Consider the following 115,343-nt stretch of genomic DNA (forward strand, 5'->3'; position numbering starts at 1 on the left):
GTGGCCACCGAACTGCTCGGTGAGCAGTATCCACCGGGTCAAGTACCGTTGCCGTTCGCCTGGAACGGAGTAAGGCTGCCCGGGCGCGGAGCCTCGGTGCTCCGAGTAGCCCTACACCCCACCCATACGGGGCTGCGACTGCACGCGGTCGACCAATCCGGGACGCCGATGCTCGGAGTTGACGCACTTGCGGTGCGTCCCATCGACGCCACCCAACTGGCGCGCAGCGCGACCCGGCGGGAACCCTTGCACGTCGTGGGTTGGACACCCATCCACACCGACGAGGCACTACCCCGACAGCTGGCATTGCTCGAGGGCAACACGGCGTTCGACCTCGGCGGGATCATCGCAGGCGAGGTAGGGCGTTACCCGTCCATAGCCGCGTTGGTCGACGAGATCCGTGCCGGTGGTGCTGCACCTGAGATCGTGCTCACCGCCGCAGCGGTAACCACCGACGATCAATCAGGTGCCCTAGGTAAGGCGGCACGGACGGGCTTGTATCACACCCTGCGTTTGGTGCAGGCCTGGCTGAGTCAGCCGGAACTGCTCGACACCCGACTGGTGTTTGTCACTCAGGCCGCGCTAACGGTTTCCGGCGACGAAACGCCCGAGTTGGCCGCCGCGCCCATCGATGGCTTGCTGCGCAGTGCGGCCTGCGAGCATCCCGGCCGGTTTGCCCACATTGATGTTGATGACAGCCCGGCTTCCCGCCAGGCTTTGGCGGCGGCATTGTCGTTGCGTCAAGAACCGCGGCTGGCCATTCGCAGCGGGGCGGTGTTGGCCCCGCGGCTGGCACAAGTACCGGCACACTCGACCAAACCGGGTGCGGCGCCGGTGTTTGATCCACAAGCCACGGTGTTGATCACCGGGGGCACCGGTGTGTTAGGCATGGCGCTGGCGCGTCATCTCGCGACCCACCACCACTGCGAGCATCTGCTGCTGGTCAGCCGCCGCGGTGCGGCCGCTGATGGGGCCCGGGAGCTGCGCGCTGAACTGGCTGGGCATGGTTGCCAGGTCGAGTTCGCCGCCTGTGACACCGCCGACCCTGACCAGTTGTCCGCGCTGCTGCAATCGATCCCGGTCGAGCACCCGCTGGGTGCGGTGATCCATGCCGCCGGGGTGCTATCCGACGGGGTGATCGAGGCTTTGGGTCGTGAACAGGTCGAACAGGTGCTGCGGCCCAAGATTGACGCCGCGGTGCTGCTGCATGAACTCACCCAAGACCTGGACTTGTCCGCGTTTGTGCTGTTCTCCTCGGCCGCCGGGGTGCTCGGTAGTCCCGGACAAGCCAACTACGCCGCCGCAAACGCATTCCTGGACGCCTTGGCCCAACACCGACGCCGCCACGGGCTCGCAGCCGTCTCACTGGCCTGGGGGCTATGGCGTCAAGCTAGCGGCCTGACTGGCCAACTCGACCAGGTCGATCACGCCCGCATGCAACGTATGGGCCTGGCAGCGATGGCTACCGACGAAGGCCTGCAACTCTTCGACCTGGCCTGCGGTCGCCCCGAACCTGTGCTGGTACCTGCCCTTCTGGACACCAACGCGCTGCGTGCCCAAGCCCACGCCGGAATACTCCCCCCATTATTTCGTGGGCTGATCCGCATGCCCGCGAAACGCGCCCAAGCCGCCGCCACACTGGCCCAACGTCTCACCGAAATACCCCAAAGCGAATGGGACGCCCTGCTGCTCAGCGAAGTCCGCTCTCACGTCGCCACCGCCCTTAACTATTCCGGTCCCGAGGCCATCGACCCCATCCAGGCTTTCAACGAAATTGGACTGGACTCCCTGGGCGCGATCGAACTACGTAATCGACTCACACAAACCACCGGCCTCAAACTACCCACGACGCTCATTTTCGACCACCCCAACCCCACCGCTCTCGCCCAATTCCTGCGCACGCAGTTAACCGAAACAACTACTTGCGAATCAGTTCATAGCCTCAACGAGGAAATCGCGAAAGTCGAGTCACTACTTGCCGCCGTCGCAATGGATAGGAAAATGGCAAGTCGGGTAGAAGATCGCCTGCGCTTATTGAGCGCAACCCTGCACGATTTTCTCGCAGGTATTCCTGCGGACATTTCCGATATCGATAACGACCTGCAATTCGAGTCCGATGCCGAATTATTCGACATCTTGGACGACGAATTCGGCGCAAACAACTGACAATTTTCCGAATAACACGGAGAGTGGGATATTCCCAATGGAAAATGAAGAACGCCTCCGCAAATACTTGCAGAAGGCCGCCAACGACCTCCGCAAGTCAAATAAGCGTGTGCGCGAGCTCGAGCGCAGGACGGTTGAGCCGGTGGCGGTGGTGGGGATGGCGTGCCGGTTCCCGGGTGGGGCGGATTCGCCGGATGGCTTGTGGCAGATGGTGTCTGAGGGCCGAGACGTGGTGTCCGAGTTTCCGTCGGATCGTGGTTGGGATCTTGGCGGGCTTTATGATCCTGATCCGGATCGGGTGGGGTATGTGCATGCCCGCGCGGGTGGGTTTCTGTACGGGGTAGCGGAGTTCGATGCCGGGTTTTTCGGGATCTCGCCGCGTGAAGCGTTGGGAATGGATCCTCAGCAGCGGCTGATACTCGAGATTGCCTGGGAGACGTTCGAATCAGCCAGCATTGATCCACAATCGTTGCGGGGCAGCCAGACCGGCGTCTTCGCCGGCACGATGACATCGTGCTACGGGGTGGGCATCGACAATGTGACCAGTGCGGTCTCGGGGCGGGTCGCCTATGCGTTCGGTTTTGAAGGCCCGGCGGTGACGGTGGATACGGCGTGTTCATCGTCGTTGGTGGCTATCCATCAGGCGTGCCAGTCGTTGCGTGGTGGTGAGTGCTCAATGGCTTTGGCCGGTGGGGTCACGGTCATGGCCACACCGGATGTTTTTGCCGAGTTCGCCCGACAGCGAGGGCTATCGGCGGATGGGCGGTGCAAAGCGTTTGCCGCTAGCGCCGATGGGACCGGTTTCGGCGAGGGCGCTGGTCTGGTGTTGCTGGAGCGTCTGAGTGATGCCCGCCGCAATCGCCATCCTGTGTTGGCAGTGATTCGTGGTAGCGCCGTCAATCAGGATGGTGCGTCTAATGGTTTGACCGCGCCTAATGGGCCGGCCCAGGAACGTGTTATCCGTTCGGCGGTGGCCGCCGCGGGGTTGAGAGTGGCCGATGTGGATGTGGTGGAGGCCCACGGTACCGGCACGACTTTGGGCGATCCGATTGAGGCGCACGCTCTTCTGGCCACCTACGGCGCCGATCGCGATGCTGAGCAGCCGTTGTGGTTGGGTTCGGTGAAATCCAATATGGGGCATACCCAGGCCGCGGCCGGAGTGGCCGGGCTGATCAAAATGATCCAAGCCATTAACCACGCTGTGTTGCCTCCCACGCTGCATGTTGATGCCCCCAGCCCGCATATTGACTGGTCAGCGGGGGCGGTGCGGTTGCTCACCGAAGCGATACCGTGGCCGGATACTGGCCGTGCCCGTACGGCAGGGATTTCGTCGTTCGGGATCAGTGGCACTAACGCGCATCTGATCGTGCAAGAAGCCCCTCAAGACAACACTGCCGATCCTTCACCTTCGGATGTTTGCGAGCCCTTGTTTCGGGTTTGGCCGGTGTCGGGACGTACTGCCGAGGCATTGAGCGCTCAAGCCGAACGCTTGGGCCAGTATTTGGTTGATCACCCTGATCTGGATTTGACCGATCTGGCTTATAGTTTGGCCACCACTCGTGCTCATCATGCTTACCGCGCGGCTGTGACCGTACCCGGTGACACCGACAACACCCGCGACGACCTTCTGGCAGGTCTACACTCCCTAGCCGCCAACCAATCCCACCCAGGGGTGACCTACCACCACTACCGGCTAGGCCAGGCCGGTAAAACAGTGTTCGTTTTCCCCGGCCAGGGCAGCCAATACGCCGGCATGGGCGCACAGCTTTATCGTCAACACCCCGTTTTCACTACCGCTATCGATGCGTGCGACGCCGAGTTACGCCCCTATACGGGATGGTCTGTGCGCGATGTGATCTGCCTGGACCCCGACGCGCCCTCGCTTGAACTGGTAGAAGTGATCCAGCCAGTCTTGTTCGCGGTGATGATCGCGCTAGCCGAAACATTACGCGGCTACGGGATTGTGCCTGATGCAGTGATCGGGCATTCCCAAGGGGAAATCGCCGCCGCGTACATCGCTGGGGCGTTGTCCCTCGCCGAGGCCGCCAAAGTGGTGGCCCTACGCAGTGCGGCACTTGCGCAGCTGGCCGGCACCGGAACGATGGCTTCGGTCCTGCTCAGCCCCGAAGACCTACGCCCACTGCTGCAGCCATGGAACACCCAGATCAGCATCGCGGCGATCAACGGCCCGGCGCACACCATCATCAGCGGCGATACCGCCGCGGTCGACCAATTTATCGGTACCTGCGAGGACGGCGGCGTCCAGATACGACCCATAGCGGTGGACTACGCCTCGCACTCCGCTCACGTAGAGCGCCTGCGTGAACACCTGCTCCACGAATTAGCTGACCTCAACCCCCAACCAGCACGCATCCCGCTGTACTCCACCGTCGCCAGCGAGCTATCCGAACACCCGCTAGACACCACCGCCATGGACGCCGACTACTGGTATCGCAACCTACGCGAACCAGTCGAGTTCTATAGCTGTGTAGCGCAACTGCTGGCCCACAGCGAGCGCGTGTTTGTGGAACTGTCCCCGCACCCGGTACTGGCATCAGCACTCACCGACGCATTAGCCGACACTGGCCAGCTCACTCAATCAGCGGTAGTGACAACGTTGCGTCGGGACCGTCCCGACATGGATATGGTGGCCAACGCAATCGCGAACTTGCACGTCCACGGCCACAGCCCGTCATGGCAAAAGATCTACCCCGGCGCTACCACGGTGGAATTACCCACCTACCCATTCCAGCGCCGCCGCTACTGGTTGGCGGCGCCCACTCCCACCCCTGCCACTGTCAGTGATCCTGCTGAAGTTGCGCTGTGGGACGCCGTCAATGACGACGCGGTCGACACGGTCGCTCAGGTATTGAGGATCGACAATGCCCAAAGCATCGTGTCGCTGGGACCTGTGGTACGAGCCCTGCGTGAATGGCGTAAAGAACTAAGGGACCGGTCGGCAGTTGACCAACTGCGTTATCAGGTCGGCTGGCGAAACGTTACTCCCAATACGTTCCCGCAGACTCGCCGGCGGTGGCTGGTTTTAACCCTTCCCGAGCAATCTGACGATGTGTGGGTCGCCGGCTTTTCAGCGCGATCCGCGGACTCTGTCGCAATGCTAACCATTGACCCGCACATGCTCGATAGGCATTCTCTAGCTGCCCTACTGGCCGACGAAGCCACCCGAAATAAATGCGATGGCATTGTTTCTTTCATGGCCCTACACGAGCGGACAGATCAAGACTTTCCTGGAATATCAACGGCCCTATTGTCGACGCTTCATATTGTGCAATCCTATGGCGACTCCAGACTTGATCTACCATTATGGGTAATCACCCAAGGCGGGGCACAAGTCAACCCAGACGACGTTTTAACGCCCAGCCAGTCAGCGGTTTGGGGGCTAGGGCAGTCGGCTTGCCTCGAACATCCCACCTGGTGGGGCGGGCTTGTCGATCTGCCGGTGAGTCCAACACCACAAGATTTCAACCGCCTGCAAGCCATCTTGACCTGCCAGCAATCGGAAGACCAACTCGCAATACGCGCGGCCGGTGTGAGCGCCCGACGACTCCACAAAGCCTCGCTACCGCAAGCTCGCATGCGTACTTGGAAAGTATCGGGAACTGCTCTTGTCACCGGCGTCACAGGCCATCTAGGTCAGCACATTGCCCGCTGGCTAGCGCAGGCCGGAACCAGCCATCTTGTCCTGCTCAGCCGTACCGCTGCAGAACACCCGCAGGTAGCCGAGTTGGAAAAAGAGCTCAACTCCGCGGGAATAACCACGACGTCGATATCGGTCGATGTGACCGATCGAGACGCTTTAGCCGCCGTTGTCGCCCAAACACGCACTGAACATGGACCAATCCACACGGTCGTGCACGCCGCAGCTCATATCGGGCTGGTCACCACTACCGAAACAACGATTGACGAATTCACCAAATCTTTCGCCGCCAAAGCACTGGGCGCGGAAAATTTGATAGCCGTTCTGGAAGATCAGCCACCACAAACGTTCATCATGTTCTCTTCAGCGGCGGCAACGTGGGGCGGTACCCGCCAAGGTGCATACGCGGCCGCTAACGCTTATATCGAAGCACTCGTAACGCGGTTACGCGGTCGCGGTTGCCACGCTATAGCCCCAGCGTGGGGGGCCTGGACAGACGACAGAACAACATCGCAAGAAGTTGTGGGATATTTCAGCCGCATCGGGCTTCATCAAATATCCCCCGATATCGCCTTCGCCGCACTTCAACAATCCCTCGACGTAGACGACACCCTGATTACGATCGCCGATGTCGACTGGAGTCAATTCCGAGACGTATTCACCACTACTGGCCGCGCCCACACCCTACTGGCCGAGCTGGGCACCACCCAACCCCAGACAGCCGAAATTCCCGCCATCACCGAAAACTCCCACTACGCCGCACAGCTAGCCAAGCAAACCCCGCAGCAGCAATTGACGACGCTGATCGAGTTGGTGACCACTGTGACTGCCGCGGTATTAGCGCACCCCGACCCGGCAATGTTGGATCCCGACCTGTCCTTCAAGGACCTCGGCATCGACTCGCTGAGCGCGCTCGAGCTACGTAACACCTTGACTCGGGACACCGGCTTGACGTTGCCCGCGACGCTGGTCTTCGACCATCCCACCCCTACCACAGTCGCTGAACATCTGTTGGACCTGCTCAGCGGTGCGACCAGCCCGACCCTGGCCGTCGCCCCGACGCAAGTCGATCTGGATGCCCCGGTCGCAGTGGTGGGCATGGCGTGTCGTTTGCCTGGTGGCATCGAGTCGGCCGCGGGTTTGTGGGACGTGGTCAGCAATGGCATCGATGTGATGAGTGGCTTTCCCACCGATCGGGGCTGGGATGTGGCGGGACTGTTCGACCCCGATCCCGACGCAGTGGGCAAGACCTACACCCGCTACGGAGGATTTGTGGCGGACGTGGCCGGCTTTGATGCCGAATTTTTCGGGATCTCCGCGCGAGAAGCAATCACGATGGATCCTCAACAGCGGGTGCTGCTGGAAGTGTGTTGGCAAGCGCTGGAACACGCGGGCATCGACCCGACCACCCTGGAAGGCTCGAACACCGGAGTGTTCATCGGGATCGGGGCGCAGAGCTACGTGAGTGCCCATTCCGGCGTTGAGGGTTACGCCCTAACAGGCGCCTCCACCAGTGTGGCCTCGGGCCGGGTGGCTTATGTGTTGGGGTTGCAAGGCCCAGCAATCACGGTAGACACCGCATGTTCGTCGTCGCTGGTAGCAACCCATCTAGCATGTCAATCCCTGCGTAACGGCGAATCCAGCCTGGCTCTTGCCGGTGGAGCCACGATCATGGCCACACCCACGCCGTTTATCGAGTTCGCTCGGCAACGCGGACTGGCCGCCGATGGACGGTGCAAAGCGTTCGCAGCCGCCGCCGATGGGACCGGCTGGGGCGAAGGTGCTGCAGTCCTGGTGTTGGAACGTCTAAGCGACGCACGCCGAAATCGCCATCCAGTACTTGCCGTCATCGCGGGATCAGCAGTCAACCAAGACGGCGCATCAAACGGACTGAGCGCCCCCAACGGGCCAGCCCAACAACGTGTTATCGCTCAGGCGGCCGCCAACGCGGGAATTGCCCTGGACCAGGTCGATGTGGTCGAAGCCCACGGCACCGGCACAACCTTGGGTGATCCGATCGAGGCCGGCGCGCTAATCGCCACCTACGGCACCCACCGCGATCCCGAGCATCCCCTGTGGCTGGGATCGGTGAAATCCAACATCGGACACACCCAACACGCGGCCGGCGCCGCCGGACTGATCAAAATGATCCAAGCCCTCAACCACGCCGTCTTACCCGCCACCCTGCACATCGATCAACCCAGTCCGCACATCGACTGGTCAACCGGCACCGTGCAATTACTGACCGAGGCAACGCCCTGGCCCAAGACTGAGCATCTTCGCACCGCAGCGGTTTCGGCCTTCGGGGTCAGCGGCACCAACGCACACCTGATCGTGCAGCAACCCCCACCAGAAGCGCCGGAAACCATTGCCGACCCCGAAACCACACAGCTTCCTCAACAGCCTCTATTACACATTTGGCCGGTATCAGCACATACTCCCGCAGCGTTGACAGCTCAAGCACAGCAACTTAGCGAATACCTCACCCACCACGAAGACCTAAGCCTTACCGATCTGGCCCACAGCCTGGCCACCACCCGTACCCATCACCCCTACCGCGCGGCTGTGACCGTACCCGGTGACACCGACAACACCCGCGACGACCTTCTGGCAGGTCTACACTCCCTAGCCGCCAACCAATCCCACCCAGGAGTGACCTACCACCACTACCGGCTAGGCCAGGCCGGTAAAACAGTGTTCGTTTTCCCCGGCCAGGGCAGCCAATACGCCGGCATGGGCGCACAGCTTTATCGTCAACACCCCGTTTTCACTACCGCTATCGATGAGGTGTGCGCGGCGGTGGACAAGCATTTAGATGTTCCGTTGCGCGAGGTGATGTTCACCGAGCCAGAGTTGCTGCAGCAGACTATTTATGCACAACCCGCATTGTTCGCGTTCGGCGTGGCCATGCACGCCGTATTGACCCAGGCAGGAGTTAATCCTGACTATTTGCTCGGTCATTCAGTGGGAGAACTGACCGCAGCGCATGTGGCTGGGGTGCTTTCTCTGGAAGAAGCCGCGGTGTTGGTGTGCGCACGGGGCCGGTTGATGCAAAGCTGCACCCCCGGAGCAATGATGGCCATATCGGCCAGCGAGCCTGCCGTAGCCGCCATGCTCGAAAACCATCCCGAAGTGGTCATTGCCGCGGTTAACGGCCCCACTTCAGTCGCGGTTGCCGGGCCCGCTGAACAACTCAACGCCCTACACGAGCACTGCAATAACAACAACCATAAAGTCACGTTATTGCGGGTTAGCCATGCGTTCCACTCACCGGCCATGGATCCGATATTGACCGAGTTCGAGACCATCGCTAACCGGTTGAGCTACCGCCCGCACAGCGTGCCCATCATCTCCAACCTGACCGGCTCACTTGCCACAGTCGAGCAACTCACATCGCCCCGCTATTGGGCACAGCATGTACGGGAGCCAGTGCGGTTTCATGACGGCGTTACCGGCTTGTTGGCAGGCGGAGAACAAGTGTTTGTGGAACTGTCCCCGCACCCGGTACTGGCATCAGCACTCACCGACGCATTAGCCGACACTGGCCAGCTCACTCAATCAGCGGTAGTGACAACGTTGCGTCGGGACCGTCCCGACATGGATATGGTGGCCAACGCAATCGCGAACTTGCACGTCCACGGCCACAGCCCGTCATGGCAAAAGATCTACCCCGGCGCTACCACGGTGGAATTACCCACCTACCCATTCCAGCGCCGCCGCTACTGGTTGGCGGCGCCCACTCCCACCCCTGCCACTGTCAGTGATCCTGCTGAAGTTGCGCTGTGGGACGCCGTCAATGACGACGCGGTCGACACGGTCGCTCAGGTATTGAGGATCGACAATGCCCAAAGCATCGTGTCGCTGGGACCTGTGGTACGAGCCCTGCGTGAATGGCGTAAAGAACTAAGGGACCGGTCGGCAGTTGACCAACTGCGTTATCAGGTCGGCTGGCGAAACGTTACTCCCAATACGTTCCCGCAGACTCGCCGGCGGTGGCTGGTTTTAACCCTTCCCGAGCAATCTGACGATGTGTGGGTCGCCGGCTTTTCAGCGCGATCCGCGGACTCTGTCGCAATGCTAACCATTGACCCGCACATGTTCGATAGGCATTCTCTAGCTGCCCTACTGGCCGACGAAGCCACCCGAAATAAATGCGATGGCATTGTTTCTTTCATGGCCCTACACGAGCGGACAGATCAAGACTTTCCTGGAATATCAACGGCCCTATTGTCGACGCTTCATATTGTGCAATCCTATGGCGACTCCAGACTTGATCTACCATTATGGGTAATCACCCAAGGCGGGGCACAAGTCAACCCAGACGACGTTTTAACGCCCAGCCAGTCAGCGGTTTGGGGGCTAGGGCAGTCGGCTTGCCTCGAACATCCCACCTGGTGGGGCGGGCTTGTCGATCTGCCGGTGAGTCCAACACCACAAGATTTCAACCGCCTGCAAGCCATCTTGACCTGCCAGCAATCGGAAGACCAACTCGCAATACGCGCGGCCGGTGTGAGCGCCCGACGACTCCACAAAGCCTCGCTACCGCAAGCTCGCATGCGTACTTGGAAAGTATCGGGAACTGCTCTTGTCACCGGCGTCACAGGCCATCTAGGTCAGCACATTGCCCGCTGGCTAGCGCAGGCCGGAACCAGCCATCTTGTCCTGCTCAGCCGTACCGCTGCAGAACACCCGCAGGTAGCCGAGTTGGAAAAAGAGCTCAACTCCGCGGGAATAACCACGACGTCGATATCGGTCGATGTGACCGATCGAGACGCTTTAGCCGCCGTTGTCGCCCAAACACGCACTGAACATGGACCAATCCACACGGTCGTGCACGCCGCAGCTCATATCGGGCTGGTCACCACTACCGAAACAACGATTGACGAATTCACCAAATCTTTCGCCGCCAAAGCACTGGGCGCGGAAAATTTGATAGCCGTTCTGGAAGATCAGCCACCACAAACGTTCATCATGTTCTCTTCAGCGGCGGCAACGTGGGGCGGTACCCGCCAAGGTGCATACGCGGCCGCTAACGCTTATATCGAAGCACTCGTAACGCGGTTACGCGGTCGCGGTTGCCACGCTATAGCCCCAGCGTGGGGGGCCTGGACAGACGACAGAACAACATCGCAAGAAGTTGTGGGATATTTCAGCCGCATCGGGCTTCATCAAATATCCCCCGATATCGCCTTCGCCGCACTTCAACAATCCCTCGACGTAGACGACACCCTGATTACGATCGCCGATGTCGACTGGAGTCAATTCCGAGACGTATTCACCACTACTGGCCGCGCCCACACCCTACTGGCCGAGCTGGGCACCACCCAACCCCAGACAGCCGAAATTCCCGCCATCACCGAAAACTCCCACTACGCCGCACAGCTAGCCAAGCAAACCCCGCAGCAGCAATTGACGACGCTGATCGAGTTGGTGACCACTGTGACTGCCGCGGTATTAGCGCACCCCGACCCGGCAATGTTGGATCCCGACCTGTCCTTCAAGGACCTCGGCATCGACTCGCTGAGCGCGCTCGAGCTACGTAACACCTTGACTCGGGACACCGGCTTGACGTTGCCCGCGACGCTGGTCTTCGACCATCCCACCCCTACCACAGTCGCTGAACATCTGTTGGACCTGCTCAGCGGTGCGACCAGCCCGACCCTGGCCGTCGCCCCGACGCAAGTCGATCTGGATGCCCCGGTCGCAGTGGTGGGCATGGCGTGTCGTTTGCCTGGTGGCATCGAGTCGGCCGCGGGTTTGTGGGACGTGGTCAGCAATGGCATCGATGTGATGAGTGGCTTTCCCACCGATCGGGGCTGGGATGTGGCGGGACTGTTCGACCCCGATCCCGACGCAGTGGGCAAGACCTACACCCGCTACGGAGGATTTGTGGCGGACGTGGCCGGCTTTGATGCCGAATTTTTCGGGATCTCCGCGCGAGAAGCAATCACGATGGATCCTCAACAGCGGGTGCTGCTGGAAGTGTGTTGGCAAGCGCTGGAACACGCGGGCATCGACCCGACCACCCTGGAAGGCTCGAACACCGGAGTGTTCATCGGGATCGGGGCGCAGAGCTACGTGAGTGCCCATTCCGGCGTTGAGGGTTACGCCCTAACAGGCGCCTCCACCAGTGTGGCCTCGGGCCGGGTGGCTTATGTGTTGGGGTTGCAAGGCCCAGCAATCACGGTAGACACCGCATGTTCGTCGTCGCTGGTAGCAACCCATCTAGCATGTCAATCCCTGCGTAACGGCGAATCCAGCCTGGCTCTTGCCGGTGGAGCCACGATCATGGCCACACCCACGCCGTTTATCGAGTTCGCTCGGCAACGCGGACTGGCCGCCGATGGACGGTGCAAAGCGTTCGCAGCCGCCGCCGATGGGACCGGCTGGGGCGAAGGTGCTGCAGTCCTGGTGTTGGAACGTCTAAGCGACGCACGCCGAAATCGCCATCCAGTACTTGCCGTCATCGCGGGATCAGCAGTCAACCAAGACGGCGCATCAAACGGACTGAGCGCCCCCAACGGGCCAGCCCAACAACGTGTTATCGCTCAGGCGGCCGCCAACGCGGGAATTGCCCTGGACCAGGTCGATGTGGTCGAAGCCCACGGCACCGGCACAACCTTGGGTGATCCGATCGAGGCCGGCGCGCTAATCGCCACCTACGGCACCCACCGCGATCCCGAGCATCCCCTGTGGCTGGGATCGGTGAAATCCAACATCGGACACACCCAACACGCGGCCGGCGCCGCCGGACTGATCAAAATGATCCAAGCCCTCAACCACGCCGTCTTACCCGCCACCCTGCACATCGATCAACCCAGTCCGCACATCGACTGGTCAACCGGCACCGTGCAATTACTGACCGAGGCAACGCCCTGGCCCAAGACTGAGCATCTTCGCACCGCAGCGGTTTCGGCCTTCGGGGTCAGCGGCACCAACGCACACCTGATCGTGCAGCAACCCCCACCAGAAGCGCCGGAAACCATTGCCGACCCCGAAACCACACAGCTTCCTCAACAGCCTCTATTACACATTTGGCCGGTATCAGCACATACTCCCGCAGCGTTGACAGCTCAAGCACAGCAACTTAGCGAATACCTCACCCACCACGAAGACCTAAGCCTTACCGATCTGGCCCACAGCCTGGCCACCACCCGTACCCATCACCCCTACCGCGCGGCTGTGACCGTACCCGGTGACACCGACAACACCCGCGACGACCTTCTGGCAGGTCTACACTCCCTAGCCGCCAACCAATCCCACCCAGGAGTGACCTACCACCACTACCGGCTAGGCCAGGCCGGTAAAACAGTGTTCGTTTTCCCCGGCCAGGGCAGCCAATACGCCGGCATGGGCGCACAGCTTTATCGTCAACACCCCGTTTTCACTACCGCTATCGATGAGGTGTGCGCGGCGGTGGACAAGCATTTAGATGTTCCGTTGCGCGAGGTGATGTTCACCGAGCCAGAGTTGCTGCAGCAGACTATTTATGCACAACCCGCATTGTTCGCGTTCGGCGTGGCCATGCACGCCGTATTGACCCAGGCAGGAGTTAATCCTGACTATTTGCTCGGTCATTCAGTGGGAGAACTGACCGCAGCGCATGTGGCTGGGGTGCTTTCTCTGGAAGAAGCCGCGGTGTTGGTGTGCGCACGGGGCCGGTTGATGCAAAGCTGCACCCCCGGAGCAATGATGGCCATATCGGCCAGCGAGCCTGCCGTAGCCGCCATGCTCGAAAACCATCCCGAAGTGGTCATTGCCGCGGTTAACGGCCCCACTTCAGTCGCGGTTGCCGGGCCCGCTGAACAACTCAACGCCCTACACGAGCACTGCAATAACAACAACCATAAAGTCACGTTATTGCGGGTTAGCCATGCGTTCCACTCACCGGCCATGGATCCGATATTGACCGAGTTCGAGACCATCGCTAACCGGTTGAGCTACCGCCCGCACAGCGTGCCCATCATCTCCAACCTGACCGGCTCACTTGCCACAGTCGAGCAACTCACATCGCCCCGCTATTGGGCACAGCATGTACGGGAGCCAGTGCGGTTTCATGACGGCGTTACCGGCTTGTTGGCAGGCGGAGAACAAGTGTTTGTGGAACTGTCCCCGCACCCGGTACTGGCATCAGCACTCACCGACGCATTAGCCGACACTGGCCAGCTCACTCAATCAGCGGTAGTGACAACGTTGCGTCGGGACCGTCCCGACATGGATATGGTGGCCAACGCAATCGCGAACTTGCACGTCCACGGCCACAGCCCGTCATGGCAAAAGATCTACCCCGGCGCTACCACGGTGGAATTACCCACCTACCCATTCCAGCGCCGCCGCTACTGGCTAGACCCCGCCCCCCGAGCAGATGTCGGCGCCGCCGGACTCGATCAACCTGAGCATCCCCTGCTGGGAGCGGTCACCGAACTAGCAGATCAAGACCAAATTGTGCTCAGCGGACGACTGTCCACCAGCGTGCACCGCTGGCTAGCGGGCCACCAACTCGGCGACACGGCGGTACTGCCCGTGACCGCACTCATTGACATGGCCCTCTACGCCGGCGAACACACCGGCTGCCCCACCATCGACGAACTCGTCCTACAAACCCCACTCACCCTCACCCCCGACGCCGCCACCGATCTACAGATCAGCGTGACCGCCCCCGACGAACAAAACCGGCGAACATTTAGCGTCCACGCCCGCACCAGTGAACACCCACACCAGCACAGCACCTGGGTCTTGCACGCCAGCGGAACACTGAGCAACCACCGGTCCCGCATGCTTTCCCCGACAACACCCTTCACCGCGAGGCCAACCCTCAATGCTGTTGATCAAGAAGGCTTCTACGAGGAGCTCGCTCAACACGGCGTGTGCTACAACGGCGCGTTTCGCGCACTGCACAGTCTCGAAAACGACCCCACCGATACCAACACCACTTGCGCGGAAGTCGCCCTACCCGCCGACACCGATGTCGACGGCTACGGCATCCACCCCGCCCTACTCGATGCCGCCTTGCAGCCTCTCGCTGCCGCCTTGACCGACACCGATGCCTCTCCCGCGCCAACCCCACGGATGCCCTTCGCGATTACCGGAGTGAACCTCCATGCGACCGGGGCTCGCCGGTTACTCGTCCAACTCACCGCGACTGGCGCCGACACCTTCAGCCTGCATGCCACTGACCCGGCCGGAGCGACGGTGATCACCATCAACGCGCTCACCCTACGTGCGCTACCCGATACTGGCAGCCTGCAACCCACCGGGATCTCACGCCGAGGGTTGCTCCAGCTGACCTGGCCTGTACTACCCCCCGACACACTCTCGACCGCGCCAGTATTGCCACCGTTAGCGCTCGTCAGCTCTTACCCCGACGACCTTGCCTCCACGTTGGGCCAATCGACTCAATGCGCCGTCTACACCGATCTAGCAGCAGTACAGCCCTGCCCACCAGTGGTGCTCTGGGACCTCACCACCTCCCAACCAACCCAGGGCGACCTCCTGCACCGGGTGCATACCCTGACCCAACACACCCTGGCCGGGCTACAAAACTGGCTGAACCGCCCCGACACCACCGACACCCATCTCGTCGTCCTGACCCGCCACGCCATCACCACCAGCCCCGATGACCTGGCCCCCGACCCCGCCCAAGCCGCAACCGCCGCCCTAATCCACACCACCCAAAACGAACACCCCAACCGCATCACCCTCATCGACATCGACAACACCCCCACCACCGCCCAGACGCTAACCAACGTCTTGGCCACCCTGACCAACCCCACCTCAGCCCCCACCGAACCCCAACTCGCCCTACGCCACGGCACCCCCCACACCCCCCGACTCACCCCCACCACAGCCGAGACCACCACCACCTCACCCCCCGTGGAATTCGACCCCGCGGGCACGGTGCTCATTACCGGCGGCACCGGCATGTTGGGCGCCGTATTTGCCGAACACATGATTGCCCAATACGGGGCACGGCATCTGCTGCTGGTCTCTCGCAGCGGCCCAGACGCACCAGGAGCCGACAACCTTTACCAACGACTCACCCAACTCGGCGCCCAAATCACCATCACCGCGTGTGACACCAGCGACCCCACCCAACTCGCCACACTGTTGGCCAATATCCCCAGCGAACAACCGCTACGGGCGGTCATCCACACCGCCGCCGTCCTGCATGACGCTGTACTCACCGAACTAAGCCCCGACCAACTCGACACGGTATTAACCGCCAAAGCCGACACCGCCTGGCATCTCCATCAGCTCACCGCCCACATCGATCTCGACGCATTCGTCATGTTCTCCTCAGCGGCAGGAGTATTGGGGGCCCAAGGGCAAGCCAACTATGCAGCAGCGAACGCCTTCCTCGACGCACTAGCCCACCACCGTCACCACCATGGCTTGCCCGCCACCAGCCTGGCCTGGGGCTACTGGCAAACACCCGGGATAGCAGCACACCTCGACACGGTGAATCAGGCCCGCTTCACCCGCAACCTGATCCCCATCACCACCGAACACGGCCTCGCCCTATTCGACGCTGCTCTCGTCTCCCGACAACCTCACTTGGTCCCAGCCCCCCTCAACACCCGAACCCTGGCCCGCCACGCCCGCCAAGGTGTCCTACCCGCAATTCTGTCCGCACTTACCAACATGCGCCGACACGCCACAATCGGCAGCGCCGAGACGTTGACCGCGCAACTCGCCACTCAAACCCCGGAACAACAGTTGGCCACACTGACCAGGTTGGTCACTACCGCAACCGCCGCGGTGTTGGCTCACCCCGACCCGGCCACACTCGAGCCCGACCTCCCCTTCAAAGATCTCGGAATTGACTCACTAACTGCCCTAGAACTACGCAACACCTTGACCCGAGACACCGGCGCATCCCTACCCGCCACCTTGGTTTTCGATCACCCCACCCCTAGCGCTATCGCCCAATACCTGAACATTCAACTATCGGGAAACAGCACCATTAGCCGGGCCCAGGATCCAGAAGAGATCGAAATGCAGAACCTCATCGCAAAAATCCCAACACAACAACTCATAAGATCCGGGATTCTCAACACTCTCCGTGAAATTGCCGATAGTGAGCATTCCTCACACACCAACGAAAGACACGACAACGTGGCGACGATGAACCTTGATCAGCTCCTCACCGCTCTAGGCGACCAAAAGGGAATACAAATATGACCACTGAACTTAACAGGGCAACCGAAGGCCTTCGAACGGCCATCGCTCAAATTGAGCGATTAAAACTACAGAACCATGCCCTACGTGCCCAAGCGAATGAGCCGATTGCGGTGGTGGGAATGGCATGTCGACTCCCCGGCGGTATCGACTCGCCCGAAACGCTCTGGGATGTGGTGACCAGCGGGGCGGATACGACTAGCGAGTTCCCTACTGATCGGGGCTGGAACCTAGCGGAATTGTTCGATCCCGATCCTGATACCCCGGGCAAGACCTACTCCCGCATCGGCGGCTTCTTAGCGAACATAGCCGAATTTGACGCCGAATTTTTCGGCATTTCTGCGCGTGAAGCCGCAGCGATGGATCCTCAGCAGCGCGTGTTGTTGGAGGTGTGTTGGGAAGCACTAGAAAATGCATCCATCGACCCCACCAGCTTGGAAGACTCCAACACTGGCGTGTTTGTCGGAGCCTATGCCCAATACTACGGCGACACCGATTCAGACAGTAGCGCTGGCTTGGCGATGACGGGTGCGGCCACCAGTGTGGTGTCGGGTCGGGTCGCTTATGCGTTCGGGCTGCAGGGCCCGGCGGTGACGGTGGATACGGCGTGTTCGTCGTCGTTGGTGGCTATCCATCAGGCGTGTCAGTCGTTGCGTAGCGGTGAGTGCTCAATGGCTTTGGCCGGTGGGGTCACGATTATGGCCACCCCGAAGACCTTCACCGAGTTTTCCCGGCAACGCGGCCTCGCACCCGATGGGCGATGCAAGTCGTTCGCTGCCGCTGCTGACGGCACCGTCTTGGCGGATGGCGTTGGGGTGGTGTTGCTGGAGCGCCTGAGCGATGCCCGCCGCAATCGCCATCCTGTGTTGGCAGTGATTCGTGGTAGCGCCGTCAATCAGGATGGTGCGTCTAATGGTTTGACCGCGCCTAATGGGCCGGCCCAGGAACGTGTTATCCGTTCGGCGGTGGCCGCCGCGGGGTTGAGAGTGGCCGATGTGGATGTGGTGGAGGCCCACGGTACCGGCACGACTTTGGGCGATCCGATTGAGGCGCACGCTCTTCTGGCCACCTACGGCGCCGATCGCGATGCTGAGCAGCCGTTGTGGTTGGGTTCGGTGAAATCCAATATGGGGCATACCCAGGCCGCGGCCGGAGTGGCCGGGCTGATCAAAATGATCCAAGCCATTAACCACGCTGTGTTGCCTCCCACGCTGCATGTTGATGCCCCCAGCCCGCATATTGACTGGTCAGCGGGGGCGGTGCGGTTGCTCACCGAAGCGATACCGTGGCCGGATACTGGCCGTGCCCGTACGGCAGGGATTTCGTCGTTCGGGATCAGTGGCACTAACGCGCATCTGATCGTGCAAGAAGCCCCTCAAGACAACACTGCCGATCCTTCACCTTCGGATGTTTGCGAGCCCTTGTTTCGGGTTTGGCCGGTGTCGGGACGTACTGCCGAGGCATTGAGCGCTCAAGCCGAACGCTTGGGCCAGTATTTGGTTGATCACCCTGATCTGGATTTGACCGATCTGGCTTATAGTTTGGCCACCACTCGTGCTCATCATGCTTACCGCGCGGCTGTGACCGTACCCGGTGACACCGACAACACCCGCGACGACCTTCTGGCAGGTCTACACTCCCTAGCCGCCAACCAATCCCACCCAGGAGTGACCTACCACCACTACCGGCTAGGCCAGGCCGGTAAAACAGTGTTCGTTTTCCCCGGCCAGGGCAGCCAATACGCCGGCATGGGCGCACAGCTTTATCGTCAACACCCCGTTTTCACTACCGCTATCGATGAGGTGTGCGCGGCGGTGGACAAGCATTTAGATGTTCCGTTGCGCGAGGTGATGTTCACCGAGCCAGAGTTGCTGCAGCAGACTATTTATGCACAACCCGCATTGTTCGCGTTCGGCGTGGCCATGCACGCCGTATTGACCCAGGCAGGAGTTAATCCTGACTATTTGCTCGGTCATTCAGTGGGAGAACTGACCGCAGCGCATGTGGCTGGGGTGCTTTCTCTGGAAGAAGCCGCGGTGTTGGTGTGCGCACGGGGCCGGTTGATGCAAAGCTGCACCCCCGGAGCAATGATGGCCATATCGGCCAGCGAGCCTGCCGTAGCCGCCATGCTCGAAAACCATCCCGAAGTGGTCATTGCCGCGGTTAACGGCCCCACTTCAGTGGCAGTTGCCGGGCCCGCTGAACAACTCAACGCCCTACACGAGCACTGCAATAACAACAACCATAAAGTCACGTTATTGCGGGTTAGCCATGCGTTCCACTCACCGGCCATGGATCCGATATTGACCGAGTTCGAGACCATCGCTAACCGGTTGAGCTACCGCCCGCACAGCGTGCCCATCATCTCCAACCTGACCGGCTCACTTGCCACAGTCGAGCAACTCACATCGCCCCGCTATTGGGCACAGCATGTACGGGAGCCAGTGCGGTTTCATGACGGCGTTACCGGCTTGTTGGCAGGCGGAGAACAAGTGTTTGTGGAACTGTCCCCGCACCCGGTACTGGCATCAGCACTCACCGACGCATTAGCCGACACTGGCCAGCTCACTCAATCAGCGGTAGTGACAACGTTGCGTCGGGACCGTCCCGACATGGATATGGTGGCCAACGCAATCGCGAACTTGCACGTCCACGGCCACAGCCCGTCATGGCAAAAGATCTACCCCGGCGCTACCACGGTGGAATTACCCACCTACCCATTCCAGCGCCGCCGCTACTGGCTAGACCCCGCCCCCCGAGCAGATGTCGGCGCCGCCGGACTCGATCAACCTGAGCATCCCCTGCTGGCAGCGGTCACCGAACTAGCAGATCAAGACCAAATTGTGCTCAGCGGACGACTGTCCACCAGCGTGCACCGCTGGCTAGCGGGCCACCAACTCGGCGACACGGCGGTACTGCCCGTGACCGCACTCATTGACATGGCCCTCTACGCCGGCGAACACACCGGCTGCCCCACCATCGACGAACTCGTCCTACAAACCCCACTCACCCTCACCCCCGACGCCGCCACCGATCTACAGATCAGCGTGACCGCCCCCGACGAACAAAACCGGCGAACATTTAGCGTCCACGCCCGCACCAGTGAACACCCACACCAGCACAGCACCTGGGTCTTGCACGCCAGCGGAACACTGAGCAACCACCGGTCCCGCATGCTTTCCCCGACAACACCCTTCACCGCGAGGCCAACCCTCAATGCTGTTGATCAAGAAGGCTTCTACGAGGAGCTCGCTCAACACGGCGTGTGCTACAACGGCGCGTTTCGCGCACTGCACAGTCTCGAAAACGACCCCACCGATACCAACACCACTTGCGCGGAAGTCGCCCTACCCGCCGACACCGATGTCGACGGCTACGGCATCCACCCCGCCCTACTCGATGCCGCCTTGCAGCCTCTCGCTGCCGCCTTGACCGACACCGATGCCTCTCCCGCGCCAACCCCACGGATGCCCTTCGCGATTACCGGAGTGAACCTCCATGCGACCGGGGCTCGCCGGCTACTCGTCCAACTCACCGCGACTGGCGCCGACACCTTCAGCCTGCATGCCACTGACCCGGCCGGAGCGACGGTGATCACCATCAACGCGCTCACCCTACGTGCGCTACCCGATACTGGCAGCCTGCAACCCACCGGGATCTCACGCCGAGGGTTGCTCCAGCTGACCTGGCCTGTACTACCCCCCGACACACTCTCGACCGCGCCAGTATTGCCACCGTTAGCGCTCGTCAGCTCTTACCCCGACGACCTTGCCTCCACGTTGGGCCAATCGACTCAATGCGCCGTCTACACCGATCTAGCAGCAGTACAGCCCTGCCCACCAGTGGTGCTCTGGGACCTCACCACCTCCCAACCAACCCAGGGCGACCTCCTGCACCGGGTGCATACCCTGACCCAACACACCCTGGCCGGGCTACAAAACTGGCTGAACCGCCCCGACACCACCGACACCCATCTCGTCGTCCTGACCCGCCACGCCATCACCACCAGCCCCGATGACCTGGCCCCCGACCCCGCCCAAGCCGCAACCGCCGCCCTAATCCACACCACCCAAAACGAACACCCCAACCGCATCACCCTCATCGACATCGACAACACCCCCACCACCGCCCAGACGCTAACCAACGTCTTGGCCACCCTGACCAACCCCACCTCAGCCCCCACCGAACCCCAACTCGCCCTACGCCACGGCACCCCCCACACCCCCCGACTCACCCCCACCACAGCCGAGACCACCACCACCACCTCACCCCCCGTGGAATTCGACCCCGCGGGCACGGTGCTCATTACCGGCGGCACCGGCATGTTGGGCGCCGTATTTGCCGAACACATGATTGCCCAATACGGGGCACGGCATCTGCTGCTGGTCTCTCGCAGCGGCCCAGACGCACCAGGAGCCGACAACCTTTACCAACGACTCACCCAACTCGGCGCCCAAATCACCATCACCGCGTGTGACACCAGCGACCCCACCCAACTCGCCACACTGTTGGCCAATATCCCCAGCGAACAACCGCTACGGGCGGTCATCCACACCGCCGCCGTCCTGCATGACGCTGTACTCACCGAACTAAGCCCCGACCAACTCGACACGGTATTAACCGCCAAAGCCGACACCGCCTGGCATCTCCATCAGCTCACCGCCCACATCGATCTCGACGCATTCGTCATGTTCTCCTCAGCGGCAGGAGTATTGGGGGCCCAAGGGCAAGCCAACTATGCAGCAGCGAACGCCTTCCTCGACGCACTAGCCCACCACCGTCACCACCATGGCTTGCCCGCCACCAGCCTGGCCTGGGGCTACTGGCAAACACCCGGGATAGCAGCACACCTCGACACGGTGAATCAGGCCCGCTTCACCCGCAACCTGATCCCCATCACCACCGAACACGGCCTCGCCCTATTCGACGCTGCTCTCGTCTCCCGACAACCTCACTTGGTCCCAGCCCCCCTCAACACCCGAACCCTGGCCCGCCACGCCCGCCAAGGTGTCCTACCCGCAATTCTGTCCGCACTTACCAACATGCGCCGACACGCAGCGGCTACCAGCATTGCTGCGCTCACCACCCAGCTGGCCGGTGAGTCCTCACAGCAACAACTGACTACGCTGACCACCCTGGTAACCCGTATCACCGCAACCGCGCTCGCTCACCCCAACCCCACCGCCATCGATCCTGACCTACCGTTCCAGGCCCTAGGTGTCGACTCGCTAAGCGCCCTGGAGTTGCGCAACGGTATCACCCGTGAAATTGGCCTTGTCTTACCCTCTACTCTCATCTTTGATCACCCCACCCCCGCCGCAGTCGCTTACTATTTGCAAACGCAACTCATCGGTGACACTGCGGCTTTAGGCCCCATCGGCCAGCTACTTCAAGCGATCTGTGACGCTGAACAACGTCTCACGCTGATAGAAGTGATCCTTGCATTATCCAGCCTGGACTCTTCATTCATCTCTAGTTTCGGATCCTCGAGAGATCCCCAGGCGACGACGCTAAGGTCCGCCGAAAATACGGCTTTGCGTCTGGTATGCATTTCGGAGTTCGAGGGGCAGTACAAGCGCTTCTCCTACGGACTACCGAAAAGCATTGAAGTAATTGAAGTGCTGGCACCCGGGTTTTCGGGAACAGCCCTACCGACATCGGTGCAGGAATCCGGAAAAATGGTCGTCGATGCATTAAAGCGCGACGACTCGCGTGGTCTGGATGTCGTGATCGTCGGGCACGGAGTCACTTGCATAGCAGCAATACATGCACTTGAGTTGATGGATGCCTTACCATCCCCCCCGACAAATTCCCGAACTGGAATGGTAGCTATAGCTCCGATAGCAGCTACGGACGCTTTGAGCATTAGCGAGGATCCGTCTACGCTGGCGGCCCTCTCCACACATCTTCGCAATGAACAGGATCTAATCGCCTTTGGTCGATACTTGAACTTCGGCCTGCACTGCAAAGACGAACTCAAAGAAGAACGTTCGCTAATCCTGACTCCGCACAGCGGAGAGCATCAAGGAGGCGCGGCCGAATCCCCGCTTGCACTGGAACCTGCCACTGTGGCCCTGCGCATTTTGAACTGGCTAATAGACAACAACATGCTGGATTCAGCATAACTCGAAGAAAGGTTTGCACACGAAATGCTTATGGATGGCATTTTTCTCAATTCGATTGGAACATTCCTACCCCCCCGAGTGCCATTTGAGACCATCAAACCAGATTTGAAGGATGAAGCAAATGACATGCACGTCGACATTGAAAGCGTCTGCGTATCAGATAAGCCTTCCTATGTTATGGGCGGCTTGGCGGCCAAGGAAGCGCTGGAAAGATCGACGCACCGCAACGAAACACTATCGCCAATTGTGTATGCCGAACCAGTCTGCCTGGAGCATTTGACACCCTCCTGTTACATCCAGCGCGTCCTAAAGCAGGACCACACACTCGCGTTTGAACTGGACACTGCGAGTGACAGTGGATTGACGGCAATCGACGTTGCAGCCAGATTGCTCTCGGGCGGAGCCTCGGGAAACGCAGGTCTTGTATGCGCCGCCTCGCGAGTAGTTTTCGGAGACCGTTATCAAAACGGCGCCGTTATGGGAGATGGCGCGGCAGCCGTCGTCCTTTCGAAGAAAGAAGGGTTTGCCCGGCTGATCGCTAGTAATAGAACTTCATTCGCGGACTTCGAATTTCTGATGCGAAATACGGGATCAGTGAAAAATTTCGAAATGAAATTTGCCCTAGAACAGATCGGATACGGTCCATATGTCGGGACACTGTCTCGTATTGTTAAAGAGGCGATCAGTGCAACCTTGGAAGATGCAAAAATCTCAGTTGATGACGTTTCACACTTCTGCCCACCAGCGGTCTACCGACTTTCGCTTGAGGAAACATTTATTGGTGCCAGCGGTATACCGTTTGAGAAGACATGCTGGTCAGAGTTGCGAAAGAATGGGCACGTCGGCGCTTGCGACCAGATTCTCGGTTTGGCTCACCTGCTCGAAACCAATCAGCTGAGGCCAGGGCAGTTTGTAATGTTGATTGGCGGTGGAGCGGGATGGCGATTCACTTGTTTGCTGATCCAAATCGCATGATCGGACCTTCGCAATTCAGGGTGCATCGCCGAGTGAATGCAGGGTGCCGCGCCGTGTTCGACCACACCCCCGCTCAGCAAGTCACATTGCCCACCTATGCATTCCAGCGGCGTCGGTTCTGGCTTGACGGCACGTCAAGAGCGGGAGATGTCGGCGACGTCGGGTTGGCCGCTGTCGCGCATGCGTTGTTGGGTGCGGTGATCACCCAGCCCGATTCCGGAGGAGTGATCCTCACCGGCCTGCTGACCCCTCGCACTCAACCGTGGTTGGCCGATCACCGCATTGCCGGGGTGATGTTGTTCCCCGGAGCTGGATTCGTGGAATTGGCCATCCGTGCCGGTGACGAAGTCAACTGCCCAGTGCTCCAGGAACTGACCTTGATGGCGCCCTTGGCAATCAGCGAGAGCGGCGTCCCCGTGCAGGTGGTGGTGGGCGGCGCCGGTGAATCAGGCAGCCGGACAGTGGCAGTGTATTCCGCTGAGGGGCAACCCGATTCGGAATGGATCCTGCATGCCAAAGGCGTACTGACCGTCGGGACTGTTGAACCGCCGCTGATGTCTTCAGAGTTGTCCGCATGGCCGCCGGCTGGTGCCGAGGTGCTGGACATCGCTGGCGGGTATGACCGGTTGGCGGATCTGGGCTATCACTACGGTTCAGCGTTTCAGGGTTTGACTGCGCTGTGGAAACGCGGCGCAGACGTGTTCGCCGAGATCACTGTGTCCGAAGACCTTGATGTAGCGGGGATGAGGGCCCATCCCGCTTTGCTGGACGCCGCATTGCATGCGTGGGCGCTGAGCACCGATGCTGAGGGTGCCGCTAGCCGTGATGAGGGCGTGCAATTGCCGTTCATGTGGCAGCAGGTCAGTTTGCATGGGGTGGGAGCTACCCGGTTGCGGGTGCATTTGGCTCGTACTCAGAGCAACCTTGTTGATGTCCAGCTCTGCGATAGCAGCGGGATGCTGGTGCTTACCGGAACGCTGCTCACTCGCCCGGCAAGTCCTGAACAAATTCACGCCGCCCTCAGCGCTGCCGGCACCCAGGATGATTCAGGACTGATGGACGCACGATTTTCTCGCAGGTATTCCTGCGGACATTTCCGATATCGATAACGACCTGCAATTCGAGTCCGATGCCGAATTATTCGACATCTTGGACGACGAATTCGGCGCAAACAACTGACAATTTTCCGAATAACACGGAGAGTGGGATATTCCCAATGGAAAATGAAGAACGCCTCCGCAAATACTTGCAGAAGGCCGCCAACGACCTCCGCAAGTCAAATAAGCGTGTGCGCGAGCTCGAGCGCAGGACGGTTGAGCCGGTGGCGGTGGTGGGGATGGCGTGCCGGTTCCCGGGTGGGGCGGATTCGCCGGATGGCTTGTGGCAGATGGTGTCTGAGGGCCGAGACGTGGTGTCCGAGTTTCCGTCGGATCGTGGTTGGGATCTTGGCGGGCTTTATGATCCTGATCCGGATCGGGTGGGGTATGTGCATGCCCGCGCGGGTGGGTTTCTGTACGGGGTAGCGGATTTCGACGCCGGTTTTTTCGGGATCTCGCCGCGTGAAGCGTTGGGAATGGATCCTCAGCAGCGGCTGATACTCGAGATTGCCTGGGAGACGTTCGAATCAGCCAGCATTGATCCACAATCGTTGCGGGGCAGCCAGACCGGCGTCTTCGCCGGCACGATGACATCGTGCTACGGGGTGGGCATCGACAATGTGACCAGTGCGGTCTCGGGCCGGGTCGCCTATGCGTTCGGTTTTGAAGGCCCGGCGGTGACGGTGGATACGGCGTGTTCATCGTCGTTGGTGGCTATCCATCAGGCGTGCCAGTCCCTGCGTGGTGGTGAGTGCTCAATGGCTTTGGCCGGTGGGGTCACGGTCATGGCCACACCGGATGTTTTTGCCGAGTTCGCCCGACAGCGAGGGCTATCGGCGGATGGGCGGTGCAAAGCGTTTGCCGCTAGCGCCGATGGGACCGGTTTCGGCGAGGGCGCTGGTCTGGTGTTGCTGGAGCGCCTGAGCGATGCCCGCCGCAATCGCCATCCTGTGTTGGCAGTGATTCGTGGTAGCGCCGTCAATCAGGATGGTGCGTCTAATGGTTTGACCGCGCCTAATGGGCCGGCCCAGGAACGTGTTATCCGTTCGGCGGTGGCCGCCGCGGGGTTGAGAGTGGCCGATGTGGATGTGGTGGAGGCCCACGGTACCGGCACGACTTTGGGCGATCCGATTGAGGCGCACGCTCTTCTGGCCACCTACGGCGCCGATCGCGATGCTGAGCAGCCGTTGTGGTTGGGTTCGGTGAAATCCAATATGGGGCATACCCAGGCCGCGGCCGGAGTGGCCGGGCTGATCAAAATGATCCAAGCCATTAACCACGCTGTGTTGCCTCCCACGCTGCATGTTGATGCCCCCAGCCCGCATATTGACTGGTCAGCGGGGGCGGTGCGGTTGCTCACCGAAGCGATACCGTGGCCGGATACTGGCCGTGCCCGTACGGCAGGGATTTCGTCGTTCGGGATCAGTGGCACTAACGCGCATCTGATCGTGCAAGAAGCCCCTCAAGACAACACTGCCGATCCTTCACCTTCGGATGTTTGCGAGCCCTTGTTTCGGGTTTGGCCGGTGTCGGGACGCACTGCCGAGGCATTGAGCGCTCAAGCCGAACGCTTGGGCCAGTATTTGGTTGATCACCCTGATCTGGATTTGACCGATCTGGCTTATAGTTTGGCCACCACTCGTGCTCATCATGCTTACCGCGCGGCTGTGACCGTACCCGGTGACACCGACAACACCCGCGACGACCTTCTGGCAGGTCTACACTCCCTAGCCGCCAACCAATCCCACCCAGGAGTGACCTACCACCACTACCGGCTAGGCCAGGCCGGTAAAACAGTGTTCGTTTTCCCCGGCCAGGGCAGCCAATACGCCGGCATGGGCGCACAGCTTTATCGTCAACACCCCGTTTTCACTACCGCTATCGATGAGGTGTGCGCGGCGGTGGACAAGCATTTAGATGTTCCGTTGCGCGAGGTGATGTTCACCGAGCCAGAGTTGCTGCAGCAGACTATTTATGCACAACCCGCATTGTTCGCGTTCGGCGTGGCCATGCACGCCGTATTGACCCAGGCAGGAGTTAATCCTGACTATTTGCTCGGTCATTCAGTGGGAGAACTGACCGCAGCGCATGTGGCCGGGGTGTTCTCCCTGGAAGAAGCCGCGGTGTTGGTGTGCGCACGGGGCCGACTGATGCAAAGCTGCACCCCCGGAGCGATGATGGCCATATCGGCCAGCGAGCCTGCCGTAGCCGCCATGCTCGAAAACCATCCCGAAGTGGTCATTGCCGCGGTTAACGGCCCCACTTCAGTGGCAGTTGCCGGGCCCGCTGAACAACTCAACGCCCTACACGAGCACTGCAATAACAACAACCATAAAGTCACGTTATTGCGGGTTAGCCATGCGTTCCACTCACCGGCCATGGATCCGATATTGACCGAGTTCGAGACCATCGCTAACCGGTTGAGCTACCGCCCGCACAGCGTGCCCATCATCTCCAACCTGACCGGCTCACTTGCCACAGTTGAGCAACTCACATCGGCGCGCTATTGGGCACAGCATTTACGGAAACCGGTGCGGTTTTATGACGGTGTCACCGGCTTGCTGGCGGGTGGAGAACAGGCATTTGTGGAACTGTCCCCGCATCCGGTGCTGGCTGCCGCGATCACTGACACGTTGACTGGTGTGACCGACCGTGTTGGGTCAGCGGTAGTGACAACGTTGCGTCGAGACCGTCCCGACATGGATATGGTGGCCAACGCAATCGCAAACTTGCATGTTCACGGCCACAGCCCGTCATGGCAAAAGATCTACCCCGGCGCTACCACGGTGGAATTACCCACCTACCCATTCCAGCATCGCCGCTACTGGCCAGACCCCGCCCCCCGAGCAGATGTCGGCGCCGCCGGACTCGATCAACCTGAGCATCCCCTGCTGGCAGCGGTCACCGAACTAGCAGATCAAGACCAAATTGTGCTCAGCGGACGACTGTCCACCAGCGTGCACCGCTGGCTAGCGGGCCACCAACTCGGCGACACGGCGGTACTGCCCGCGACAGCACTCATTGACATGGCCCTCTACGCCGGCGAACACACCGGCTGCCCCACCATCGACGAACTCGTCCTACAAACCCCACTAACCCTCACCCCCGACGCCGCCACCGATCTACAAATCAGCGTGGCCGCCCCCGACGAGCAAAACCGGCGAACATTCAGCGTCCACGCCCGCACCAGTGAACACCCACACCAGCACAGCACCTGGGTCTTGCACGCCAGCGGAACACTGAGCAACGCACCATCCACCACCCCCCAACCAAACCTTTACCCGGGCCCCAAGCCATCACCAAAGTCAATCAAGAAAGTTTCTACGACCAACTAGCCCAACACGGCTTGCACTACAGCGAGGCGTTTCGTTCCATCCAGGGCATCGGCAAGGACCCGCTAAACCCGGATGTCATCTGCGCTGAGGTGGCTCTACCCGCCGACATCGAAACCCACGGCTACGGTATCCACCCCGCCCTACTAGACGCCGCCCTACACCCCTTGACCGCGGCGCTAGCAGACACCAACACCAATTCAGGGCCACAGCTGCCGTTTGCGATCGCCGGGATCACCTTGCATGCGACCGGCGCCAGCCGCATGCATGTCCAACTCGAGCCGACCGCAACAGATACCTTCAGGCTCTCTGCCACCGATCCTGTTGGCGCCCCGGTAATCACCATCGACTCACTGACCGTACGGTCACTGCCCGACACCGACCTAACACAACCCCCAACACACAAAGCACAACAGGGCATATTCGAACTGACCTGGCCTGCCCTACCCGCCGAAACCTTTCCCGCAACAGGGGTATTGCCACCCTGGGCATTGATCAGTCCTCACCCCGAGAACCTGAGCCCGGACCTGAACCAAAGCCCTACCTACCCCAACTTGACCGCGCTACCCACCTGCCCACCACTCGTCATCTGGGATCTCACCACCCCCCAACCACCCCAGAGCGACCTCCTGCACCACGTCCACACCCTGACCCAACACACCCTGGCCGGGCTACAAAACTGGCTCAACCGATCCGACACCCTCCAAGCCCATCTCGTCGTCCTGACCCGCCACGCCGTCACCACCAGCCCCCATGACCTAGCCCCCGACCCAGCCCAAGCCGCAACCGCCGCCCTAATCCACACCACCCAAAACGAACACCCCAACCGCATCACCCTCATCGACATCGACAACACCCCCACCACCAGCCAAACACTGACCAACATCTTGACCACTCTCACCAACCCCACCTCAGCCCCCACCGAACCCCAACTCGCCCTACGCCACGGCACCCCCCACACCCCCCGACTCACCCCCACCCAGGTCCTGACGCCACCAGCAGCCCCGAACTGGGAATTGGCCACTACGGGTAAGGGTGATTTAGCCAACCTGGCACTGCTCCCCACACCGCCTCACACCGAGTTAGGCCCGGGACAGATCCGCGTGGCCGTTCGTGCTGCCGGGCTCAACTTCCGTGATGTCGTGGTGGCGTTGGGTGCCATCGGTGAGGAAGGACTCGGCGGCGAAGCCGCGGGCATCATCATCGACGCCGGCCCGGATGTGACCGCCTTTCGTCGCGGCGATGCAGTCATGGGGTTGTTCCCGAACAACGCTTTTGCCGCCACCGCTGTGACCGATCACCGCATGGTTGTCCCGATCCCCGCCGGGTGGTCGTTTGCTGCGGCCGCCTCAATTCCGGTGGCATTTTTGACCGCGTATGGCGCCATGGTTGAACTGGGCGCATTGGCTGCAGGTCGGCGGGTACTCATCCACGCCGGCGCTGGCGGTGTGGGGCAAGCCGCTATCCAAATCGCCAGGCACTTCGGCGCTGAGGTGTATGCCACCGCCCACCCCAGCAAACACCACGTCCTGAAAGCATTGGGCGTTTCCGGCGACCGCATCGCATCCTCGCGCACCTTTGATTTCGTTGATGTCTTCAACCAGGGCACCAATGGCGAGGGCATGGACCTGGTTTTGAACAGCCTTGCCGGCGACTTCGTGGATAACTCGTTGCGGCTACTCAGCCAAGGCGGACGCCTTATCGAGATCGGCAAAACAGATATCCGGGTGCCCAACGAAGTCGCTGCCGCCCACCCCGGCGTCATCTACCGCACCTATGACCTGTCCAGTGAAACGCCGGATCGGATTAGTCAACTGTGGGCCGCTTTGATCGAGATGATCAGCGCCGGTGTTTTGCGGCCACTACCCACTACCAGCTACGGCCTGTTGCAGGCCACCCAGGCTTTGAGGCATATGAGCCAAGGCCGCCATACCGGCAAAATCGTGCTGCTTCCCCCCGGAGTGTTCAACTCCGAGGGCACAGTGTTGGTTACCGGTGGTACCGGGATGTTGGGCGGAGTCTTCGCCGAACGTTTGGTCGCACATTACGGTGCTCGGCATCTATTGCTGGTGTCTCGCAGCGGCCCAGACGCGGCGGGAGCTGACGAACTTTATCAGCGGTTAACACAGCTCGGCGCTCAAGTCACGATCACTGCCTGTGACACAAGCAACCCCGATGAGCTAGCCGCGGTGCTGGCCGGCATCCCCCCGCAGCACCCGTTAAGGGCTGTCGTCCACACCGCCGGCATCGTCGACGATGCCGTGACCACCGAGCTAACCCATGAGCAACTTGAAGCCGTGTTAACCGCCAAAGCCGACACCGCTTGGCATCTGCACCAACTCACCACCGACGCCGATCTCGATGCGTTTGTTGTGTTCTCTTCGGTGGCAGGCGTCCTGGGGGCTCCCGGGCAGGCCAACTACGCCGCCGCTAACGCGTTCCTGGACGCGCTGGCCCACCAGCGCCACCGCGATCACTTACCGGCCACCAGTTTGGCCTGGGGCTACTGGCAAACCACCAGCGGGATGACCGCTCACCTCGACACGGTGGATCAGGCCCGCCTGACCCGCAACAGCCTGACTCCGATCACCACCGAACACGGCCTGGCAATGTTCGACGTTGCCCTGGCATGCCAACACCCCTGCCTGGTTCCTGCCCCCCTTAACACCCAGGTTCTGGCCGGCTACGCCCGCCGGAACGCCTTACCTGCGATCTTGTCCGCAGTAACCACTACCCGCAGGCAAGCCACCACCACTAACACCGAGACGTTCACCTCACGGTTGGCTAGCCAAACTCCACAACAGCAACTGGCTACCTTGACCGACTTGGTGACCGACATGACTGCCGCGGTGTTGGCTCACCCCGACTCCGCCGCTTTGGATGCCGATCTGCCCTTCAAAGACCTCGGCATCGACTCGCTAAGTGCACTGGAACTGCGCAACAGTCTGGCCCGTCATACCGGCCTGACCTTGTCCGCGACCCTGGTCTTCGACCATCCCACTCCCACCGCAATCGCCCATCACCTAGTTGACCAGCTCAGCGCTGCTGCTCCCCCAGCTCCGGTGGCTACTCCCGTGAAAGCCAATGCGGAAGAGCCGGTCGTGGTAGTGGGCATGGCATGTCGTTTGCCTGGTGGCATCGAGTCGGCTGCGGGTTTGTGGGACTTGGTAAGCGGTGCGGCCGATGTCATGAGTGCGTTTCCCACCGATCGGGGCTGGGATGTGGCGGGACTGTTTGACCCTGATCCTGACGCGGTGGGCAAGACCTACACCCGCTACGGCGGGTTCATATCTAGCGCTGCGGAGTTCGATGCCGAGTTTTTTGGGATTTCGGCGCGCGAAGCAGCGGCGATGGATCCTCAGCAGCGGGTGTTGCTGGAAGTGTGTTGGGAAGCGTTGGAACACGCGGGCATCGAGCCGGGCACTTTGGAAGGCTCGAACACCGGGGTGTTCATCGGGGCTTATGCCCAACGCTACGGGGATAGCGATTCAGACAGTGGTGAGGGCTTCGCCCTGACTGGTGGGGCTACCAGTGTGGCATCGGGTCGGGTGGCTTATGTGTTGGGGTTGCAGGGACCAGCGATCACGGTAGACACGGCATGTTCGTCGTCGCTGGTGGCAACCCATCTGGCGTGTCAATCCTTGCGTAACGGCGAATCCAGCCTGGCTCTTGCCGGTGGTGTCACGATCATGGCCACACCCGCGCCGTTTATCGAGTTCGCTCGGCAACGCGGACTGGCCGCCGATGGGCGCTGTAAAGCGTTCGCAGCCGCCGCCGATGGGACCGGCTGGGGCGAAGGTGCTGCAGTCCTGGTGTTGGAACGTCTAAGCGACGCACGCCGAAATCGCCATCCAGTACTTGCCGTCATCGCGGGATCAGCAGTCAACCAAGACGGCGCATCAAACGGACTGAGCGCCCCCAACGGGCCAGCCCAACAACGTGTTATCGCTCAGGCGGCCGCCAACGCGGGAATTGCCCTGGACCAGGTCGATGTGGTCGAAGCCCACGGCACCGGCACAACCTTGGGTGATCCGATCGAGGCCGGCGCGCTAATCGCCACCTACGGCACCCACCGCGATCCCGAGCATCCCCTGTGGCTGGGATCGGTGAAATCCAACATCGGACACACCCAAGCCGCTGCTGGGGCTGCCGGACTGATCAAAATGATTCAGGCCATGCGCCACGGCGTCTTGCCGAAGACATTGCATGTCGACGCACCTACTCCGCAGGTGGATTGGTCGGCGGGCACTGTGCGGTTGCTGACCGAAACGATGCCTTGGCCAGACACTGATCATCTTCGAACCGCGGCGATTTCCTCGTTTGGGGTTAGCGGCACCAACGCGCATCTGATTGTGCAGCAGGGTTCTCCTGGCCCTGCCACAGCTGCTCACCGAGCCTCTCCAAGTCAAGAATGCTCATTGGGAATTTGGCCGCTTTCGGCGCGATCGTCTGCGGGGTTGAGCGCTCAAGCTCATCGGTTGCATGAGTATTTGCTCGGTCATTCGGAAATCGATTTGACCGATCTGGCTTATAGTTTGGCCACCACTCGTGCTCATCATGCTTACCGCGCGGCTGTGACCGTACCCGGTGACACCGACAACACCCGTGACGACCTTCTGGCAGGTTTACGCTCCCTAGCCGCCAACCAATCCCACCCAGGGGTGACCTACCACCACTACCGGCTAGGCCAGGCCGGTAAAACAGTGTTCGTTTTCCCCGGCCAGGGCAGCCAATACGCCGGCATGGGCGCACAGCTTTATCGTCAACACCCCGTTTTCACTACCGCTATCGATGCGTGCGACGCCGAGTTACGCCCCTATACGGGATGGTCTGTGCGCGATGTGATCTGCCTGGACCCCGACGCGCCCTCGCTTGAACTGGTAGAAGTGATCCAGCCAGTCTTGTTCGCGGTGATGATCGCGCTAGCCGAAACATTACGCGGCTACGGGATTGTGCCTGATGCAGTGATCGGGCATTCCCAAGGGGAAATCGCCGCCGCGTACATCGCTGGGGCGTTGTCCCTCGCCGAGGCCGCCAAAGTGGTGGCCCTACGCAGTGCGGCACTTGCGCAGCTGGCCGGCACCGGAACGATGGCTTCGGTCCTGCTCAGCCCCGAAGACCTACGCCCACTGCTGCAGCCATGGAACACCCAGATCAGCATCGCGGCGATCAACGGCCCGGCGCACACCATCATCAGCGGCGATACCGCCGCGGTCGACCAATTTATCGGTACCTGCGAGGACGGCGGCGTCCAGATACGACCCATAGCGGTGGACTACGCCTCGCACTCCGCTCACGTAGAGCGCCTGCGTGAACACCTGCTCCACGAATTAGCTGACCTCAACCCCCAACCAGCACGCATCCCGCTGTACTCCACCGTCGCCAGCGAGCTATCCGAACACCCGCTAGACACCACCGCCATGGACGCCGACTACTGGTATCGCAACCTACGCGAACCAGTCGAGTTCTATAGCTGTGTAGCGCAACTGCTGGCCCACAGCGAGCGCGTGTTTGTGGAACTGTCCCCGCACCCGGTACTGGCATCAGCACTCACCGACGCATTAGCCGACACTGGCCAGCTCACTCAATCAGCGGTAGTGACAACGTTGCGTCGGGACCGTCCCGACATGGATATGGTGGCCAACGCAATCGCGAACTTGCACGTCCACGGCCACAGCCCGTCATGGCAAAAGATCTACCCCGGCGCTACCACGGTGGAATTACCCACCTACCCATTCCAGCGCCGCCGCTACTGGTTGGCGGCGCCCACTCCCACCCCTGCCACTGTCAGTGATCCTGCTGAAGTTGCGCTGTGGGACGCCGTCAATGACGACGCGGTCGACACGGTCGCTCAGGTATTGAGGATCGACAATGCCCAAAGCATCGTGTCGCTGGGACCTGTGGTACGAGCCCTGCGTGAATGGCGTAAAGAACTAAGGGACCGGTCGGCAGTTGACCAACTGCGTTATCAGGTCGGCTGGCGAAACGTTACTCCCAATACGTTCCCGCAGACTCGCCGGCGGTGGCTGGTTTTAACCCTTCCCGAGCAATCTGACGATGTGTGGGTCGCCGGCTTTTCAGCGCGATCCGCGGACTCTGTCGCAATGCTAACCATTGACCCGCACATGCTCGATAGGCATTCTCTAGCTGCCCTACTGGCCGACGAAGCCACCCGAAATAAATGCGATGGCATTGTTTCTTTCATGGCCCTACACGAGCGGACAGATCAAGACTTTCCTGGAATATCAACGGCCCTATTGTCGACGCTTCATATTGTGCAATCCTATGGCGACTCCAGACTTGATCTACCATTATGGGTAATCACCCAAGGCGGGGCACAAGTCAACCCAGACGACGTTTTAACGCCCAGCCAGTCAGCGGTTTGGGGGCTAGGGCAGTCGGCTTGCCTCGAACATCCCACCTGGTGGGGCGGGCTTGTCGATCTGCCGGTGAGTCCAACACCACAAGATTTCAACCGCCTGCAAGCCATCTTGACCTGCCAGCAATCGGAAGACCAACTCGCAATACGCGCGGCCGGTGTGAGCGCCCGACGACTCCACAAAGCCTCGCTACCGCAAGCTCGCATGCGTACTTGGAAAGTATCGGGAACTGCTCTTGTCACCGGCGTCACAGGCCATCTAGGTCAGCACATTGCCCGCTGGCTAGCGCAGGCCGGAACCAGCCATCTTGTCCTGCTCAGCCGTACCGCTGCAGAACACCCGCAGGTAGCCGAGTTGGAAAAAGAGCTCAACTCCGCGGGAATAACCACGACGTCGATATCGGTCGATGTGACCGATCGAGACGCTTTAGCCGCCGTTGTCGCCCAAACACGCACTGAACATGGACCAATCCACACGGTCGTGCACGCCGCAGCTCATATCGGGCTGGTCACCACTACCGAAACAACGATTGACGAATTCACCAAATCTTTCGCCGCCAAAGCACTGGGCGCGGAAAATTTGATAGCCGTTCTGGAAGATCAGCCACCACAAACGTTCATCATGTTCTCTTCAGCGGCGGCAACGTGGGGCGGTACCCGCCAAGGTGCATACGCGGCCGCTAACGCTTATATCGAAGCACTCGTAACGCGGTTACGCGGTCGCGGTTGCCACGCTATAGCCCCAGCGTGGGGGGCCTGGACAGACGACAGAACAACATCGCAAGAAGTTGTGGGATATTTCAGCCGCATCGGGCTTCATCAAATATCCCCCGATATCGCCTTCGCCGCACTTCAACAATCCCTCGACGTAGACGACACCCTGATTACGATCGCCGATGTCGACTGGAGTCAATTCCGAGACGTATTCACCACTACTGGCCGCGCCCACACCCTACTGGCCGAGCTGGGCACCACCCAACCCCAGACAGCCGAAATTCCCGCCATCACCGAAAACTCCCACTACGCCGCACAGCTAGCCAAGCAAACCCCGCAGCAGCAATTGACGACGCTGATCGAGTTGGTGACCACTGTGACTGCCGCGGTATTAGCGCACCCCGACCCGGCAATGTTGGATCCCGACCTGTCCTTCAAGGACCTCGGCATCGACTCGCTGAGCGCGCTCGAGCTACGTAACACCTTGACTCGGGACACCGGCTTGACGTTGCCCGCGACGCTGGTCTTCGACCATCCCACCCCTACCACAGTCGCTGAACATCTGTTGGACCTGCTCAGCGGTGCGACCAGCCCGACCCTGGCCGTCGCCCCGACGCAAGTCGATCTGGATGCCCCGGTCGCAGTGGTGGGCATGGCGTGTCGTTTGCCTGGTGGCATCGAGTCGGCCGCGGGTTTGTGGGACGTGGTCAGCAATGGCATCGATGTGATGAGTGGCTTTCCCACCGATCGGGGCTGGGATGTGGCGGGACTGTTCGACCCCGATCCCGACGCAGTGGGCAAGACCTACACCCGCTACGGAGGATTTGTGGCGGACGTGGCCGGCTTTGATGCCGAATTTTTCGGGATCTCCGCGCGAGAAGCAATCACGATGGATCCTCAACAGCGGGTGCTGCTGGAAGTGTGTTGGCAAGCGCTGGAACACGCGGGCATCGACCCGACCACCCTGGAAGGCTCGAACACCGGAGTGTTCATCGGGATCGGGGCGCAGAGCTACGTGAGTGCCCATTCCGGCGTTGAGGGTTACGCCCTAACAGGCGCCTCCACCAGTGTGGCCTCGGGCCGGGTGGCTTATGTGTTGGGGTTGCAAGGCCCAGCAATCACGGTAGACACCGCATGTTCGTCGTCGCTGGTAGCAACCCATCTAGCATGTCAATCCCTGCGTAACGGCGAATCCAGCCTGGCTCTTGCCGGTGGAGCCACGATCATGGCCACACCCGCGCCGTTTATCGAGTTCGCTCGGCAACGCGGACTGGCCGCCGATGGACGGTGCAAAGCGTTCGCAGCCGCCGCCGATGGGACCGGCTGGGGCGAAGGTGCTGCAGTCCTGGTGTTGGAACGTCTAAGCGACGCACGCCGAAATCGCCATCCAGTACTTGCCGTCATCGCGGGATCAGCAGTCAACCAAGACGGCGCATCAAACGGACTGAGCGCCCCCAACGGGCCAGCCCAACAACGTGTTATCGCTCAGGCGGCCGCCAACGCGGGAATTGCCCTGGACCAGGTCGATGTGGTCGAAGCCCACGGCACCGGCACAACCTTGGGTGATCCGATCGAGGCCGGCGCGCTAATCGCCACCTACGGCACCCACCGCGATCCCGAGCATCCCCTGTGGCTGGGATCGGTGAAATCCAACATCGGACACACCCAACACGCGGCCGGCGCCGCCGGACTGATCAAAATGATCCAAGCCCTCAACCACGCCGTCTTACCCGCCACCCTGCACATCGATCAACCCAGTCCGCACATCGACTGGTCAACCGGCACCGTGCAATTACTGACCGAGGCAACGCCCTGGCCCAAGACTGAGCATCTTCGCACCGCAGCGGTTTCGGCCTTCGGGGTCAGCGGCACCAACGCACACCTGATCGTGCAGCAACCCCCACCAGAAGCGCCGGAAACCATTGCCGACCCCGAAACCACACAGCTTCCTCAACAGCCTCTATTACACATTTGGCCGGTATCAGCACATACTCCCGCAGCGTTGACAGCTCAAGCACAGCAACTTAGCGAATACCTCACCCACCACGAAGACCTAAGCCTTACCGATCTGGCCCACAGCCTGGCCACCACCCGTACCCATCACCCCTACCGCGCGGCTGTGACCGTACCCGGTGACACCGACAACACCCGCGACGACCTTCTGGCAGGTCTACACTCCCTAGCCGCCAACCAATCCCACCCAGGAGTGACCTACCACCACTACCGGCTAGGCCAGGCCGGTAAAACAGTGTTCGTTTTCCCCGGCCAGGGCAGCCAATACGCCGGCATGGGCGCACAGCTTTATCGTCAACACCCCGTTTTCACTACCGCTATCGATGCGTGCGACGCCGAGTTACGCCCCTATACGGGATGGTCTGTGCGCGATGTGATCTGCCTGGACCCCGACGCGCCCTCGCTTGAACTGGTAGAAGTGATCCAGCCAGTCTTGTTCGCGGTGATGATCGCGCTAGCCGAAACATTACGCGGCTACGGGATTGTGCCTGATGCAGTGATCGGGCATTCCCAAGGGGAAATCGCCGCCGCGTACATCGCTGGGGCGTTGTCCCTCGCCGAGGCCGCCAAAGTGGTGGCCCTACGCAGTGCGGCACTTGCGCAGCTGGCCGGCACCGGAACGATGGCTTCGGTCCTGCTCAGCCCCGAAGACCTACGCCCACTGCTGCAGCCATGGAACACCCAGATCAGCATCGCGGCGATCAACGGCCCGGCGCACACCATCATCAGCGGCGATACCGCCGCGGTCGACCAATTTATCGGTACCTGCGAGGACGGCGGCGTCCAGATACGACCCATAGCGGTGGACTACGCCTCGCACTCCGCTCACGTAGAGCGCCTGCGTGAACACCTGCTCCACGAATTAGCTGACCTCAACCCCCAACCAGCACGCATCCCGCTGTACTCCACCGTCGCCAGCGAGCTATCCGAACACCCGCTAGACACCACCGCCATGGACGCCGACTACTGGTATCGCAACCTACGCGAACCAGTCGAGTTCTATAGCTGTGTAGCGCAACTGCTGGCCCACAGCGAGCGCGTGTTTGTGGAACTGTCCCCGCACCCGGTACTGGCATCAGCACTCACCGACGCATTAGCCGACACTGGCCAGCTCACTCAATCAGCGGTAGTGACAACGTTGCGTCGGGACCGTCCCGACATGGATATGGTGGCCAACGCAATCGCGAACTTGCACGTCCACGGCCACAGCCCGTCATGGCAAAAGATCTACCCCGGCGCTACCACGGTGGAATTACCCACCTACCCATTCCAGCGCCGCCGCTACTGGCTAGACCCCGCCCCCCGAGCAGATGTCGGCGCCGCCGGACTCGATCAACCTGAGCATCCCCTGCTGGGAGCAGTCACCGAACTAGCAGATCAAGACCAAATTGTGCTCAGCGGACGACTGTCCACCAGCGCGCACCGCTGGCTAACGGGCCACCAACTCGGCGACACGGCGGTACTGCCCGTGACCGCACTCATTGACATGGCCCTCTACGCCGGCGAACACACCGGCTGCCCCACCATCGACGAACTCGTCCTACAAACCCCACTCACCCTCACCCCCGACGCCGCCACCGATCTACAAATCAGCGTGACCGCCCCCGACGAACAAAACCGGCGAACATTTAGCGTCCACGCCCGCACCAGTGAACACCCACACCAGCACAGCACCTGGGTCTTGCACGCCAGCGGAACACTGAGCAACCACCGGTCCCGCATGCTTTCCCCGACAACACCCTTCACCGCGAGGCCAACCCTCAATGCTGTTGATCAAGAAGGCTTCTACGAGGAGCTCGCTCAACACGGCGTGTGCTACAACGGCGCGTTTCGCGCACTGCACAGTCTCGAAAACGACCCCACCGATACCAACACCACTTGCGCGGAAGTCGCCCTACCCGCCGACACCGATGTCGACGGCTACGGCATCCACCCCGCCCTACTCGATGCCGCCTTGCAGCCTCTCGCTGCCGCCTTGACCGACACCGATGCCTCTCCCGCGCCAACCCCACGGATGCCCTTCGCGATTACCGGAGTGAACCTCCATGCGACCGGGGCTCGCCGGCTACTCGTCCAACTCACCGCGACTGGCGCCGACACCTTCAGCCTGCATGCCACTGACCCGGCCGGAGCGACGGTGATCACCATCAACGCGCTCACCCTACGTGCGCTACCCGATACTGGCAGCCTGCAACCCACCGGGATCTCACGCCGAGGGTTGCTCCAGCTGACCTGGCCTGTACTACCCCCCGACACACTCTCGACCGCGCCAGTATTGCCACCGTTAGCGCTCGTCAGCTCTTACCCCGACGACCTTGCCTCCACGTTGGGCCAATCGACTCAATGCGCCGTCTACACCGATCTAGCAGCAGTACAGCCCTGCCCACCAGTGGTGCTCTGGGACCTCACCACCTCCCAACCAACCCAGGGCGACCTCCTGCACCGGGTGCATACCCTGACCCAACACACCCTGGCCGGGCTACAAAACTGGCTGAACCGCCCCGACACCACCGACACCCATCTCGTCGTCCTGACCCGCCACGCCATCACCACCAGCCCCGATGACCTGGCCCCCGACCCCGCCCAAGCCGCAACCGCCGCCCTAATCCACACCACCCAAAACGAACACCCCAACCGCATCACCCTCATCGACATCGACAACACCCCCACCACCGCCCAGACGCTAACCAACGTCTTGGCCACCCTGACCAACCCCACCTCAGCCCCCACCGAACCCCAACTCGCCCTACGCCACGGCACCCCCCACACCCCCCGACTCACCCCCACCACAGCCGAGACCACCACCACCACCTCACCCCCCGTGGAATTCGACCCCGCGGGCACGGTGCTCATTACCGGCGGCACCGGCATGTTGGGCGCCGTATTTGCCGAACACATGATTGCCCAATACGGGGCACGGCATCTGCTGCTGGTCTCTCGCAGCGGCCCAGACGCACCAGGAGCCGACAACCTTTACCAACGACTCACCCAACTCGGCGCCCAAATCACCATCACCGCGTGTGACACCAGCGACCCCACCCAACTCGCCACACTGTTGGCCAATATCCCCAGCGAACAACCGCTACGGGCGGTCATCCACACCGCCGCCGTCCTGCATGACGCTGTACTCACCGAACTAAGCCCCGACCAACTCGACACGGTATTAACCGCCAAAGCCGACACCGCCTGGCATCTCCATCAGCTCACCGCCCACATCGATCTCGACGCATTCGTCATGTTCTCCGCGGCCGCAGCGGTACTCGGCGCACCGGGGCTAGCGAATTACGCGGCAGCGAACGCCTTCCTCGACGCACTAGCCCACCACCGTCACCACCATGGCTTGCCCGCCACCAGCCTGGCCTGGGGCTACTGGCAAACACCCGGGATAGCAGCACACCTCGACACGGTGAATCAGGCCCGCTTCACCCGCAACCTGATCCCCATCACCACCGAACACGGCCTCGCCCTATTCGACGCTGCTCTCGTCTCCCGACAACCTCACTTGGTCCCAGCCCCCCTCAACACCCGAACCCTGGCCCGCCACGCCCGCCAAGGTGTCCTACCCGCAATTCTGTCCGCACTTACCAACATGCGCCGACACGCCACAATCGGCAGCGCGGAGACGTTGACCGCGCAACTCGCCACTCAAACCCCGGAACAACAGTTGGCCACACTGACCAGGTTGGTCACTACCGCAACCGCCGCGGTGTTGGCTCACCCCGACCCGGCCACACTCGAGCCCGACCTCCCCTTCAAAGATCTCGGAATTGACTCACTAACTGCCCTAGAACTACGCAACACCTTGACCCGAGACACCGGCGCATCCCTACCCGCCACCTTGGTTTTCGATCACCCCACCCCTAGCGCTATCGCCCAATACCTGAACATTCAACTATCGGGAAACAGCACCATTAGCCGGGCCCAGGATCCAGAAGAGATCGAAATGCAGAACCTCATCGCAAAAATCCCAACACAACAACTCATAAGATCCGGGATTCTCAACACTCTCCGTGAAATTGCCGATAGTGAGCATTCCTCACACACCAACGAAAGACACGACAACGTGGCGACGATGAACCTTGATCAACTCCTCACCGCTCTAGGCGACCAAAAGGGAATACAAATATGACCACTGAACTTAACAGGGTGAGGTGAGCCCGTTGTAGTGGACCAGTCGTTGTGGGGCTTTGTTGCCCGGGTTTTCGGGCAGGAAGAATCAACGATGACCGGACCACAACAACAGGCTCACCACCATGTTGATTGGCGGTGGAGCAGGATGGCGATTCACTTGTTTGCTGATCCAAATCGTATGATCGGGACCTTCGCAGTTCAGAGTGCATCGACGGGTGAATGCAGAGCGCTGCTGCGCGTAGCGGCGCACACCGATGGTCGGACTTGGCTCGAATTAGCTTCTCCAGGGCGCGTCGCTCGCCACCGTGCTGATCGAAGACTCCGCGGGCCGGTTGAGGTTGGGAGTGCGCGAATGCCGGCTAAACTACATTGTGCGGCAGAATAGTACGGTGCTGCGAGGCACCGAAGGCCGCTCCTACCCCCGCTGCAGCGGGGAAGAAGAAATAGCGGAATGGGTTGCTACAGTTAGCGTCGCCTCGGTTGATTCCATTTTCTTCGAATCAAAACGGTTCCCCGGGCATTTTAGTTTTCGAAAAGCAGTCATAACCACCGGTGCACGCAGGCCACCCAGCGACCGATACGGCAAGGGTCAGTGTCCGGGCCGCACCGGTGTGGGCAGGTCCGCGGCAGTGTTGACATTGGCCAGCGGCGCAGAGTCCGACATCACGATCCGTTGCGTATCCGAACTGTCGGCCAGAGCGCTCATCTTGCGCTCGCCCGCGGCGACGAGCGCGTCGACCCGCTCGGCGAGATCGGTCCGGTATATCGCCGCCAGATAGTGGCTGCGGCCGTCCCACGGCAGCACCACCTCGGCGTCGGTCTCAATAGCGCTGCGCACCAGATCATCGATCAGATCCACCGTCAGCTTGGGCATGTCGACGGCACACACGAAGGCAAACCGAACGCCGGCCTCTGCGGCCGCACGCAGGCCACGTCCGGTCGCCGGCAGCGGTCCCAACCCGCGCAATTCGTCGCGCAGCACGGGAACCTGCAGCGGCGGTAGCGGCTGCCCCTGGGCTGCCATCACAAAGACGGGCTCGCAGCGTTGCCCGACAATGCCGAGCACGTGCTCCACCATTGTCGTGCTGCCACCGGGCAGCACCAGTGTGGCTTTGTCACGTCCCATTCGCCGGGATTCTCCCCCGGCTAGGACGACCCCTGCCAACGACACGGCGTCCGACTCGCGTCCGGCCATCTCAGGAAACGGTCCAGGTGTCGCGGCCACGCAGCAGCGACTGCAGCGCGGCCGAATCCGAAGGCGTCGACTCCTGAGCGGCACTGATCTGGGAGCGAGCCGCGTCGTCGTAGGCCGGTCTGCTGATGCTTCGGAAGATCCCCAACACCGTGTGTTCGAGGTTTTGATCGGACAGCCGCGACAGTGCGAAGGCGTAGGCCGCGTCATCGGCGTGGGCATCATGCACCACGATCTCGTCGACGGCGACGTCGGCGGTCTTGGCCACGTCGAGGCCGAAGCCGGATCGCACCACGCAGTATTCCCCGTTGGCGCCGAACACAATTGGTTCGCCGTGGTGGACGTTGATGACCCGCTCTTCGGAACCCTCCTTGCGCAGCGCGTCGAAGGAGCCGTCGTTGAAAATCGGGCAATCCTGCAGGATCTCGACCAACGCAGCGCCACGATGCTCGGTGGCGGCGCGCAGCACTTCAGAAAGCCCCGCACGATCGGAGTCCAGCGCGCGGCCGACGAACGTGGCCTCGGCCCCCAACGCCAATGACACCGGGTTGAACGGGGTGTCCAGCGAACCCATCGGCGTCGACTTGGTCACCTTGCCGACCTCCGACGTCGGCGAGTACTGGCCCTTGGTCAGCCCGTAGATCCGATTGTTGAACAGCAGGATCGTGATGTTGACGTTGCGCCGCAGCGCGTGAATCAGGTGGTTGCCCCCGATCGAAAGGGCATCGCCGTCACCGGTGACCACCCAAACCGAGAGGTCTTCGCGGGCCAGCGCGAGACCGGTCGCGATTGCCGGAGCGCGCCCGTGGATCGAGTGGAAGCCATAGGTCTCGAGGTAGTACGGGAAGCGGCTAGAGCAGCCGATCCCGCTGATGAACACGATGTTCTCGCGACGCAACCCCAGCTCCGGCAGGAAATTGCGGATGGTGTTGAGAATGACGTAGTCGCCACAGCCGGGGCACCAGCGGACCTCTTGGTCGCTGGTGAAGTCTTTGCCCTTTTGTGGCTGGTCGGTGGTGGGCACTCCGGTGTTCTTGGACAAAACAGGCGTTACACCCAGGTTTGTGCCAGCCAGATTGCCGATCACGCTAGTCATGAGCGCCGCTCCTCCTCATCGCCTCGCTCTGCGTCGTCGCGGCACGGGTCATGCGCCTACTCCCGCTTCAACCGTGGCCGCCGACAACTTGGCGACCATCATCTTGTCTTGCTCGAGTTCGCCCAGTCTGCCGGCCAGTGCGGCCCGGATGAAGCGCCCCACCTCGTCGGCCAGGAACGAGACACCCTTGACCTTGGTGACTGACTGCACGTCGACCAAATACTTCCCACGCAGCACCAACGCCAGCTGACCCAGGTTCATTTCCGGAGCCACCACCTGCGGGTAACGTCGCAACACCTCGCCCAGATTCGCCGGGAAGGGGTTGAGGTAGCGCAGATGAGCATGCGCCACTTTGGTCCCGCGCCGCCGCGCCCGCCGGCACGCTTCTCCGATGGGCCCGTAGGAACTGCCCCACCCGATGATCAGCAACTCGGCATCACCGGTCGGATCGTCGACTTCGAGATCGGGAACACTGATCCCCTCGATCTTGGCCTGCCGCAACCGCACCATCAGGTCATGATTGGTCGGCTCATACGAGATGGCGCCCGTTCCATTGGCGGCCTCTAGTCCGCCGATGCGGTGTTCCAGCCCGGGAGTGCCGGGCACGGCAAACTGGCGGGCCAAGGTTTCCGGGTCGCGGGCGTAGGGCTGGAAGGGCTCGTCGGGCGTGGCGAAGGTGTGCTTGATCGGCGCCAGATCGGCGACGTTCGGGATGCGCCAGGGTTCCGATCCGTTGGCGATCGCACCGTCGGACAACAGGATCACCGGCGTGTGATACGACACCGCAATCCGCACCGCCTCGAGAGCGGTCTCAAAGCAGTCGGCAGGCGACCGCGGCGCCAGCACCGCCAATGGCGACTCACCGTTGCGGCCGTATAGGGCCTGCAGCAGGTCAGCCTGTTCGGTCTTGGTGGGCAGACCGGTCGACGGCCCTCCCCGCTGCACATCGATGACGATCAGCGGCAGCTCGGTCATCACGCCGAGCCCGAGCGCCTCCGACTTGAGTGAAATGCCGGGTCCCGATGTGCTGGTGACGCCCAACGCGCCCCCATAGGCGGCGCCGAGTGCGGCACAGATGCCGCCGATCTCATCTTCGGCCTGGAAGGTGGTCACGTTGAAGTTCTTGTGCTTGGACAACTCGTGCAGGATGTCCGACGCCGGCGTGATGGGATAGCTGCCCAGCACCACGGGGAGGTCGGCCAGCTGCCCGGCCGCGACGATGCCGTAGGCCAGCGCGGTGTTCCCGGAGATCTGCCGGTAGTCGCCGGGCGGAAGCTTCGCCGGGGGTACTTCGTAGGTGGTGCCGAAAGCCTCGGTGGTTTCGCCGAAATTCCAGCCCGCCTTCAGGGCCAACACATTGGCTTCAGCGATCTCGGGCTTGCGGGCGAACTTCTCCCTGATGAACGTCTCGCTGGTCTGTATCGGCCGCCCGTACATCCAGGACACCAGGCCCAACGCGAACATGTTCTTGGCCCGCTGCCCGTCCTTCTTCGACGCGCCGATCGCTTCGACGGCTCCCAGCGTCAGCGTGGTCATCGGGACGGAGTGGACGACGTATTCCTCGAGCTCGTCAGACTCCAGCGGGTTCGTTACGTACCCCACCTTGGTCAGATTGCGCTTGGTGAACTCGTCCGAGTTGGCGATCACCATCCCGCCCAGCGGCAGGTCGCCGATATTGGCCTTCAGCGCGGCCGGATTCATCGCCACCAGCACGTCGGGCCGGTCACCGGCGGTCAGGATGTCGTAGTCGGCAATCTGAATCTGAAAAGACGAAACCCCGGGAAGCGTGCCTGCGGGGGCCCGGATCTCGGCGGGGTAGTTCGGCTGGGTCGCCAAGTCATTGCCGAAAAGCGCGGCCTCCGACGTGAATCGGTCGCCGGTCAGCTGCATGCCGTCGCCGGAGTCCCCGGCGAAACGGATAACCACATTCTCCAGGCGCTGCCGGTCAGGCCCGCCATGGGTCGCCGCGGTATGAGACTCTGGTCCGGCTTCGCTGCCGTTCGGATCCACGTCTCCGCCCTTCCGTCTACCTGGGGACAGGCACTCCGCGCCAAATCTCTAGATTACGCGTCGTCGGAGTGGCTCCCCGCCCTCACGATTTTGTGTCACTGGCAGTACCGATTATGACACTTACATAAGGAGTGTATGGCAACCTCATGTCACCTCCTTAAGGGGACAATGACGCCGAAATGTCCCGTGTACATGGGACATACATCGCAAACCCGACGTCAGAGGGGGCGATAACGGCGGCCGAAGAAAAGTGTGGTATTGGTCACTTCTTCCGCCCCGGCCGCGCCGAGCGTGGCGCGCGACGCCAGCCCGCCGCGCACAGCCACCGCGGAGATCCACCGCAACTCAACGCCCGGCAAGTCTTGCCGAAGACGTCTCCGGCATCGCAAGCAAGTACAAGATGAAGCCCGCGCCAGCGATCGCACCCAGGGACATGAAGGCCACGTTGTAGCCCGCAGTGACGACCACCCAGCCGGAAGCAAAGTTGGACAACGCCGCGCCGACCCCCACCGCCGTGGTGATGGCGCCAAGGCTGATGTTGAAGTGACCCGTTCCGTGGGTGAGGTCCTGGACGATAAGCGGAAACAGCGCTCCGAAGATGCCGGCGCCAATGCCGTCGAGCAACTGGACCCCAACCAGCCAGTACGAGTTGTCCGACAGCGTGTAGAGGAAGCCACGAGCGGTCAAGACGGCGAACGCCACCAGAAAGATCGGCTTTCGTCCCCAGGCATCGGCCCTGCTCCCGGTCACGTACGCCACGGGCACCATCACCACCTGGGCCGCCACGATGCACCACGACATCAACGCCGTGCCCTCGTCCCTGTTGTGCAGGGCCAGCACCTGGCCCACCAGCGGCAGCATGGCCGCGTTGGCGAAGTGGAAAGCGACAACGGCCGCCGCGAAGATCATCAATGTGCGGTTGTGCAGCAGCACCCCAAAGCCCGATGGCTGAGCATGCGGTTCCCCGGGCGCGTGATCCATACCGCGGGCCAGGTCATGATCGATCGCATCATGCGGAATGCGCAGGGTTGCCACGACGCTCATCGCCGCCATGCTGGCAAGCACCCAGAACACCACCACCGGCCCGAAGAAGAAGGCCAACCCACCGGTGATGGCGGCGGCCGTGGCGTTGCCAGCGTGATTGAAGGACTCGTTGCGCCCGATCCGCCTGGCGAACAGCTGCGGGCCTACGATGCCCAGCGTGATTGCGGCCAGCGCCGGAGCAAAGACCGAGCTGGCGATCCCGGTGAGCACCTGCAGCAACGAGATGGAGCGGAGTTCGGGAAACAGAGGCATCGCCAGCGCACTCGCGGTGACCGCCAAGGCGCCGGTGATGACCAACGCCCGCTTGGCCTTCGTCCGGTCCACGAACGCGCCCATCGGTGTCTGCGCCACGATGGCCGCGATGCCGCCGACGGCCATCACAAACCCGATCGAGGCTTGGTCCCAGTTGTTGGTCACCAACAGGTACACCGACAGGTAGGGACCCAAGCCATCGCGGACGTCAGCGAGCGAGAAGTTCACCAGGTCCAGGGCATGGACCACTCTGCGCGGCAGCGCATCGTAGGCCGCCATCGCATCAGATGAGGCTGCGTCACTCGACTCGGTCGAGGACGCCGGCTTGCGACCGGAAGCGCCCGGCATCAGCGCCGGTTAGGCACTCTTGTCGCGGCGCTCACTACGTGACGGCTTGCGCGGCACGATCGTCGGCAACACGTTGTCTTGCACGGTCTCCTTGGTGACCACCACTTTGGCGACGTCGTCACGGCTCGGGATGTCATACATCACCGGCAGTAAGACTTCTTCCATGATGGCCCGCAGCCCGCGAGCACCGGTGCCGCGGTGAATCGCCTGGTCGGCGATCGCTTCCAGCGCGTCATCGGTGAACTCCAGCTCCACACCGTCCATTTCGAAGAGCCGGGTGTACTGCTTGACCAACGCGTTCTTGGGTTCGGACAAGATCTTGACCAAGGACTCTTTGTCCAGGTTGGTGACGGAGGCAACGACCGGGAGCCGACCGATGAATTCGGGGATCAAACCGAACTTGATCAGATCCTCGGGCATCACATCGGCAAAGTGGTCGGTGGTGTCGATCTCGGCCTTGGAGCGCACTTCGGCGCCGAAGCCCAGACCGCGCTTGCCGACCCGCTCGTAAATGATCTTCTCCAGCCCGGCGAATGCACCCGCGACAATGAACAGCACGTTCGTGGTGTCGATCTGGATGAATTCCTGGTGCGGATGCTTGCGGCCACCCTGCGGGGGCACCGAAGCTTGGGTGCCCTCGAGAATCTTCAACAGGGCCTGCTGAACACCCTCACCGGAGACGTCGCGCGTGATGGAGGGGTTCTCGCTCTTGCGAGCGATCTTGTCCACCTCGTCGATGTAGATGATGCCGGTCTCGGCACGCTTCACGTCATAGTCGGCGGCCTGAATGAGTTTGAGCAAGATGTTCTCGACGTCTTCACCCACATAACCCGCCTCGGTCAGCGCGGTGGCGTCGGCGATCGCGAACGGCACGTTCAGCATTTTGGCCAGGGTCTGGGCCAGGTAGGTCTTACCGCATCCGGTAGGCCCGAGCATCAAGATGTTGGACTTGGTCAGCTCCACGGGCTCGCACCTGGAATCGCGAGACTTCTCGCCGGCCTGGATCCGCTTGTAGTGGTTGTAGACCGCGACGGCGAGCGTGCGCTTCGCGGTGTCTTGGCCGATGACGTAGCCCTCGAGGAATTCCCGGATCTCGACCGGTTTGGGCAGTTCGTCAAGTTTCACATCGTCGGCGTCAGCGAGTTCCTCTTCGATGATCTCGTTGCACAGATCGATGCACTCATCACAGATGTACACACCGGGGCCAGCTATGAGCTTCTTGACCTGTTTCTGACTCTTTCCGCAGAACGAGCACTTCAGCAGGTCGCCGCCGTCTCCTATGCGCGCCATTTTGGTGAGGGCCTACTTCCTGTTCGCCGTTCGTCTTGCCGTGCCGCGTGTATCCCCCGACGCTACCCGCTTGCTCCGGCCCACCGCGACCGTTAACACCGAATAGCGTCCTTGGTATTCGCTGGGTTATTCGTGCCTTTCGTCTGAATGCAACATATAGCCCAACGGCTCCCACCACTCGCCGAGACGCGCTGTACGTTTCTCTGGCGTGTCGTGGTCGTTACGCCACCGAGGCCCGTCAGCTGGCGAAACTCATGGCTACCAAGCCCCCAGGCGACCACCCTACAGCGACGTTGCGCGGTTGGCTGATGTTTTCCGCACTGATCGAGGTCGGCGGCGCGCTGTCGGCCTCGCCCAGTCTCGCAGCGTCCACAGGTGACCCCTTCCCCCCTCCTCGCCGGGCCGGCGTTGGAAAAGCTGCGTAAAACGCCGTTGCCACTACGTCAGTTTCCCTAGTGTTGACCATTGTGAGAGCGATGCTCGGCAACGCATGGTTTAGCGGCGCCGGCCGCCGACCGGCCTCGTGGTCCGCCCTGGGGTCCTGGCCTGCTCCCCGATCCGCGGGCCGATCAAAGCCGTCAAACCCAGCCGACGAACTTCTAGCCGCATTCCCTGTCCACGCGAAAGGTCAAGGCGAGCTATGAGCAACCCAGGCGAAATCGGCGAACCCCCAACCACGTCAGGCAGCGCTGAGGTACCCGCCACTGCCCCCGCCGCGGACAACGTCGCCATGACCCGACGCCAGCGGCTGACCGTGGCGGCAACGGGGCTGGGGATCTTCATGGTGTTCGTGGACGTCAATATCGTCAACGTCGCATTGCCCAGTATCCAAAGGGTGTTTCACACCGGCGAGCAAGGTCTTCAGTGGGCAGTCGCCGGCTACAGCCTGGGGATGGCGGCCATGCTGATGAGCTGCGCCTTGCTGGGCGACCGCTACGGCCGCAGGCGGGGATTCTTTGTCGGACTGGCCCTGTTCGTCGCAAGCTCGGTGGTGTGCGTGCTCCCGATCAATCTCGGTATGTTCACCGCGGCCCGAGTGATCCAGGGCCTGGGCGCATCGTTCATATCGGTGTTGTCACTTGCCCTGCTCAGCCACGCCTTTCCCGATCAGCGCATGAAGGCCCGGGCCATCGCGGACTGGATGGCCATTGGGATGGTCGGCGCCGCGTCGGCACCGGCGCTGGGCGGACTGATGGTGGAGACCCTTGGCTGGCGCAGCGTGTTCGCGGTCAACGTGCCGCTCGGCGCGATCGTGTTGGTGCTGACGCTGATCGGTGTCGACGAGTCCAGGGATCCCGACCCGACCGAGCTGGATTGGGTGGGACAGCTGACCTTCGTGCCCGGGATCGCGGTGTTGGCGTACACGATCATCGAGGCACCTCGGTTTCAGCAGCGGTCGGCCATCGTGCTGACCTCACTGCTTCTGATCATCGTCGCGTTGTTGTGGACTTTCATCCGGCATGAACGGCGCGCCCCGTTTCCGTTGATCGATCTCCAGCTGTTCACCGAGCCGGTCTATCGGTCCGTGCTGATCGTCTATTTCGTGGTGATGTCCTGCTTCTTTGGGACGCTGATGGTGATCACGCAGTTCTTCCAGAATGTGCGCGACCTGTCACCGCTGCACGCCGGCCTGATGATGTTGCCGGTGCCCGCGGGATTTGGGATGGCGAGCCTGCTGGCGGGCGCGGCGGTCAACAAATGGGGCCCGCGGCTGCCGGTGGTCACGTGTCTGGCTGCCATGGTCACCGGGCTGGTGCTGTTCGTCACCGCGATGGGCCATGTACCCGCGCTCGCCCTGATGGGACTGACCGTCTTCGGCGCGGGGGCCGGCGGCAGCGTCACACCGCTGCTACACCTTGGTATGACCAAGGTTGATGATCACCGCGCCGGCATGGCCGCCGGCCTGCTCAACCTACAAAGGTCCATGGGCGGAATTTTTGGCGTCGCCTTCTTGGGCTCGATTCTGGCCGCATGGTTGGGCGCCACACTGCCGGAAAGCATGGAAGATGACCTGCCCGATCCCGTCGTGCGCTCGATCGTTGTCGACACCATCGTGGACAGCGCCAATCCGCATGCGCACGCCGCCTTCATCGGGCCGCGACACCGCATCACGTCGGCGCAGGAAACCAATATCGTCAGCGCCGCCGATTCGGACTTCATGCAGGGCATCCGAATCGCGCTGGGATGCGCCTCGGTGCTACTGGCGGCCGCGTTCGTCCTGGGCTTGCGGCGCTTTCCCCGCCCCGACTCTGACGAGAGCCCCGACCCCGACGAGAGCCAACTCGCCGGGTCAGACCTCGACTAAGACAACCGAGCGCGGCCGTATCGACCGTCGCCCGTCAACGAAATTCCGGCCGCCGCCTCAGGCGTTCTGGGCCGAGAGTTTCCGGTACTCCAGAACCGTGTCGATGATCCCGTAGTCCTTTGCCTCTTCGGCGGTCAAGATCTTGTCCCGGTCGGTGTCCTTGCGAATCACCGAGGGATCCTTGCCGGTGTGGCGGGCCAGCGTGGACTCCATCAGGGTGCGCATCCGCTCGATCTCGGCGGCCTGGATCTCCAGGTCGGAGAACTGTCCCTGGATGACGCCCGACAACGACGGCTGGTGGATCAGCACTCGCGCATTGGGCAGCGCCATGCGCTTGCCCGGGGTTCCCGCGGCCAGCAACACCGCCGCGGCCGAAGCGGCCTGTCCCAGACATACCGTCTGGATGTCCGCCCGCACGTACTGCATGGTGTCGTAGATCGCCATCAACGAGGTGAACCCGCCACCCGGCGAGTTGATGTACATGGTGATGTCACGATCGGGGTCCAGCGACTCCAGCACCAGCAGCTGCGCCATGATGTCGTTCGCCGACGCGTCGTCGACCTGGACGCCGAGGAAGATGATGCGTTCCTCGAACAGCTTGTTGTACGGGTTGGATTCCTTGACCCCGAAGCTGGAGTGCTCGATGAACGACGGCAGGATGTACCGCGCCTGGGGCTGGACCTGAGGATTCACTGTGCTTCTCCGTTGACGTGGGCGGCGCGGGTGATGATGTGATCGACGAAACCGTATTCCAGAGCTTCGGGGGCGGTGAACCAGCGGTCGCGATCCGAATCCGCCTCGATACGTTCGATCGACTGGCCGGTAAATTCGGCGTTGAGCCGGAACATCTCCTTCTTGATGACGGCGAACTGCTCGGCCTGAATCGCGATGTCGGCCGCACTACCGGTCACCCCACCCAGCGGCTGGTGCATCAGGATGCGGGCGTGTGGCAACGCGTAACGCTTGCCCTTGGTACCCGCTGCCAGCAGGAACTCGCCCATCGAGGCGGCCATGCCCATCGCATACGTGGCGATGTCGCAGGGGGCCAGCACCATGGTGTCGTAGATCGCCATGCCGGCGCTGATCGATCCACCCGGCGAGTTGATGTAGAGGTTGATGTCCTTGCTGGCGTCTTCGGCGGCGAGCAACAGAATCTGCGCGCACAGCCGGTTGGCGACTTCATCGTTCACCTCCGACCCCAGGAAGATGATGCGCTCGGAGAGCAAGCGCTCATAGACCGAGTCCGTGAGATTGAGACCCTGCGAGTTCGAACGCATGTCAGTCACGACTGGGTTACCTGCTTTCTCGAGTTCTTCTGTGTCCGACCCTAACCAACCGCACCCACTGTGTGGCGCCCACGCACCCCCTGAAGTCGGCGCGTTCGCTCACAGCGTCATGCCATGTGGCCTTAGCCGGCCCCCTGGGCCGCGTCGGCGCTGTCCGCGTCGACGGGCTCTGCTGAGTTTTCTGCATCCCCATCGGCGTCCACGCCGGCGTCTTCGTCGGCGTCGTCGTCCAACAAGTCCGTTACGTCGTTCTCCGGCGGCTTGCCGAAGAACTCACTGGTGTCGATCGTGTTGCCGTCGGTGTCGGTCACCGTCGCGGCCTGGGCCACGGCCTTGACCGCCAACTCGCGCCGAACGTCGGCGAACATCGACGGAAGCTGGTTGTTTTCCTGCAGGTAGGCAAACAGCTGTTGCGGTTCGATGCCGTACTGGCGCGACGTGAGGACCAGGCGTTCGGTCAGGTCTTCCTGACCGACCTGGACCTTGAGGTCATCGGCCAGGGCGTCCAGCAGCAACTGCCGCTTGACGTCCTTCTCCGAGGCGGTCCTGGCCTCAGCGTCGAACGCTTCACGCGAAGATCCTTGCTCAACGAGCAGTTCGTTGAACCTGGCCTCGTCGTTGTTGATGCCGCTGAGCGCGCTGTGCAGCACACCCTCGTACTGCGCCTGCACATACGACTCCGGCGTCGGCACGTCGACCCGCTCGAGCAGGGCGTCGATGGTGGCGTTGCGAATCTGCTCCGCCTGGCCGACCCGCTTGGCTTGCAGCACCTGCTCGCGAAGGCTTGCGCGCAGCTCGTCGATGGTGTCGAACTCACTGGCCAACTGCGCAAACTCGTCGTCGGGTTCGGGCAGCTCGCGCTCCTTGACCGACTTGACCGTGACAGTGACCTCGGCATCGCGCCCGGCGTGATCTCCGGCCGCCAGCTTGGCGGTGAATACCCGCGACTCGTCCACCGACAATCCGACCACCGCATCGTCGAGACCCGCGATAAGCCGGCCGGAGCCGACCTCGTGGGACAACCCTTCGGCGGCGGCGTTAGGCACGTCCTCGCCGTCGACAGCCGCCGACAAGTCGATCGAGATGAAATCCCCCGTGGCCACCGGGCGCTCCACTCCGGTCAGCGTGCCGAACCGGGCGCGCAACGACTCCAACTCGGCGTTGACCTCGTCGTCGGTGGCCTCGATCGCATCCACCGAAACCGACAGCCCGGTCAGGTCCGGCAGCGCAATTTCCGGTCGAACGTCCACCTCAGCGGTAAAGGCCAGGTCCTGGCCATACTCCTTTTGAGTCACCTCGATGTCCGGTCGGCCCAGCGGCTGGATCTCGGACTCTGCCAACGCCTGGCCGTACCGGCTGGGCACGGCATCGTTGACGATCTGGTCCAACATCGCTTCCCGGCCAAAGCGAGCCTCGAGAAGCTTGACCGGCGCCCTCCCCGGCCGGAAGCCGGGCAGCCGCACCTGTTTGGCCAGCTCTTTGTAGGCCCGCTGGAAATCAGGCTCGAGTTCGGCGAAGGGCACCTCCACCTTGATGCGAACCCGGGTGGGGCTCAACTGCTCGACACTGCTCTTCACGGATCTGCTCCTTGGTGGTTGTTCGTCGCGGTGAGTTGGTCGGGGTGACAGGATTTGAACCTGCGGCCTTCCGCTCCCAAAGCGGATGCGCTACCAAGCTGCGCTACACCCCGGACTGACCTCGCGATCCTACGGCCCGGCGGCGGCGGGCCTGCAAGGACCTCCAGGGTCCGGCAGGGCCCTCGAGGAAGTCGCGCCGCGTCCCAAGCGGTCACATGACTGCGTCGATTAGATTTGATCTCAGCCACCACGTAGAGTTTCGCTCGACTTACTACATGCGGGCGTAGCTCAATGGTAGAGCCCTAGTCTTCCAAACTAGCTACGCGGGTTCGATTCCCGTCGCCCGCTCCAAGCACGGCCTATGCACCACAGAAAGGCGCCATGAGCGACGTCGATATTTACGGCTCATGTGCGCGGAAGTTCCAAAGAGTGCGTGCTGCCTTTGAACGGAACTTCGCCCAGGGCATGGAGGTCGGAGCAGCCGTCGCGGTGTGGGTGGACGGTGATCTGGTCGTCAATCTCTGGGGCGGTTCGGCGGACGCCGCCGGTGCCCGGCCGTGGCGGCAGGACACCCTGACCACCGTGTTGTCCGGCAGCAAGGCACTCACGGCCACCTGCGTCCACCAGCTCGCCGACCGCGGTGAGCTGGACTTACACGCTCCGGTCGCCCGCTATTGGCCCGAATTCGGGCAGGCGGGCAAGGAAGCCATCACCGTGGCCATGGTGCTCAGCCACCGCTCCGGTGTGATCGGCCCCAACGCGCGAATGAGCTGGCAACAGGTCACCGACTGGGATTTCGTGTGCGAGCAATTGGCCTTGGCCGAGCCGCGGTGGGAGCCAGGTAGCGCCCAGGGCTACCACATGACCACGTTCGGTTTCATCCTCGGCGAGGTATTCCGCCGGATCACCGGGCGCACGGTCGGGCAGTATCTGCGCACCGAGATCGCCGAACCGATCGGCGCCGACGTCCACATCGGCCTGTCCCCCTTCGACCAGAGCCGCTGCGCCGAGCGGGTCAACAAGCCGCACGCCCGAGACCTGCTGGCCGATGTGCAAGCCCCCAGCGACCCCACCAGCCTCGACGACCACCCCAAGGCGGGGCTGTCGATTGCGATGGGGTTTGCCCCCGATGACGAACTTGGCTCCAACGACCTGCACCTGTGGCGCCAGCTGGAGTTCCCCGGCACCAACGCGCAGGTCTCCGCGCTGGGATTGGCAACGTTCTACAACGCACTGGCGCAGGAGAAACTGCTGAGCCGCGAGCACATGGATCTGGTCCGGGTCTCGCAGGGCGGCTTCGACACCGACCTGGTGCTGGGGCCGCGGGTCGCCGATCACGGCTGGGGCTTGGGGTACATGCTCAACCAGCGCGCCGTAAACGGTCCCAACCAGAAAATCTTCGGCCATGGCGGCCTGGGCGGGTCGTTCGGTTTCGTCGACCTCGAACACCGGATCGGCTACGCGTACGTGATGAACCGCTTCGACGCCAGCAAGGCCAACGCCGACCCGCGCAGCGTCGCGTTGAGCAACGAGGTCTACGCGGCACTTGACGTTGCCGCGGACTAGCTCGCCGCGGCCAACCCGAACGAGCGCACCCTGCCGAACCGATGTCGGCAGGGTGCGGCCATTCGGCTGGGCGTCGTCAGGGATCAGTGCGGCCCCCCCGGCGCTCCCGGCCCAACGCCCGGTCCCCCAGGCCCGCCGGGCCCGCCGGGCCGCCCGCCCGGCCCCCCGGGACCACCCGGTCCCTGCTGCCCAGGTGCGGGCTCTCCCGGCCCTCCAGGACCTGCGTGACCAGGCTGCGGGTTGGGTCCTGGCCCACGCCAGTTGTCGTGACAGTGACCCATGTCCCAGTTTTCACCCCAGCCGGGATCCCAGAAGTCGCCCGGGCACCACTGCGTGGGGGCGCCGGGCTGCGCCGCAGCCTCGGACGCGACGCCTACTCCGGCCAGCCCCAGACCGAGGGCCATTGCCAAACCTGTTGCAGCTAAACGCGGGTAAGTTTTCATAGGCACCAGGCTTACCCGGCCAACCTGTAGCCAATCTGAAGAATCGTGCCCAACCCGCGGCGGACAACCGAAGTGCCAGAACGCAAGTCAGGTGACGCCACGTTGCGCACCTAGACAGTGATCAAGATCACGCCTGACAGGAGGGGCACCAAAAGACGTTGCGGCCCTCGAGTACGGCCGTACCGACCGTGGCCCCACACACCCGGCATGGATCTCCCGCACGCCGATACACGTAGGTGCGAGGCCGTCCCGCCGCGTACGACGGTGCCCCGTGGTCATGTTCGGGACGCACCACAACGATCTTGCCGCCGCGCAAACCGACTTTCATCAGTGCCACCAGATCGGTCCAGGCCGCGCTGAACTCCGCTTCGGTGATCCGCTGACCGCTGCGGTACGGGTCGATGCGGTGCCGAAACAACAACTCGCTGCGATAGACGTTGCCGACCCCCGCCATCACCTTCTGGTCCATCAGAAGTGCACCGATCGGCCTGCGCGACTTGGCGATCCGAGCCCACGCCCACGACGGGTCGGCATCCTTACGCAAGGGGTCAGGTCCCAGCCGGGCGAGCACATCGGCGACCTGGGCGTCGTCGATCACCTCGCATACGGTGGGACCGCGCAGGTCGGTGCCGTATTCGGCACCAACCATCCGCATCCGCACCTGCCCGACCGGGTCGGGAAGAAGCTCACCGGCAGAACGTGCCCATTCGGTGAAAGCCCCGTAGAGACCGAGGTGCACGTGCACCACCGGACCGCCGGCATAGTGATGGAACAGATGCTTGCCCCATGCGCTGGCGGCGCGCAACACTCGGCCATCTACCGCGCCGGCCGAGTCCGCGAATTTGCCCTGCGGACTCGATACCACCACCGGCGCACCGGCGAACCGGCGCTGATGCAACCGCGCCAACCGGTGCAACGTATGCCCTTCGGGCATAGGTGCTCTCAGTCCTGAGCGCCGGGCACCGGCGGCGCTTGGTGGGTCCGCTCGTACTCGGACAAGATGTCGATTCGACGTTGATGCCGCTCGGCTTTCGACCACGGTGTGGACAGGAAGGCGTCGACGATAGCCAGCGCCTCGGAAACGGTGTGCATCCGACCGCCGATGCCGATGAGCTGCGCGTTGTTGTGCTCGCGCGCCAACGATGCGGTCTGCTCGCTCCAGGCCAGGGCGCAGCGGGCACCGGGGACCTTGTTGGCGGCTATCTGCTCACCATTGCCCGATCCGCCCAGCACGATGCCCAGGCTGCCCGGGTCTGCCACGGTGCGTTGCGCCGCGGCGATGCAAAACGCCGGGTAGTCGTCCTCGGCGTCATAGGTGAATGCACCGCAGTCGATCGGCTCGTGCCCAGTTGCTTTCAGGTGCTCGATGATCTGCTGTTTGAGCTCCAGGCCGGCGTGGTCGGCCCCCAGGTAGACGCGCATGCCCGACATCCTTCCCTGGCGGAAGTCAGCTATGCAAAGCGCGGCGTGTCGCGCCACGTTGGGCGAACCGGCGGGCTCGGCCCGCTCAAGACTCGGCAACACCCCTCGGCGGCGCGTCGTCCCGATCGATCATGGTCCACTCGTCAAACGGATCGCGGCCGTGCAGTACCGCGTCGACCTTTGACCGGTCAATCGTCTTGGTCCACCAACCCACCAGGATCGTCGCGACCGCGTTGCCGGAAAAGTTCGTCAGCGAACGGGCCTCCTTCATGAAGGTGTCTGTTCCCGCGACCAGCGCGACACCACCGAGGAGCTCGGGACGATAGGCCTGCAAGCCGCTGGCCAACGCGGCCAGACCCGCACCACTCACCCCGGCGGCGCCCTTGGAGGCAAAGATCATGAACACCAGTAGCGAGATCTGCTCGCCCCACGCCAACGGCCGTCCGAGTGCGTCGGCGATGAACAGCGACGCCATGGTCAGATACAGCGCGGTGCCATCGAGGTTGAACGAATACCCGACGGGCACCACCACCCCGACGGTCGCGGGTTCGACGCCCAGGTGCTTCATCTTGGCGACAAGTCGCGGCAACACTGCCTCTGACGACGACGTGGCAAAGATCAGCAGATACTCCCGGGCCAGGTAGCGCACCAGCCGGAAGATCGACACCCCGGAAACCAGGTAGAGCAACACGCCCAGCACACCGAACACGAACACCGCACACGTGAGGTAGAAGCCGACCAACAGGATCAGCAGGTTGGCCACGGCACCCCAACCGGTGGCCCCGATGATGCTGGCGATCCAGCCGAATGCGCCGATGGGCGCCAGCCACAGCAGCATGCCAAGCACCTTGAAAACCAGCTTCTGCAGGTACTCGACGCTGCGCAGGATGGGCTCACCCGCAGCGCCCATGCCCTGGACCGCGAAGCCGACCAACAGCGCGACAAACAGTGCCTGCAGCACGTTGCCATTCGTCAGGCCCGACAACAACGAGGTGGGGATGACCTGATCGAGCAGGCCGTGCATCCAGCCCGACGGCGGCGCCGCGTCGGCCACCTCGACGCCGCTGCCCATTGACTCGACGGACAGATGCAGACCGCGAACCGTCCCAATCAGGTTGCCGACGAAAAGGCCGATCCCCAGCGCCGCCGTTGACATCACCAAGAAATAGAGGAACGCCAGTCCCCCGACCTTGCCGAGCAGCGCGGCCCGGTTCAGCGAACCGATGCCCAACACAATGGTGCAGAAGATGACCGGCGCAACCATCATGGTGATCAGGTTGACGAATGTCGTCCCCAGTACCGCGACGTGTGGGCCGATCGACGGCACAGCCAGCCCGGCGATCACCCCGAGGATCACCGCGCCGATGACCGCGAAATACAGCCAGCGGGTGCGGTCGGGACGCTTCTTGCTCGCCCGTGGATCGGTAGCTGGGGGCTGATCCAGCGGGGTAGTCATCGACGACTACCTAGCGGGCCGCACAGTCATCATTCCGCACATCCGATCGGCCGGGAATCGACACTGGCCGGATTATAGATGCGCCTGACCGCCGTTGTTCAGCGCTTGGCCAAGCGGCGTCAGACCGTTACGCACCCGCGCTCAGTCGAATTCGGGTGGCTCGGTGCGGGTGCGCTTGAGCTCGAAAAAATGCGGGTAGGCGGCGAAGGTCACCGAGGCGTCCCACAGCTTGCCGGCTTGTTCGCCCCGCGGAATCCGCGACAGCACCGGCCCAAAAAAGGCCACACCGTTTACGTGGATGGTCGGGGTGCCAACGTCATCGCCCACCGCGTCCATCCCGGCATGGTGGCTCTTGCGCAGCGCATCGTCATAGGCGTCGCTGGTGGCGGCCGCAGCCAGATCGGCGGGCAGACCAGCGTCGGCCAGCGACAGCTTGATCACCTCATCGAGGTCCTTGTTGCCCTCGTTGTGAATCCGGGTGCCCATCGCGGTGTAGAGCGAGGCCAGCGCACCGGCACCGTGCGCCTGCTCCGCCGCAATCGCTACCCGCACCGGTCCCCACGCCTTGGCCATGGCTTCGCGATATTGCTCGGGCAGACCTTCGCGATTCTCGTTCAGGATGGCAAGGCTCATCACCCGGAAGTTCACTTCGATGTCGCGGACCTTCTCCACCTCGAGGATCCAGCGCGAGGTGATCCAGCACCACGGGCACAGCGGGTCGAACCAGAAGTCGGCAATAGATTTTTCGGCGGCCTGATCGGGCATGGCGTGCGGTCCTCTCGTCGGTGGTCAATTCAGCGCAACCGGGGCCACCCGCTGATTGTTCCCGGATCGCCCCACCGAGGGAGATGCATTTTCTCCCCGGTCAGCCGGCCTGGCCGGAGTGGCCCGAGTTGCCGGTCGCACCGGTCGCACCGTTGGCACCGGCCGCAGCACCCCCACCCTCACCGAACCCACCGGCGCCGCCCAAGCCACCGACCCCGCCGCTTCCGCCACCGCCCGCTGCACCGCCGAGCCCCGAACCACCGGAGTGACCGATCAGCCCGCCCGCACCACCGGCGCCGCCATTTCCGCCGTTGCCGCCATCACCGCCGGCACCGCCATCACCGCCATCGCCGCCGACACCACCCTGCCCCATATGGAACGGGCCACCGCCGAACGCGCCGTCGCCAGCGGCTCCGCCGGCACCACCCCCGCCACCGACAGCGCCGGTTCCACCGATACCGCCGCCACCACCGGCACCGCCGATGCCGCCATCTCCGAACAGCAGTCCACCCCGACCGCCGACACCACCCTTGCCGCCATCGCCGGCAAGGCCGGCAGCAACGCCATCACCGCCGCGTCCGCCCATACCCCCGTTGCCGCCGGTCGCGGATTGCCCGGGAAAGACATTCGCGTTCACATCCGCGCTGCCCCCCGCGCCACCGATGCCACCCGCCGCGCCCGCCCCGCCGGCCCCGCCGGCCCCGCCGGCCCCGCCGTGGGCACTGCCGGTGCCGAGCACGGTACCGGCGGAACCGCCCGCTCCGCCGGCCCCGCCGATGGCTCCGGCGCCGCCGGCGCCGCCGTCGCCACCAGCACCACCAGTGGCAACCGCCCCGGTCCCTGCGGTGGCGTCGCCGCCCGCACCGCCACCGCCGCCCATCGCGCCGGAGCCCCCGTCACCGCCGCCGCCACCGGCACCACCGGTGACATTGGGGGTACCCGTTGGTGATTGGGCCCAGGCGGCGCCGCCGCGGCCACCCACGCCGCCGATCTCCCCGGCGGTAGTGCCGTCGGCGCCGGCGTGACCGCCAGCAGCGGTGCCATCGATGACGTCGTGCCCCTGCTGGCCACTATCGGCGTAGCTGAATGGGGCGTCAGCCGGGACGGGATTGACGCCATCGGCCCCGGCCCCGCCTGCCCCGCCGATTCCGCCGTTGCCGCCGTGACCCCACAGCCCCGCACTGCCGCCGGCACCGCCGTTGCCACCTAGGCCCGCGGTGACACCAACGCCCCCCGCGCCGCCGTTGCCGCCATTGCCGAACAGCATCCCGCCCGCGCCACCGGTACCCCCTGCCGCACCAAACCCACCCGTGCCGCCGTTACCGCCATCACCGATGAGCCCGGCGCTACCGCCACTGCCGCCGGCCTGGCCGGCCACGCCGCCGGCCGCCCCGTCACCACCGCTACCGATGAGCCACCCACCATTTCTGCCGTTGGCGCCCGGGGTCGTCGCATCGGCGCCATTGCCGAACAATGGCCGCCCGGTAAGTGTCTGAACTGGAGAGGTCACCAGATTCGCGGCCTGCTGCAGCGAAGTGTTGGCCGCCTCAACTGCGGAATAGCCGCCCGCACCCGCAGTCAACGCCCCCACGATCTGGTCGTGAAGTGCCGCCGTGTGGGCACCGAAGGCCTGATAGGCCTCAGCCTGCGCCTCGAAGCACGCGGCTACGGCCGCCGAGATCTCATCGCCCCCCGCGGCAAGCACCGCCCTCGTCGTAGCCGCCGCGGCACCATTGGCCGCACCGATCGTCGAACCGACATTGGCCAAATCCGCTGCCGTCGCCGCCACCAGCTCCGGGTCCACCACCACAAAGGACATTGCTCAGTCTCCTATCAGCCACGGCGCCGCTAGCACTTACCGACCATCAAAATTCGAGAGCATTGGCACCACACCCTAGCCGAGTCGGCACCCCATTTTCTCGTAAATGCGTTGTGGGGGAAGGTAATTCACCAGTGGATGATTATCGCGGGCAGACGAATCGAGTTAGGCCCGCTTGCCCAGGGCACCACTGACCACAGCGCCGGCCAGCCCTACCACGATCTTGCAGCGGGGCTGTCGTGTGCAGTGCCATCGCAGCCGATATCTTGGACGCCGTGGCTCTTCCAAACCTCACCCGGGATCAAGCTGTCGAACGCGCCGCCCTGATCACGGTCGACAGTTACCAGGTCAACCTCGATGTGACCGGCGAGCGCACGTTCCGCTCGACCACCACCGTGATGTTCGACGCGCTACCCGGCGCCGATACGGTGATCGACATCGCCGCCGAGGGCGTCCGCAGCGCCAGTCTCAACGGCCAAGAGCTCGATGTCTCTGGTTACGACGAATCCACCGGAATCCCCCTGCGCGGGCTGTCTCATCGCAATGTCGTCATCGTCGATGCCGACTGCAGGTACTCCAATACCGGCGAAGGCCTGCATCGTTTCGTCGACCCGGTTGACGGCGAGGCCTACCTGTACTCGCAGTTCGAGACCGCCGATGCCAAGCGCATGTTCGCCTGCTTCGATCAGCCCGATCTGAAGGCCACTTTCGAGATCCGGGTGACCGCGCCTCAACACTGGAAGGTGGTATCCAACGCCGCCGCGGTCGAGGTCTCACAGAGCCAGTCGGCCGCCGTGCACAGCTTCGGGGTCACCCCCCGGATGAGCACCTATCTGGTGGCGCTGGTCGCTGGACCGTACGCAGTCTGGAACGACACCTACAGCGACGAACACGGCGGCATTCCCCTGGGCATCTACTGCCGCGCGTCGCTGGCGCAGTACATGGACGCCGAGCGGTTGTTCACCCAAACCAAGCAGGGATTTGGCTTCTACCACAAGCACTTTGGCATTCCCTACGCGTTCGGCAAGTACGACCAGTTGTTCGTCCCGGAGTTCAATGCCGGTGCCATGGAGAACGCCGGCGCGGTGACTTTCCTCGAGGACTACGTGTTCCGCAGCAAGGTCACCCGGGCCTCCTACGAGCGGCGCGCCGAGACGGTGCTGCATGAGATGGCGCACATGTGGTTCGGCGACCTGGTCACCATGACCTGGTGGGACGACTTGTGGCTCAACGAATCCTTCGCGACTTTCGCTTCGGTGCTGTGCCAAAGCGAGGCCACGGAATTCACCGAGGCCTGGACAACCTTCGCCACGGTCGAGAAATCCTGGGCTTACCGGCAAGACCAGCTGCCCTCGACCCATCCGATCGCCGCGGACATTCCCGACCTGGCGGCGGTGGAGGTGAACTTCGATGGGATCACCTACGCCAAAGGCGCTTCGGTGCTCAAGCAGCTCGTCGCCTATGTCGGACTCGAGCACTTCCTGGCCGGGCTGCGGGACTACTTCCGTGCCCACGCATTCGGCAATGCGACATTCAGCGATCTGATCACCGCACTGGAAAAGGCATCCGGGCGCGACTTGTCCAATTGGGGTCAGCAGTGGCTCAAGACCACCGGTCTCAACACGCTGCGCCCAGACTTCGACGTCGATGCCGACGGCAGGTTTACCCGGTTTGTGGTGCAGCAAAGTGGCGCGGCGCCCGGTGCGGGCGAGACCCGGGTGCATCGGCTGGCGGTGGGCATCTACGACGACGATGTCGCCGGCGGGTCTGGAAAGTTGGTGCGAGTTCATCGAGAAGAACTCGACGTCGCCGGGACGGAGTCGGAAGTCCCTGCCCTGGTTGGTGTGCCTCGCGGGAAACTCATCCTGGTCAACGATGACGACCTGACCTATTGCTCGCTGCGGCTCGACGGTGACTCGCTGCAAACGGCGTTGGGGCGCATCGGCGACATCGCCGAACCGTTGCCGCGCAGCCTGGTTTGGTCTGCGGCCTGGGAGATGACACGCGAGGCCGAGCTGCGTGCGCGTGACTTCGTGTCGCTGGTGTCAGGTGGCATTCACGCCGAGACGGAAGTCGGCGTGGCACAGCGACTGCTGCTGCAAGCCCAGACGGCGCTGGGTTCCTACGCCGAACCGGGTTGGGCCAGCGAAACGGGTTGGCCGCAGTTCGCCGATCGGCTGGTGGAATTGGCCCGCGCGGCCGATGCCGGGTCCGATCATCAGCTGGCCTTCATCAACGCGCTGTGCACGTCGGTGCTCTCGCCCCGCCATGTGGAGACGCTGGCGGCGCTGCTGGACAATGACCCGGCCGAGTTGGGATTGGCCGGCCTGGAAGTCGATACGGACCTGCGCTGGCGCATCGTCACCGCGCTGGCAACCGCCGGCGTCATCGACAGCGATGGACTGGAGTCACCCCGCATCGACGCCGAGGAAAAGCGCGACCTGACCGCCACCGGCAAGCGCAGCAGTGCGCACGCCCGTGCGGCGCGGCCGCAGTTCCCGGTCAAAGACCGCGCGTTCACCACGGTGGTCGAGGATGACACGCTGGCCAACGCCACCGGCCGAGCCATCATCGCGGGAATCGGCGCCCCCGGGCAAGGTGAGCTGCTCAAGCCCTTCACCGCCCGCTATTTCGAGGTGATTCTCGGGGTATGGGAGCGCCGATCGAGCGAGGTCGCCCAATCGGTGGTGATCGGCTTGTACCCCTATTGGGACATCACCGAGGAAGGCGTTGCCGCCGCCGACCGATTCCTGTCCGACCCCGAGCTAGCACCCGCGCTGCGGCGGCTGGTGTCCGAGGGACAGGCCGCGGTCAAGCGGTCGTTGCGAGCCCGACGGTTCGACGCCGCGCTCTAGCGCGGTCGTGTGCCCTCGCGAGGGTGCGCAACCGTACGCCGACACGCCGTGTTGGGCGTACAGCTGCGCACCCTCGCGGGCAGACGCGTGGCGACTAGGCCGGGGTGATTCCCGAGCTGAGCACGCGGATCGCGCTGACCAGCCCATCGATCAGGTTGCCCTGCTCGAACGCCGACGTGGCGGCGGCAACTCCCAACGGAGCCGCCGACTCGGCGCCGCGCCCCCGCAGGTTCGCGCCATAGACAACCTCGACGGCGCATTGGTCGGGTGAGACCGCAACCAGCACCGCGTCGTTGGGTGTCGGCACCTTGGCCAAGATCGCGCGCGCACGAGCGGCGGTGTCACTACCCAGATCGCCGAGGTACACCGCGAAGCGCGCGTTGGACGCACGCGAGGCGTACTTCAGGGCGTCATCGACGGCCACGAGGTCGTCGATCGGGAACGGGTAGTGCACGGACAATTCCCCGGGTTCGGTCACCCTGGATATCCGTCCGCTGCTGGTGAATACCGAACCCCGCGGCAGGTCGGTGGGCTCGATCGTCGCTACGTCACCATGTGCCACTGGCGCCACCTCCAACTGAGAATTCCGAGGAACCATGCCCGCCGTGTCCGTGGGCGTCTCCGACAGCCTCATCGGTGGCGGCCCACAGGATCGGGGAATGCGTCCATTTCTCCGACAGTTGGTAGGTGGCCGGGTGCGGTCCCTTGCGGGTCAAGAAGATCGCTCCCAGGACAACCACCAAGAACAACGGTATTCCGACGAAAAAGAGATGAATCTCCATAACGCTCACGCCCCAAACCGTATCCCACCGAGGGTTCACCCGGCGCAGTTAGGACACGAATATGATCGCCGCGACGGTGTCGGCCAGTCGCGATGACAACGCTAGGCAGCGCCCTCGCCGAGGTACCGGGCCCAGGATGGGTCCAATTCCTTGATCGTCGAGAGCAGCCGCCAGTGCTGACCGGTCGGCGGCAGCGGCGTTCGGCGCAGTGACCAGCCAAGTTCGGTGAGCAGCTTGTCACCCTTGCGGTGATTGCACGCTGAGCAGCAGGCGACGCAGTTCTCCCACGAATGCTCACCCCCGCGACTGCGCGGCACGACGTGGTCGACGGTGTCGGCTTTCGCCCCGCAGTAGGCACAGCAGAAACGGTCACGGTGCATCAGCGCGGCACGGGTCATCGGAACCCGGGCGCGGTAGGGCACCCGAACGTAGGTCCGCAGTTGGATTACCGAAGGAACCACGATGGTGCGGGTCGCCGAGTGGATGACCGGCCCCGCCGGGTCGTCGTGCACCACGTCAGCCTTGCCACAGATCACCATGACGATCGCCCGGCGCATCGGCAAGGCGGTGAGCGGTTCGTAGGTGGAGTTCAGCAGCAGCACCCGCCGGCGACTCCAGATCGACGCGGTCTCGTGGCGGTTGGGCGGATGCGTATCGACACTGTGCAGACATGACGCGGTCCCAGTCATGCTGGCCGCGGCACCGTGGTTGCGGTGGCCGCGGCGCTTCTTGCCCTGCGCCATAGATCCTCCGGGCAACAGTCCACCACGATTCGCCGCCGACCGCACGCCTTTTGCCACGTCGACGCCGTGTCACTTGGGTGAACAACAGGGTCTAACGGGTCGCCCGCAACAGCCAGCCAAGACAAATGGCCCACAATGGAAGGGATGGATCAGATGACCGAGCCCTTCTACGACGCCGTCGGGGGGGCCAAAACCTTCGAAACAATCGTGTCCCGCTTCTACGAGCTGGTCGCCGAGGACGAGATATTGCGCCCGCTGTATCCCGAAGAGGACCTATCGGGCGCGGAAGAACGCCTGCGGATGTTCCTCGAGCAGTATTGGGGCGGCCCGCGCACCTATTCTGAGCAGCGCGGACACCCCAGGCTGAGGATGCGGCACATGCCTTTCCGGATCACGCCGATCGAGCGCGACGCCTGGCTGCGGTGCATGCACACGGCCGTCGCTGCCGTCGATTCGCAGACCCTGGACGACGATCATCGTCGCGAGTTGCTCGACTACCTGGAAATGGCCGCCCACTCACTGGTCAACTCACCATTTTGATGGCGGCCGACGGCGACGAAGCGAAGCCGTGGTGGTCCACCGCGGTTTTCTACCAGGTCTATCCCCGATCGTTCGCGGACAGCAGCGGCGACGGTGTTGGTGACTTGGGCGGGGTCGCGGCCCGGCTCGATCACCTGGCCCACCTCGGTGTCGACGGGATCTGGCTGAACCCCGTCACGGTGTCGCCGATGGCAGACCATGGCTATGACGTCTCCGATCCCCGCGACGTCGACCCACTGTTCGGCGGCATGGCCGCACTCGAGCGGCTCATCGCGGCAGCGCACCGGCGCGGCATCAAGATCATCATGGACGTGGTGCCCAACCACACCAGTTCGGCGCATCCCTGGTTTCAGGCCGCGCTTGCCGCAGGACCAGGCAGCATCGACCGAGATCGGTACTTCTTCCGCGACGGGCGCGGCCCCGGCGGCGTGCGGCCGCCCAACAACTGGGAGTCAGTCTTCGGCGGACCGGCGTGGACCCGGGTGACCGATCCGAACGGCACGCCCGGCCAGTGGTATCTGCATCTGTTTGATACCGAGCAACCAGATCTGAACTGGGACAACCCAGACGTCTTCGACGACTTCGAGAAAACGCTGCGCTTCTGGCTGGAACGCGGGGTGGACGGCTTCCGAATCGACGTTGCGCACGGCATGGCCAAACCACCCGGGCTTCCGGATACATCGGACGTCGCAGAGGTATTGCGCCACACCGACGACGATCCGCGCTTCAACCACCCGAATGTGCACGCGATTCACCGCGACATCCGGACGGTCATCGATGAGTACCCGGCCGCGGTGACCGTCGGCGAGGTGTGGGTACACGACAACGCTCGCTGGGCGCAGTATCTGCGACCCGACGAGCTGCATCTGGGTTTCAATTTCCGGCTGGCGCGAACCGACTTCGATGCGGCCGAGATTCACACGGCGGTGCAGAACTCGCTTCAGGCCGCCGCGATGGCGAACGCCGCTCCCACCTGGACACTGGCCAATCACGATGTGGGCCGGGAGGTCACCCGCTACGGCGGCGGGACCACGGGGCTGCACCGGGCCCGTGCCATGGCGATGCTCATGCTCGCCCTGCCGGGCGCCGTGTTCCTCTACAACGGGGAGGAACTCGGGCTGCCGGATGTGGACCTGCCCGACGAGGTGTTGCAGGACCCGACCTGGGAACGTTCCGGACGTACCGAACGCGGCCGTGACCGGTGCCGGGTCCCGATGCCGTGGTCGGGTACGACTCCCCCGTTCGGGTTCTCCAGCTGCGCTGACACCTGGTTGCCGATGCCGCCCGAATGGGCGGAGCTGACCGTCGAAAAGCAGCTCGAGGATGCCGGTTCGACGTTGGCGTTTTTCCGGCGTGCGCTCGAATTACGCAGGGAGCGTAGGGAATTCAACGGAAACGAAATCCGGTGGCTGAGCGCCCCACGCGGCGCGCTGATATTTCGCCGCCCGGCTGGGTTGGTGTGCGCGCTCAACGCCGGCGACCGCCCGCTGACGCTCCCGGACGGCGAGCTGCTGCTGGCCAGCGCGCCACTGGTCGACGGCGCGTTGGCGCCCGATGCGGCGGCCTGGCTGGTGTAACGACGCGGCGGCCAAGCCCCGTTGGCTTCGAACAGCCAGGCGCCGTTGCCGCCGCTACGCCAGCATCATGAAACGCTCCCGGTCCCGCCGGTGCCGAACCGCATCGGCCGACAGCGAATCCGAGCTTGCCTCCAACACGCCGGTCGACTTGGCGCAGCAAAGCATCGCCGGCGTATACCGTTCCTCCCACAAACGCACAGGGAAGGTAGGCGGTGAGCAAGAGCCCCGTCGATGCGATGTCGCGTCGCGAGTTTTTGGCCAAGGCCGCCGCCGCCAGCGGGGCCGGTGCCTTCATGTCCTTGGCCGGCCCGGTCATCGAAAAGGCCTACGCAGCAGGGCCATGTTCGGGTCACCTGAGCGACATCGAGCACATCGTGTTGTTCATGCAGGAGAACCGGTCGTTCGACCACTACTTCGGCAAGCTTTCGGGCACCAACGGATTCGACAGCGGCTCACCGCTATTCGCCCAAAAAGGCTGGAACCCCCAAACACAGTCCAACGATCCGGCCGGAACCACGATCCCCTACCGCTTCGACACCACGCGGGGCCCGCTCGTTTCCGGTGAGTGTGTCAACGACCCAGGACACGACTGGATCGCCATGCACAACGCCTGGAACAACGGCGGCAACGACAACTGGCTGCCGGCCCAAGCCGCGGTCAGTGCGCTGCAGGGCAACACCCCGGTGACGATGGGCTATTACCAGCGCGAAGACATCCCGATCCACTACCTGCTGGCCGATACGTTCACGATTTGCGACGGCTACTTTTGCTCGCTCATCGGAGGGACGTCGCCGAACCGGCTCTATTGGATGAGCGGCACTATCGATCCCGATGGCGCCAACGGGGGGCCGCTGCTGGTAGACCCCAACATCCAACCCCAGGGGCGGTTCAGTTGGCGCACCATGCCCGACAATCTCGAGGATGCCGGGGTCAGCTGGAAGATCTACCAGAACAAGCTGCTGGGGGCGCTGAACAATACGGTCATCGGCTATGACGGGATGCTAAATGATTTCAAGCAGGCCCAAAATCCGCGGACGAATCTAGCCCGTTACGGCATCGCGCCGACCTACCCCAGAGACTTCGTCTCCGATGTCCGCAACAACCGGCTGCCCAAGGTCTCCTGGGTGCTGCCGGGGTTCCTGTTGTCCGAGCACCCGGCGTTCCCGGTGAATGTGGGCGCCGTGGCGATTGTGGACGTGCTGCGGATCCTGCTTTCCAATCCGGCGGTGTGGGAAAAGACGGCGCTCATCGTCAGCTACGACGAGAACGGCGGATTCTTCGACCATGTCACGCCGACCACGGCTCCCCCGGGAACTCCCGGCGAGTGGATCACCGTGCCCAACATCGACGCGGTCACCGGCTCCGGTGGCATACGTGGACCGATCGGTTTGGGTTATCGCGTGCCATGCTTCGTCATCTCGCCCTACAGCCGGGGCCCGCTGATGGTCCACGACACGTTCGACCACACCTCTCAACTGAAGTTGATCGAGACGCGGTTTGGCGTTCCGGTCCCCAACATCAGCGCCTGGCGCAACGGCCTGGTCGGTGACATGACCTCGACGTTCAACTTCGCGGTCCCGCCAAACTCATCGCGCCCCAACCTCAGCCACCCCGCGATCAACGCCGTCCAGAAGCTGCCCCAGTGCGTGCCCAACTATGTCCTGGGCACCGTGACGAAGACGGCGGTCCCCTACCGGGTGCCGTTCCCGCAGGTGATGCCCACCCAGGAGACCCAGCCGGCGCGCGGGATTCCCAGCGGCCTCTGCTAGGCCCGCGCAGCCACCCAGACGGACGGCTCAGACGCGGTCGTCGAGTTCGGTAACGGGGTCATAGCCGGGCAGGCCAAGTTCGCGACGCATCAGTTCGGCGGTGCGTTCGGCGAACATCGAGATGGTCAGAAACGGGTTCACCCCGATGGCTCGCGGGATGACCGACGCGTCACACACGTAGAGCCCGTCGTAGGTGCCGCCATCGGGGTGATACACGCGCCCGGCGTGGTCGACTACGCCGGCGTCGACGTTGTCGGCGGTGGCACACCCACCCATCGGATGGGCGGTGATCAGGTGCTTGCCGAGGAAACGCTTGTCCCATCGCGGATTCTTGATGTACGTCCCGCCAATCGCCTCGACAGCGGGTTTCATGATCGCGTCGACGTCGCGGTAGACCGCTTCGGTCGGGGCCCCCGGCCAGTCGACCTTGACGGTGCCGTTCTTGCGTAGCACCAGTTCGCCGTCGGAGTTGTCGTGCACCATGATCAAGAATCCGAGCGAGTGGTTCATCGCGCCGTCGATGTTGAAGGTGACGTCACGACGCCAGCGGTCAAGTTTGGTCGGCCGCAGGTCGCGATAGCTGGCCGCGGCCAGCCCCATCAGCCCCAAGCGGAAGCTGTCGACGAGCGCGCGGGGCAGCGACAAGTCCTCCACGGTGAACCGCTTACGCACGTCGGATTGGTCGGCGCCGAAACGCATCACCGCGGTGATGCTCGGCCCGCAAGCCAGCTCGGATCGCGGCGGCCCATCGGTGGTCGCCCAGGTTTGGGTATCGGTGCGCATGTCGGTGTTGTAGGCGATCGCGAAGTTATCGCCGTTGCCGCTGAAGTTCTTACCCAGCCGCCCAGACAGTTTCAGTCCGGCATCTCTCGAGCGCATCAGGATTCCGTTGCTGCCCAGCGTGCCGGCACAGACCACGACATGACGGGCGGTGATGACGACATCGCCGTCTTGGCCCTTGCGCGAGCCTTGACCTTTGCGCCCGGTGCGCCCAGCGATCACCCGCCAGCGGCCGTCGTCGGCGGCTTCGATGCGCTCCGCTTCGATGCCGCAAAACATCTGGGCGCCACGGTGTGCGGCCATCGGCAGATAGTTGGTCATCAGGGTGTTCTTCGAACCGGTGTTGTCACCGGTGCCATCGCCACCGTGGTTGGGGCAGCGCCGCCGCTGTACGCCGTATCTGGTCACGCGGTCTTCGGCGCTGACCGTGATGTCCAGTATCTGCAGCTGGGCACCCGCGTTCTTGGCGATCTGGGTGAACGCTTCGACGCGACGCAGCGGCACGTTCTCCGCATAGGGCACGGCGCCGAGCATGCGGCGGGCTCGGCCGAAGTATTCGTCCAGGCCGCCAACACCCTCACGCTGCTGTTCGACCAACGCGCGGAACTCCCGCGGCCACGACGCCAGGAACACTTCCCGATCGGGGACGATCGCCACGTTGAAGTTGATCAACGAGGTGCCGCCAAGTCCACTGGCATGGATCACGTCGATGGTCTTGAAGCGTTCGATCTCGATAAGGCCCAAGGGATTCGAGCGCGAGCGAAGTTCGCCAAGCGCGGCCTTCTCGGTTTCGGGGAAGGTTCCGGTGGGGTGCTCGGCGCCCCGTTCCAGCACCGCGATGTCGAGTTTGCCGCCCGCTGCCGCGTTGGCGGTTGCCAGCCGCGCCGCGGTGATCGCGCCTCCATAGCCGGAGCCGAGGATCACAACGTCGTACTCGCTACGCAACGCATCGGTGTTGCAAGCCAGAACTGCAGCGGTGTCGGCCATGATAAAAACCTAGCGTCAATTTCTCCCCATCAAAACGGGTCCTCCGCTGCGGCCGCCGACCGGATCGGGAACCGGTGGTCCGCTCAACCCGGTTGGTCCGCTGCTTCGTGGCCAGTATCGGTCGATCCCGAGAAGCCCAGCATGAACAACCCGGCGGCCACGCCGCACAATGCCACGCACGCGGGCAGCAGCATCGACTGCGACATCGCGACCGAGAAGGGCTCACGCAGCACCCCGGGAAGTTGCACCGCTGTGCCGTCGCTGCCGCGCAGCGCAGGCGAGCTCCCTGGCGACGGCGGCATCTCGGCGGCGATCCGCGCTGTCATGAACGCCGCCATGCCTGAGGCGCCAAGCACGGCCCCCAGCTGCCGAGCCGCTGTGTACACGCCGGCGCCCGTACCCGCCAACTGTGCCGGCAGGTCTCGCGAGCCAATGGCGGCCAGCGGCGCCCACACAAAGGGAATGGCCACGCCGAGCGCCGTGATGGGCAGCACCAGCCGCCAGATCGGCGTGCTCAAAGACATCTCGATCGATAGCCAGGTGAGCGCGACCGCCAGCATCGTGAACGCCGAACTAACCACCAGCTTCGGGTGATATCTCTCGACGATCTTGCCAACCATGGGCGACACCACCCCACTCATGACCACCATCGGGGCAATCAATGCCGCCGAGCGGATCGGCGACAACCCCACGGCCGACTGCACGAAGAACATCGCCGGCACCATCATCGCTGTCGTCGCAAACGCGACGGCCGCCACCCCGATGCTGGACAGGCTGAAGTTGCGGTCGCTGAAGATCGTCAACGGGACCAGCGGGTCACCGCGATTGACCGACTGCCAATAGACGAACACCGCGATGACCCCGACGCCGCCGATCAGCATCATCGAGGTCCACGGCGCCCACCCCGCGTGCTGACCCTCTTGCAGCGCGAACACCACGAGAAAAACACCCAGCGCCGACAGTGCGGCCCCAAGCAGATCCAGCTGCGGGCGGTGCACCGGCAATACCGGGAGCAGCAGGGCTGCCAGCACCAGCCCGGCGAGGCCGATAGGGACGTTGATGAAAAAGATCCACTGCCAGCCCAGCGCCTGGACCAACACACCACCGGCCAACGGTCCCACCAAAGTTGCGACGCCTCCGGTGGCTGTCCAGATGGCCAACGCCACACCACGGCGCTGCGGCTCGAATATCCGGGTGATGATCGACAACGTCTGCGGAAATAGCAGCGAGGCGCCCAGGCCCTGCACCGCACGGGCAGTGATCAGCATCCCGATGCTGCCAGACAACCCACACCACAACGATGCCGCCGTGAACACCGCGAGGCCGATGACATAGATGTTCTTGGGACCGAATCGATCACCAAGGCGCCCGGCCACCAGCAACGGCGCCGCGTAGGTCAGTAGCTAGGCACTCGTCACCCAAATCACCAGGTAGTAACTGGTGTGCTGGTCGGCCATGATGCTCGGGTTGGCGAGCATCACCACCGTGGAGTCCAGGACAATCATGAAGTAGCCGACCAACATCGCCCACAGCGCGGGCCACGGGTTCAATGATCGCGCCCGACGGGTGCCCCGAGCTGTCCGCCTGGCGCGTCCGGCGACGAGGCTGGCCCCGATCATGCGTCCGCGCCGCTCCGGACCCCCTTGCGCCAATCTGCTAACGGCCGGCGGCGGCTGCGAACTGACGGGCTCGGTGCGGTGCAGAACCGCAACAAGATGGCCGGCGACTCACCCGTGGCGGCGTCGGCCAGTTCGGCGAACTCCAGCTGCAGTCGCTGTAGCTGGGCACCGTAGCTCGAAGACAGGCCAAGCAGCTCTTGATCGTTGTGAGCGTAGAGAAACAGCGGCGTTGTCGGTCCTACCGCCAGCCCCTCCTGCTGTGCGCGGATCCACACGGCTTGAGAGGCCGATCCGCCACGTGCGTAGTCGGCCAACGACCGGCCTTGCACGTACACCAGGGCCAGCGCCGAACTCGAAGAGAGCCGGGCGAAGCCGTCGAACCCCAAGGCCACTCCCCCATCCCACCGCGCGAGTTGGGCCGTGACCTCAGGGCGGCAAATCTGCTCGAGCATCATCAACCTGAACGCATCCAGCTCCAGACTGCGAACGTCGATGCCGCTGTTCGCGGCCGGGTCAATTGGCCAGTGCAGCTCAGCGACCAGTTCGGCATGCAGCTCCGGAGTGAGATACCGGATGCGGTCACTGGCTCCGATAATCCTTGCCGCCCTGTCGATGTCGTCACGACTGCGCAAGACCTGCAGCCGCGCACCCTCGCCGCGAGCCACAAGTTCCAGCATCTCCACCGTCTCATCGGAGATCGGAGTGGGCGTCCCATAGTGCCGATTCGTCTGGCGCGCCAGCATCGGTTCGTAAAGTCGCGCCAGATCCGGGTCATCGCCGCTGCCCAGTCTTACCGTCGCGGTCAACGGAGACCGTTCGCTGATCGCACCGATCTCGACCCGCCCGAGAACGCCATGGGCAGCGGCCGCAACCCGCGCGTTGTACACCGCCGCGCCGATTCCTACCGCGCTGCAGCGCAAACCGATGTCCACCAAAGACGTGTGCGCGGGCGCGAGCTCGATGACGACACAATCCCGATCGGCTCGGATGTGCCACGGTTGGGAGTTGCCGACCGACGGTGCACGATTGGCGGCCGCGGCGACCACGTCAACGACGTCGCCCAGCTGCGCGGCTTCGGCCAGTGGGTCAGCGTCGGCATCAGACTGCGCGGTGCAAGCCTGCCCGGCCGTCTGCCGGTCGGTGACGTGCGCGGCGGGATCGTCGATACGGTTGAGCATCTCTTCGACGTCCATACGGATGCGGCCCGATGAAAGCGGCTGTTGTAAGCCAATTTTGCGAACGGCCTCAGCAACGCTGGCCGCCCCGAGTTGGACCTCGCTGGCCAGCTGCGGCCAGCCGGACAGCGTCGAACCAACTTCGATGAACGCCGCGGCCTCTCGCACCGTCACCTTCTCGGGAGAGGTAATGCGATAAAGGTGTGGAATCTTGTCCCAGTCCGACAAGCCGCTCAGGGCTGCGGCGTCGATGTCGCCGAGCAGGCCATGCAGGATCGGCCGCGTCGGTTCCAGGTCATATCGCTCGACGTCCAACAGACCGCGGTAATCAGTGGCCATGATGACCGGTATCCGCCGTGCGCGCGCGGCCTCACGGACCATGACTTTCGTGTCCAGCGAGTCGCATTCCTCGACCACGATGTGCAGCCCGTCAAGAAAAGCGTCGATGTTATCTGCGGTGATGCCGGCCGTGACGACGGACACCTTCAGGTAGGGATCCAACTCAGCTATCCGGCGCGCGGCAGCGGTCGCTTTATTCACGCCGAGGTCGAGCACCGACAAAGGGACCCGATTGAGATTGGACAGCTCCAGGTGATCAAAGTCGGCGAGCCGCAGCTCACCGCAGAGCCCTTCGGCCGCGAGGGTGTACGCGAGGGTGTGTCCGACGCTCAACCCGACTACCCCGATACGTAGCTCGGCGAGCTGATCTTGTTCCTCCTCGGTGATCAGATGCCGGTTTCGGTCTAGCCGGACAGCGCGAAACGCGTGTGGCCCCAACACACCGACGACCGTTCGTCGCCACGGGTAGTGAACCCACCGGTGCCGTTCGGCAATGAGGTCGGCGTTACGGCCGGGGCGGATTCCACGAACAATTTCCGCCTGCCCGTCAGTGCGGTCCAAGAAATTAATCGATGGATCTGCGCGCAGGAATTCCAACCGATGAGAATCCTCGGAATCGTCCGGATTAAGAATCTGCGCCCCAGCATCGTCCCCATCGCCGCTCGCCCACATGCCAGCGATACTTTCACCCACCGAAGCGCTTCGCAAGGATTTCGAGGACGCAATAGCCGTCTTCGATCCCGGCCAACAGGATCCTCTTTAATTGCCACTACAGGACCGCCGAAAAACAAAATTAGGCTCGCCGAATTTGCGCGGCTCAGCGCTGCCCCCAGCCGATCGGCCAGCCGGTCCAACCGTCCGTACCAGAATTAAAGCACTTGCCCATCAACGGTATCCGCAATATCAAGACCCAGCTCGACTTCGCCACTATCCAGCCGATTGCGCACCGTTCAACACAGCGGAACGACCATTGCGACCGTCAAATACTCACGCTAGCCGACGCTGGCCACACGCGGACCGCAAGAATCGTAGAGTTACCACTCGAAACCCCACAACTGGGCTATCAGGAATTAAGACAATCGTTATGGGTCGGTAATAAAAAGACAAATGGCATTATCCACCCGGTGGGGAAATCCACTTTGCCGGTCACCGACCGCTTCCGGGCAAGCCGCGAGCCCGACTATCACCTCAACATCAAAGGCGGATGCCCGCGGCGCCGGTACACCGATCCGAATCGCGCATCCAGCCGCAACCACGTCGGCATTGCCCGCACCCGAACCATCTCATCGGCATCAATCGCTTCTGCCGACTGCGGCAGGAAACCCATTGCCGTCAAGGCGAATACGCAGCGCATCGGCAGGCCGACGGCGGCATCATCCGAGCTGACCCGGATGACCTCTTGGTCCATCAGTGACACCGGTGGACCGTGAGAGCTGCTGTGTTCCTTGACAAGTCGTGCACCACTCTGCGCCAGGTCCAGCACAACGCGCGCCGGCAGGTCTTCGAGGTGGACGAATCCGGACTCCGGCGGCAGCGCGCCCCGCCACGCCGAGTCCATCGGGTAGCCCGGATCCAGGTAGCCGGAACTGTCCGTCGCAGCAAGTCCGCGGGCCAGCGCGTCGGCGCCCACCGTTAAGTCATTGGGGCGCACTTCACCGACCACCACCCGGCTGGCCAGCACATCGAAACTGGTTGCCACCCAAGCCGTCAGCAATCCGGCGGATCGTGCCCGCAGTCGGATGATCGCGGCCGGGTCAAGCCGGATCGCATGCTCGACGAATGTGGACAGATCCGAACGATGAGCTGGGTCCGTCAACCACAGCCCGCGCTCGTCTGTCCCCATCATTCCCGCAGCCACCGCTGCAGGTACTCCCGATGCTGTGCCGACAACCGCACCAGCCGCTGCTCTTCGATGTGCACCGCAGCGAGCTGCGATTCCGCGATGACGGCCGGCTTGGACTCCGGGGCCGCGCCGATCGAGCGGACTTCGTAGCCCAGCGTGAAGTCGACCGCCCGAAGCCGCTTCGTCCACATCGTCACCTGCAAAGGCGAATCCGCAAGCCGCAGCTGATCCTTGTAGGTGACCCGGACATCGGCGATCAGCAGGCCGATGGTGGTGATATCGGCGCCGAACGGCTCCCGGAGGAATGGGACCCGAGCCTCTTCGAGGATGGTGACCATGGTGGCGTGGTTGACGTGCTGGTACATGTCAATGTCCGACCAACGCACCGGCACCGCAGCGACGTACCCGACGGTCATCCCGAGATCCCTCGTCCGCTGGTGCGGGTCATTCGGCGGACCTGGCGGGCGGCCACCGACAACGTCGCGAGATCCTTTTGTCCGCTATCCCGAATCTCGTTGAGTGTCCGGCGTGCCCGGTCCACCCGGGAGGCGCTGAGCTGCTCCCACTCCAGGATCTTCTGCTCACTGCTCTCATCGGGCTCGCCCACGGCGATCACGTCGAAGCACAACGACCGCAGCGCACCGTAGATGTCGTCGCGAATCGCCAAGCGGGCCAATGAATGCCAGCGGTCCTTTCGCGGCAGCTCGGAGACGGCGGTGAGCAAACCGTCCGCACCCAGCCGATCCACCAGGGCAAAGTAGGTGTCGGCGACTTCGGCTGCGTCGACATCGGCGATGTCGGCGATATCGATGATGTCGAGCAGGCTGTAGCGATACAGGCCGACCGCAACGCGGTACGCCAGGTCCTCAGGTGCGCCCTGGGCGATGTATTCCTCGGAGGTTTTGTCGACGATGGCCTTATCGTCGCCGCGCAACCACTCCGACATCCGCGGGGTCAACGCTTTGACCTGCGCGGCGAACCGGTTGATCTCGGCGCCAACGGCGAGCGGCTGAGGGCGGTAGTTGAGCAGCCAGCGACTGGCACGGTCGATGAGCCGGCGGGTATCCAGCGTCAACCGGTCGGACAGCGCCACCGGTAGCTCCTCCGCACGGATACGGCGCCAGATGTGACTCACGCCGAAGATGGCATCGGTGGCCATGTAGGTACGCACCGCGTCGATCGGTGAGACACCGACGTCTTCGGTGATCCGAAAGGCGTAGGTGATGCCGGCGGTGTCCACCAGGTCGTTGATCACCATGGTGGTGACGATCTCGCGACGTAGCTGGTGCGAGCGGATCTCGGGAGCGAACCTCTCGCGCAGGGGTTTCGGGAAATAGGAGGGCAACCTCGAGGCGAACACGTCCTGATCGGGCAGCTCGGTTGTCAGCATCTTCTCTTTGAGCGCCAGCTTGACGTGCGCCATCAGGGTTGCCAACTCGGGCGAGGTGAGCCCGATGCCCGCCTCCGAACGTCGCGCGATCTCCTTTTCGGAGGGCAGCGCCTCCAATTCCCGGCTGATTCCGCGCTCGGCCACCAAGTACCTGATCTGGTCGGCGTGCACCGGCAGCAGGCTGACCGGGTTGGCGCGGCTGGTACCCATCAAGTCGTTCTGATCAGAATTATCGGTGAGCACCAGCTGTGCCACCTCGTCGGTCATCGACTCGAGCAGTTGTTTGCGTTCGTCTGCTCTTACCTTGCCCGCGCTGACCAGCGAGTCGATCAGAATCTTGATGTTTACTTCGTGGTCGGAGCAATCCACACCGGCGGAGTTGTCCAGCGCGTCGGTGTTGATCCGCCCGCCGGACAGATCGAATTCGACGCGACCCAATGCCGTGACCCCAAGGTTGCCGCCTTCGCCAATGACCTTGGCGCGCACCTGGTTCGCGTTGACCCGCACGGGATTGTTGGCGCGGTCACCGACATCGGCATCCGACTCCGACTCGGCCTTGATATAGGTCCCGATGCCGCCGTTGAACAACAGATCCACCGGGGCCTGCAAAATCGCCCGGATCAAGTTGGGCGGGGTCATCTCGGTGACGTCACCACCAATGCCAAGGGCATTGCGAACCTGGTCACTGACCGGGATGGACTTCTGCTCGCGGCTGTATACCCCCCCGCCTTCGCTGATCAATGACTTGTTGTAGTCATCCCAGCTGGATCGGGGCAGATCGAACATTCGCTGCCGTTCCTGCCACGAGGCAGCGGCATCCGGATTCGGGTCGAGGAAGACGTGGCGGTGATCGAAGGCAGCGATCAGCCTGATGTGCTTGCTCAACAGCATCCCATTGCCAAAGACGTCGCCGCTCATGTCGCCGACGCCCACGACGGTGAAGTCCTCGGTCTGGGTGTCGATCCCCATCTCTCGGAAATGCCGCTTGACGGCTTCCCAGGCGCCCTTGGCGGTGATCCCCATGGCCTTGTGGTCATAGCCCACCGACCCACCGGAGGCGAACGCGTCACCCAACCAGAATCCGTAGGAGTTGGCGACCTCGTTGGCGATGTCGGAGAACGTGGCGGTGCCCTTGTCCGCGGCCACCACCAGATAGGCGTCGTCACCGTCGCGCCGCAGCACCTCCGGCGGCGGGCTGACCACTCCGGTCGTGTGGTCGACGTTGTCCGTGACGTCAAGCAGCCCGGAGATGAACAGCTGATAGCAGGCAACACCTTCGGCGCGAGTGGCCTCGCGGTCGGCGGCCGCGTCGCCGGTGCTCAACGGCGGCCGTTTGACGACGAATCCGCCTTTGGCTCCGACCGGCACGATGACGGCGTTCTTCACCGCCTGCGCCTTGACCAGACCGAGGATCTCGGTGCGGAAATCGTCGCGGCGGTCCGACCAACGCAGCCCGCCTCGCGCTACCGGGCCGAACCTCAAATGCACGCCTTCGACCCGGGGTGAATAAACGAAGATCTCGTACTTGGGCCGCGGCAGCGGGAGCTCGTCGATCAGCTGGGCATCCAGCTTGACTGACAAGACATCGCGGCTGCGGGCCGAACCTTCGCGTGAGACAAAGTAATTGGTCCGTAAGGTGGCCTGAACCAGCGACGCGAACGCCCGCAGAATCCGGTCGGTATCCAGACTCACCAGTGCGTCGATGTCAGCGGCAACGGCAGCGGCAGCGGCTTGCGCGTCAGAACTTACCGGTGAGCCCGCCGGCCGCGGGTCGAACAGGGCCTCGAACAATAGGACCAGTGACCGCGCGGTGGAGGGGTGCTCGTTGAGAACTGATTCGATGTAGGACTGGCTGTAGGGAAAGCCCGCTTGCCGCAGGTACCTCGAATAGGCGCGCAGCAGGACCACCTGCTGCCATGTCAGCCCCGCCCGCATGACCAACTCGTTGAACCGGTCGATCTCGATCCTGCCCTGCCAGATCGCGGTGACCGCATCGGCGAATCGCTGTGCCGCCGCGGCCCGCTCGGCCGGAACCGTCGCCTTCGGGATGGTGGGATGCGGTGAGATCTTGAACTGATAGATCCAGACCGGCAACCCGTCCGGGCGGGTGACCGTGAACGGCCGCTCCTCGAGCACCACCACACCCATGCTCTGCAACATCGGCAACAGCCGACTTAGCGAGGCAGTGCATCCCCCCAGGAACCAGGTGAGCTGGGCGACACCGTCCTCGGTGCGATCGGAGAAGACCAATTTGACCGAGTCATCAGCTAGCTCGGTGATGATCGCGATGTGGTCGATGGCGTCGGCCGGGGCGACCGCCTGCTTGTAGGCCTCCGGAAAGGCGGCCGCGTAATGCTCGGCGTCGGCGTGCCGCACCGAAGCATCGGAGGCAGCGCCGATCAGGCGGTCAGCCCAGGTGCGCGCGGCCTCGCTCAACAGCGCCTGAATCCGGCTTCGGTTGGCCTCTGAAACATCGATCGAACCCGTCGCCACGTCTTCGGGCAACCGAACCATGAAATGCATGAGCGCCCAGGGGGATTCACTGACTCGGGCGGTGAACTCCAGCCGGGTGCCGCCGAACTCGCGGACCAGGATGTCCTCGATCTGCAGCCGCACGGCCGTCGTGTAGCGATCGCGCGGCAAGTAGACCAAACACGAGACAAAGAACTGCAGCCGATCGACCCGTAGGAACAGCAGCGCTCGCCGCTGGGAGCCCAGATCCACCACCGCTTTGGCCATCGCCAGCAACTGTTCGGAGCTCAGGGTAAACAGCTCGGGACGAGGGACGGTCTGGATGACGTCCAGCAGAAGCTGGCCCGGGTGGCTCGGGTCGTTGCCGGCTAACTCCAGCGCGTCACGGACCCGATGCGAGATTGCCGGGATCTCCAAAACGTCGGCGTTCATGGCCGCCACTGTGAACAGACCGACGAAGCGATGCTCGACGATATTGCCGTCGCCGAGGCTCTCGCGTATCGCGATCGCGTACGGGTACGCGCCGTAACGCAGGTAACTGCCGACCCGCGCCTGCGCCAGGACCAGCAACTTGGTTTCGTCGGTAAGCCGGGGCCGCGTGCCGGTCCGCGCACGCAGCACGCCGAGGCCACTCGAGCCGTCGCCCAGGACCATCCCGTCGTCCACCTCGCAGGGCTGATAGCCGAGCAAGAGGAAGTTTCCATTCCCCAGCCACCGCAACAACGCCGCCACCTCTTGGTGGTCCGGGGCCGCATAGTGGCCTTCGCGATCGCTGTCGACTGCGACCGCCAATTCGCTGAGGGTGGCAATCATTGCCGGCGCATCCTTGGCGACACGCTGAACATCAGCCAAGACCTTGGGCAGCAACTGTTCGACTTCGGCGAGGGCTTTGGCCTCGACCGTCGGCGAGAGTTGGACGTGTATCCAAGCCTCACCAACGTAGGGCGAGGCGTCCAGGGACTTCGGCTCGACGCGCTGCAGCTCACCGGTGGGGCCGCGGTGCACCTCGAACACCGGGGTCATGATGGTGGTGTAGCCAACGCCAAGCCGGTGCAGGAGCACCGTCACGGAATCCATCAGCATGCTGCCGTGCTCGGTGACCACTTGCAGCGCCGGCCCGAACCCGACCGGGTCGTCCGCCGGATACACGGCGACGCGACTCTCACCGATGGGGCGGTGCTGCCCGAGCCGATAGTGCGCACTCAGCATCGCCGGCGTCACCACGGAGGCAGCGGCTTCGGCGGCTCGTTGTGAAGCCTGCGAATCCTCCTCCCCCCGACGCTGGTAGCTGTCCAGGTAGGCCTGCGAGATCCAGTCAGGAATGTCGGCGGGTTGGGTGAACGCCGTCCACGCCCCGACATCCTGCTTGGCCCCGGGATCGATCGTCATGCCGACTGCTCCAAACTCACGACTGAAACCAGCGCGCTACTTGATCGGCCCCACTCCTGACCGGCCATAGGGGCCGCATCGTTGCGGGGCACCACTTGACTGCCCCACTCCTCAGCAGCCATAGCGGCCGCATCGTCGCGGGGCACCACTTGACTGCCCCACTCCTCAGCAGCCATAGCGGCCGCATCGTCGCGGGGCACCACTTGACTGCCCCACTCCTCAGCAGCCATAGCGGCCGCATCGTCGCGGGGCCTTCGCAGAGCTGACACTAGTCGCGCGTCAACCTTCTATGAGTAACCCGGTGCGGCCGCGCAGCCTCGACGCCAAGCCGCTCCACCTTATTTTCTTCGTAGGCTCCGAAGTTCCCCTCGAACCAGAACCACTTGGCCTCGCTGTCGGCGTCGCCTTCCCACGCCAGGATGTGCGTGCACGTGCGGTCGAGGAACCAGCGGTCGTGCGAGATCACCACGGCACAGCCCGGGAAGTTGACCAGCGCATTCTCCAGCGAACTCAGTGTCTCGACATCCAGGTCGTTGGTCGGTTCGTCCAGCAGGATCAAGTTGCCGCCCTGCTTGAGCGTCAGCGCAAGGTTGAGCCTGTTGCGCTCGCCGCCCGACAACACACCCGCGGGCTTCTGCTGGTCTGGTCCCTTGAACCCAAAGGCCGACACGTAGGCGCGCGAGGGCACCTCAGATTGGCCCACTTCGATGTAGTCGAGCCCGTCCGAGACGACTTCCCACACGGTCTTCTTCGGATCAATGCCGGCGCGAGTCTGATCGACGTAGCTCAACTTGACCGTTTCGCCGACCTTGACCGTGCCGCTGTCCGGCTCCTCAAGCCCCACAATGGTTTTGAACAGGGTGGTCTTGCCCACTCCGTTGGGTCCGATAACGCCGACGATGCCGTTGCGGGGCAAGGTGAAGGACAGATCCTTGATCAGGGTGCGCCCGCCGAAGCCCTTGTCGAGGTGTTCGACCTCGACCACCACGGAGCCCAACCGGGGTCCGACCGGTATCTGGATCTCCTCGAAGTCAAGCTTGCGAGTCTTCTCCGCCTCGGCGACCATCTCCTCGTAGCGCTGCAAACGCGCCTTGCTCTTGGCTTGGCGCGCCTTTGCCCCCGACCGAACCCAGGCCAGCTCTTCCTGCAGCCGCTTTTGCAGCTTCGCGTCCTTTCGGCCCTGCACCGCCAGCCGATCGGCCTTCTTCTCGAGATAGGTCGAGTAGTTACCTTCGTACGGGTAGGCCCGGCCGCGATCCAATTCCAGGATCCATTCGGCGACATTGTCGAGGAAGTAGCGGTCGTGGGTGACCGCCAGTACCGCACCGGCATAGCTGGCAAGGTGCTGTTCGAGCCACTGCACGCTTTCCGCGTCGAGGTGGTTGGTCGGCTCGTCGAGCAGCAGCAGGTCCGGTTTCGACAGCAGCAGCTTGCACAGCGCAACCCGCCGGCGTTCACCACCGGACAGGTTGGTCACCGGCTCCTCGGGCGGCGGGCAGCGCAGCGCGTCCATGGCCTGCTCCAGCTGCGAGTCGATGTCCCACGCGTCGGCGTGGTCCAAATCCTCCTGCAGCCGGCCCATTTCTTCCATCAGCTCGTCGCTGTAGTCGGTGGCCATCAACTCGGCGACTTCGTTGAATCGGTCGAGCTTGACCTTGATGTCGCCCAGACCCTCTTCGACGTTGCCCCGAACCGTCTTTTCCTCGTTCAACGGCGGCTCCTGCAAGAGGATGCCGACCGTGGCCCCGGTAGCCAAGAACGCGTCGCCGTTGTTCGGCTTGTCCAATCCGGCCATGATCCGCAAGACGCTCGATTTCCCGGCCCCGTTAGGGCCGACCACACCGATCTTGGCGCCCGGGTAGAAGCTCAACGTGACGTCGTCGAGGATCACCTTGTCGCCGTGCGCCTTGCGGACCTTCTTCATCGTGTAGATGAACTCAGCCATGCCGCGGTATTGCCTTTCTAGTCTTTGGAGTTACCCCGCCGACCATCCTAGGCACCACCGCGCAGCGCTAAGCCGACAGTGGTAGTGCACTGCGATCGGCGGCGTCCACACCCGCCGCAACGTCCTCAGTGTCAGCAACGTCGCGGGCGCTGTGGTCGTCGTTGTCGGCGACGTCCTCGCACCGCGTTGTGGCTGCGGCCGCCGCTGCCTTTTCCGGGCTCGGACCCGTGTACCCGGGCTTCTCGATACGCACAATGACGCGCGAGAGATCTGGACCGACGGAGGTTGCCCGCAGCTCGAGCGAGGAGCGGCGGTTGCCATCGCGGTCCTCGTACTCGCTGGTGTAGACGTGGCCCACGACAATCACCGGTGCACCTTTGCCCAACGCCGCGCCCACCCCGGTAACCAGCCTGCCCCAGCAGTTCACGGTGATGAACAGCGAGTTGCCCGGCTCCCAGCCGCCGTCTGCGGTCCGCCGGCGCGAATTGCTGGCGACCCGGAACTTGATGAACTCCTGATCACCGACCTTCCGGCGCTGCGGGTCATTGACGATGTGACCGACCACGGTAAGAGGCGTTTCAAACATCTGCGCTATTCCCTTCGCTGGGTTGCTGTCGTTGGCTGTTTCGTGCCGCCCGCGGGTGGATCCGCGCGGTGCTGGCTGTTATTCACCTGCACCGCACCGACAGCCGCCCGAGGCGGGCGCGGTCCGTCCAACCCGCCTGTGGGCAAAGACGTGACTGTGGATCGAAGTCCCGAGCGTGGGGCCACGGCCGCAGACCTGAAACCAACTGTCACCAGAATCTGAAAACCACCCGTCTCAGCAGGTCAACGGCGATAGCATCCAAAGGTCGTCGCATTTGCCAGCCACGGCGACCGGACAGCAAATGGAGGATGCCACGGTGAACGCAAAGTTGAAGGGCCAGAAGATGGGCGTACGGGTGGCCTGGGTGGTCGGCACGCTGGTGGCGGCCGCTTATGCGCTGCTGGCGGTGGGCTGCTCATCGGATCTGAAAGGAACACCGGCCCCGGGCGACGACGGCATGACCGAAGGATGCTCAGGTCAGCTGGTACACGTCCCGGCCCCGACGTTTGTGGCACCCACACACATCGGTCTCTGAATCGGCTTCTGACCGCTCAGGGACCACGGCCTTGCTCAACAACGCGGCCGGGTGGGGTCTCACGATGCTAGGTGAGCAATGGAACGCGCCGTCCCGATATTTCTGACCGGGTTCATGGTGCTGGTGGGGCTGGACTTCCTCAGCTACCGGCTAGGCAAACAGCGCAACCGGTCACGCCCCAGCGTGTCCGCTCGCGATACCGCAGCCAATCTGTCGGTCTACGCCTTGGCCCGACTGACTCGATCGGTAGGCAGCGTCACCGCAGTGCCGCTAATCCTGATCGCCAGTGCCCTGACGCCGATCCACCTGCCGACCTCCCAGTGGTGGACCTGGGCGTGCGCACTGGTGCTGACCGACCTGGCCTACTACGGCAGGCACCGCATGACCCATCGGATTCGAGTGTTCTGGGCCGCGCATCATGTGCATCACTCGAGTCAGTACCTCAACCTGTCCACGGGGATGCGCACCCCCTGGCTGGTCCCCGGTTGGTTGTTCATATCAGCCGTCGTCTACGTGCCGCTGGCACTGATCGGCTTCCCCGTCTGGATGATCTTCGCCTGCCACGCAATCGTGATCTTCTATCAGTTCCCGATCCACACCGAGCGCATCAACCGACTGCCCAGACCGATCGAGTATCTGTTCAACACGCCTTCTCACCATCGTGTGCACCACGGCGCGAACAACCCCTACCTCAACAAGAACTACGGCGGCATTCTGATCGTGTGGGACCGACTGTTCGGTAGCTACGCCGAGGAAGACGAGCCGGTTCGGTACGGGTTGCAGCAGAACATCGCTACCCATAACCCGATCAAACTCAACTACTACGAATTCGTCGCAATGCTCAGCGACGTTGGGCGGGCAAAGACGTGGCGTGGCCGGGTCGGCTACCTGCTGCGCCCGCCCGGCTGGAGCGAAGTAGCCGAGACGCCAGCGCCCCGCTCACATGACAGCGATGATCACGCGGTTGCCGTCGATGGCCAGCACTGGGCGGCGGCAGGCAACGGCTAGCTGTTGAGGCGCCGGGCGGCGCCACTGGCACCGTCGATCGCCCACACCATCGCGGCGACTACTGAGCCTGTTGCTCGAGTCGCTCCTGACGGGCCTTCAGCTCACGAGCCACGAACCGGTTTCGTGCGATCTTCCCCACGTAGTCGAAATCACGCAGGATATTGCGCAATTCGGCCAGGAACGCGCTCCGACGCTCGGTCAGGTCTGGCGCGGGCTCGATCAGGTGCTGGTCGTCGACCACCTGACGTGCGGTTGCGAAGAGCAGTGTTGACACCGGCTCGCTGCTGCGGACCCGCGCCTGGGCCACGTATTGGCGCCCGAGGCCCAGCGCCAAGTCCGTCAGGTCCTTCTGCTTGATGTTCGCCGGAGCATCGCGCAGCACGTCGGCAACGATTGCGTAGGCCTCGAAGAACACCCGCAGCATGGCGTCCGAAATCAACGGTCGCTTTGCATAAAGGATTGCGTCGATCTGATCGCCCCCGGCGGCCACCTGGCTTTCCCAGTCCTGGTACCACGCCATCTCTTCGGCGATGTTGGCGCGAAATGCCGCCGAGTCGGCGAAGTAGAAGTCGAATTTCAGCAGATCCCGCAACCGCATCACCTGGTCCCAGAAGGCGGCCATGCGATCGCCTTCGGCGTGGCGGGCATGGGCCAGCGCAAGCTCCACGATCGAGGTTTCCAGGAAGGCGTGGATCACCGAATTTCGGTAGAAGGCCGCGGCGAGTTCGTCCTCGGGAGCGATGTACCAGACCGGTTCGCGACCGCTGTCCACCCGGGTGACCGGGTGCGCGTTGGACAGTGCGTCCACGGCCGCCCGGACCCCCTCGCGCGAACGCAGCCGCAGCGCACTGGTCGACATCGGTGTCTGCTTGCGTTCGAGATAGTCAAGCGAGTCCTGCAACGTGTGGTGCAACTGGCCAAGGGTTAGTGCGGTACCGCGTGCGGTGAGCAGCAATGCACACACCAGACCGGTCGCGGTCATCGGCGTCGCTCGCAGAATCCGCCACGCGACCTCGAAGGACATCTTCTGCAGCGCAAGCCTTTTGGCCGCCAAATCATGGGTTATCGGACCATGCGGAACACCGAGGTACTGCCGCATGGAGACCGCTTCCGGGAAGCGCACATAGATCTTTCCGTAGTTGCGCTCGCCCTGTGCCTTGATGAAGTTGTAGAGCCAGCTGAAGCCCTCGGGTGTCTTTTCGGCGCCGCGCGCGTAGGCGGCGTATTCAGCGATCTCGTGCAGCTGGTCGAAACAGATCGAAACCCCTTGCAGCAGGATGTCGTCACTGCGCCCGTCGAGGTAGGCATCGGCGACATAGCTCATCAGGCCGAGCTTGGGTGGCAACATCTTTCCGGTGCGCGAGCGGGTGCCTTCGATGGACCAACTCAGGTTGAACCGCTTCTCGACGACATAGCCGACGTATTCCTTGAGCACGTACTTGTACAGCGGGTCGCCGGCGATGTTGCGCCGGATGAAGATCATCCCCGCGCGCCGCATGAGCGGCCCCATCACGCCGAACGACAGGTTGACGCCGCCGAACATGTGCACCGGCGGCAGCCGGTTGTCCTGCATCGCCACCGGTACCACCGCCCCGTCGATGTAGGACCGGTGGGAGAACAGCAAGACCGCTGGATGGGCTTCCAGCGCGGTGCGCATGGCCGCGACCTGATATTCGTCGTAGTCGAATTCGGGATCGAATCCACGGCTGATCAGCCTGCCCAGGACGGAAAAAACATCGACCGATGCCTGACTCCAGCCGGTGGCGAGTTCGTCGAGCATCTTGCCGGCTTCCTCGACAGTGGCGCCGGGGATCCTTTCCAGGCCGGCACGAAATCGTGCGGACGCCAACATCTCTGGCTTCACCAGCCGCGGCGATTTGTATTGCGGCCCAAGGATCCGGTACTCGGCGCGGGCCAGCGCCAGGATCGCCCGGCGGGCAACGAAATGGGCGAAGTCGTGTTGGTCCTCGCCAACGGTGTTGTCACGCCACTGCTTGCGCAGCTCCGACACCGTGGCCGACTCCCCTGCCATCACCCTGGCACGCTGCGGGTCCGAACGCAGGATGCGGCGCTGCTGGCGGGGGTTGGGATGGTATGGATCGCGGCCCGGAAGAAGGCCGGCAACCTTTGCCAACCGGCTGCGATCCGCCGGCGGCTGCCAGAACACCTGGACCGGCACGATAGACCGATCTGCGCCGGCTTCGGAACCGGACTCGAGTTGCTCAACCAGCGCGGTCAGCGCGGCCGTCGGGGCATTTCGCGGCGGCAGCTTCAGGACGTCGAACTTTGCCCCTGGCGTGCGGGCCCGCTGCTCGCCCAGCCAATCCATGATCAGCTGCATTTCGACCGGCGAACCCATCGAGGCCAGCACCAGCGTGTCTTCAGAGGTAAGGACTGCGCTGGTATCAGCGACCGGTTTGGTCACGGCCGTCCTTTGGGCCTAGAGCTCGATGACTCGGCCGCGTCGCTTCGGCCTGCACCGAGTTGTTGCGCGTCGCCATCATGGGCAACGGGTTCGAGTGCGATCTCGGTCGGGTTCGACGCCTCGCCCACCGGCTTGGGTGCGGGCAGCTCGGTGTCGGTGGCGGGCGTCGCAGCCTTTGCAGCCGCGCTCTCGGGCACCTTCTTCGCAGGCGCCTTCTTGGCGGGTGCCTTCTTTGCCGTCGCCTTCTTGGCGGGTGCCTTCTTGGCGGCCGCCTTCTTGGCAGGCGCCTTCTTGGCGGCAGCCTTCTTCGCGGGTGCCTTCTTGGCCGGTGTCTCCTTCTTGGCGGCAGCCTTCTTCGCGGGTGCCTTCTTGGCCGGTGTCTCCTTCGCGGACGCCTTGGCAAGCTGCGCCTTGGCTTTCTTGGCCGCCTTTTCCTCGGCGTAGAGATTGACCTCGGGCAGTTCGTCGACCGGCCAGTCCTTGAGTGTGTCCAGATAGAGCTGACGCACCTCGGCGATGCGGTCCGGAAGGGTGTCCAGCGTCCAGTCATCGACCGGGATCGGCGGAAACACTGCTATGTCGACGGTTCCCGGATTGATCGTGGTGGAGTTGCGGGAGGCGACGATCTCCGCATTGCGGATCACAATCGGCACGATCGGGATACCGGCCGCCATAGCGATGCGGAACGGCCCTTTCTTGAAGGGACCAACCTCGGTGGTGTCCAACCGGGTGCCTTCGGGGGCGATCACGATGGATAGCCCGTTCTTCGCGCGTTCCTCCACGGTATGCAGCGTCTCGACCGCTGAGGCCGGGTCATCGCGGTCAATGAACACACCGTCGAGGACCTTGCCCAACGTGCCCATAATCGGGTCGTTCTGCAGCTCCTTTTTGCCCACCCCAACCCAGTTGTCCCGTACCAGGGCACCAGCAATCACCGGGTCGACCTGGTTGCGGTGATTGAAGATGAAGACGGCTGGACGCTGCGCGGTCAGATTCTCCTTGCCGACGACATTGAGGTGCACACCGCTGGTCGCAAGCAACAGCTGGGAGAAGTTCGAGGTAAAGAAATTCACGCCACGTCGGCGATTACCCGTCAGCAGGCCGATTCCCACTGCCCCGGCCGCAACCGGGAACATGGTGCTGAAACCGGCAAGCGTTCGTATCTGCCGGCGCAGGCCCACCCCCCCGCGGCTGTTGAACTTCAGGATGGGCCAACCACGGCGATTGGCCACGGCGGCCATCTTGCCTTCCGGGTTGGTCGGCCGCGGATTACCGACCAGGTACATCAGTGCAACGTCTTCGTCGCCGTCGGCGTAGAAGTAGCTGTCTTTGAGGTCAATATCGTGCTCAGCCGCAAAACGCTGCACGGCGGCGGCTTTGCCGGGACCCCACAGGATCGGCTTCACCACGCCACCGGTGAGCAGCCCGTCCTCATTGGTCTCGAACTTGTTGGTGAGCATGTTCACGATGCCCAGGAAGCGGGCCACCGGATTGACCTGAATGGTCAGGGCCGACGAGCTGAGCACGACGGTATGACCGCGCGCCACGTGCGCCCGGACCAGCTCGCGCATCTCCGGATAGATCCGCGACTCGATGCGCTGGGCAAACAGCCGCTCGCCGATCTCCTCCAAGTCAACGAGCTGGCGTCCGCGCAACGCCGAGGAGGCCGTGTTGATGAGCTGTTCGAACTCGATTCGTCCCAACGTGTGGTTCAGGCCCGCCTGAACCATGCTGAGCAGCTCCCCCACCCCTATGTCGCGGCGCCGCAGCCGCTCCTGGGTGAGGATGACGGCCGTGAAACCGGCCACCAGCGTGCCGTCGAGGTCGAAAAACGCACCAACCTTTGGCCCCGCGGGGCTGGCCATGATCTCGGCGACCGAGCCGGGTAACCGCAGGTCCCCCGCCGCCTTGTCCTGCTCGCGCCCTCGTTCTTCGGCGGCGCTCATGAATTGGACACCGATCGAGACTCCGATCCGGAAACAGTGGTGAAAGAGGCAGGAATCGAGCGCGGTGCGGGATCGCCGGCGAGCGCCAGGATCTCGTCGAAGCCCTCGACCAGGCAGCGGGCGAACAACTCGTCATGTCGGACCGAGGCCCGGTCGTAGCGCACGGTGATGGTGGCCCATCCGCCCCGGGAAATCAGCACCACCATCATCGCCACTCCCGGCAAGGGGCCAATCCCGTACTGCCGCAATATCTTTGCTCCAGCGACGAAGGTGTCCCCGGGGTAGACCGGCACGTTGCTGGCCTGCACATCCGAGCCGATCACCGAACCGCTGATCCCCTCTAATACCGCCGTGGGCAGGACACTGAGCACCGGCGCCATGGACCCGACGACGTTCATCGCGGGCTCGTCGCGGCGCTGCGTCATCTGGGCTCGGATCTTTTTCATCCGCGCCACCGGATCGGCGGTGCCCACTGGCGCTGCCAGGTTGACGCCGGTGAACCGGTTGCCGCCGGCGCCATCCGCATCGGCCCGCAGATTGACTGGGACCGCCATGGGCAGCGTGCTGATCGGCATCCCGAGGGCCTCGTGGTAGCGCCGCAGCGCGCCACACAGGCCCGCAAGATATGCGTCGTTGATCGAGCCGCCACCAGCCTTTGCGGCCTTGTGCAGCTCGGAGAGCCGAATGTCGATCGCCTCGGTGCGCGTGGTCAGGCTACGCCGGCGCAACAGCGGTGAGGGCTCAGCCGCGCGGTTCATCACCCGCACGCTCGACAACGCATAGCCGACAATCCCCGAGACGGTGGCGGCCGGATCCAGCACCGCGCGTCCGGCCACCGAGACCGCCCCGGCTATCGCTCCCGCCACGCCGCCAACGAGGGCGATGGGCAGGTGGCCGATGCCCTCGCGCATCAAGTCATTGGGTGACAAGTCCTGGGGAATCGGTAGCGGCGGTGTGGGTCTGGGCGCCGGATCCCGTTCCAGGTCATAGATCTGGGCGAACATCTCCACGCCACCGACGCCGTCGGTGACCGCATGGCTGACATGCAGCAGAGTCGCGGCCTTGCCGTCGGCCAAACCCTCGACCAGGGTGGCCGTCCATAGCGGGCGCGAGATATCCAGTGGCGATTGCAGGATCACCTCGGCCAAATCGAAGACGTCGCGTAGCGTGCCGGGCTCAGACACACGCACCCGGCGCACATGGAAGTCCAGGTTGAAGTCCGGATCCACCACCCAGCGCGGCGCCGCGGTCGGCAGCGTGGGAACAACCACCTTCTGCCGTAGCCGCAACACGCGTCGCGAGGCATTCTCAAACCGGGTCCGGAACCGCTCCCAGTCCGGCGTGGTATCGAGAAGCTCCAGGGCCATGATCCCCGAACGCGTCCGCGGATTCGCCTCGCCCCGATGCATCAAATAATCGACGGGCCCCAGCTCATCGGACAACCCAACCGCCTCAGCCATGATCACGACCCACTCGGCCAACTCGACGCGCCATCCTCGTCACCGCCAATCAAGCCTCCTGCTCAGTCCCCGCCAACCAAAGTGCCAACACAACGCTAGTCCGGTTGACGCGGCGGTGAAAGTGAGGATCCGCTCAGCACGGCACGCGCCGCGGACAAGCCCGCAAGACGACGTGGCTGGCAATCGAGTCGGTAACTCGGCGGTTCTCGCGTTCTGGCCGGCGCCTGCCGATTCAGCTGGCCGAATTCGCTGAGAACGCCAACGAACCCAGTATCGAGCTGGTCCAGCGCCCGTAGACGACCCCCAGGAAATCGGAGACCGCACTGGCGGCCAGCCGGGAGCGGACCGTTGGGGTGATGTCGAACGCGTGATGTGCGTTGGCGAGCTCGGCATAGGCCACGGTGTCGGCTCCGGCGCCCCGCAACGCTGCGCAGAACGCCCGCGCCTGCCCGCTTGGGACAAGCTCATCGCGCTCACCGTGCAGCACGAAGAAGGGCGGCGCCTCCCGGTGCACGTAAGAAATCGGGGAAGCAGCGGTGAACGGCTCCGGGTCGTCGGCGTAGCGGCTCTTCATCACGAAGTGCTCCAGGAACGGCAGCATCAATTCATGCATGTTGTCGAAGTCGGTGAAGTCGTAGACGCCGTAATAGGGCGCGACCGCCTGAACCGTCGTGTCGGCGTGTTCGAAGCCAGGCTGAAAAGCCGGGTCGCACGGAGTCAGCGCCGCCAGGGAGGCCAGGTGCGCACCGGCTGAGCCGCCGGTCAGGGCGATGAAATCGGGGTTGCCGCCGTAGGCGGCGATGTTCTCCCGGACCCAAGCGATCGCCCTCTTGACGTCCACCACGTGTGCGGGGAACTTGCAGCGCGGACTCTTGCTGTAGTTGATGGAGACGCAAATCCAGCCCAGCTCCACCATTCGGCTCATCAGCGTGTAGGCCTGCGGACGCTTCCCGTTGACGCTCCACGCTCCCCCAGGCACCTGGATCAGCACCGGGGCCCGGCCTCCCGGCGCCAAGTCGGGGCGGCGCCAGACATCGAGCAGATGTTCACGACCACCCGGCCCGTAGGAGATGTCGGAGGTCTGCGCCGCGTAGCGGCGGCGGGGTCCCGACGGCAGCAGGCCGCCGCGCGTCGCACACGCCGAGCCATCACCGGAGGGGTGTGACACCAGGTCACGGAATTCCGATCCGAAGGACTCCTCGAGTGCCGCGGTGAGGGTCAGATCGGCCCGCTGGGCCGCCCACGCGGTGCCGTACCGGCCGATGGCTGGCGGAGAGACACGGGACAACGCGTGCCCGGTCAGCACGTGCGGCGGAAATTCCGCGGACACCCAACCGGCTACCCAGCCGAGGGCAAACGGAGAACCCCGAAGCAACAGAGCTCCGGAACGAACAGCGTCGCGCGCGTCGGCCGCAAGCTGCGCTCCTTGGCGCAACGCTTCGGCACCAGCCCGCGAGCACCGCGAAGTCACACTGGCCATGCACATAACAGAGCCCACCCCTCGACGTCAGGCACACGCGTCGTTGCGGTAAACGGCCGATTACTAGCCGGTGTTGTACGTGTGTCGAGGCTCACACAATAACCGATTTCTGGCCCAGGCGAAGAATTTTGGGGCGCGTCGCGTCACCCAATCTGATCTTGAATCCGGCTTGGATAGACTGACCTGCGCATTGCCTCCGTAGCTCAGGTGGATAGAGCAAGGGCCTTCTAATCCCTAGGTCGCACGTTCGAGTCGTGCCGGGGGCACCAACCAAGGTGTGTGACGTCGGCTGATGCTCGACGTTTTACCTTCGGTCGATGCCTGACGGTGGCTTCGGGCCAGTGCCCTCGCGGCCGGCGATTGGGCGGGGCAACGGACCCCCGGCCGCCAGCTGCGCCTCCTGGCGTCTCCGTGCAACACCGGACGCGTGAGCGCGATCGGTGGCCAGACCTGGTTTCCGCAGCGTTTCGCGGATGAGCGTCGCACAATTTGGGTGCTCCGTTTCGGCCGCGATGTGCCAGCATCAAAACGTGAACGCACGCCAATTCACTCGTTTGCTGGGTGTCGGGCTCGCGACAATCTGCGCGGCCCTGCTGAGTGCCCCCCTGATCATCGCCTCCGCGTCGACCGCCGCCTGCCCCGATGCCGAAGTGACGTTCGCCCGCGGGACCGCCGAGCCACCCGGCGTCGGTGGGGTCGGACAGGCATTCATCGATTCCCTCCGCTCCCAGCTTGGCGGCCGGTCCCTGGGGGTGTATGCCGTGAACTACCCCGCCACCGAAGATTGGCCCCCGTCCGCATCCGCGGGCGCCACCGATGCCAGCACTCACGTTGAGTCCATGGCGGCCAGCTGCCCCAATACCAAGCTGGTGCTCGGCGGATATTCCCAAGGCGCGATGGTGATAGACCTGATCACCATCGCCCGAGCCCCCGTTGCCGGCTTCATCCCCCAAACGCTATCGGCGGAGGTGGCTGATCACGTCGCCGCGGTCGCCGTCTTCGGGAATCCGACCGACAGATATCTTGGCGGGCCAATAAGCGAGATCAGCCCCTGGTATGGCCATAAAGCGATTGACTTGTGTGCGCCCAACGATCCGATTTGCACCCCCGGCGCCCTTGCGCTGCCTTCTCACGATGAGATGTTCTCCGCGGCACACCTGTCGTATGCGCAGTCCGGGATGCCCAGTCGGGCAGCGACTTTCGTGGTGAGCCAGCTCTAGTGCGCGAGTCGGGGGATCACTTGCCGGTGGGATCGGCACACCCGGCTAGATCATGGTGGCCACAGCGAACTCGGCGCCGACGGCGGCCAGGCGTGGCCGTGGAGCACACCGGAAAGCCAACGAGCACTCGGCTAACAATGCCGATTAAAGCAGCCGATCTCCGGCCCTCGAGGCAAAGTTAACTCCTCGGCGCAACCCGTCACCAAAAGCGCGTACAAACTGATGAATACCGCTCCGAGCAGCCATTTAAGCAGCATTCGCAGGTTGCCTGTCGCCATCTTGACCTCATTGTTCAGCAATCCATTATCAGTGCCTTGTTCTGTACTTTCGCACCTACAGCAAACGACAGGTGCTACCGCCACCGCCCGGCACTTGGACCCGCTCAGCGTATATCAAGAGGAATGAAATAGCGCGGAATCCGACTTTTCTAATAACGGCGGCAACCAATGCATATCGGCGCGCCCGGATCGGCCCGAATTTAATGACGCGATCTAGAATTCAGCTCCAAAATAAAAGCGCGATTGCCAATTGCCGGCGAAGCCAACGCCGGCGCCCACGAGCGCGGGGTGAGCGCGTCCGGCCCGGTCGGGTCGATGACTACCGCACGTTCGAGTTGTGTCGAGGGCCGTCGACCGCTCGGTGCGATCACGGCGCGCCGGGCGGGAGGAAGGGCAAGGCCGGCGCGCAACCGTGCCGAGCCAGGGCGAGCAGTGCATCGACGTCAAGGTGACGTTCGACCAGATCGCCGAGCAGGTCCAGGCGGCGCTCGCGTGCCGCCGAGAACGAAGTGCCCGACCCAGTGAGCCCGAGCGTCTCGCGCAGGAAGGCCTCGCGCAGGGCATCCCCTTCGAGCGAACCGTGCCACATCGTCCCGAATACTTGTCCGTCACGCGCGCCCCCGGGGAACTGCTGAGCGGCGTCACCGGCGGTAATCCTGCCGTGATGTATCTCATAGCCCGAAGCGGGCACTCCGAGTCCCTGCCCGCGCGGCAAGCGCAGCACCTTCTCGGCGCCGAACGTGGTCTCCACGTCGAGCAAGCCCAAACCGTCGGCCTCGGCTACCGGCCCTTCGACACCGTCTGGATCGCGAATCACCCGCCCCAGCATCTGGAACCCGCCGCAGATGCCGAGCAGCGGCTTGCCCGCCGCCACATGCGCCATCAGCGCACGGTCCAAACCCCTCGCTCGTAGCCACGCCAGATCGGCGATCGTTGCACGGGTACCCGGGACCACGATCAGGTCGGCATCGCCCAGCCCTCGGGGGTCGGAAGCAAACACGACATCCAGGTCGGGTTCCAGACCCAGTGCGTCGACATCGGTGAAGTTGCTGATCCGTGGGAGTCGCACGACGGCCACCCGATGGGCCCCCGTGGTCGCCGCGCGCCGGCCGGTCAGGTCGAGGGCGTCCTCTGAGTCCAGCCAGAGGTCAGCGTGCCACGGCAGCGTGCCGAACACCTGTCTGCCCGTGACCCGCTCGAGGTCACGCAGACCTGGTGCCAGCAAGTCGAGGTCGCCACGGAACTTGTTGACGACAAACCCCGCGACCAGCGCCTGGTCCTCGGCAGACAGCAGCGCGATGGTTCCGAAGAATGCCGCGAACACCCCTCCGCGGTCGATGTCGCCGACGACGATGGTCGGCAGTTCCGCGTGACGGGCAAGCCCCATGTTGACGTAGTCGCCCGCACGGAGGTTGATTTCGGCTGGGCTGCCGGCACCTTCGGCGACGACGACGTCGTAGCGGGCCGCCAGGTCGTCGAAGGCTCGGTGCGCCGTCTCGGCGAGAACCTGCCGGCCCTCGAACCAGTTGGACGACGCCAGTTCGCCCCAGGATCTGCCCATCAACACCACGTGGCTGCGGTGGTCACTCCCCGGCTTGAGCAAGACCGGATTCATGGCCGCCTCAGGTGTCGCGTTGGCCGCGAGCGCCTGCACCCATTGCGCGCGACCGATCTCCACACCCGCGCCACCCGGGCCTTGGCAGACCATCGAGTTGTTGGACATGTTCTGCGCCTTGAAGGGCGCCACCCTGAGGCCGCGTCGGGCGAACGCACGACAAAGACCGGCGGTTAGGGTGCTCTTACCGGCGTCGCTGGTCGTACCGGCCACCAGCAAACCCGGCATCAGCCGTGCCTCGGTAGGTAGAGATCTATTGCCCAGCCCGCCTTCGCCTCGTGTTCGGGAAATCGTGGATCATCGACATTCGAAATCTGTTGCGATGCTGCTCCTTTAGGCGCTGACCGACACGGTGTCCGTATCCACACTAGAGCCTCGGCGGCGCCGCCATCAGGCGCCGGAGGGGATCTGGGGCCGGACCGGCTGGGCGTCCGCCTTCCCGGGTCGGCGCCGGGAGCGCGGCGATGCCGGCAGCAATCGCCATGACGATAGCCGGGTTGATCGAAATAGATTGCGCTCGTTGATCTTTGGTCGGCAGCCCGGCCACCGGTAACCATCCGGGGCGGCTCGTGGAGGTGCAGCGCCGGAGGTCGGCAACCCAGCCAGTGCCGAGTAAGACCGGCGCGGCATATGGACTCGAGGGCTACCTCACCCAGCATCGACGCGAGACCAGCCACCGGAAGGCAGGGGCCATCCGAAGTGAATCCGTCAACGATCAGCCGACTTTGAAGTCACGCGTCAGCACCAATTGGATGCCGCAGATCACCCGGCCAACCCAAGCCGACTTCGCCGATCGGCCGCGTCGGCAAGTGGCAATTATAGACATTCCCGAAGCCGGCGTTTCGGTGCTAGTTTTTGACCGGAACCTATCGGACAAGATTTTCGTTGGGAAGGTCGTGCACTTATGTATGCTGGGTCGCCGCGGCCCATCCGCAAGCTTTAACCAATGCTCGGAATCGGGCTGCATTCGTTCAACATTCCTAACGGAGTCAAAATGATGCTCAAGCTCAGTCGCCTTGGCGCTGCGATATTGGGTGGTGTCGCGGCGTTGATGTTTTCTACCGCGGTCGCCACCGCTGATCCGCCCGACCCACACCAGCCGGACATGACCAAGGGCTACTGCCCTGGCGGTCGATGGGGTTGGGGCGAATTGGCCGTGTGTGACGGCGAGAAATACCCGGACGGGTCGTTCTGGCACCAGTGGATGAAGACCTACATGACCGGCCCGCAGTTCTACTACGACTGCGTCGGTGGCGACGAACCACTCCCCGGCCCGCCGCCACCCGGTGGCTGCGACGGAGCTATTCCACCCGCGGATGCTCCCCCACCCGCAAACTGACCGCGACGACCAGCCAGTTCATCTTGCTTTCTGCAAGGTGAACTGGTTGACGTCGATGTAACCCTCCCGAAACGGCTTGGAGCAGCCGGTGAGGCACCTCACAAAGCGCTCTTGGCCCCCATCGGACTGAATCTGGATGGCATCGCCTTGCCTCGTCCATTCGAAGTCCATTTGAGGTCTATTTGGGCTTCCCAAGCCTGCCCCCCAGGTCGAGGTTCACCGCAAGTTCTGTTCATTGCTTGCAATCGGCTGTATTCATTAACTATTTCCAATGGAGTCAAAATGATGCTCAAGCTCGGTCGCCTTGGCGCTGCGATATTGGGTGGTATCGCAGCGTTGATGTTTTCCACCGCGGTCGCCACCGCCGGTCCGCCCGACCCACACCAGCCGGACTTGACCAAGGGCTACTGCCCGGGCGGTCGTTGGGGTTGGGGCGAATTGGCCGTGTGCGACGGCGAGAAATACCCCGACGGGTCGTTCTGGCACCAGTGGATGGAGACCTACATGACCGGCCCGCAGTTCTACTACGACTGCGTCGGCGGCGACGAACCGCTCCCCGGCCCGCCGCCACCCGGTGGCTGCGACGGAGCTATCCCGCCCGCGGATCCTCCGCCGCCCGCGGATGCTCCCCCGCCCGCAAACTGATCGCGACGACCAGCCAGTTCACCTTGCTTTCTGCAAGGTGAACTGGTTGACGTCGATGTAACCCTCCTGGAACAGCTTGGAGCAGCCGGTGAGGTACCTCATATAGCGCTCATAGACCTCGTCGGACTGAATCTTGATGGCCTCGTCCTTACGGGCTTCCAAGGCCTGCGCCCACAGGTCCAGGGTTTTCGCATAATGCAGCTGCAACGAGTGGCGCCGAGTCAGGGTGAAACCGGGCTTGACCGACTGCTCCTCCACCATCTCGATGGTGGGCGGATGGCCGCCGGGGAAGATCTCGGTTTGAATGAACTTGAGGAAGCGCGCCAGCCACAGGGTGAGTGGCAGACCGTTCTCGACCATCTGCGGCATCGTCAGCCCCGTGATCGTGTGCAGCAGCATCACCCCGTCGCTGGGCAGGATGTTGTGGGCCAGGGTGAAGAAGTCGTCGTAGCGGTCGTGACCGAAGTGTTCGAACGCGCCGATCGAGACGATGCGGTCGACGGGCTCATCGAACTGCTCCCAGCCCTCCAGCAGCACCCGCCGGGTGCGTGCGGTGTCCAGCTGGTCGAACGACTTCTGCACGTGGGCGGCCTGGTTCTTGGACAGGGTCAGGCCGACGACGTTGACGTCGTATTTCTCGATCGCGCGGCGCATGGTGGCGCCCCAGCCGCAGCCGATATCGAGCAGTGTCATGCCGGGCTCCAAACCCAGCTTGCCCAGCGCCAGGTCGATCTTGGCGATCTGCGCCTCTTCCAGCGTCATGTCATCACGCTCGAAGTAGGCGCAGCTGTAGGTCTGGGTGGGATCCAGAAAAAGCCGGAAGAAATCGTCGGATAGGTCGTAATGCGCCTGTACGTCATCGAAACGCGGCGCTAGATGTTTGGCCATGAAACTGGAGCCCTTTCGGCCCGAAGACTGCCATTGTGTGCTGATGCGAAGCGCGACAATGCGCTTCTCAAGCCATGCTGGACACGAGCAATCCGCGACGGCGCGATACCACTACATGGCTTTGTCAGGAACCCACGTTACGGGCTCGTGAATCGGCAAGCCAAAAGCCCAGGCCATGGGGCTGGGCGGGTGTCGCAACGATGTTGGCGTGCGGTTTCGCGCCGGTATTAGGCTCCGGCCGCCGCCAGTGCGATCAACAGGGCACCAGAGGACAGAAGTGAGAAGAAAATCACCGGCCGCCGCGGGGTGGACTGGCCCTACAGGTCCAACAGCGCGGTCTCCGGCGCCTCGATCAGACCGCGCAATTCACAGATGAACCGGGCGACTTGGGCGCCATCGGCGACGCGGTGGTCGAACACGCAGGTCAATGACATCGTCGGCCGCACAACAACCTCGTCACCGCGGACCACCGGCCGCGGCTTGATTGACCCCATCCCCAGGATGGCGGCTTCGGGATGGTTGATCACCGGCACTCCGTCATCGACGCCCAGCGCCCCGTAGTTCGACACGGTGAACGTCGAACCGCGTAGCTGCCCGGGTGCAAGGGTGCCTTCGCGCGCACCGGTGATCAGCTCTGCCGCGCGGCAAACCAATTCACGCGTGGTCATGCGATGGGCATCGGCGATCACCGGCACCAACAGTCCGCGCTCGGTAGCTACACCGAAACCCAAATGCACTCCCGGGTGCAGATGAACCTGCGGCCCTCCGGGCGAATCGACCCATGTCGAGTTGAGAATCTCGTTGTTCGTCAGAGCGATAACCAACATTCGCAGCGCCAGCGCGAACGGCGTCGCCGGCGGCACCGCCGTCCGGAACTGTTCGCTGAGCCTGAGCAGTTCGGTGCAGTCAACCTCGACGCCAGCTTTCGCAGCCGGAATTTCTTGGTGGGACAGGCTCATTTTCTCCGCCATGTGTGCCTGCACACCACGGACTTCCCGAACCCGCGCTGACGCTTCGGCGCCCTGGGCAGCGGCCAGTACGTCGGCCCGGGTGATCACCGTGCTACCCCGCTGCAGCGAAGCGAGGTCAACCATGAGTTCCTTGGCCAGCTTGCGCACCGGCGGGGCCGCGCGCGGCCGGCCTGAGCGCCTGCTGGTGTCGATGGCCGCGTCGGCGCCGTAGCCCACCAGCGTCGGGACCGCGATCTCACCGTTGGTCGGGGCCGGCAACTCCGGTGCCGTGTCGATGCGCACAAGTGCTGCACCCACTTTGATGACATCGCCTTCGGCGCCACCGAGTTCAACGATGCGACCGGCGTAGGGGCTCGGGATCTCGACTTCGGCCTTCGCGGTCTCCACCGAACACAACACCTGATTGAGCTCGACATCATCACCAACCGCGACCACCCAACTCGTCACGGTGACTTCCTCGAGGCCCTCACCAAGGTCGGGCACCTGGAAGCACTTCAGCCGGTCGCCGGTGCTCATGGCTGCCCCAGCACCCGTTCGACACAATCCAGCAGCCGGTCGGGCCCGGGCAGCCACAGCCGCTCCAATCGTGCCGGCGGATACGGAGTGTCAAATCCGCAGGCGCGCAATACCGGAGCCTCCAGTTCGTAAAACAACTCCTCCTGTATCCGGGCGGCCAGCCCGGCGCCATAGCCCAGGCTGCGCGGCCCCTCGTGCAGCACCACACACCGTCCGGTCCGGCGGATCGAGGCGGCGATGGTTTCGAAGTCCAAGGGGATCAGCGACCTGAGGTCGATGACTTCTAGACTCCAACCCTGTTGGTGTGCAGCGTCTTCAGCGGCCGACAATGCGGTCGAGATCAGGTTTCCGTAGGTGATGACGGTCACGTCGGCCCCGGCCCGGCGAATCACCGCCTGACCGATCGCAGGTTCCGGCCGGTTGGTGTCGACGGGTCCGCGAACCTGGTACCGGCGCTTGGGCTCCAGATACATGACGGGATCTGGGCAGGCGATGGCGTGGCGCAACAGCCAATAGGCATCGCCGGGGGTTGAGGGAACCACCACCTTCAAGCCCGCCGTGTGCGCCCAGTAGGACTCGGTGGAGTCCGAATGATGTTCCGCGGCGCCGATGCCGCCGAACGACGGGATCCGAACGGTTACCGCCATATTGACCTCGCCGCGGGTACGGGTCCGGTACTTGGCCAGGTGACTGACCACTTGATCGAAGGCCGGGTAAGAAAAGCCGTCAAACTGGATCTCGGGCACCGGCACGAAGCCGCGCAGCGCCAGCCCCACCGCGATGCCGATCAAGGCCGACTCGGCTAGCGGGGTGTCAAAGCATCTGTGCTCACCAAAGGTTTCGGCCAACCCCTCAGTCACCCGGAACACACCGCCCGCAATCCCGACATCCTCGCCGAAGACCAGCACGCGATCATCAGCCGCCATCGCGTCATGCAAGGCCTGGTTGAGCGCTTGCACCATGGTCAATGACTGCATGGTGCCCACCACCGGCGCCGCCGGAGCCGGGCCGGGACGAGCTGGCGGATCAGCGATCTGTGTCATGAACGGCTCCTCAGTCGATCCGGTCCAGTTCGACCCGCAGCTGTTGGCGTTGCGTTTGCAGCCCGGGGGTGATCTCGGCGAATACGGTGGTGAACACGTCGTCGACGTCGAAGTCGGGCGCGCCGAATACCGCTTCACGCAGTTCCGCCCGCAGCCGACCAGACCGTGCCGCAACCCGTTCTTCCAGACGCTGCGACCACAGCCCCTGGGCCTGCAAGTAAGAGCGGTAACGCGAGATCGGATCCAGCGCCAGCCAGTGATCCACCTCCTCCTGGCTTCGATATCGGCCCGGATCATCGGCCGTCGTGTGAGCGCCGACTCGGTAGGTCACCGCCTCGATCAGGGTTGGCCCGTCGCCGCGTCTGGCCCGGGCAGCGGCCTCGGCCATCACGGCATAGCAGGCCAGCACGTCATTGCCGTCCACTCGAATGCCTGGCATCCCATATCCAATTGCCTTGTGCGCAATCGAGGGTGCGGCCGTCTGCTTGGACACCGGAACTGAGATCGCCCATTGGTTGTTCTGCACGTAGAACACGCACCCGGCGTCGAACACGGCCGCGAAATTCAGCGCCTCGTGCACGTCTCCCTCACTGGTGGCGCCGTCGCCCAAAAACGCGACCGTCACCGAGTCCTCGCCCAAGCGCTGTGCGGCCATTGCCGCGCCGACGGCGTGCAGGGCCTGGGTACCTATCGGAACCGAGATCGGGGCACAGCATTTCTTGGTGAACTCCAGCCCACCATGCCAGGTTCCGCGCCACGCCGCTCCGACGTGCCCCGGCGGTATGCCGCGCACCAGATACGCGCCCAATTCGCGATACTGCGGGAACAACCAGTCCGTCTTGCGCAGACACGCTGTCGCGCCGACCTGCGCGGCCTCTTGACCGCGGCAGGACGCAAACAGCGCCAATTCCCCCTGCCGCTTCAGATTGATGAACTCGGCGTCGAGCTCCCGGGTGACCACCATCATCTCGTAGAGCCAGCACAACGTCTCTTCGGGAAGATCGCGGCTGTAGCGGTGTTCGTCGGTGGGCTCGCCATCGGCGTTGACCAGCTGAACCGGCTCCAGGCCGACAGTCATCGGGATCCGAGGTCGATCTGCCATGCCGCCTCCTCAGCTCGAAGCCAAGGTCACGCCGTCAGACGATGCTGTCCTGCCGATCGCCGAACACCGACCAACCGCGTTGCATCCTTCGCCAGCGCCAGCGGCGCGGCACCCACAGCAAAACCCGAGCGGGAACCGCCGCGAGCCCAGAGCACATCGCCAGAGCCCCGATAGGCTCTGCTCGCCGCGACACCGACGCGCCATCCATTATGCCCTCAAACACGAAGACGCCGCGGCGATTGCGAAATCGCGCAGCCGTGTCGCCCTAGCGGCGATCGCCGAGTATCACTGGGCGGACCGCCGCACCGTCGAGCACGACTGGGGTGAAATCAGCAACCGTCACGCGGGGACAGATTCCCCGGCCCGCCGCAGCAGCATTTCCGCGTGCCTGAGCACCGGGGAGTCGACCATCTGCCCTTCGAACGCGAACACACCCCGCTCGGTGCGTGCTGCGACGAGCACACGCCGCGCCCAGGCCAGCTTCTCTTCGTCGGGGCGATACGCCTTGCGCACCACCTCGACCTGGCTGGGGTGGATGCACACCGTCACGTCGAAACCCACCGTTGCCGCATCGATCGCCTCGGCTTGCAGACCGTCGATATCGCCGATGTCCAGATGCACCGCGTCCAGCGCCAGCCGACCAAATGCTGACGCCGCGAGCAGAGTCGTCGAGCGCACGTGGCGAGCCACATCGCGGTAGGAGCCATCGCCGCGTCGGCTGGAGCTGCCACCCAGGGTTGCGATCAGATCCTCGGCGCCCCACATCATGCCGACGGTGTTGTCGGCGGCGGCGATTTCCGCGGCGAAAAGCGCACCGCGCGCGGTCTCCACCAGCGCAATGACGTCGCGAGGTGCAAGTAGCGCCAACTGTGCGGCCGACTCCGCCTTGGGCAGCATCACCGTCGTATAGGCGGTACCCGCCAAGGCTTCCAAATCGTGGGCTTGTTCATCGGTGTCGCCCGCGTTGATGCGCACGATGGTTCGCTCCGGATCCAGCGGGGTGTCCAGCAGCGCCTGGCGCGCGGCAGGCTTCTGTGCTTCGGCCACACCGTCCTCGAGATCGAGGATCACCACGTCGGCGGCGGCCGCCGCCTTTGCGAAGCGTTCCGGGCGGTCCGCCGGGCAGAACAACCAGGCCGGACCAGCGGCACGCAGCGTCATTTCGCCTCCTCACTGGGCCGTTTCTGCACGAGTGTGGTCCGCACCGCGCGAGCGACGACATCGCCGTGCTGGTTGCGGCCAGTGTGTTCGAGGGTGACGATGCCTTCTCCGGGCCGGCTTTTCGACTCACGCTTGCCGGCGCAGACCGTCTCGGCGTACAGGGTGTCGCCGTGAAAGACCGGCTTGGGGAAAGACACCTCGGAGAAGCCGAGATTGGCCACAATGGTGCCCAGCGTCAGCTGGGCGACCGACAACCCCACCAGCGTTGACAGAGTGAACATCGAGTTCACCAGCCGCTCACCCCGGAAACCCGGCTGCTCGGCGGCCCAGGCCGCGTCCAGATGCAGCGACTGGGTGTTCATCGTCAGCGTGGTGAACAAGACGTTGTCCGCCTCGGTGACCGTACGGCCGGGCCGGTGCAGATATGTCGTACCGATCTCGAACTCTTCAAACCACAAGCCGCGCTGCACAACCGACTTGCCGGCGGGCGCCTGCTCGCTCACGACAGGCCCAGTGAACGGGCGATGAGCATCAGCTGCACCTCGGTGGTGCCCTCGCCGATCTCGAGGATCTTGCTGTCGCGATAGTGACGGGCCACCGGGTACTCGTTCATGAAGCCGTAGCCGCCGTGGACCTGCGTCGCATCGCGGGCGTTGTCCATCGCCGCCTCCGAGGAGATCATCTTGGCGATCGCCGCCTCCTTCTTGAAGGGCTTGCCCGCCAACATCTTTGCGGCAGCCTCGTAGTACGCGGTGCGGGCCACGTGCGCCCGAGCTTCCATGCGCGCGATCTTGAAGCTGATCGCCTGATAGGAACCGATCGGCTGGCCGAAGGACTGACGTTCCTTGGCATACTTGACGCTTTCGTCGACACAGCCCTGAGCGACACCTGTCGCCAAGGCAGCGATCGCGATTCGGCCCTCGTCGAGGATGGATAGGAAATTCGCGTAGCCCTTGCCGCGGATTCCGAGCAGATTCTCTTCCGGCACGCGCGCGTCATCGAAGCTCAGCGGGTGGGTGTCCGACGCGTTCCAGCCGACCTTGTTGTAGACCGGTTCCACGATGAATCCCGGCGTGCCGCTGGGCACGATGATCGTCGAGATCTCCTTCTTGCCGTCGGCGATGTTCCCCGTGACGGCGGTGATGGTGACCAATGAGGTGATTTCGGTGCCCGAGTTGGTGATGAACTGCTTGCTGCCGTTGACGATCCATTCGCCGCCGTCGAGGCGTGCGGTGGTGCGGGTGCTGCCGGCGTCCGAGCCCGCGCCAGGCTCGGTGAGCCCGAAACCGGCCAGCGCACGCCCGGCCAGCAGATCCGGCAACCACTTGCTCTTCTGTTCCTCGTTGCCGAATCGGTAGATCGGCATGGCGCCCAGACCCACACCCGCTTCCAGGGTGATCGCCACCGACTGGTCAACCTTGCCGAGCTCCTCGAGCGCCAGGGCTAGCGCGAAGTAGTCCCCGCCCATTCCCCCGTATTCTTCGGGGAACGGCAGGCCGAACAACCCCATCTCACCCATCTTGGCCACGACTTCGTAGGGAAAGCTATGTTCCTCATCGTGTTTGGCCGATACCGGCGCAACCACCGACCGCGCGAAGTCGGCCACCGTGTCGCGCAGATCCTGATATTCCTTGGGTAATGTTCCTGCGGAGATCGCTGTCGTCATGATCTTTCAATCCTTGCTCTCGGCTGAATCCTTGCTCTGGGCTTGTTCGGTGTCGGGGATCAACCGCGCCAACACCTGCTCGACCTTGACCTGATCGCCGACGGCCACAAGCACCTCCACTCGGCCTGAAATCGGCGCGACCAGTGGGTGTTCCATCTTCATCGCCTCGATGATCACCACCACGTCGCCCTCGGACACCGCGGTGCCGGACTCGGCCTGCACCGCGATCACATTGCCGGGCATCGGGCTGACGACTTCGGCCGGGCGCTCCCCCGCCGCACGGTGGATCTTGTGCTCCTCGGCCTCGCGAATGTGCCAGGTCCCGCGACCGTCGGCGATCCACAGGTGCCGCTCCGCCTCCGCCCATCGGTAGTCGCGACGCAGGCCATCCACCGTCACGCTCATCACGCCGGTCGCGAGCTGCACACTCGCTGAAAGCATCTCGCCATCGCCGACCTGGACCTGGGCCCCCTCCGGCAGACCGAACACCGATACCGTCTCGGTCCGCAACCGGGTCTGCATCGCGGTGCGCACCGGTGCCGTTACCCCACCGACACGCCACCCACTGGGCGCGCCCCAGAGACTGCCGGCGGCGCGGCGCGATAGCGCATGTTGGACATACAGGCCGGCAGCGGCGAACACATCATCGGGTGCCGCCAACGGCACGAAATCGGCCAGGCGTTCGTCCAGCAACGCGGTGTCGAGGTCTCCCGCCCGCACGCGCTCGTCAGCCAGCAGAAAACGCAGGAACTCAACATTGGTCTGCACACCCAGGATCGCGGTGTGGGCCAGCGCCCGGTCGAGCCGCTCCAACGCCTGCTCACGGTTGGCTCCGTGCGCGATCACCTTGGAGAGCATCGGGTCGTAGTCGCTGCCCACCACGGTGTCGGCCAGCAGCGACGAGTCCACCCGGATACCTGTGCCGCTCGGTTCGGCCACCTGCAGCACCCGGCCACCGGTGGGCAGGAATCCCCGTGCGGGGTCCTCCGCGTACACCCGTGCCTCGATCGCGTGCCCATTTAGCTCGATGTCGTCTTGGGCAAACCCGAGCTTTTCGCCGGCGGCCACCCGCAGCTGCCACTCGACCAGGTCTAGCCCGGTCACCGCCTCGGTGACCGGATGTTCCACCTGCAGTCGGGTGTTCATCTCCATGAAGAAGAACTCATCCGGGCGATCTCCCGACACGATGAATTCCACGGTGCCGGCTCCGACGTAGTCGACGCTGCGGGCGGTGTTACACGCCGCGGCTCCGATCCGCGCCCGGGTTGGGGCGTCCAGCAGTGGCGACGGCGCCTCCTCGATGACTTTCTGGTGGCGCCGTTGCAGGCTGCACTCGCGCTCGCCGAGGTGCACCACGTTGCCGTGCGTGTCGGCAAGCACCTGCACCTCGATGTGCCTGGGACGCAACACGAACCGCTCCAGAAACAGGGTGTCGTCACCGAACGCGGATGCCGCTTCCCGCCGCGCGCTGACCAGCGCCTCACGCAGCCGCGCCGGCTCCTCCACCATGCGCATGCCCTTGCCACCGCCGCCGGCCGAGGGCTTGACCAGCACCGGGTATCCGACCTCGTCGGCTGCGGCGATCAGGTCATCGTCGGTCAGTCCGGGTCGCGCGATGCCCGGCACCACCGGAACGTCGAAGGCGCTGACCGCGTTCTTGGCGGCGATCTTGTCGCCCATCACCTCGATCGCGCCCGCGGGTGGCCCCAGGAAGACCACCCCGGCGCGATCACATGCCGCGGCGAATTCGGCGTTCTCGGAAAGAAACCCGTAGCCCGGGTGGATCGCCTGGGCCCCGGTGCGTACCGCCGCATCGATCACCTTGCCGATGTCGAGGTAACTCTCCCGCGCCGCGGCGGGACCCAGCCGCACCGCGGTGTCGGCCTCGATCACGTGCCGGGCCCGGGCGTCGGCGTCGCTGTACACGGCAACCGAGCGGATCCCCAGCCGCCGCAGGGTGCGGATCACTCGCACCGCGATCTCGCCGCGGTTGGCCACTAAGACGGTGTCAAACATGAGTCACATCCGGAAGACGCCGTAGGAGACCGATTCCAGGGGTGCGTGAGAACACACCGACAGAGCAAGTCCGACAACGGTTCTCGTGTCGGCCGGGTCGATGATGCCGTCATCCCATAGGCGTGCGGTCGAATAATAAGGATTGCCCTGGTTCTCGTACTGCTCGCGGATGGGCGCCTTGAACTGCTCTTCCTCGTCGGACGACCAAGGCTTGCCGGACGCGGAAAGTTGCTCGCCACGCACGGTGGCCAGCACCGAGGCAGCCTGCTCGCCGCCCATCACCGAAATCCGCGCGTTCGGCCACATCCACATGAAGCGCGGCGAGTACGCCCGCCCACACATCGAATAGTTACCCGCCCCATAGGATCCGCCGATCACCACGGTCAGCTTCGGCACCCGGGCGCAGGCCACGGCGGTGACCATCTTTGCGCCGTGTTTGGCGATGCCCCCCGCTTCATAGTCGCGGCCGACCATGAAGCCCGCGATATTCTGCAGGAACAGCAGGGGGGTCTTGCGTTTGTCGCACAGCTCGATGAAGTGCGCTCCCTTGACCGCAGATTCGCTGAACAGGACGCCATTGTTGGCAATGATGCCGACCGGATGTCCGTGGATGCGCGCGAACCCCGTCACCAGCGACTTGCCGTAATTGGCTTTGAACTCGCTGAATTCGCCGCCGTCGATCAGCCGCACGATGACGTCGTGCACGTCGTAGGGCACCCGCGGATCCGGGGGCACGACGTCATAGAGCTCGGTCTGAGCGTGCTTGGGTTCAACGGATGGGCCGATCTCCCATTGCGCGGGTTCCCGTGGGCCGAAGGTGGCCGCGATCGCACGCACGATCCGCAGCGCGTCTTCGTCATCGTCGGCCAGATGATCGGTGACGCCGGATACCCGCGAGTGCAGGTCGCCGCCGCCGAGTTCCTCGGCCGTGACGATCTCGCCGGTGGCCGCCTTGACCAAAGGTGGGCCGCCCAGAAAGATCGTGCCCTGCTCGCGGACAATGACGGCTTCGTCGCTCATCGCCGGCACGTAGGCGCCGCCGGCCGTGCACGAACCAAGTACCGCGGCCACTTGCGGAATCCCCTTGGCGCTCATGGTCGCCTGGTTGTAGAAGATCCGTCCGAAGTGTTCGCGGTCCGGGAAAACCTCATCCTGGTGGGGCAGGAATGCCCCGCCGGAGTCGACCAGGTAGATGCACGGCAGCAGGTTCTGCAGTGCGACTTCCTGAGCACGCAGGTGCTTTTTCACCGTCATCGGGTAGTAGGTGCCGCCCTTGACCGTCGCGTCGTTGGCGACGATGACGCACTCCCGCCCGGAGACCCGGCCGATCCCGGTAATGATCCCCGCGCCCGGAGATTCGTCGCCGTACATGCCGTTCGCCGCCAGCGCGGCCAACTCCAGAAAAGGGCTGCCCGGGTCCAGCAAGCGATAAACCCGCTCGCGCGGCAACAGCTTGCCGCGACCGACATGGCGTTCGCGGGCACGTTCATTGCCCCCCAGGGCCGCAGCCGCAAGCTTGGTGTTCAATTCGGCGACCAGCCGGCGATGCTCGTCGGCAAATGATGGCGCGGCGATGGTTGTCACCGGGCGACCAGATCATCGAGCACAAGGGGCGGTTGGGTTTTCGCGACAACTTCCTCCACCGAGACATCCGGTGCGGTCTCGATCAGGTGCAGGCCGTCGTGGCAAACGTCGATGACCGCGAGTTCGGTCACGATCCGGTTGACGCAACCCACCCCGGTCAGCGGCAACGTACATCTCTCCAGGATCTTCGGGCTGCCGTCCTTGGCGGCGTGCTCCATCATCACGATCACCTTGCGCGCGCCGTGCACCAAGTCCATCGCGCCGCCCATTCCTTTGACCATCTTGCCCGGGATCATCCAGTTGGCCAGATCGCCACTCACCGAAACCTGCATGGCCCCAAGCACCGCGACGTCCAAGTGGCCGCCCCGGATGATTCCGAACGAGGTGGACGAGCCGAAGAACGCCGCACCGGGCAGCGTGGTCACCGTCTCTTTGCCCGCATTGATCAGATCGGCGTCGAGTTCCTCGCGAATGGGATAGGGGCCGACACCCAGGATTCCGTTCTCCGAGTGCAGGACAACGGTGACGCCCTCGGGAATGTGGTTGGGGATTAGCGTGGGCATTCCGATACCGAGATTGATGTACTGCCCGTCCTCGAATTCGGTGGCCACCCGTGCGGCCATGCCGTCTCTGCTCCAGCTCATCTGGCGCCGCTCCTCCTCATCGCTTCGCTCTGCATCGTCGCCAGCGGGTTCACGGCCGCACCGTCTCTTTCTCGATCCGCTTGATGGGATTGGGCACATGCACCACCCGCTGCACGAACACGCCCGGGGTGTGGACTGTGGCCGGGTCGATCTCGCCGGGCTCGACAAGATGCTCGACCTCAGCAATCGTGATCCGGCCCGCCGGAGCGCACTCGGGGTTGAAGTTCGCCGCAGAGTAGCGATACAGAAGATTGCCGTGCCGGTCCCCCTTCCACGCATGAACCAGCGCGAAATCGGTGCGGATCCCGCGCTCGAGAACGTAAGTAACGCCATCGAATTCGCGAGTCTCCTTGGGAGGAGACACCACCGCGACCGCGCCCGAGGCGTCGTAGCGCCAGGGCAGGCCGCCGTCGGCTATCTGGGTACCAACACCGGCCGGTGTGTAGAAACCTGGGATGCCCATACCACCGGCGCGCAACCGCTCCGCCAACGTGCCCTGCGGGGTCAGTTCCACCTCGAGTTCGCCGGAAAGGAACTGACGCGCGAACTCCTTGTTCTCCCCCACATAGGAGGAAACTGTTCGGCGAATTCTCTTGTGCTGCAATAACACACCCAGCCCGACGCCGTCGACACCGCAATTGTTCGACACCGTCTCGAGGTCAGTGACACCACTATCCACCAGCGCCGCGATCAACGCTTCCGGAATGCCGCACAGGCCGAATCCCCCGACCGCCAGCGACGCCCCATCGGTTATGTCTGCCACCGCCTCCGCGACGGTGGCCACTACCTTGTCCATTGCCGCAGAGTCTCCTCGCTATCGGCTCGGGCTGAGATTTTTTCAGTTAATCTTGATTAACCGAAGCTTGACAATACCACTGCCCCGCCCAGCACGTAAAGAGAGCGCGTACCCGCACGCTCAGTGCTGCCCACGGAGGTACTCGATCGCCTGTTGGCGCATTTCAACTTTGCGAACCTTGCCGGTCACAGTCATCGGGAACTCGTCGACGAGCCGCAAATATCGCGGGATCTTGAATTTGGCGATTTGGCCGGCGCAGTATTCGCGCAACCGGTCGGTGGTCAACTCTGGCGCCCCGGCACGCAGCTTGACCACTGCCATCAGCTCCTCGCCCATCCGCTCGTCGGGCACCCCGACAACGTGGGCGTCGACGATATCGGGATGGGAGTGGAGGAATTCCTCGATCTCACGCGGCGAAATGTTCTCCCCGCCTCGCACCACGATGTCCTTGATCCGGCCCGTGATCTGCACGTATCCGCATTCGTCCATCAGCGCCAGATCGCCGGTGTGCATCCAGCCCTCGGGGTCGATCACCTCCGCGGTCCGCTCCGGAGCCTTCCAGTACCCAGACATCACCGAGTAGCCCCGAGTACAGAACTCACCGGCGGTGCCGCGGGGCACGATCCGACCGGTCGCCGGGTCGACCACCTTGATCTCCAGGTGCGGGCCCACCCGCCCCACCGTCGCGACGCGTCGCTCAAGGGAATCGTTGCTGCGAGTCTGGGTCGCCACCGGCGATGTCTCGGTCATGCCGTAACAGATGGAGATCCCGGCCATGTGCATCTGGTCGATCACTTTGCGCATCACCTCGACCGGGCAGGTCGAGCCCGCCATGATGCCGGTACGCAGGCTGCTCAGGTCATAAGTCGCGAAGTCCGCCAGTCCGAGCTCGGCGATGAACATCGTCGGGACGCCGTACAGGCTGGTGCACCGTTCGGCCTGCACGGCCCGCAAAGTCGCAGCCGGGTCGAACCCAGGTGCCGGAATCACCATGCAGGCGCCGTGGCTGGTAGCCGCCAGATTGCCCATCACCATGCCAAAGCAGTGATAGAACGGCACCGGGATACAGATGCGATCCTCGGCGGTGTATTCGAGCAGTTCACCCACCAAATAGCCGTTGTTGAGGATATTTCGATGGCTCAGCGTGACACCTTTGGGAAAGCCCGTTGTGCCAGAGGTGTACTGGATGTTGATGGGATCGTCGGCGCTGAGTGTGGTGGCAATCTCCTGCAGCGCAACCAAATCGGCACCGGATCCGGCCAACTTCGCCCAGCCATCGCCGTCTAAGAACACGACATCGTGCAGTTCGGGACACCCCGGCGCTACCTCCGCGAAGATCGCCGCGTAGTCCGACCCCTTGAAACCCGAAGCGGCGATCACCATCGCGACGCCGGATTGGCGCAATGCATACTCCAACTCGCGCGCCTGGTAGGCAGGATTGATCGTGACCAGGATGGCTCCGATTTCCGCGGTCGCGTATTGGACCAGCACCCACTCCCAGCGGTTTGGCGCCCAGATCCCGACCCGATCGCCACGGCCGATCCCCGCCCTCACCAAGCCCGTCGCCAATTGGCGCACGTCGGTTAGAAGCTGGGCGTAGCTCCACCGACGGCCCGAACGGACATCGACGAGGGCGTCGCGGCTTTCACACTGGGACGCGGTAGCGGCGAGATTTGCGCCGATGGTCATCTCGAGTAGGGCGGGCACGATGGGACCACGGTCATAGGAGAGCTGATTTTGGTCTGCGGCAGCGGTGGTTGCCACGGCCCCTCCGTCTATTTGCATCACGCGGAGTTAATATCGACTAACTCGTGTTACGTTAGTGACGATTAACCGAAGTGTCCAGGACGAGTTGGACGGAGGCCGTCATGGCAGCGTCCGCCCCGGACGAGCAGACCGCGACCCCGAATCGTCGCAGCCAGCAAAAGTCCGATCGGCGTTTGCAGCTGTTATCGGCGGCCGAGCGACTGTTCGCCGAGCGCGGCTTTCTGGCCGTACGACTCGAAGACATCGGCGCCGCGGCCGGTATCAGCGGTCCTGCGATCTACCGGCACTTCCCCAACAAAGAGTCACTACTGGTCGAGTTGCTAGTCGGAATCAGCTCCCGGCTGCTCGCCGGTGCCCGTCAGGTGACCACCAACAGCAATGACGCTGCCGCCGCTCTGGACGGTTTGATCGATTTCCATCTCGACTTCGCCTTGGGCGAACCGGACCTCATCCGGATCCAGGACCGCGACCTCGGGCACCTGCCCGCGGCGGCCGAACGCCAGGTGCGCAAAGCCCAGCGGCAGTACGTGGAGATCTGGGTGGGCGTGCTGCGCCAACTGGATCCCGGCCTGGCCGAATCCGACGCCCGGCTGATGGCGCACGCCGCGTTCGGCTTGCTCAATTCCACGCCACACAGCATGAAGTCAGCCGATACCAAGTCGGCGTGTGCACCCCATTCCCGCGCCGTGATGCGGGCGATGACCGTCGCCGCGCTAACGGTCGACGTGGGAGCCTAACGCCGGCCGCGCCGCGCAGCCACAATCGCCTTCACATCACGGGCCGCGCTGAGCGCGCGCTCGGCATCGGCACCTAAGCTCTTGGCGGAGTCGTGGTGAGCTAGGGAGGCAATGCCGCAGCGCTCGCTCGCGGACATGGCGAGCGGGGCGGCCCGGGGCAACCGGGTACAAAACCGGTCTGGCATCACGGCCACGTAGATCTTGGGTACCCTTCAATCCATGAGGTGGGGATGAACGATCCGCGTCGACCCCTGCGGTATGGTCCCCCGCAACCGGGGCCCGGGCCAGGCTGGCCGCAGGGTCCGGTAAACACGCCGCCCGCCGATCCGGCCTACGCCGACCAAGCGCCCTATGCGCCGACATACGGCGGTCACGTTCCGCAGTGGGCTCCGGGTCCTTACGACGAGGCCAACCCCACTCAGCAATTGCCGCCACAGTATTGGCAACAGAACCCGGGTCAGCCGGGCGAGGTGCTGCGCGACGGACCGCCACCGCCGGAAGGCCCGAAGACACCGCGCTGGCTGTGGATCGCGGCCGGCGCGGCGGTGGTCCTGGTCATCGGTTTGGTCATCGCGCTGGTGATCGCGAACATCTCAGTCAAGAACCAGACCGCCCTCGAGCCGCTGCCACCGATCGCTGGGCCAAGCTCGACAATCGCGCCCCCCACGACGCGAACCTCACCCACGCCCAGCAGCAGCCCGGCGCCCACAACGACCAGCGGTTCGGCGACACCGACCACGACGCCTACCGCCGGTGCGATGCAGACCGTCGTGTACACCGTCACCGGCGAAGGCCGCGCGATCAGCGTCACCTACATGGACACCGGGGACGTCATACAGACCGAATTCAATGTCGCGCTGCCCTGGAGCAAAGAGGTGAGCCTGTCGCGGTCGGCGAACCATCCGGCGAGCGTCACCATCGTCAACATCGGCCACAACGTGACCTGCTCGGTGACGGTGAGCGGTGTTCAGGTCCGCCAGCGCACCGGGGTCGGCTTGACCATCTGCGACGCCTCGGGCTAGGTCGTCTCGGTCACGACGACACCGCCGTGCCGCGGAACACGCACCACCAGCATTCCCACCAGTCCCACCGCCAGCACCAGACAGATGCCGCCCAGTCCGGCTCGGACCGCGCTGAAGATGTCGACAAAGATTGAAAACAGCCACGGCCCGAGGAACGCCACGGCGCGGCCTGTCATCGTGTACAAGCCGAAGGCCACCCCCTCCTTGCCGTGCGGTGCCATGCGCAACAACAGAGCGCGCGCCGACGACTGCGACGGTCCGATGAACAGACACAGCAGCAGCCCGCACACCCAAAAAGCCGTCGCTCCCGACAGCACCATCAGAACGATCGCACTGATCAAGATCGAGGCCAGGGATGCGACGATGACCGGCTTGGATCCGACCCGATGGTCAACAAACCCACCGACCACCGCCCCGACCGCGGCCACCACGCTTGCGGCCACACCAAACAGCAGTACATCGGCTTGAGTCAGCCCGTAGACGTTGACGCCCAGTACCGCCCCGAAGGCGAACATCGCCGCCAGGCCGTCCCGGAAGATCGCGCTGGCGATCAGAAAGTAGACCAGATTGCGGTCGCGACGCCATTCCGAACTGATGTCGGCCCACAGCTTTCGGTAGGCACCGAGCATTCTCGTCGCCGGCTGCGGCACCGTGCCGACATCGGGGAGTCGGTGGGCTACCAGCAACAGCGGCGAGGCCAGCACGGCTAACCAAGCCGCCGCGAGCAGCATCGCGACCCGGATGTTGAAGCCGTCATGCGCCGGCAACTGCAGCAAGCCGCGGTGGGCGCCGCTGCCCGCCACGAAGCCCAGATAGATCAATATCAGCAACACAACGCTGCCGACGTATCCCGATGCCCAGCCGAAACCCGAGATCCGGCTGGCGGTCGTCGGCGTGGAGAGCTGACGCAGCATCGAGTTGTACGGAACGCTCGCCAGGTCACTGCATGCCGCGGTCGCGGCCAGCAATGCCAACCCGGCCCACAGGTATCCGGGACTGTCATGGATCAAAAACATCGCGCAGGTCAGCGCCACCGTGACGCTGGTCAG

Annotated in this window: 62 protein-coding genes, 3 tRNA genes and 4 pseudogenes (2 of these 69 only partly in view); 22 read left to right on the forward strand and 47 right to left on the reverse strand. The window is 63.5% G+C overall.

Annotation, left to right across the window (positions count from 1 at the left end; translation table 11 throughout):
• The 7 genes and pseudogenes from CCUG20998_RS18690 to CCUG20998_RS28650 all read left to right on the forward strand — a co-directional run.
• On the forward strand, window positions 1-2,166 hold the final stretch of the coding sequence (locus tag CCUG20998_RS18690; RefSeq protein ID WP_103654179.1) for a type I polyketide synthase. 3,438 nt of this gene lie to the left of the window's left edge; only the last 2,166 of its 5,604 coding nucleotides appear in the window; its start codon lies off the left edge, out of view; its stop codon occupies window positions 2,164-2,166.
• A gap of 37 nt (window positions 2,167-2,203) precedes the next feature.
• The gene (locus CCUG20998_RS29085; RefSeq protein WP_161557096.1) at window positions 2,204-17,005 is read left to right on the forward strand and encodes a type I polyketide synthase; all 14,802 of its coding nucleotides are present in this window, start codon (window positions 2,204-2,206) and stop codon (window positions 17,003-17,005) included.
• A pseudogene (locus CCUG20998_RS18700) lies at window positions 17,002-23,127 on the forward strand (type I polyketide synthase); the annotation flags it as partial. The gene CCUG20998_RS29085 and the pseudogene CCUG20998_RS18700, both read left to right, overlap by 4 nt.
• A gap of 78 nt (window positions 23,128-23,205) precedes the next feature.
• On the forward strand, window positions 23,206-24,102 hold the full coding sequence (locus CCUG20998_RS18705) for a ketoacyl-ACP synthase III family protein (RefSeq protein WP_161557097.1): 897 nt from the start codon (window positions 23,206-23,208) through the stop codon (window positions 24,100-24,102).
• A gap of 53 nt (window positions 24,103-24,155) precedes the next feature.
• Window positions 24,156-25,211 (forward strand): polyketide synthase dehydratase domain-containing protein, encoded by a 1,056-nt coding sequence (locus tag CCUG20998_RS18710; RefSeq protein ID WP_172607200.1) that lies wholly within the window; start codon window positions 24,156-24,158, stop codon window positions 25,209-25,211.
• Between the two features lie 107 nt (window positions 25,212-25,318).
• The gene (locus CCUG20998_RS29190; RefSeq protein WP_161557098.1) at window positions 25,319-28,534 is read left to right on the forward strand and encodes a type I polyketide synthase; all 3,216 of its coding nucleotides are present in this window, start codon (window positions 25,319-25,321) and stop codon (window positions 28,532-28,534) included.
• On the forward strand, window positions 28,495-41,766 hold the full coding sequence (locus tag CCUG20998_RS28650) for a type I polyketide synthase (protein ID WP_338134142.1): 13,272 nt from the start codon (window positions 28,495-28,497) through the stop codon (window positions 41,764-41,766). Before CCUG20998_RS29190 ends, CCUG20998_RS28650 begins: the two co-directional genes overlap by 40 nt.
• A gap of 591 nt (window positions 41,767-42,357) precedes the next feature.
• On the opposite strand, the gene mobA is transcribed toward CCUG20998_RS28650, so the two are convergent.
• The 5 genes from mobA to clpX form a co-directional block, all read right to left on the reverse strand.
• Window positions 42,358-42,963: a molybdenum cofactor guanylyltransferase gene (mobA, locus tag CCUG20998_RS18725; RefSeq protein ID WP_038580234.1), complete on the reverse strand. Its 606-nt coding sequence runs from the start codon at window positions 42,961-42,963 to the stop codon at window positions 42,358-42,360.
• A gap of 1 nt (window position 42,964) precedes the next feature.
• Window positions 42,965-44,056 (reverse strand): 2-oxoacid:ferredoxin oxidoreductase subunit beta, encoded by a 1,092-nt coding sequence (locus CCUG20998_RS18730; RefSeq protein WP_020730238.1) that lies wholly within the window; start codon window positions 44,054-44,056, stop codon window positions 42,965-42,967.
• Between the two features lie 48 nt (window positions 44,057-44,104).
• On the reverse strand, window positions 44,105-46,066 hold the full coding sequence (locus CCUG20998_RS18735; RefSeq protein WP_020730237.1) for a 2-oxoacid:acceptor oxidoreductase subunit alpha: 1,962 nt from the start codon (window positions 46,064-46,066) through the stop codon (window positions 44,105-44,107).
• A 345-nt stretch (window positions 46,067-46,411) separates the two neighbouring features.
• A complete protein-coding gene (locus CCUG20998_RS18740; protein ID WP_103654150.1) occupies window positions 46,412-47,641 on the reverse strand; it encodes an MFS transporter in 1,230 nt (409 codons plus the stop codon).
• A 78-nt stretch (window positions 47,642-47,719) separates the two neighbouring features.
• Entirely contained in the window at window positions 47,720-49,000 is a 1,281-nt protein-coding gene (gene clpX, locus CCUG20998_RS18745; RefSeq protein WP_036456241.1) for an ATP-dependent Clp protease ATP-binding subunit ClpX, read from the reverse strand.
• A 730-nt stretch (window positions 49,001-49,730) separates the two neighbouring features.
• Between clpX and CCUG20998_RS18750 the strand changes: the two genes are divergently transcribed.
• Window positions 49,731-51,305, forward strand: a complete 1,575-nt coding sequence (locus tag CCUG20998_RS18750; protein ID WP_099052721.1) for an MFS transporter — start codon at window positions 49,731-49,733, stop codon at window positions 51,303-51,305.
• 57 nt (window positions 51,306-51,362) lie between these two features.
• Here CCUG20998_RS18750 and clpP2 read toward each other — a convergent pair whose 3' ends face one another.
• The 4 genes from clpP2 to CCUG20998_RS18770 all read right to left on the reverse strand — a co-directional run bounded on the left by clpP2 (window position 51,363) and on the right by CCUG20998_RS18770 (window position 54,281).
• A complete protein-coding gene (gene clpP2, locus CCUG20998_RS18755) occupies window positions 51,363-51,998 on the reverse strand; it encodes an ATP-dependent CLP protease proteolytic subunit ClpP2 (protein ID WP_011741457.1) in 636 nt (211 codons plus the stop codon).
• Window positions 51,995-52,582: an ATP-dependent CLP protease proteolytic subunit ClpP1 gene (gene clpP1, locus CCUG20998_RS18760; protein ID WP_036426435.1), complete on the reverse strand. Its 588-nt coding sequence runs from the start codon at window positions 52,580-52,582 to the stop codon at window positions 51,995-51,997. Before clpP1 ends, clpP2 begins: the two co-directional genes overlap by 4 nt.
• 131 nt (window positions 52,583-52,713) lie before the next feature.
• On the reverse strand, window positions 52,714-54,168 hold the full coding sequence (gene tig / locus CCUG20998_RS18765) for a trigger factor (RefSeq protein WP_020730231.1): 1,455 nt from the start codon (window positions 54,166-54,168) through the stop codon (window positions 52,714-52,716).
• A 36-nt stretch (window positions 54,169-54,204) separates the two neighbouring features.
• Window positions 54,205-54,281, reverse strand: a tRNA-Pro gene (locus CCUG20998_RS18770).
• Between the two features lie 164 nt (window positions 54,282-54,445).
• Between CCUG20998_RS18770 and CCUG20998_RS18775 the strand changes: the two genes are divergently transcribed.
• Together CCUG20998_RS18775 and CCUG20998_RS18780 are read left to right on the forward strand one after the other, a co-directional pair.
• Window positions 54,446-54,519 (forward strand) — tRNA-Gly (locus CCUG20998_RS18775).
• 30 nt (window positions 54,520-54,549) lie between these two features.
• Complete coding sequence (locus CCUG20998_RS18780; protein ID WP_036456571.1) at window positions 54,550-55,734, forward strand: serine hydrolase domain-containing protein; 1,185 nt, start codon at window positions 54,550-54,552, stop codon at window positions 55,732-55,734.
• A gap of 76 nt (window positions 55,735-55,810) precedes the next feature.
• Here the strand turns inward: CCUG20998_RS18780 and CCUG20998_RS27995 are convergent, their stop codons facing one another.
• The 7 genes and pseudogenes from CCUG20998_RS27995 to CCUG20998_RS18810 all read right to left on the reverse strand — a co-directional run bounded on the left by CCUG20998_RS27995 (window position 55,811) and on the right by CCUG20998_RS18810 (window position 61,639).
• On the reverse strand, window positions 55,811-55,990 hold the full coding sequence (locus CCUG20998_RS27995) for a hypothetical protein (RefSeq protein WP_036456239.1): 180 nt from the start codon (window positions 55,988-55,990) through the stop codon (window positions 55,811-55,813).
• Window positions 55,991-56,009: 19 nt separating this feature from the next.
• Window positions 56,010-56,177: pseudogene (locus tag CCUG20998_RS29470) on the reverse strand (Mtp family mycobacterial-type pilin); the annotation flags it as partial.
• Between the two features lie 127 nt (window positions 56,178-56,304).
• The gene (locus CCUG20998_RS18790; RefSeq protein WP_012395412.1) at window positions 56,305-57,111 is read right to left on the reverse strand and encodes an Fpg/Nei family DNA glycosylase; all 807 of its coding nucleotides are present in this window, start codon (window positions 57,109-57,111) and stop codon (window positions 56,305-56,307) included.
• 8 nt (window positions 57,112-57,119) lie between these two features.
• Window positions 57,120-57,599, reverse strand: a complete 480-nt coding sequence (locus tag CCUG20998_RS18795) for a ribose-5-phosphate isomerase (protein WP_020730228.1) — start codon at window positions 57,597-57,599, stop codon at window positions 57,120-57,122.
• 85 nt (window positions 57,600-57,684) lie between these two features.
• A complete protein-coding gene (locus CCUG20998_RS18800) occupies window positions 57,685-59,055 on the reverse strand; it encodes a C4-dicarboxylate transporter DctA (protein ID WP_020730227.1) in 1,371 nt (456 codons plus the stop codon).
• A 141-nt stretch (window positions 59,056-59,196) separates the two neighbouring features.
• The gene (locus tag CCUG20998_RS18805) at window positions 59,197-59,820 is read right to left on the reverse strand and encodes an Rv2466c family mycothiol-dependent reductase (RefSeq protein WP_012395415.1); all 624 of its coding nucleotides are present in this window, start codon (window positions 59,818-59,820) and stop codon (window positions 59,197-59,199) included.
• A 100-nt stretch (window positions 59,821-59,920) separates the two neighbouring features.
• Window positions 59,921-61,639: a PE family protein gene (locus CCUG20998_RS18810; protein ID WP_038580239.1), complete on the reverse strand. Its 1,719-nt coding sequence runs from the start codon at window positions 61,637-61,639 to the stop codon at window positions 59,921-59,923.
• A gap of 275 nt (window positions 61,640-61,914) precedes the next feature.
• Here CCUG20998_RS18810 and pepN point away from each other — a divergent pair, with 275 nt between their 5' ends.
• Window positions 61,915-64,494 (forward strand): aminopeptidase N, encoded by a 2,580-nt coding sequence (gene pepN / locus CCUG20998_RS18815; RefSeq protein ID WP_020730224.1) that lies wholly within the window; start codon window positions 61,915-61,917, stop codon window positions 64,492-64,494.
• 94 nt (window positions 64,495-64,588) lie between these two features.
• Here pepN and CCUG20998_RS18820 read toward each other — a convergent pair whose 3' ends face one another.
• The 3 genes from CCUG20998_RS18820 to CCUG20998_RS18830 all read right to left on the reverse strand — a co-directional run bounded on the left by CCUG20998_RS18820 (window position 64,589) and on the right by CCUG20998_RS18830 (window position 66,019).
• Window positions 64,589-65,056 carry a DUF5130 domain-containing protein gene (locus CCUG20998_RS18820; protein ID WP_011741466.1) on the reverse strand — a complete coding sequence of 156 codons (468 nt, stop codon included), beginning with the start codon at window positions 65,054-65,056 and terminating at the stop codon, window positions 64,589-64,591.
• Window positions 65,043-65,276, reverse strand: coding sequence for an aa3-type cytochrome oxidase subunit CtaJ (gene ctaJ / locus CCUG20998_RS18825; RefSeq protein ID WP_020730223.1), 234 nt, complete (start codon window positions 65,274-65,276; stop codon window positions 65,043-65,045). Before ctaJ ends, CCUG20998_RS18820 begins: the two co-directional genes overlap by 14 nt.
• A gap of 101 nt (window positions 65,277-65,377) precedes the next feature.
• Window positions 65,378-66,019: an HNH endonuclease gene (locus CCUG20998_RS18830; RefSeq protein ID WP_012395420.1), complete on the reverse strand. Its 642-nt coding sequence runs from the start codon at window positions 66,017-66,019 to the stop codon at window positions 65,378-65,380.
• 153 nt (window positions 66,020-66,172) lie between these two features.
• Between CCUG20998_RS18830 and CCUG20998_RS18835 the strand changes: the two genes are divergently transcribed.
• From CCUG20998_RS18835 to CCUG20998_RS18845, 3 genes are all read left to right on the forward strand, one after another.
• Window positions 66,173-66,559 (forward strand): globin, encoded by a 387-nt coding sequence (locus CCUG20998_RS18835; protein ID WP_012395421.1) that lies wholly within the window; start codon window positions 66,173-66,175, stop codon window positions 66,557-66,559.
• On the forward strand, window positions 66,559-68,136 hold the full coding sequence (locus tag CCUG20998_RS18840) for a glycoside hydrolase family 13 protein (protein ID WP_020730222.1): 1,578 nt from the start codon (window positions 66,559-66,561) through the stop codon (window positions 68,134-68,136). The genes CCUG20998_RS18835 and CCUG20998_RS18840 overlap by 1 nt, the downstream gene beginning before the upstream one ends.
• Before the next feature lie 236 nt (window positions 68,137-68,372).
• Window positions 68,373-69,905, forward strand: a complete 1,533-nt coding sequence (locus tag CCUG20998_RS18845) for a phospholipase C (RefSeq protein WP_036456237.1) — start codon at window positions 68,373-68,375, stop codon at window positions 69,903-69,905.
• Window positions 69,906-69,932: 27 nt separating this feature from the next.
• On the opposite strand, the gene CCUG20998_RS18850 is transcribed toward CCUG20998_RS18845, so the two are convergent.
• From CCUG20998_RS18850 to CCUG20998_RS18890, 9 genes and pseudogenes are all read right to left on the reverse strand, one after another.
• The gene (locus CCUG20998_RS18850; protein ID WP_020730219.1) at window positions 69,933-71,672 is read right to left on the reverse strand and encodes a GMC oxidoreductase; all 1,740 of its coding nucleotides are present in this window, start codon (window positions 71,670-71,672) and stop codon (window positions 69,933-69,935) included.
• Between the two features lie 83 nt (window positions 71,673-71,755).
• Window positions 71,756-73,291, reverse strand: a pseudogene (locus CCUG20998_RS18855) (MFS transporter).
• Entirely contained in the window at window positions 73,288-75,477 is a 2,190-nt protein-coding gene (locus CCUG20998_RS18860; protein ID WP_036456235.1) for an Rv1355c family protein, read from the reverse strand. Before CCUG20998_RS18860 ends, CCUG20998_RS18855 begins: the two are co-directional and overlap by 4 nt.
• A gap of 511 nt (window positions 75,478-75,988) precedes the next feature.
• Window positions 75,989-76,651: a DUF8010 domain-containing protein gene (locus tag CCUG20998_RS18865; RefSeq protein WP_020730215.1), complete on the reverse strand. Its 663-nt coding sequence runs from the start codon at window positions 76,649-76,651 to the stop codon at window positions 75,989-75,991.
• On the reverse strand, window positions 76,648-77,064 hold the full coding sequence (locus CCUG20998_RS18870; protein ID WP_012395428.1) for an acyl-CoA thioesterase: 417 nt from the start codon (window positions 77,062-77,064) through the stop codon (window positions 76,648-76,650). The genes CCUG20998_RS18865 and CCUG20998_RS18870 overlap by 4 nt, the downstream gene beginning before the upstream one ends.
• Window positions 77,061-81,899 (reverse strand): NAD-glutamate dehydrogenase, encoded by a 4,839-nt coding sequence (locus tag CCUG20998_RS18875; protein WP_020730214.1) that lies wholly within the window; start codon window positions 81,897-81,899, stop codon window positions 77,061-77,063. Before CCUG20998_RS18875 ends, CCUG20998_RS18870 begins: the two co-directional genes overlap by 4 nt.
• A complete protein-coding gene (locus CCUG20998_RS18880) occupies window positions 81,896-82,129 on the reverse strand; it encodes a hypothetical protein (protein WP_142399642.1) in 234 nt (77 codons plus the stop codon). The genes CCUG20998_RS18875 and CCUG20998_RS18880 overlap by 4 nt, the downstream gene beginning before the upstream one ends.
• A gap of 38 nt (window positions 82,130-82,167) precedes the next feature.
• Entirely contained in the window at window positions 82,168-83,844 is a 1,677-nt protein-coding gene (ettA, locus tag CCUG20998_RS18885) for an energy-dependent translational throttle protein EttA (RefSeq protein ID WP_020730213.1), read from the reverse strand.
• Between the two features lie 67 nt (window positions 83,845-83,911).
• Window positions 83,912-84,430 (reverse strand): single-stranded DNA-binding protein, encoded by a 519-nt coding sequence (locus CCUG20998_RS18890; RefSeq protein ID WP_020730212.1) that lies wholly within the window; start codon window positions 84,428-84,430, stop codon window positions 83,912-83,914.
• 316 nt (window positions 84,431-84,746) lie between these two features.
• Between CCUG20998_RS18890 and CCUG20998_RS18895 the strand changes: the two genes are divergently transcribed.
• Window positions 84,747-84,965 (forward strand): hypothetical protein, encoded by a 219-nt coding sequence (locus CCUG20998_RS18895; RefSeq protein ID WP_231389748.1) that lies wholly within the window; start codon window positions 84,747-84,749, stop codon window positions 84,963-84,965.
• A gap of 78 nt (window positions 84,966-85,043) precedes the next feature.
• Window positions 85,044-85,973 carry a sterol desaturase family protein gene (locus CCUG20998_RS18900; RefSeq protein ID WP_020730210.1) on the forward strand — a complete coding sequence of 310 codons (930 nt, stop codon included), beginning with the start codon at window positions 85,044-85,046 and terminating at the stop codon, window positions 85,971-85,973.
• A gap of 58 nt (window positions 85,974-86,031) precedes the next feature.
• Here the strand turns inward: CCUG20998_RS18900 and CCUG20998_RS18905 are convergent, their stop codons facing one another.
• The 4 genes from CCUG20998_RS18905 to lipQ form a co-directional block, all read right to left on the reverse strand.
• A complete protein-coding gene (locus CCUG20998_RS18905; protein WP_036456231.1) occupies window positions 86,032-88,398 on the reverse strand; it encodes a glycerol-3-phosphate 1-O-acyltransferase in 2,367 nt (788 codons plus the stop codon).
• Complete coding sequence (locus CCUG20998_RS18910) at window positions 88,395-90,344, reverse strand: HAD-IB family hydrolase/lysophospholipid acyltransferase family protein (RefSeq protein WP_020730208.1); 1,950 nt, start codon at window positions 90,342-90,344, stop codon at window positions 88,395-88,397. The genes CCUG20998_RS18905 and CCUG20998_RS18910 overlap by 4 nt, the downstream gene beginning before the upstream one ends.
• Window positions 90,341-91,804 carry a WS/DGAT/MGAT family O-acyltransferase gene (locus CCUG20998_RS18915; protein WP_036456565.1) on the reverse strand — a complete coding sequence of 488 codons (1,464 nt, stop codon included), beginning with the start codon at window positions 91,802-91,804 and terminating at the stop codon, window positions 90,341-90,343. Before CCUG20998_RS18915 ends, CCUG20998_RS18910 begins: the two co-directional genes overlap by 4 nt.
• Before the next feature lie 232 nt (window positions 91,805-92,036).
• Window positions 92,037-93,290, reverse strand: a complete 1,254-nt coding sequence (gene lipQ, locus CCUG20998_RS18920; protein ID WP_020730206.1) for an esterase LipQ — start codon at window positions 93,288-93,290, stop codon at window positions 92,037-92,039.
• A 186-nt stretch (window positions 93,291-93,476) separates the two neighbouring features.
• Between lipQ and CCUG20998_RS18925 the strand changes: the two genes are divergently transcribed.
• Window positions 93,477-93,553, forward strand: a tRNA-Arg gene (locus tag CCUG20998_RS18925).
• Between the two features lie 243 nt (window positions 93,554-93,796).
• Window positions 93,797-94,504 (forward strand): cutinase family protein, encoded by a 708-nt coding sequence (locus tag CCUG20998_RS18930; protein ID WP_172607299.1) that lies wholly within the window; start codon window positions 93,797-93,799, stop codon window positions 94,502-94,504.
• A gap of 645 nt (window positions 94,505-95,149) precedes the next feature.
• On the opposite strand, the gene CCUG20998_RS18935 is transcribed toward CCUG20998_RS18930, so the two are convergent.
• The gene (locus CCUG20998_RS18935) at window positions 95,150-96,625 is read right to left on the reverse strand and encodes a cobyric acid synthase (protein ID WP_020730203.1); all 1,476 of its coding nucleotides are present in this window, start codon (window positions 96,623-96,625) and stop codon (window positions 95,150-95,152) included.
• A 766-nt stretch (window positions 96,626-97,391) separates the two neighbouring features.
• Between CCUG20998_RS18935 and CCUG20998_RS18940 the strand changes: the two genes are divergently transcribed.
• The gene (locus CCUG20998_RS18940; RefSeq protein ID WP_036456560.1) at window positions 97,392-97,736 is read left to right on the forward strand and encodes a hypothetical protein; all 345 of its coding nucleotides are present in this window, start codon (window positions 97,392-97,394) and stop codon (window positions 97,734-97,736) included.
• Between the two features lie 18 nt (window positions 97,737-97,754).
• On the opposite strand, the pseudogene CCUG20998_RS28655 reads toward CCUG20998_RS18940, so the two are convergent.
• A pseudogene (locus CCUG20998_RS28655) lies at window positions 97,755-97,886 on the reverse strand (SAM-dependent methyltransferase); the annotation flags it as partial.
• A 132-nt stretch (window positions 97,887-98,018) separates the two neighbouring features.
• On the opposite strand from CCUG20998_RS28655, the gene CCUG20998_RS18950 reads away from it, so the two are divergent.
• The gene (locus tag CCUG20998_RS18950; RefSeq protein WP_020730199.1) at window positions 98,019-98,381 is read left to right on the forward strand and encodes a hypothetical protein; all 363 of its coding nucleotides are present in this window, start codon (window positions 98,019-98,021) and stop codon (window positions 98,379-98,381) included.
• Window positions 98,382-98,399: 18 nt separating this feature from the next.
• On the opposite strand, the gene mmaA2 is transcribed toward CCUG20998_RS18950, so the two are convergent.
• The 12 genes from mmaA2 to CCUG20998_RS19010 form a co-directional block, all read right to left on the reverse strand.
• The gene (mmaA2, locus tag CCUG20998_RS18955) at window positions 98,400-99,269 is read right to left on the reverse strand and encodes a cyclopropane mycolic acid synthase MmaA2 (protein ID WP_020730198.1); all 870 of its coding nucleotides are present in this window, start codon (window positions 99,267-99,269) and stop codon (window positions 98,400-98,402) included.
• A 317-nt stretch (window positions 99,270-99,586) separates the two neighbouring features.
• A complete protein-coding gene (locus CCUG20998_RS18960; protein WP_020730197.1) occupies window positions 99,587-100,756 on the reverse strand; it encodes a dihydrolipoamide acetyltransferase family protein in 1,170 nt (389 codons plus the stop codon).
• A complete protein-coding gene (gene bkdB / locus CCUG20998_RS18965; RefSeq protein WP_020730196.1) occupies window positions 100,753-101,799 on the reverse strand; it encodes a 3-methyl-2-oxobutanoate dehydrogenase subunit beta in 1,047 nt (348 codons plus the stop codon). The genes CCUG20998_RS18960 and bkdB overlap by 4 nt, the downstream gene beginning before the upstream one ends.
• Window positions 101,800-101,809: 10 nt before the next feature.
• Window positions 101,810-102,901, reverse strand: coding sequence for a pyruvate dehydrogenase (acetyl-transferring) E1 component subunit alpha (gene pdhA, locus CCUG20998_RS18970; RefSeq protein WP_020730195.1), 1,092 nt, complete (start codon window positions 102,899-102,901; stop codon window positions 101,810-101,812).
• Between the two features lie 339 nt (window positions 102,902-103,240).
• Window positions 103,241-104,062, reverse strand: a complete 822-nt coding sequence (locus CCUG20998_RS18975) for an HpcH/HpaI aldolase/citrate lyase family protein (protein ID WP_020730193.1) — start codon at window positions 104,060-104,062, stop codon at window positions 103,241-103,243.
• Window positions 104,059-104,565, reverse strand: a complete 507-nt coding sequence (locus CCUG20998_RS18980) for a MaoC family dehydratase (RefSeq protein WP_020730192.1) — start codon at window positions 104,563-104,565, stop codon at window positions 104,059-104,061. The genes CCUG20998_RS18975 and CCUG20998_RS18980 overlap by 4 nt, the downstream gene beginning before the upstream one ends.
• Window positions 104,562-105,728: an acyl-CoA dehydrogenase family protein gene (locus CCUG20998_RS18985; protein ID WP_020730191.1), complete on the reverse strand. Its 1,167-nt coding sequence runs from the start codon at window positions 105,726-105,728 to the stop codon at window positions 104,562-104,564. The genes CCUG20998_RS18980 and CCUG20998_RS18985 overlap by 4 nt, the downstream gene beginning before the upstream one ends.
• 6 nt (window positions 105,729-105,734) lie before the next feature.
• Entirely contained in the window at window positions 105,735-107,744 is a 2,010-nt protein-coding gene (locus CCUG20998_RS18990) for an acetyl/propionyl/methylcrotonyl-CoA carboxylase subunit alpha (protein WP_020730190.1), read from the reverse strand.
• A gap of 3 nt (window positions 107,745-107,747) precedes the next feature.
• The gene (locus CCUG20998_RS18995; RefSeq protein ID WP_020730189.1) at window positions 107,748-109,328 is read right to left on the reverse strand and encodes a carboxyl transferase domain-containing protein; all 1,581 of its coding nucleotides are present in this window, start codon (window positions 109,326-109,328) and stop codon (window positions 107,748-107,750) included.
• Entirely contained in the window at window positions 109,325-109,972 is a 648-nt protein-coding gene (locus CCUG20998_RS19000) for a CoA transferase subunit B (RefSeq protein WP_020726040.1), read from the reverse strand. Before CCUG20998_RS19000 ends, CCUG20998_RS18995 begins: the two co-directional genes overlap by 4 nt.
• 49 nt (window positions 109,973-110,021) lie before the next feature.
• Window positions 110,022-110,768, reverse strand: coding sequence for a CoA transferase subunit A (locus tag CCUG20998_RS19005; protein WP_020730188.1), 747 nt, complete (start codon window positions 110,766-110,768; stop codon window positions 110,022-110,024).
• 120 nt (window positions 110,769-110,888) lie between these two features.
• The gene (locus CCUG20998_RS19010; RefSeq protein WP_240642865.1) at window positions 110,889-112,457 is read right to left on the reverse strand and encodes an AMP-binding protein; all 1,569 of its coding nucleotides are present in this window, start codon (window positions 112,455-112,457) and stop codon (window positions 110,889-110,891) included.
• A gap of 179 nt (window positions 112,458-112,636) precedes the next feature.
• Here CCUG20998_RS19010 and CCUG20998_RS19015 point away from each other — a divergent pair, with 179 nt between their 5' ends.
• Together CCUG20998_RS19015 and CCUG20998_RS19025 are read left to right on the forward strand one after the other, a co-directional pair.
• Window positions 112,637-113,272 carry an SACE_7040 family transcriptional regulator gene (locus CCUG20998_RS19015; protein WP_020730186.1) on the forward strand — a complete coding sequence of 212 codons (636 nt, stop codon included), beginning with the start codon at window positions 112,637-112,639 and terminating at the stop codon, window positions 113,270-113,272.
• Between the two features lie 230 nt (window positions 113,273-113,502).
• Window positions 113,503-114,294: an MmpS family transport accessory protein gene (locus CCUG20998_RS19025; RefSeq protein ID WP_036456227.1), complete on the forward strand. Its 792-nt coding sequence runs from the start codon at window positions 113,503-113,505 to the stop codon at window positions 114,292-114,294.
• Here the strand turns inward: CCUG20998_RS19025 and CCUG20998_RS19030 are convergent.
• Window positions 114,291-115,343, reverse strand: the 3' portion of a protein-coding gene (locus CCUG20998_RS19030) for an MFS transporter (RefSeq protein WP_036456226.1). 276 nt of this gene lie beyond the right edge of the window; only the last 1,053 of its 1,329 coding nucleotides appear in the window; its start codon lies off the right edge, out of view — the gene reads right to left on this strand; its stop codon occupies window positions 114,291-114,293. The genes CCUG20998_RS19025 and CCUG20998_RS19030 overlap by 4 nt on opposite strands.

It is taken from the genome of Mycobacterium marinum (genome assembly GCF_003391395.1).
Lineage (GTDB): Bacteria > Actinomycetota > Actinomycetes > Mycobacteriales > Mycobacteriaceae > Mycobacterium > Mycobacterium marinum.

What these genes read in the sequence shown, in the direction of transcription:
- CCUG20998_RS29085 (WP_161557096.1), top strand. Translation starts at nt 2,204, where the DNA reads ATGGAAAATGAAGAACGCCTCCGCAAATACTTGCAGAAGGCCGCCAAC.
- CCUG20998_RS29190 (WP_161557098.1), top strand. Translation starts at nt 25,319, where the DNA reads ATGGAAAATGAAGAACGCCTCCGCAAATACTTGCAGAAGGCCGCCAAC.
- mobA (WP_038580234.1), bottom strand. Translation starts at nt 42,963, where the DNA reads ATGGCCGGACGCGAGTCGGACGCCGTGTCGTTGGCAGGGGTCGTCCTA.
- CCUG20998_RS18730 (WP_020730238.1), bottom strand. Translation starts at nt 44,056, where the DNA reads ATGACTAGCGTGATCGGCAATCTGGCTGGCACAAACCTGGGTGTAACG.
- CCUG20998_RS18740 (WP_103654150.1), bottom strand. Translation starts at nt 47,641, where the DNA reads ATGGCGGCCTACGATGCGCTGCCGCGCAGAGTGGTCCATGCCCTGGAC.
- clpX (WP_036456241.1), bottom strand. Translation starts at nt 49,000, where the DNA reads ATGGCGCGCATAGGAGACGGCGGCGACCTGCTGAAGTGCTCGTTCTGC.
- CCUG20998_RS18750 (WP_099052721.1), top strand. Translation starts at nt 49,731, where the DNA reads ATGACCCGACGCCAGCGGCTGACCGTGGCGGCAACGGGGCTGGGGATC.
- clpP1 (WP_036426435.1), bottom strand. Translation starts at nt 52,582, where the DNA reads ATGCGTTCGAACTCGCAGGGTCTCAATCTCACGGACTCGGTCTATGAG.
- CCUG20998_RS18780 (WP_036456571.1), top strand. Translation starts at nt 54,550, where the DNA reads ATGAGCGACGTCGATATTTACGGCTCATGTGCGCGGAAGTTCCAAAGA.
- CCUG20998_RS18790 (WP_012395412.1), bottom strand. Translation starts at nt 57,111, where the DNA reads ATGCCCGAAGGGCATACGTTGCACCGGTTGGCGCGGTTGCATCAGCGC.
- CCUG20998_RS18795 (WP_020730228.1), bottom strand. Translation starts at nt 57,599, where the DNA reads ATGCGCGTCTACCTGGGGGCCGACCACGCCGGCCTGGAGCTCAAACAG.
- CCUG20998_RS18800 (WP_020730227.1), bottom strand. Translation starts at nt 59,055, where the DNA reads ATGACTACCCCGCTGGATCAGCCCCCAGCTACCGATCCACGGGCGAGC.
- CCUG20998_RS18805 (WP_012395415.1), bottom strand. Translation starts at nt 59,820, where the DNA reads ATGCCCGATCAGGCCGCCGAAAAATCTATTGCCGACTTCTGGTTCGAC.
- CCUG20998_RS18810 (WP_038580239.1), bottom strand. Translation starts at nt 61,639, where the DNA reads ATGTCCTTTGTGGTGGTGGACCCGGAGCTGGTGGCGGCGACGGCAGCG.
- ctaJ (WP_020730223.1), bottom strand. Translation starts at nt 65,276, where the DNA reads ATGGAGATTCATCTCTTTTTCGTCGGAATACCGTTGTTCTTGGTGGTT.
- CCUG20998_RS18830 (WP_012395420.1), bottom strand. Translation starts at nt 66,019, where the DNA reads ATGGCGCAGGGCAAGAAGCGCCGCGGCCACCGCAACCACGGTGCCGCG.
- CCUG20998_RS18835 (WP_012395421.1), top strand. Translation starts at nt 66,173, where the DNA reads ATGACCGAGCCCTTCTACGACGCCGTCGGGGGGGCCAAAACCTTCGAA.
- CCUG20998_RS18840 (WP_020730222.1), top strand. Translation starts at nt 66,559, where the DNA reads ATGGCGGCCGACGGCGACGAAGCGAAGCCGTGGTGGTCCACCGCGGTT.
- CCUG20998_RS18845 (WP_036456237.1), top strand. Translation starts at nt 68,373, where the DNA reads ATGTCGCGTCGCGAGTTTTTGGCCAAGGCCGCCGCCGCCAGCGGGGCC.
- CCUG20998_RS18850 (WP_020730219.1), bottom strand. Translation starts at nt 71,672, where the DNA reads ATGGCCGACACCGCTGCAGTTCTGGCTTGCAACACCGATGCGTTGCGT.
- CCUG20998_RS18860 (WP_036456235.1), bottom strand. Translation starts at nt 75,477, where the DNA reads ATGTGGGCGAGCGGCGATGGGGACGATGCTGGGGCGCAGATTCTTAAT.
- CCUG20998_RS18865 (WP_020730215.1), bottom strand. Translation starts at nt 76,651, where the DNA reads ATGATGGGGACAGACGAGCGCGGGCTGTGGTTGACGGACCCAGCTCAT.
- CCUG20998_RS18870 (WP_012395428.1), bottom strand. Translation starts at nt 77,064, where the DNA reads ATGACCGTCGGGTACGTCGCTGCGGTGCCGGTGCGTTGGTCGGACATT.
- CCUG20998_RS18875 (WP_020730214.1), bottom strand. Translation starts at nt 81,899, where the DNA reads ATGACGATCGATCCCGGGGCCAAGCAGGATGTCGGGGCGTGGACGGCG.
- CCUG20998_RS18880 (WP_142399642.1), bottom strand. Translation starts at nt 82,129, where the DNA reads ATGGCTGCTGAGGAGTGGGGCAGTCAAGTGGTGCCCCGCGACGATGCG.
- ettA (WP_020730213.1), bottom strand. Translation starts at nt 83,844, where the DNA reads ATGGCTGAGTTCATCTACACGATGAAGAAGGTCCGCAAGGCGCACGGC.
- CCUG20998_RS18890 (WP_020730212.1), bottom strand. Translation starts at nt 84,430, where the DNA reads ATGTTTGAAACGCCTCTTACCGTGGTCGGTCACATCGTCAATGACCCG.
- CCUG20998_RS18900 (WP_020730210.1), top strand. Translation starts at nt 85,044, where the DNA reads ATGGAACGCGCCGTCCCGATATTTCTGACCGGGTTCATGGTGCTGGTG.
- CCUG20998_RS18910 (WP_020730208.1), bottom strand. Translation starts at nt 90,344, where the DNA reads ATGAGCGCCGCCGAAGAACGAGGGCGCGAGCAGGACAAGGCGGCGGGG.
- CCUG20998_RS18915 (WP_036456565.1), bottom strand. Translation starts at nt 91,804, where the DNA reads ATGGCTGAGGCGGTTGGGTTGTCCGATGAGCTGGGGCCCGTCGATTAT.
- lipQ (WP_020730206.1), bottom strand. Translation starts at nt 93,290, where the DNA reads ATGTGCATGGCCAGTGTGACTTCGCGGTGCTCGCGGGCTGGTGCCGAA.
- CCUG20998_RS18930 (WP_172607299.1), top strand. Translation starts at nt 93,797, where the DNA reads ATGTGCCAGCATCAAAACGTGAACGCACGCCAATTCACTCGTTTGCTG.
- CCUG20998_RS18935 (WP_020730203.1), bottom strand. Translation starts at nt 96,625, where the DNA reads ATGCCGGGTTTGCTGGTGGCCGGTACGACCAGCGACGCCGGTAAGAGC.
- CCUG20998_RS18940 (WP_036456560.1), top strand. Translation starts at nt 97,392, where the DNA reads ATGATGCTCAAGCTCAGTCGCCTTGGCGCTGCGATATTGGGTGGTGTC.
- CCUG20998_RS18950 (WP_020730199.1), top strand. Translation starts at nt 98,019, where the DNA reads ATGATGCTCAAGCTCGGTCGCCTTGGCGCTGCGATATTGGGTGGTATC.
- mmaA2 (WP_020730198.1), bottom strand. Translation starts at nt 99,269, where the DNA reads ATGGCCAAACATCTAGCGCCGCGTTTCGATGACGTACAGGCGCATTAC.
- CCUG20998_RS18960 (WP_020730197.1), bottom strand. Translation starts at nt 100,756, where the DNA reads ATGAGCACCGGCGACCGGCTGAAGTGCTTCCAGGTGCCCGACCTTGGT.
- bkdB (WP_020730196.1), bottom strand. Translation starts at nt 101,799, where the DNA reads ATGACACAGATCGCTGATCCGCCAGCTCGTCCCGGCCCGGCTCCGGCG.
- pdhA (WP_020730195.1), bottom strand. Translation starts at nt 102,901, where the DNA reads ATGGCAGATCGACCTCGGATCCCGATGACTGTCGGCCTGGAGCCGGTT.
- CCUG20998_RS18975 (WP_020730193.1), bottom strand. Translation starts at nt 104,062, where the DNA reads ATGACGCTGCGTGCCGCTGGTCCGGCCTGGTTGTTCTGCCCGGCGGAC.
- CCUG20998_RS18985 (WP_020730191.1), bottom strand. Translation starts at nt 105,728, where the DNA reads ATGACGACAGCGATCTCCGCAGGAACATTACCCAAGGAATATCAGGAT.
- CCUG20998_RS18990 (WP_020730190.1), bottom strand. Translation starts at nt 107,744, where the DNA reads ATGTTTGACACCGTCTTAGTGGCCAACCGCGGCGAGATCGCGGTGCGA.
- CCUG20998_RS19000 (WP_020726040.1), bottom strand. Translation starts at nt 109,972, where the DNA reads ATGAGCTGGAGCAGAGACGGCATGGCCGCACGGGTGGCCACCGAATTC.
- CCUG20998_RS19005 (WP_020730188.1), bottom strand. Translation starts at nt 110,768, where the DNA reads ATGGACAAGGTAGTGGCCACCGTCGCGGAGGCGGTGGCAGACATAACC.
- CCUG20998_RS19010 (WP_240642865.1), bottom strand. Translation starts at nt 112,457, where the DNA reads ATGACCATCGGCGCAAATCTCGCCGCTACCGCGTCCCAGTGTGAAAGC.
- CCUG20998_RS19015 (WP_020730186.1), top strand. Translation starts at nt 112,637, where the DNA reads ATGGCAGCGTCCGCCCCGGACGAGCAGACCGCGACCCCGAATCGTCGC.
- CCUG20998_RS19025 (WP_036456227.1), top strand. Translation starts at nt 113,503, where the DNA reads ATGAACGATCCGCGTCGACCCCTGCGGTATGGTCCCCCGCAACCGGGG.